At 61.7% G+C, this 113,701-nt stretch carries 104 protein-coding genes, 1 tRNA gene and 1 pseudogene (2 of these 106 running past the window's edge); 58 read left to right on the forward strand and 48 right to left on the reverse strand.

What is annotated here, in order from left to right; genetic code table 11:
- The 7 genes from rimO to N008_RS09480 form a co-directional block, all read left to right on the forward strand.
- Window positions 1–815, forward strand: the 3' portion of a protein-coding gene (gene rimO, locus N008_RS09450; protein WP_044015544.1) for a 30S ribosomal protein S12 methylthiotransferase RimO. 499 nt of this gene lie to the left of the window's left edge; the window shows 815 of its 1,314 coding nt (coding positions 500–1,314); its start codon lies off the left edge, out of view; its stop codon occupies window positions 813–815.
- Between the two features lie 246 nt (window positions 816–1,061).
- Entirely contained in the window at window positions 1,062–2,654 is a 1,593-nt protein-coding gene (gene bshC, locus N008_RS09455; protein WP_044015546.1) for a bacillithiol biosynthesis cysteine-adding enzyme BshC, read from the forward strand.
- Window positions 2,655–2,786: 132 nt separating this feature from the next.
- Window positions 2,787–3,605 carry a carboxypeptidase-like regulatory domain-containing protein gene (locus tag N008_RS09460; protein ID WP_044015548.1) on the forward strand — a complete coding sequence of 273 codons (819 nt, stop codon included), beginning with the start codon at window positions 2,787–2,789 and terminating at the stop codon, window positions 3,603–3,605.
- Between the two features lie 92 nt (window positions 3,606–3,697).
- A complete protein-coding gene (locus N008_RS09465) occupies window positions 3,698–4,642 on the forward strand; it encodes a hypothetical protein (protein WP_156109168.1) in 945 nt (314 codons plus the stop codon).
- A complete protein-coding gene (locus tag N008_RS09470; protein WP_044015551.1) occupies window positions 4,639–5,211 on the forward strand; it encodes a 5-formyltetrahydrofolate cyclo-ligase in 573 nt (190 codons plus the stop codon). Before N008_RS09465 ends, N008_RS09470 begins: the two co-directional genes overlap by 4 nt.
- Window positions 5,212–5,287: 76 nt before the next feature.
- Complete coding sequence (locus tag N008_RS09475) at window positions 5,288–5,827, forward strand: ExbD/TolR family protein (protein WP_044018541.1); 540 nt, start codon at window positions 5,288–5,290, stop codon at window positions 5,825–5,827.
- A gap of 131 nt (window positions 5,828–5,958) precedes the next feature.
- On the forward strand, window positions 5,959–6,480 hold the full coding sequence (locus N008_RS09480) for an ExbD/TolR family protein (protein ID WP_044015553.1): 522 nt from the start codon (window positions 5,959–5,961) through the stop codon (window positions 6,478–6,480).
- Window positions 6,481–6,483: 3 nt separating this feature from the next.
- Here the strand turns inward: N008_RS09480 and N008_RS09485 are convergent, their stop codons facing one another.
- From N008_RS09485 to mnmD, 7 genes are all read right to left on the reverse strand, one after another.
- On the reverse strand, window positions 6,484–6,936 hold the full coding sequence (locus N008_RS09485; protein WP_044015555.1) for a hypothetical protein: 453 nt from the start codon (window positions 6,934–6,936) through the stop codon (window positions 6,484–6,486).
- On the reverse strand, window positions 6,936–7,538 hold the full coding sequence (locus N008_RS09490) for a GDYXXLXY domain-containing protein (RefSeq protein WP_044015557.1): 603 nt from the start codon (window positions 7,536–7,538) through the stop codon (window positions 6,936–6,938). Before N008_RS09490 ends, N008_RS09485 begins: the two co-directional genes overlap by 1 nt.
- A complete protein-coding gene (locus N008_RS09495) occupies window positions 7,535–8,755 on the reverse strand; it encodes a DUF2157 domain-containing protein (protein ID WP_052381378.1) in 1,221 nt (406 codons plus the stop codon). The genes N008_RS09490 and N008_RS09495 overlap by 4 nt, the downstream gene beginning before the upstream one ends.
- Window positions 8,756–8,792: 37 nt before the next feature.
- Entirely contained in the window at window positions 8,793–9,713 is a 921-nt protein-coding gene (locus N008_RS09500; protein WP_044015559.1) for an archaemetzincin, read from the reverse strand.
- A gap of 5 nt (window positions 9,714–9,718) precedes the next feature.
- Entirely contained in the window at window positions 9,719–9,964 is a 246-nt protein-coding gene (locus tag N008_RS09505) for a hypothetical protein (protein ID WP_044015561.1), read from the reverse strand.
- A 138-nt stretch (window positions 9,965–10,102) separates the two neighbouring features.
- Entirely contained in the window at window positions 10,103–10,648 is a 546-nt protein-coding gene (locus N008_RS09510) for a hypothetical protein (protein ID WP_044015563.1), read from the reverse strand.
- A 21-nt stretch (window positions 10,649–10,669) separates the two neighbouring features.
- A complete protein-coding gene (gene mnmD / locus N008_RS09515) occupies window positions 10,670–11,356 on the reverse strand; it encodes a tRNA (5-methylaminomethyl-2-thiouridine)(34)-methyltransferase MnmD (RefSeq protein ID WP_044018543.1) in 687 nt (228 codons plus the stop codon).
- Between the two features lie 156 nt (window positions 11,357–11,512).
- Here mnmD and N008_RS09520 point away from each other — a divergent pair, with 156 nt between their 5' ends.
- The 4 genes from N008_RS09520 (at window position 11,513) to N008_RS09535 (ending at window position 14,704) form a co-directional block, all read left to right on the forward strand.
- Window positions 11,513–11,938 (forward strand): acyl-CoA thioesterase, encoded by a 426-nt coding sequence (locus N008_RS09520; protein ID WP_044015565.1) that lies wholly within the window; start codon window positions 11,513–11,515, stop codon window positions 11,936–11,938.
- A gap of 152 nt (window positions 11,939–12,090) precedes the next feature.
- Entirely contained in the window at window positions 12,091–13,158 is a 1,068-nt protein-coding gene (gene rlmN, locus N008_RS09525; protein ID WP_044018545.1) for a 23S rRNA (adenine(2503)-C(2))-methyltransferase RlmN, read from the forward strand.
- Window positions 13,159–13,402: 244 nt separating this feature from the next.
- Window positions 13,403–14,020: a DUF3575 domain-containing protein gene (locus N008_RS21540; RefSeq protein ID WP_081910710.1), complete on the forward strand. Its 618-nt coding sequence runs from the start codon at window positions 13,403–13,405 to the stop codon at window positions 14,018–14,020.
- A gap of 105 nt (window positions 14,021–14,125) precedes the next feature.
- The gene (locus tag N008_RS09535; protein WP_044015567.1) at window positions 14,126–14,704 is read left to right on the forward strand and encodes a DUF3575 domain-containing protein; all 579 of its coding nucleotides are present in this window, start codon (window positions 14,126–14,128) and stop codon (window positions 14,702–14,704) included.
- Between the two features lie 81 nt (window positions 14,705–14,785).
- On the opposite strand, the gene N008_RS09540 is transcribed toward N008_RS09535, so the two are convergent.
- Window positions 14,786–15,754: a YihY/virulence factor BrkB family protein gene (locus N008_RS09540; RefSeq protein ID WP_044015569.1), complete on the reverse strand. Its 969-nt coding sequence runs from the start codon at window positions 15,752–15,754 to the stop codon at window positions 14,786–14,788.
- Window positions 15,755–15,911: 157 nt separating this feature from the next.
- On the opposite strand from N008_RS09540, the gene N008_RS09545 reads away from it, so the two are divergent.
- Window positions 15,912–16,706 carry a DUF6503 family protein gene (locus tag N008_RS09545; RefSeq protein WP_071884510.1) on the forward strand — a complete coding sequence of 265 codons (795 nt, stop codon included), beginning with the start codon at window positions 15,912–15,914 and terminating at the stop codon, window positions 16,704–16,706.
- Between the two features lie 178 nt (window positions 16,707–16,884).
- Here N008_RS09545 and N008_RS09550 read toward each other — a convergent pair whose 3' ends face one another.
- The 5 genes from N008_RS09550 to N008_RS09565 form a co-directional block, all read right to left on the reverse strand.
- Window positions 16,885–17,676, reverse strand: a complete 792-nt coding sequence (locus tag N008_RS09550; RefSeq protein WP_044018548.1) for an SDR family NAD(P)-dependent oxidoreductase — start codon at window positions 17,674–17,676, stop codon at window positions 16,885–16,887.
- Window positions 17,677–17,777: 101 nt separating this feature from the next.
- Complete coding sequence (locus tag N008_RS09555; protein ID WP_044015571.1) at window positions 17,778–18,509, reverse strand: DUF3891 family protein; 732 nt, start codon at window positions 18,507–18,509, stop codon at window positions 17,778–17,780.
- A 221-nt stretch (window positions 18,510–18,730) separates the two neighbouring features.
- On the reverse strand, window positions 18,731–19,180 hold the full coding sequence (locus N008_RS23105; RefSeq protein WP_156109170.1) for a hypothetical protein: 450 nt from the start codon (window positions 19,178–19,180) through the stop codon (window positions 18,731–18,733).
- Between the two features lie 229 nt (window positions 19,181–19,409).
- Window positions 19,410–19,856 (reverse strand): hypothetical protein, encoded by a 447-nt coding sequence (locus N008_RS09560; protein ID WP_156109172.1) that lies wholly within the window; start codon window positions 19,854–19,856, stop codon window positions 19,410–19,412.
- 66 nt (window positions 19,857–19,922) lie between these two features.
- The gene (locus N008_RS09565) at window positions 19,923–20,915 is read right to left on the reverse strand and encodes an NAD-dependent epimerase/dehydratase family protein (RefSeq protein ID WP_052381382.1); all 993 of its coding nucleotides are present in this window, start codon (window positions 20,913–20,915) and stop codon (window positions 19,923–19,925) included.
- Between the two features lie 143 nt (window positions 20,916–21,058).
- Here N008_RS09565 and N008_RS09570 point away from each other — a divergent pair, with 143 nt between their 5' ends.
- The 3 genes and pseudogenes from N008_RS09570 to hsdR form a co-directional block, all read left to right on the forward strand.
- Window positions 21,059–22,108 (forward strand): patatin-like phospholipase family protein, encoded by a 1,050-nt coding sequence (locus tag N008_RS09570; RefSeq protein ID WP_044015575.1) that lies wholly within the window; start codon window positions 21,059–21,061, stop codon window positions 22,106–22,108.
- Window positions 22,109–22,304: 196 nt separating this feature from the next.
- Complete coding sequence (gene kbl / locus N008_RS09575; RefSeq protein ID WP_052381383.1) at window positions 22,305–23,552, forward strand: glycine C-acetyltransferase; 1,248 nt, start codon at window positions 22,305–22,307, stop codon at window positions 23,550–23,552.
- Window positions 23,553–23,655: 103 nt separating this feature from the next.
- Window positions 23,656–25,215: pseudogene (gene hsdR, locus N008_RS24270) on the forward strand (EcoAI/FtnUII family type I restriction enzme subunit R); the annotation flags it as partial.
- A gap of 1,317 nt (window positions 25,216–26,532) precedes the next feature.
- On the opposite strand, the gene N008_RS09605 reads toward hsdR, so the two are convergent.
- The 3 genes from N008_RS09605 to folP all read right to left on the reverse strand — a co-directional run bounded on the left by N008_RS09605 (window position 26,533) and on the right by folP (window position 29,754).
- Window positions 26,533–27,717, reverse strand: coding sequence for a hypothetical protein (locus N008_RS09605; RefSeq protein ID WP_044015586.1), 1,185 nt, complete (start codon window positions 27,715–27,717; stop codon window positions 26,533–26,535).
- A gap of 322 nt (window positions 27,718–28,039) precedes the next feature.
- A complete protein-coding gene (cdaA, locus tag N008_RS09610; protein WP_044015588.1) occupies window positions 28,040–28,876 on the reverse strand; it encodes a diadenylate cyclase CdaA in 837 nt (278 codons plus the stop codon).
- Window positions 28,873–29,754 (reverse strand): dihydropteroate synthase, encoded by an 882-nt coding sequence (gene folP / locus N008_RS09615; RefSeq protein WP_044015590.1) that lies wholly within the window; start codon window positions 29,752–29,754, stop codon window positions 28,873–28,875. Before folP ends, cdaA begins: the two co-directional genes overlap by 4 nt.
- A gap of 96 nt (window positions 29,755–29,850) precedes the next feature.
- Between folP and N008_RS09620 the strand changes: the two genes are divergently transcribed.
- The 6 genes from N008_RS09620 to N008_RS21545 all read left to right on the forward strand — a co-directional run bounded on the left by N008_RS09620 (window position 29,851) and on the right by N008_RS21545 (window position 36,988).
- Window positions 29,851–30,405: a DUF1599 domain-containing protein gene (locus N008_RS09620; RefSeq protein WP_044015592.1), complete on the forward strand. Its 555-nt coding sequence runs from the start codon at window positions 29,851–29,853 to the stop codon at window positions 30,403–30,405.
- 190 nt (window positions 30,406–30,595) lie between these two features.
- On the forward strand, window positions 30,596–31,702 hold the full coding sequence (locus N008_RS09625; protein WP_044015594.1) for a BT_3928 family protein: 1,107 nt from the start codon (window positions 30,596–30,598) through the stop codon (window positions 31,700–31,702).
- A 168-nt stretch (window positions 31,703–31,870) separates the two neighbouring features.
- Entirely contained in the window at window positions 31,871–32,929 is a 1,059-nt protein-coding gene (locus N008_RS09630) for an ABC transporter permease (protein ID WP_044015596.1), read from the forward strand.
- 110 nt (window positions 32,930–33,039) lie between these two features.
- On the forward strand, window positions 33,040–33,582 hold the full coding sequence (locus N008_RS09635) for a shikimate kinase (protein ID WP_052381384.1): 543 nt from the start codon (window positions 33,040–33,042) through the stop codon (window positions 33,580–33,582).
- A gap of 59 nt (window positions 33,583–33,641) precedes the next feature.
- Window positions 33,642–34,325 carry a sterol desaturase family protein gene (locus N008_RS09640; protein ID WP_081910712.1) on the forward strand — a complete coding sequence of 228 codons (684 nt, stop codon included), beginning with the start codon at window positions 33,642–33,644 and terminating at the stop codon, window positions 34,323–34,325.
- A gap of 227 nt (window positions 34,326–34,552) precedes the next feature.
- Window positions 34,553–36,988: a T9SS type A sorting domain-containing protein gene (locus tag N008_RS21545; protein ID WP_052381385.1), complete on the forward strand. Its 2,436-nt coding sequence runs from the start codon at window positions 34,553–34,555 to the stop codon at window positions 36,986–36,988.
- Window positions 36,989–37,063: 75 nt separating this feature from the next.
- On the opposite strand, the gene N008_RS23115 is transcribed toward N008_RS21545, so the two are convergent.
- The 4 genes from N008_RS23115 to pheS all read right to left on the reverse strand — a co-directional run bounded on the left by N008_RS23115 (window position 37,064) and on the right by pheS (window position 39,366).
- Window positions 37,064–37,237 (reverse strand): hypothetical protein, encoded by a 174-nt coding sequence (locus N008_RS23115; protein WP_156109174.1) that lies wholly within the window; start codon window positions 37,235–37,237, stop codon window positions 37,064–37,066.
- A 278-nt stretch (window positions 37,238–37,515) separates the two neighbouring features.
- Window positions 37,516–37,589 (reverse strand) — tRNA-Asn (locus N008_RS09650).
- A gap of 94 nt (window positions 37,590–37,683) precedes the next feature.
- Window positions 37,684–38,157 (reverse strand): hypothetical protein, encoded by a 474-nt coding sequence (locus N008_RS09655; protein ID WP_156109176.1) that lies wholly within the window; start codon window positions 38,155–38,157, stop codon window positions 37,684–37,686.
- 171 nt (window positions 38,158–38,328) lie between these two features.
- Window positions 38,329–39,366, reverse strand: a complete 1,038-nt coding sequence (pheS, locus tag N008_RS09660; protein WP_044015599.1) for a phenylalanine--tRNA ligase subunit alpha — start codon at window positions 39,364–39,366, stop codon at window positions 38,329–38,331.
- 290 nt (window positions 39,367–39,656) lie between these two features.
- Between pheS and N008_RS09665 the strand changes: the two genes are divergently transcribed.
- From N008_RS09665 to N008_RS09675, 4 genes are all read left to right on the forward strand, one after another.
- Window positions 39,657–40,148, forward strand: coding sequence for a hypothetical protein (locus tag N008_RS09665; RefSeq protein WP_044015601.1), 492 nt, complete (start codon window positions 39,657–39,659; stop codon window positions 40,146–40,148).
- A 64-nt stretch (window positions 40,149–40,212) separates the two neighbouring features.
- Window positions 40,213–40,569 (forward strand): hypothetical protein, encoded by a 357-nt coding sequence (locus N008_RS09670; RefSeq protein WP_156109178.1) that lies wholly within the window; start codon window positions 40,213–40,215, stop codon window positions 40,567–40,569.
- 133 nt (window positions 40,570–40,702) lie between these two features.
- The gene (locus N008_RS23120; protein WP_156109180.1) at window positions 40,703–40,978 is read left to right on the forward strand and encodes a hypothetical protein; all 276 of its coding nucleotides are present in this window, start codon (window positions 40,703–40,705) and stop codon (window positions 40,976–40,978) included.
- Between the two features lie 136 nt (window positions 40,979–41,114).
- Window positions 41,115–41,747 (forward strand): hypothetical protein, encoded by a 633-nt coding sequence (locus tag N008_RS09675; RefSeq protein WP_156109182.1) that lies wholly within the window; start codon window positions 41,115–41,117, stop codon window positions 41,745–41,747.
- 131 nt (window positions 41,748–41,878) lie between these two features.
- Here the strand turns inward: N008_RS09675 and N008_RS09680 are convergent, their stop codons facing one another.
- From N008_RS09680 to N008_RS09690, 3 genes are all read right to left on the reverse strand, one after another.
- Window positions 41,879–43,162, reverse strand: coding sequence for a M16 family metallopeptidase (locus N008_RS09680; RefSeq protein WP_044015606.1), 1,284 nt, complete (start codon window positions 43,160–43,162; stop codon window positions 41,879–41,881).
- A 215-nt stretch (window positions 43,163–43,377) separates the two neighbouring features.
- On the reverse strand, window positions 43,378–44,826 hold the full coding sequence (locus N008_RS09685; RefSeq protein WP_044015608.1) for a hypothetical protein: 1,449 nt from the start codon (window positions 44,824–44,826) through the stop codon (window positions 43,378–43,380).
- A gap of 66 nt (window positions 44,827–44,892) precedes the next feature.
- Entirely contained in the window at window positions 44,893–47,523 is a 2,631-nt protein-coding gene (locus N008_RS09690) for a SusC/RagA family TonB-linked outer membrane protein (RefSeq protein WP_081910713.1), read from the reverse strand.
- 323 nt (window positions 47,524–47,846) lie between these two features.
- On the opposite strand from N008_RS09690, the gene N008_RS09695 reads away from it, so the two are divergent.
- The 4 genes from N008_RS09695 (at window position 47,847) to ytxJ (ending at window position 51,072) form a co-directional block, all read left to right on the forward strand.
- The gene (locus N008_RS09695) at window positions 47,847–49,895 is read left to right on the forward strand and encodes a thiamine pyrophosphate-dependent enzyme (RefSeq protein WP_044015611.1); all 2,049 of its coding nucleotides are present in this window, start codon (window positions 47,847–47,849) and stop codon (window positions 49,893–49,895) included.
- Window positions 49,896–50,029: 134 nt separating this feature from the next.
- Window positions 50,030–50,317 carry a hypothetical protein gene (locus N008_RS09700; protein WP_156109184.1) on the forward strand — a complete coding sequence of 96 codons (288 nt, stop codon included), beginning with the start codon at window positions 50,030–50,032 and terminating at the stop codon, window positions 50,315–50,317.
- A 78-nt stretch (window positions 50,318–50,395) separates the two neighbouring features.
- Window positions 50,396–50,713, forward strand: a complete 318-nt coding sequence (locus N008_RS09705; RefSeq protein ID WP_044015615.1) for a hypothetical protein — start codon at window positions 50,396–50,398, stop codon at window positions 50,711–50,713.
- A 14-nt stretch (window positions 50,714–50,727) separates the two neighbouring features.
- Window positions 50,728–51,072 carry a bacillithiol system redox-active protein YtxJ gene (ytxJ, locus tag N008_RS09710; RefSeq protein ID WP_044015617.1) on the forward strand — a complete coding sequence of 115 codons (345 nt, stop codon included), beginning with the start codon at window positions 50,728–50,730 and terminating at the stop codon, window positions 51,070–51,072.
- Between the two features lie 92 nt (window positions 51,073–51,164).
- Here ytxJ and N008_RS09715 read toward each other — a convergent pair whose 3' ends face one another.
- Window positions 51,165–51,569, reverse strand: a complete 405-nt coding sequence (locus tag N008_RS09715; RefSeq protein WP_044015619.1) for an OsmC family protein — start codon at window positions 51,567–51,569, stop codon at window positions 51,165–51,167.
- A 127-nt stretch (window positions 51,570–51,696) separates the two neighbouring features.
- Between N008_RS09715 and N008_RS09720 the strand changes: the two genes are divergently transcribed.
- Together N008_RS09720 and lipA are read left to right on the forward strand one after the other, a co-directional pair.
- A complete protein-coding gene (locus N008_RS09720) occupies window positions 51,697–52,497 on the forward strand; it encodes a hypothetical protein (protein WP_052381387.1) in 801 nt (266 codons plus the stop codon).
- A 153-nt stretch (window positions 52,498–52,650) separates the two neighbouring features.
- The gene (lipA, locus tag N008_RS09725) at window positions 52,651–53,547 is read left to right on the forward strand and encodes a lipoyl synthase (RefSeq protein WP_044018556.1); all 897 of its coding nucleotides are present in this window, start codon (window positions 52,651–52,653) and stop codon (window positions 53,545–53,547) included.
- Window positions 53,548–53,644: 97 nt separating this feature from the next.
- Here lipA and N008_RS09730 read toward each other — a convergent pair whose 3' ends face one another.
- Window positions 53,645–54,265 carry a DUF4136 domain-containing protein gene (locus tag N008_RS09730; RefSeq protein WP_081910714.1) on the reverse strand — a complete coding sequence of 207 codons (621 nt, stop codon included), beginning with the start codon at window positions 54,263–54,265 and terminating at the stop codon, window positions 53,645–53,647.
- Between the two features lie 212 nt (window positions 54,266–54,477).
- Between N008_RS09730 and N008_RS09735 the strand changes: the two genes are divergently transcribed.
- Window positions 54,478–54,771: a hypothetical protein gene (locus N008_RS09735; protein ID WP_044015622.1), complete on the forward strand. Its 294-nt coding sequence runs from the start codon at window positions 54,478–54,480 to the stop codon at window positions 54,769–54,771.
- Window positions 54,772–54,926: 155 nt separating this feature from the next.
- Here the strand turns inward: N008_RS09735 and gcvP are convergent, their stop codons facing one another.
- Complete coding sequence (gcvP, locus tag N008_RS09740; protein WP_044015624.1) at window positions 54,927–57,851, reverse strand: aminomethyl-transferring glycine dehydrogenase; 2,925 nt, start codon at window positions 57,849–57,851, stop codon at window positions 54,927–54,929.
- 304 nt (window positions 57,852–58,155) lie between these two features.
- Here gcvP and N008_RS09745 point away from each other — a divergent pair, with 304 nt between their 5' ends.
- Entirely contained in the window at window positions 58,156–59,367 is a 1,212-nt protein-coding gene (locus tag N008_RS09745; protein WP_044015626.1) for an NAD(P)-dependent oxidoreductase, read from the forward strand.
- Window positions 59,368–59,566: 199 nt separating this feature from the next.
- Here the strand turns inward: N008_RS09745 and N008_RS09750 are convergent, their stop codons facing one another.
- The 4 genes from N008_RS09750 to N008_RS09765 all read right to left on the reverse strand — a co-directional run bounded on the left by N008_RS09750 (window position 59,567) and on the right by N008_RS09765 (window position 62,349).
- A complete protein-coding gene (locus N008_RS09750) occupies window positions 59,567–60,397 on the reverse strand; it encodes a DUF1206 domain-containing protein (RefSeq protein ID WP_052381388.1) in 831 nt (276 codons plus the stop codon).
- 72 nt (window positions 60,398–60,469) lie between these two features.
- A complete protein-coding gene (locus tag N008_RS09755; protein WP_052381389.1) occupies window positions 60,470–61,060 on the reverse strand; it encodes a hypothetical protein in 591 nt (196 codons plus the stop codon).
- 154 nt (window positions 61,061–61,214) lie between these two features.
- Window positions 61,215–61,433: a CsbD family protein gene (locus N008_RS09760; protein ID WP_044015628.1), complete on the reverse strand. Its 219-nt coding sequence runs from the start codon at window positions 61,431–61,433 to the stop codon at window positions 61,215–61,217.
- A 130-nt stretch (window positions 61,434–61,563) separates the two neighbouring features.
- The gene (locus N008_RS09765) at window positions 61,564–62,349 is read right to left on the reverse strand and encodes a hypothetical protein (protein WP_044015630.1); all 786 of its coding nucleotides are present in this window, start codon (window positions 62,347–62,349) and stop codon (window positions 61,564–61,566) included.
- 278 nt (window positions 62,350–62,627) lie between these two features.
- On the opposite strand from N008_RS09765, the gene N008_RS09770 reads away from it, so the two are divergent.
- Window positions 62,628–64,205, forward strand: coding sequence for a hypothetical protein (locus N008_RS09770; protein WP_052381390.1), 1,578 nt, complete (start codon window positions 62,628–62,630; stop codon window positions 64,203–64,205).
- Between the two features lie 82 nt (window positions 64,206–64,287).
- On the opposite strand, the gene N008_RS21550 is transcribed toward N008_RS09770, so the two are convergent.
- Window positions 64,288–64,632 (reverse strand): hypothetical protein, encoded by a 345-nt coding sequence (locus tag N008_RS21550; RefSeq protein WP_156109186.1) that lies wholly within the window; start codon window positions 64,630–64,632, stop codon window positions 64,288–64,290.
- Between the two features lie 205 nt (window positions 64,633–64,837).
- Between N008_RS21550 and N008_RS09785 the strand changes: the two genes are divergently transcribed.
- On the forward strand, window positions 64,838–65,233 hold the full coding sequence (locus N008_RS09785; protein WP_044015632.1) for a DUF6799 domain-containing protein: 396 nt from the start codon (window positions 64,838–64,840) through the stop codon (window positions 65,231–65,233).
- A gap of 11 nt (window positions 65,234–65,244) precedes the next feature.
- Here N008_RS09785 and N008_RS09790 read toward each other — a convergent pair whose 3' ends face one another.
- Window positions 65,245–67,194: a WG repeat-containing protein gene (locus N008_RS09790; RefSeq protein ID WP_044015634.1), complete on the reverse strand. Its 1,950-nt coding sequence runs from the start codon at window positions 67,192–67,194 to the stop codon at window positions 65,245–65,247.
- A gap of 141 nt (window positions 67,195–67,335) precedes the next feature.
- On the opposite strand from N008_RS09790, the gene N008_RS09795 reads away from it, so the two are divergent.
- On the forward strand, window positions 67,336–67,737 hold the full coding sequence (locus tag N008_RS09795; protein WP_044015636.1) for a hypothetical protein: 402 nt from the start codon (window positions 67,336–67,338) through the stop codon (window positions 67,735–67,737).
- Between the two features lie 184 nt (window positions 67,738–67,921).
- The gene (locus N008_RS09800) at window positions 67,922–68,968 is read left to right on the forward strand and encodes a hypothetical protein (RefSeq protein WP_081910715.1); all 1,047 of its coding nucleotides are present in this window, start codon (window positions 67,922–67,924) and stop codon (window positions 68,966–68,968) included.
- A gap of 18 nt (window positions 68,969–68,986) precedes the next feature.
- Here the strand turns inward: N008_RS09800 and N008_RS09805 are convergent, their stop codons facing one another.
- Window positions 68,987–69,517: a hypothetical protein gene (locus tag N008_RS09805; RefSeq protein WP_156109188.1), complete on the reverse strand. Its 531-nt coding sequence runs from the start codon at window positions 69,515–69,517 to the stop codon at window positions 68,987–68,989.
- 446 nt (window positions 69,518–69,963) lie between these two features.
- On the opposite strand from N008_RS09805, the gene N008_RS09810 reads away from it, so the two are divergent.
- The 3 genes from N008_RS09810 (at window position 69,964) to odhB (ending at window position 76,084) form a co-directional block, all read left to right on the forward strand.
- Window positions 69,964–71,160 (forward strand): SMP-30/gluconolactonase/LRE family protein, encoded by a 1,197-nt coding sequence (locus N008_RS09810; RefSeq protein ID WP_052381393.1) that lies wholly within the window; start codon window positions 69,964–69,966, stop codon window positions 71,158–71,160.
- Window positions 71,161–71,454: 294 nt separating this feature from the next.
- Window positions 71,455–74,304 carry a 2-oxoglutarate dehydrogenase E1 component gene (locus N008_RS09815; RefSeq protein ID WP_044015639.1) on the forward strand — a complete coding sequence of 950 codons (2,850 nt, stop codon included), beginning with the start codon at window positions 71,455–71,457 and terminating at the stop codon, window positions 74,302–74,304.
- A gap of 115 nt (window positions 74,305–74,419) precedes the next feature.
- Window positions 74,420–76,084: a 2-oxoglutarate dehydrogenase complex dihydrolipoyllysine-residue succinyltransferase gene (gene odhB, locus N008_RS09820; RefSeq protein ID WP_044015641.1), complete on the forward strand. Its 1,665-nt coding sequence runs from the start codon at window positions 74,420–74,422 to the stop codon at window positions 76,082–76,084.
- Window positions 76,085–76,701: 617 nt separating this feature from the next.
- On the opposite strand, the gene N008_RS09830 is transcribed toward odhB, so the two are convergent.
- The 3 genes from N008_RS09830 to N008_RS09840 all read right to left on the reverse strand — a co-directional run bounded on the left by N008_RS09830 (window position 76,702) and on the right by N008_RS09840 (window position 81,226).
- Window positions 76,702–77,091: a group III truncated hemoglobin gene (locus N008_RS09830; RefSeq protein WP_052381394.1), complete on the reverse strand. Its 390-nt coding sequence runs from the start codon at window positions 77,089–77,091 to the stop codon at window positions 76,702–76,704.
- A 142-nt stretch (window positions 77,092–77,233) separates the two neighbouring features.
- Entirely contained in the window at window positions 77,234–80,068 is a 2,835-nt protein-coding gene (locus tag N008_RS09835; protein WP_052381395.1) for an MGH1-like glycoside hydrolase domain-containing protein, read from the reverse strand.
- Window positions 80,069–80,293: 225 nt separating this feature from the next.
- A complete protein-coding gene (locus N008_RS09840) occupies window positions 80,294–81,226 on the reverse strand; it encodes an EamA family transporter (RefSeq protein ID WP_044015646.1) in 933 nt (310 codons plus the stop codon).
- Between the two features lie 439 nt (window positions 81,227–81,665).
- Between N008_RS09840 and N008_RS09845 the strand changes: the two genes are divergently transcribed.
- The 6 genes from N008_RS09845 (at window position 81,666) to lpdA (ending at window position 86,472) form a co-directional block, all read left to right on the forward strand.
- Window positions 81,666–82,379: a Crp/Fnr family transcriptional regulator gene (locus N008_RS09845; RefSeq protein WP_081910716.1), complete on the forward strand. Its 714-nt coding sequence runs from the start codon at window positions 81,666–81,668 to the stop codon at window positions 82,377–82,379.
- A gap of 297 nt (window positions 82,380–82,676) precedes the next feature.
- Window positions 82,677–83,057 carry a hypothetical protein gene (locus N008_RS09850; protein ID WP_044015648.1) on the forward strand — a complete coding sequence of 127 codons (381 nt, stop codon included), beginning with the start codon at window positions 82,677–82,679 and terminating at the stop codon, window positions 83,055–83,057.
- A gap of 82 nt (window positions 83,058–83,139) precedes the next feature.
- The gene (locus N008_RS09855) at window positions 83,140–83,580 is read left to right on the forward strand and encodes a hypothetical protein (protein ID WP_052381397.1); all 441 of its coding nucleotides are present in this window, start codon (window positions 83,140–83,142) and stop codon (window positions 83,578–83,580) included.
- A gap of 54 nt (window positions 83,581–83,634) precedes the next feature.
- Window positions 83,635–84,321, forward strand: coding sequence for a carboxypeptidase-like regulatory domain-containing protein (locus N008_RS09860; protein ID WP_044015650.1), 687 nt, complete (start codon window positions 83,635–83,637; stop codon window positions 84,319–84,321).
- 38 nt (window positions 84,322–84,359) lie between these two features.
- Window positions 84,360–84,800: a hypothetical protein gene (locus N008_RS09865; protein WP_231569809.1), complete on the forward strand. Its 441-nt coding sequence runs from the start codon at window positions 84,360–84,362 to the stop codon at window positions 84,798–84,800.
- Window positions 84,801–85,065: 265 nt separating this feature from the next.
- Window positions 85,066–86,472: a dihydrolipoyl dehydrogenase gene (lpdA, locus tag N008_RS09870; RefSeq protein WP_044015652.1), complete on the forward strand. Its 1,407-nt coding sequence runs from the start codon at window positions 85,066–85,068 to the stop codon at window positions 86,470–86,472.
- Window positions 86,473–86,555: 83 nt separating this feature from the next.
- Here the strand turns inward: lpdA and N008_RS09875 are convergent, their stop codons facing one another.
- The 3 genes from N008_RS09875 to N008_RS21555 all read right to left on the reverse strand — a co-directional run bounded on the left by N008_RS09875 (window position 86,556) and on the right by N008_RS21555 (window position 90,684).
- On the reverse strand, window positions 86,556–87,314 hold the full coding sequence (locus tag N008_RS09875) for a suppressor of fused domain protein (protein ID WP_044015653.1): 759 nt from the start codon (window positions 87,312–87,314) through the stop codon (window positions 86,556–86,558).
- 103 nt (window positions 87,315–87,417) lie between these two features.
- Window positions 87,418–89,097, reverse strand: a complete 1,680-nt coding sequence (locus tag N008_RS09880; protein ID WP_044015655.1) for a hypothetical protein — start codon at window positions 89,095–89,097, stop codon at window positions 87,418–87,420.
- A 108-nt stretch (window positions 89,098–89,205) separates the two neighbouring features.
- Window positions 89,206–90,684 (reverse strand): TPM domain-containing protein, encoded by a 1,479-nt coding sequence (locus tag N008_RS21555; protein ID WP_052381398.1) that lies wholly within the window; start codon window positions 90,682–90,684, stop codon window positions 89,206–89,208.
- A gap of 168 nt (window positions 90,685–90,852) precedes the next feature.
- Between N008_RS21555 and N008_RS09890 the strand changes: the two genes are divergently transcribed.
- Entirely contained in the window at window positions 90,853–91,536 is a 684-nt protein-coding gene (locus N008_RS09890; protein WP_044015657.1) for a porin family protein, read from the forward strand.
- A gap of 121 nt (window positions 91,537–91,657) precedes the next feature.
- Window positions 91,658–92,320, forward strand: a complete 663-nt coding sequence (locus tag N008_RS09895; protein ID WP_044015659.1) for a porin family protein — start codon at window positions 91,658–91,660, stop codon at window positions 92,318–92,320.
- A 93-nt stretch (window positions 92,321–92,413) separates the two neighbouring features.
- On the opposite strand, the gene N008_RS09900 is transcribed toward N008_RS09895, so the two are convergent.
- The 3 genes from N008_RS09900 to N008_RS09910 form a co-directional block, all read right to left on the reverse strand.
- On the reverse strand, window positions 92,414–92,881 hold the full coding sequence (locus N008_RS09900; protein WP_044015660.1) for a cold-shock protein: 468 nt from the start codon (window positions 92,879–92,881) through the stop codon (window positions 92,414–92,416).
- A 354-nt stretch (window positions 92,882–93,235) separates the two neighbouring features.
- Window positions 93,236–93,814 carry a pseudouridine synthase gene (locus N008_RS09905; protein WP_044015663.1) on the reverse strand — a complete coding sequence of 193 codons (579 nt, stop codon included), beginning with the start codon at window positions 93,812–93,814 and terminating at the stop codon, window positions 93,236–93,238.
- Window positions 93,815–93,868: 54 nt separating this feature from the next.
- A complete protein-coding gene (locus N008_RS09910) occupies window positions 93,869–94,537 on the reverse strand; it encodes a head GIN domain-containing protein (protein ID WP_197062982.1) in 669 nt (222 codons plus the stop codon).
- A 228-nt stretch (window positions 94,538–94,765) separates the two neighbouring features.
- Here N008_RS09910 and N008_RS09915 point away from each other — a divergent pair, with 228 nt between their 5' ends.
- The gene (locus tag N008_RS09915; RefSeq protein ID WP_044015665.1) at window positions 94,766–95,419 is read left to right on the forward strand and encodes a T-complex 10 C-terminal domain-containing protein; all 654 of its coding nucleotides are present in this window, start codon (window positions 94,766–94,768) and stop codon (window positions 95,417–95,419) included.
- A gap of 75 nt (window positions 95,420–95,494) precedes the next feature.
- Here the strand turns inward: N008_RS09915 and N008_RS09920 are convergent, their stop codons facing one another.
- Both N008_RS09920 and N008_RS21560 read right to left on the reverse strand, forming a co-directional pair.
- A complete protein-coding gene (locus N008_RS09920; RefSeq protein ID WP_044015667.1) occupies window positions 95,495–96,199 on the reverse strand; it encodes a LytR/AlgR family response regulator transcription factor in 705 nt (234 codons plus the stop codon).
- Window positions 96,200–96,374: 175 nt separating this feature from the next.
- On the reverse strand, window positions 96,375–97,487 hold the full coding sequence (locus N008_RS21560) for a sensor histidine kinase (protein WP_081910720.1): 1,113 nt from the start codon (window positions 97,485–97,487) through the stop codon (window positions 96,375–96,377).
- Between the two features lie 228 nt (window positions 97,488–97,715).
- Between N008_RS21560 and N008_RS09930 the strand changes: the two genes are divergently transcribed.
- Both N008_RS09930 and N008_RS09935 read left to right on the forward strand, forming a co-directional pair.
- Window positions 97,716–100,163 (forward strand): outer membrane beta-barrel protein, encoded by a 2,448-nt coding sequence (locus N008_RS09930; RefSeq protein ID WP_044015668.1) that lies wholly within the window; start codon window positions 97,716–97,718, stop codon window positions 100,161–100,163.
- Between the two features lie 294 nt (window positions 100,164–100,457).
- Window positions 100,458–101,783, forward strand: coding sequence for an erythromycin esterase family protein (locus N008_RS09935; protein ID WP_044015669.1), 1,326 nt, complete (start codon window positions 100,458–100,460; stop codon window positions 101,781–101,783).
- A gap of 97 nt (window positions 101,784–101,880) precedes the next feature.
- Here the strand turns inward: N008_RS09935 and N008_RS09940 are convergent, their stop codons facing one another.
- From N008_RS09940 to N008_RS09955, 4 genes are all read right to left on the reverse strand, one after another.
- Entirely contained in the window at window positions 101,881–102,993 is a 1,113-nt protein-coding gene (locus N008_RS09940) for a hypothetical protein (RefSeq protein ID WP_052381401.1), read from the reverse strand.
- A 215-nt stretch (window positions 102,994–103,208) separates the two neighbouring features.
- Entirely contained in the window at window positions 103,209–104,078 is an 870-nt protein-coding gene (locus N008_RS09945) for an AraC family transcriptional regulator (RefSeq protein ID WP_044015670.1), read from the reverse strand.
- A 447-nt stretch (window positions 104,079–104,525) separates the two neighbouring features.
- Window positions 104,526–105,263 carry a subclass B1 metallo-beta-lactamase gene (bla, locus tag N008_RS09950; protein WP_197062983.1) on the reverse strand — a complete coding sequence of 246 codons (738 nt, stop codon included), beginning with the start codon at window positions 105,261–105,263 and terminating at the stop codon, window positions 104,526–104,528.
- 153 nt (window positions 105,264–105,416) lie between these two features.
- Window positions 105,417–105,860, reverse strand: coding sequence for a DinB family protein (locus tag N008_RS09955; RefSeq protein WP_044018574.1), 444 nt, complete (start codon window positions 105,858–105,860; stop codon window positions 105,417–105,419).
- Window positions 105,861–106,525: 665 nt separating this feature from the next.
- Between N008_RS09955 and N008_RS09960 the strand changes: the two genes are divergently transcribed.
- The 7 genes from N008_RS09960 to N008_RS09990 all read left to right on the forward strand — a co-directional run.
- Window positions 106,526–107,959: an aldehyde dehydrogenase family protein gene (locus N008_RS09960; protein ID WP_044015671.1), complete on the forward strand. Its 1,434-nt coding sequence runs from the start codon at window positions 106,526–106,528 to the stop codon at window positions 107,957–107,959.
- 324 nt (window positions 107,960–108,283) lie between these two features.
- On the forward strand, window positions 108,284–110,326 hold the full coding sequence (locus N008_RS09965) for a GMC family oxidoreductase N-terminal domain-containing protein (protein ID WP_052381404.1): 2,043 nt from the start codon (window positions 108,284–108,286) through the stop codon (window positions 110,324–110,326).
- Window positions 110,327–110,554: 228 nt separating this feature from the next.
- Entirely contained in the window at window positions 110,555–110,977 is a 423-nt protein-coding gene (locus N008_RS09970) for a hypothetical protein (protein ID WP_044015674.1), read from the forward strand.
- Between the two features lie 142 nt (window positions 110,978–111,119).
- Window positions 111,120–111,617, forward strand: a complete 498-nt coding sequence (locus N008_RS09975) for a hypothetical protein (RefSeq protein ID WP_156109192.1) — start codon at window positions 111,120–111,122, stop codon at window positions 111,615–111,617.
- 67 nt (window positions 111,618–111,684) lie between these two features.
- Complete coding sequence (locus N008_RS09980) at window positions 111,685–112,791, forward strand: DUF3616 domain-containing protein (protein WP_044015678.1); 1,107 nt, start codon at window positions 111,685–111,687, stop codon at window positions 112,789–112,791.
- A 15-nt stretch (window positions 112,792–112,806) separates the two neighbouring features.
- Window positions 112,807–113,316, forward strand: a complete 510-nt coding sequence (locus tag N008_RS09985) for an acyl-CoA thioesterase (RefSeq protein ID WP_044015680.1) — start codon at window positions 112,807–112,809, stop codon at window positions 113,314–113,316.
- A gap of 111 nt (window positions 113,317–113,427) precedes the next feature.
- Window positions 113,428–113,701: the beginning of a type 1 glutamine amidotransferase domain-containing protein gene (locus N008_RS09990; protein ID WP_044015682.1), read on the forward strand. Its footprint extends 284 nt past the window's final position; 274 of the gene's 558 nt are visible here — the first part of the coding sequence; its start codon is at window positions 113,428–113,430; its stop codon lies off the right edge, out of view.

Consider the following 113,701-nt stretch of genomic DNA (forward strand, 5'->3'; position numbering starts at 1 on the left):
ACATGGACCGTCCCATTGAGGACCTTGTGAAGGAAGCCAACCGCCTCGCCGCTCAGGGTACCAAGGAGCTGATTCTGATTGCCCAGGACCTGACCTACTACGGCCTGCAGCACTACGGCGAGCGGAAGCTGGCCGATTTGCTCCGCAACCTCTCCGACGTGAACGGCATCGACTGGATCCGGCTGCAGTACGCCTACCCCTCGCAGTTCCCGATGGACGCGCTGGACGTGATGAACGAGCGGGACAACATCTGCAAATACCTGGATATGCCGTTGCAGCATATTTCGGATAACATGCTGAAAACCATGCGTCGCGGCATCAGCAAGCGCCGCACGGTGGAGCTGGTGGATACCATCCGCCAGCGGGTGCCGGGCATTGCCCTGCGCACCACCCTCATTGCCGGCCACCCCGGCGAAACCCAGCAGGATTTCGAGGACCTCTACCACTTCGTGGAGGAAACCCGCTTCGACCGCCTGGGCATCTTCACCTACTCGCACGAAGACAACACCCACTCCTTCACCCTCGAAGACGACGTGCCGGCCGAGGTAAAGCAGGACCGCGCCGACCAGATCATGGAGCTGCAGCAGGGCATTTCGATGGAGCTGAACGAGGAGAAGGTGGGCCAAACCTACAAGGTGCTGTTCGACCGCAAGGAAAGCGGCTACTTCGTGGGCCGCACCCAGTACGACTCGCCCGAAGTGGACAACGAAGTGCTGGTGCCCGCCACCAAAGACACCTACGTGCGCCTCGGCGACTTCGCCCAGGTGCAGATTACCGAGGCCTCCGACTTCGACCTGTACGGTAAGCTGGTGTAGGTTTTTTTGAGCTGTCAAAGGCAAAAGGAACGTCATTCCGAGCGAAGGCGGAGCCGGAGCCGAGGAATCTCGCGTGCACTAGTAATCCTGTCGTAAGGGTTTACTGGCGCAACATCAGCACGCGAGATTCCTCGGCTTCGGCTCCGCCTTCGCTCGGAATGACGTTCCTTTATTCGGCCCATCCCAAAAAATACCCAGTTACTTTGTGGCCGCTGGCCGGTTATAGCCCGATTATCCTCCTCTCGTATGTCCGTCACGACTCTTTCGTACGCCGCAACCGGCGCGTTTTCCGCTTTGCTCACCGATTATCTGGGCCAGGCGGAAGCGCTGCAGCCCTTCTACCACCGCTTCCCTACGCTGGCTGCCTTTGAGGACCAGATGAAAGAGAAGCAGGCCCAGTACGCGCCCGAGGCCCGGCAGCGGCTCACAGCAGAGCTACAGCGGCAGTACGCCGCGTTACCCGCGGTGAATCCGGCGGTGCAGGCCAATCTGGAGCTGCTGGCGAAGGACACGACGTTTACCATCACCACCGGCCACCAGCTCAACCTGCTCACCGGGCCGCTGTACTTCATCTACAAGATTGTGACGGCCGTGAAGCTGGCCCGCCAGCTCAAGCAGCAGTACCCGCAGTACGATTTCGTGCCGGTGTACTGGATGGCCACCGAAGACCACGACTTCGCCGAAATCAACCACCTCAACCTGTTCGGCAAGAAGTACGAGTGGAACGCCGCCGACCAGGGCGGGCCCGTGGGCCGGCTGCCGCTGACGGGCCTGAAAGAGGAGCTGCTCGACCAGCTGCCCGCCGACGTGCCGGCGCTGTTCCGGGAGGCGTATGAGCAGTCGGGCACTCTGGCCGAGGCCACCCGCCGCTTGACGCACGACCTGTTTGGCGAGTACGGGCTGGTGAGCCTGGACGCGGATGCGCCGGCGCTGAAGCAGGCATTGGTGCCCGTGTTGGAGCAGGAAATCCAGGCTCAGGCCTCCAATAACGCCGTGCAGGCGGCTAACGCCCGTCTCGAAGCCGCCGGCTACAAGCCCCAGGTTTACTCGCGCCCGCTCAACCTGTTCTTCCTCACCGACAGCGGCAAGCGGGAGCGGCTGGAGTACGACGCGGCCCAGGACTGCGTGCAGATTACGGTGCGCAACACCGGCCGCTGCCACACTCAGGCCGAGCTGCTGGCGCTGGCCCAACAGCACCCCGAGCAGTTCAGCCCCAATGTGGTGCTGCGGCCCCTGTACCAGGAGCTGCTGCTGCCCAACCTCTGCTACATTGGGGGTGGGGCCGAGGTGGCCTACTGGTTCCAGCTGAAGGGTGTGTTCGACCAGAACCAGGTGCCGTTCCCCATTCTGCTGCCCCGCAACTCGGCCCAGTACGTGGGCAAGGCCAACGCCGGCAAGCTGCGCAAGCTGGGCCTCACCTCATTGGACATCTTCCGGCCGCTGCCGGAGCTGAAAAAGCAGGTGGGCACCACACTGGGTCAGGAGGAAATTAGCCTGCAGGAGCAGCAGCAGCAGCTGGCTGCCGCCTTCCAGCAGATGTCGGACCTCGCCCAGCGCCTCGACCCCACACTGGTACGCACGGTGGCCGCCGAGCAGCAGAAGGTGGCCGGCATTGTGCAGGGCCTGGAAAAGCGCCTGAGCAAAGCCGCCGAAGCCAAGCACGAAACCGCCTACAACCAGCTCACGGCCCTCAAGGACAAGCTGATGCCCAACGGTCACCTGCAGGAGCGCGAAGACAACGTGCTGAGCATCCTCATCAACAACCCCGGCTTTATCGGGCAGTTGCTGGATGCCTTCGACCCACTGGCCCTGGAGTTTACGGTGCTGGAGGAGGAGTAGCGGTTCAAAAAAATACCCGTTCAGCCAACAGTTGGCCGCCGCCCGGTATCTTGCCCGCATATCCCTCACGCTATCCGGAGTTTTATGCGGCCATTACGCCTTTCGATTACCCTTTTCGTTCTGCTGCTGACAGTGGCCGCACCCGCCGCGGCCCAGTCCATTAGTGGCATCATCACGAAGGTCGGCAGCCAGGAGCCGGTGCCGTTCGTGAATATTGGTGTGCCGGGCAAAGCCGTGGGTACCGTGGCCGACGAACAGGGCCGCTACCGCCTGAGCGGTGCCGCTCCCACCGACACTGTGCGTATCTCCAGTATCGGGTTCCGGCCGCGCCGCCTGACGGTGCAGGCCCTGCTAACCCAGCCCAACGTGCAGCTCACTGAGGATGCCGTGGCTCTGCGCGAAGTGAAGGTGAAAGCCAAGGGCTACTTCCGGCGCACCCGCACGCTGGGCATCAGTACCAACTCCGAAAACTCCACCATTACGCTGTCGGCCACCGATCTGGGGGCGGAAATCGGGACGGTTATCAGCCTCAAGCACAAGCCCACGAAGGTGCTCAACGCCAACTTCAACGTGGCCTATAATCGGGCGGGCGCGCTGAAGTTCCGGGTGAACCTGTACCGGCTGCTGCCCAACGGCAAGCCTTCCACGGAGAAGCTGGTGCAGCGCGACATCATCGTGACCAGCAGCGTGGCTAAAGGCCCGATTACGGTGGACCTGACCGCCGACCAGCTGATTCTTGACGACGACTTCTTCTTGGCCCTGGAATGGATTGGCGGGGCTGATGCGGCCAAAGTCACCAATGCCCTGGCCTTCTCCGCCAGCATCGGCTACACCAACAACGACCTGTACATCCGCACCACCAGCCAGGGAACCTGGGAGCGGCAGTCGGCCGGCGCCTACCTGGCGGGTATGCAGCCGCGCGCCAGCTTCTACGTGACGGTGCAGGATTAACGCTGCAAGCACCGGCCCGCCGACCATTCAAATCAGCCTGAGGTATATATTGAGGGCTTTTACGCCGCCCGCCGGCCTTGTAGCTGCAACCTATGTTTTCCCGGATTCGTGCTTTGTTTGGCGCCCCTGCTGCCCGTGATTTGTCGTTTGGCCTGCTGGAAGCCCGGCAGCTGACACCTTTGGTAAAGCAGGAAAAGTGGGGCCAAATCGGGCAGATAGCGTTGAGCGTGACGTCGGATGAGCTTTCCCGCCTGCTGGACGGTATCTGCCTGACCGAACAATTCAACAAGCAGATTCTGCCGCTGGCAAAGGACCCAGAGCCGGAGTTTGCCCGGCTGGTGCTGGGAGCCTGGTACCTCTACCAGGCCTGGCAGGCGCGCTCCGGCCTGCTGGCCAAGGATGTATCGAAGTCGCAGATGGAAGGCTTTGAGCACTACCTGCTGCTGGCCCGCGGGCTACTGGGTGGCCCTTTCGCTACCCCAGCCTTCCTCTGCGAAGCCCGCGCCCGGCTGGTGCGGGTGGAAATGGGCCTGAATGAGCCCGACCACGCCATGACGGCCTTTCACCAAAGCATTGCGGTGGACGCGCGCAAGTTCTGGGCCTACCACCACGTGTTCAAGCTGGCCTCGCCCAAATGGCTGGGCAGCGAAGAAGAGCTAGTGGGCTACATCCAGTCGGTGGAGGACGATGCGCTGCATCACACGCTCTGGCTGATGTTTCTGGTAGAGATGTACAGCGACGCCGACCTGGAAAATGAGTCATCGGCCTTGCAGCGGTGGTATCCGGCTTACCGGGAGCTGCTGGAAGAAGTGCTGGCGCAGCCGCAGCTGCCGCTGAACAACACGTTGGTATCCATCTATGCCAATAACAACCTGGCCTATCTGTACCACTTAGTGGGGGAGCGGGAAAAGCGTAATGCCACGCTAACGGCATTGAATGGCTATTTCCCACCCTATCCGTGGGATTATTTCGGCATCGACGCCGGCAGCACCGTGGCCATGAAGGCCTTCCAACTGGCTCCTGCCCGTCGCCCGTGACCAAAGCCGACCTGCGCCGCGAAGCCCTGGCCCGCCGCCGCGCCCTGCCCGAAGCCGAAGTGGCGCACCACAGCGCCGCGTTGTGGGAGCAACTGCACGCCCGTTTTCCGGTAGCGCAGTGGCAGTGGCTGCACCTGTTTCTGCCGATTCCGCAGCAGCACGAGCCCGACACCTGGCTGCTGATCCGGCAGCTGTGGGCGCGGCAGCCGCACCCGCAGCTGGCCGTGCCCGTGGTGCAGCCCGACGGCCATACGCTGCGCCACTTCCACCTCACGCCCGCTACCACGCTGATAGAAAACCGCTGGGGCATCCCAGAGCCGGTGGGCGCCGCCGAAGTAGCGCTGCCGCAGCTGGACGCCGTGCTGATTCCGCTGCTGGCCTTCGACGAAGCTGGCCACCGCGTGGGCTACGGCAAGGGCTTCTACGACCGGTTTCTGGCGGATTGCCGCCCCGAGGCCCTGCGCATCGGCGTAAGCCTGGAGCCTCCGGTTGCGCGCATTGCCGATGCCTGGGCCGGCGACGTGCCCCTGCATGCCTGCCTCACGCCCGAACGGGTGTGGTGGTTTTAAGCGGAGAGTTGCTGTAAGCCAGCTTTTTGTGTGGAGTAGATGTGCGTGAATGGCGCCTATTCTCTACATTCAGGCTATGGCCCATATTCAACCCCCTCATTTCACCGGTCACGCCCGTCGCGCCGGCCGCCGCCTTGCCTCGTCGCCCGATATGACCTCGATGGTAGGGTTGGGGTTTCTGCTGGTGAGCTTCTTTTTGATGGCAGCTGATTTTGCCCGGCCTACGGTTATGGAACTGGCGATGCCCGTGAAGCCAAAGCCAGAAGATATGGGCGCTGTTTGTGGTGGCTATCTGAATGTTATGACAGTATTGATTGATGCAGACGATAAACTTTACTGTTATCCTGGATTGGCTTCGGTGCTGTCTAAAACCAATTTGAAGCAGACCAACTTCAGTGCTGAGGGCTTGCGTCAGGTGCTGTTAGAGAACAGGAAGAATCCGTATGCAGCGTTAGTCCTCATCAAACCCAGCAACCAATCGTCTTACCAGGCGCTGGTAAATGTGCTGGACGAAATGAGCATTACGGAAACCAGCAAATACGCCATAGCAGACCTCACGGCAGAAGACGAGCAACTGATTGAATACGCGCAACAGCTGAACCGTAAGCGCCTGTAGGTGGCGGTGGAGCCTGCCGAGGCGGTATCAGCACTGGTTGACCAGCCGCAAATCCTGCGGGCGCACAATACCGACCCGCACCATAGCGTTGGCTGAATACAACCGGTATTCACTTAATCCCCAGCATCGTTATGGCCGACTTCCAAACCGCCGCCCCTGCCGCCTGTGGCTCGAAACCCCGCGTGAAAAAGTCGGCCTTCCGCCTCGATATGACCCCGATGGTAGACCTGGCGTTTCTGCTGCTCACGTTCTTCATGCTCACCACCACGTTTGCCCGGCAGAACGCCATGGACCTGACCATGCCCGCCGGCAAAGGCCCCGCCACCCCACTCAAACAAAGCAAAGCCCTGACCCTGATTCTGGGCAAAGACAGCCAGGTGCACTACTTCTTCGGCCTGAACGATGCGGACACCAAGCCGACGCTGCGTACCACCACGTTCAGCGCCGCTGGCCTGCGCCAGGTTCTGCTGGACCGCCAGCAGCAGCAGCCCGCGCCCTTCGTGCTCATCAAGGCCGGCCCCGACGCCAAATACCGCGACCTGGTAGACGTGCTCGACGAAATGAACATCACCGACCAGCAGCAATACGCCCTGGTCGATTTCACCCCCGCCGACCAGCAGCTCCTCGACTACCGGCCCCAGGTGCGGCACTAGCCGCTACCGGCGCATGGCTCGTCGGCCCAGCTGGTAGCAGCCGTAGCCTACCCCGACTATGGCCGCCAGGTGTAGCGCCCGCGCCAGCAGCAGCCAGCAGGCCGGAGCGGCCGCACTGCCGGCCGGAAACCCCGGTGGCACCGCCAGCGCCGCCAGTTGCGTAAGGGCGTCGGTGGCGTAGTCGGCCCCAAGCAGCAGTAGCAGGCTGATCACCACCAGCACGGCATATGTCAGGTGCGGACTGCGCCGCCATAACGCCGTGCCGGCCAGCGCCAGCAGCAGCAGGGGCAACAGCAGCGCCAGCACCAGCCAGTAGGGCGGCAGCACGATGTAGGTGTTGTGCAGCTGGATATCCAGCTGCGGCTGCAGCAGCGCCCCAAACCCCACCAACAGGCCGGCCAGCACAACGGCCACCACTCCGCAGCCCAGCAGCAAAAGCAAAAAGCGGTGCGTCATCAGCGGGGCAAAGCGGGCAGCACCTGCACCTGCGAGATGCGCGCCTGCCCCCACGGCGCAATACTGACCGTGACCTGCAGCGGCTGTGGGCGGCGCAGCTGGCGGCGGGCTTCCTCGGGCAGGTAGTAGCGCTCCAGGCCGTAGCGCAGGCGCATGCTGCGGCGCCACGTTTCCTGCACCCAGCCGCGCAAAACAGTCTGGCCGGGGCCGATGGCCGGCGGCGCCGGGTACACGGCCACGGCCTCATAGACGCCCTGCCGCTGCTCCAGCACCACGTATACCGGGGCTTTGCGGCGGGGCACGGCGCTGCCCTTCCAGAGGCGGCCGGGCAGCTCACTGATGAGGTAGCGCAGCTCCAGATAGTCGTGGAAACGCAGGTCGCGCGGGTCGGCGGGGGCGGTGCGCAGGGTGATGGTTGTGCCTAGCCGCTCGGTGGCGTAGCCGGCCCCGGACACCGCCAGCACAAACAGCAACTGCGCCACCACCAGCCCCCGCAGCCAGCGCCGCCGCCGGGGCTCGGGCAGTGTGTGGCTGGGCCGAACGATGGGCGTGGCTACCGGCGCGCCGACCGCCGCAGGTACGGACGTAGCAGGCGCGCTCATGGCTTGGGGGCTTCAGAAGTTGAAAACGTGTGAGCCGCCCGGCGCCGCAGCCACCAGCTCAGCCCCAGCAGCAGCCCGCCGCCCAGCAGGAAAAACAACGACTTATCCATGAAGCCCCACGTCAGCTTGAAGTAGGCCACGGCGGTGGTCAGGATGAACAGCACGGTGCCCAGCGTCACCCGGTCGGGGTTTTGCTCCTGGTGGGCGCGCCAGAGCACGGCCCCGGAATAGGCGTACAGCACCACCAGCGTGGCCACGGCCAGCGGCAGCCCGCCCGTGAAATAGAAGCCCGGTAGCAGCAGCAGCCAGTCGGTGAGGCTGCCCAGGCGGCCACGCCGCTGCTTGCCCACCGCCGATAGCGCCAGCACCACTCCCAGCGCCGCCAGATACGGCAGCATGGGCGCCCGTAGCCGCCCGGCATAAATATCCGACTCGCCGAACAAAGCCAGCCCCAGCGTAAACACAAACGCGGCTACCAGCGGCGGCCCCTGCAGGGCGCGGCCGGCCGGCCGGTCGGGCTGCCAGTCGCCGAAGGCGTAGAGCAGCATGGCCGGCAGGAAAAACCAGGTGATTTTGATGTGCAAATGGCTGATGAGCAGCGCCGCCTGCCAGAGCAGTCCCGAGGCCAGCACTGCCCCCAGCACCGAATCGGGGCGGCGCCACCAGTAGTAGCCCAGCCCGCCGGCCGTGAGCCCGGCGGTTAGGTAGCTGAACGCCCCCAGCTGCCCGGTGTTGTAGCCCTGCACCAGCCCGCCAATCACCACGGTCAGGATGAACAGGAACCGGCTGCCGTACACCCACGTGAGGGCCACGCCCGCTACGGCCCACGCCACCAGCCCCGACAGGTCGTAGCCGATGAGCTGGTACATCTGGCTGGTGAGCAGGATGCTGATGCCAAACAGCAGCAGCCCCAGCCCCAGCAGCCCCATGCCCAACGACTCGTACTGGCGGCGCAAAAAGTACTCGGCGGCGGCGTAGGTGCCGGCCAACGAGCCCAGCAGCAGCGCCAGCCGCACCACTTCGGGCAGGCCCTGCCAGTTGGCCGCCACCACGCTCAGGGCGCTCAGCAGAATCAGGAGGCTGCCCAGCAGCGGCAGCAGCGCCAGGGGCAGCCGTTCGGCCGGGTACAGCGCCAGCAGCTGCACGCGCTGCTCTTCCGCAATGATGCCCCGCTGCACCCAGTCCCGCCCGTCGGTTTCCAGTACTCTTCGACTCATAATGCGGGCAACTTACGCAGGATGGAACAATGTGAATCTACGGTTGGACTTGGCCAGGCAGGCATTTCAGGTCGCGAATTGCCAGAGAGGCGTCTCGCTTCAGCTGATGGGTCCGGAAAAAGTCGCTTAGGTCCTGCAGCCGCTGCCGGTTATCGTAGCGACAGGCCCAATACAGCTTGCTCTGGCACTGCGAGCAGAGACGGTTGGGTTTGCTATCCGTTTCCGCGAGGCTATTGGTGCCATTCATCACGCAGAGTGCGTGTGTGCAGTGGCGCAGGGAAAACATATGCCCCAATTCGTGCGAGGAAATGCCAAGCAGGCGGGTCAGGCAGCGGGTATAATTTCGGGAAGTCAGCTGCATATCCTGAAGCCGGTAAACTGACGTTACGCCTACCCGGTCCGGGTACGAGGCCAAGCCAAATACGTAGTTCCATTCCGGTTTCGGATATAAGTCCTGGGCACTGAGAGCCATCAGGGCCAAGCCATTCGGTGGTATCTGCCCGTTCAGGCGCTGGCTCAGGATGTAAGGCGCCAGCAGTTGCTCCTGCCCATCGGTGCCCCGGCGCCGGGCTGTTTTCGGGACGAACGTATCCGATACCGTGGGCAGCAAGACCACCGGCAGCTGAAAGAAGCTTTGCAGATACTGCCGCGTAGCCTGCAACACCTGCTGCTGCAGCGGCGAAAAGCGGCCGACAGGCAACAGATACAACGTATGGCGCACCGAGTCGGGCCGAACAATACGCAGCTGCTGGTACTGTTTCAGCGTCTGCCCTGGCTCCTGGTTTTCGTAGAGCCACTCGCCGGGCTGCGGCTTCTTTAGTGGCAGGTCGTTGGCTTTGATGGCAGCAAAGTAAGCCCGGGCTTCGGGTGAAAAATCAGCATCAGCAAATAGCCCACAGGCCAGCATCAGGCCCGGAAAGCCCAGCAGCAGCACAATCCGGCAGAACCGCAGCAGCATACCGGTCAGTTGGGAAGTATCACGAACAGCGGCAGGCCCTTATCCTGCCGGTACCAGGCCGCGTGCTCTGACGGGCAGTGGCAGGTCAGGCACCAGGTATCCTGCCACTGCTTGTAGCACGCCGGGCACTCGCCCGCCGTTTCGAAAGTGTCCCATATGTGGTCGCAGCTGCATTGCCACTGCTCGCCGCCTTCCGGCTGCCAGTTGCATTTCGGGCAGGCAATAACGAGTGGCGTTTCGCGGTCGGGCATAGCAGTATCGTAATGATTAAAAGAAACTATATCTGTAGCAGCTGCCTCTGTTTCCAGGCCCACGTCAGCTCGCACGTAGCGCGCCCGGAATGGAGCGTTGGGCAACTTACGCCGAATGGCGGAATTGCGCTGGCGGCGCTACTCGTCGTGCGGCGCCCGGCCCTGAGCCCATACCTTCCGCTCCTGGCGGCGGCGGGCTGCCTGGTGGCTGTAGTGCCCCCAGCCAATGCGCCGCTCGGAATGAAAACGCAGCACACTTTCTGCCAACTGGGAGTTCTGCCGGATCATCAGGCCATTGTAGGGGCACGTGTCGTAAGGGCAGTTGTGGCGGGAGTAGGTGCCGAAGTTGCGGTGGCCGAGCTGCTTCCGGGTGAGGATGCGCTGTTGCGCGTGCTTGATTTCTTCCCAGGCCGCGCGCTCATCGGCCACGGTTAGCTCCTGCCCCAGCGTGCTGAGCTGTAAGTAGGTGGTAGGATCCTTGATCTGCAGAAACTCATAAAACTTCGGAAACACCGTAATGGCGGCATCCCGTAGCTGCTGCCGTTGCACCAGATTCAGCTTCTCGTTTTCAAGCAAGCTGCGGAACAGCCCTAGCGAGTTGAAATCGGTGTAGCGGCGGTAATTGGCCAATAGATGCCGGTACTCTGCTTCCGTAAGCTGGTTCAGGCGACAATTCAGTTTCATAGCATTATCAGGTTTCTGCCCCTACGCCCGCTTCCAAGCCCGCGTCATTTCGCGCTTGCCGGGCGGGCCCGGAATTCGATCCACTTCCCAGCCGGCGGCCTGCAGGCTGCGCTTGAAGCTGCCTTTGGCGCAGTAGCTCACCAGGCAGCCGCCCGGCGCGGTGGCGGCGTACAGCTGCTGGAATATCTCGTCGGTCCACATGTCGGGCTGCTTTTCGGGCGCGAAGGCGTCGAAGTAGATGACGTGGTAGGTGTCTTCGGCCAAGGGCGTGTGCTGCAGCTCGCCGGCCAGCTTCAGCAGCGCAAACTGCGGCGTGAGGGCCACCGGCGTGTTCCAACCAGCAGCATGAATCTGCTCGTGGTAATCCAGCAGCTCGGGGTTGAGCACGTAGCGCTCCACGCCCAGCTGCCCGATAACGGCCGGCGGCAGCGGGTACTTCTCAATGGTATCGTAGAAGATGGGGTGGGGGCTGGCCAGGCTGTACTGCAGCGTGAGCAGGGCGTTCAGGCCGGTGCCGAAGCCGACTTCCAGCACCCACACCATGCCCGTGGCGGCGGCCATCACGGGGGCCAGGCCCGCGCCCAGGTACACGTGCTGCGCCTCCTGAATGGCGCCGTGGGTGGAGTGGTAATGTTCGTCGAGGGCGGGCACGTACAGCGTGCTGGAGCCGTCGGCCGTGGTGCGGACTTCTACGGTAGGGGTAAGCATACGGGAGCGGTTGAGGAGCAGGTGTGCAGGCAGGCAGGAGCAGGCGAGGCGGGGCAGCACCGGCCGGCAAGAAAACGCCCCGTTTGCCTCGTTCTCGTCACCCGGCCTGCAAGCCGTGCGTAGGAAGGCTACCCGTTTTTCTTATCGTTCCGCTACATGGCCCGCATCAAAGTAAATCTACCGGAAACTTTCCGCTTTTCCAGCACCCTCGCCGTGCGCATCACCGACCTCAACTACGGCGCCCACCTCGGCAACGATTCGCTGCTGGGGCTGCTCCACGAGGCCCGCGTGCAGTTTCTGCTGCACCTGGGCCGCCCCGAAGTCGACCGCGCCACCGGCCGCGGCCACATCATGGCCGACGTGGCCATCGAGTACAAAGGCGAGGCCTTCCACGCCGATACGCTGCGCGTGGATATGGCCGTGGCCGACCCGCACAAGTATGGCTTCGACATCGTGTACCAGGTCTGGAACCAGGAGCAGCGCGAAATTGCGCGGGCCAAAACCGGCATGCTCGCTTTCGACTACACCACCCGCAAGCTGCTGCCCCTGACCGAGGCAGAGCTAGCTCATCTGGGGGGCTGACGGCCAGGCCGGCAGTAGCGCGAACTTTGCGGTTCGCGCCCCCGCGCCGCAAGCGCCATCTGCGCCGTGCGGAGGCGCGAACTGCAAAGTTCGCGCTACTGCCCGATTTCCGTGGAACCCAACTGCCTCGCTCGTTGTATCTTTGCGCTATGATGATTGACCTGCCCGTAGTTTCCAAGCGCGACATCCGCAAACTCACCCCCGACGAGCTCAAAACCTTTATGGTGGAGCACGGCGAAAAGCCCTTCCGCGCCAAGCAGGTGAGTGAGTGGCTCTGGAAGAACACGGCCGGCACGTTTGAGGAGATGAACAACATCAGCCTGGCCACGCGCGAGCTGCTGGCGAAGCACTTCGTCATCAACGGTGTGCAGGTGCAAAACCAGCAACTCTCCAACGACGGGACCATCAAATCGGCGTTCCGGCTCTACGACGGCAACATCGTGGAAGGCGTGCTCATCCCGCACGACACGCGCATGACGGCCTGCATCAGCTCGCAGGTGGGCTGCTCGCTCACGTGCAAGTTCTGCGCCACCGGCTACATGGACCGCAAGCGCAACCTCGACGCTGCCGAAATCTACGACCAGGTGGTGCGCATCCGCGAGCAGTGCGAGGCCCAGTACGGCACGCCGCTCACCAACATCGTGTACATGGGCATGGGCGAGCCGCTGCTCAACTACGCCAACGTGGTGAAAAGCATTGAGCGCATCACCGCCCCCGACGGCCTGAACATGGCCCCGCGCCGCATCACGGTCAGCACCGCCGGCATCGCCAAGATGATCAAGAAGCTGGCCGACGACGGTGTGAAGGCCAACCTGGCCCTGAGCCTGCACGCGCCCAACGATACCAAGCGCAACGAAATCATGCCCATCAACGAGGCCAACTCCCTGGCTTCGCTGGAGGACGCCCTCAAGCACTACCACCAGGTAACGGGCCGCAAGGTCACCTACGAGTACATCGTGTTCGAGAGCTTCAACGATACGCTACAGGACGCCGAGGAGCTGCTCCAAATCACGAAGTGGATTCCGTGCAAGGTGAACCTCATCGAGTACAACCCCATTGAAAACGCCGACTACAAAAACACCGGCGAGGTGAAGCTCATGGCCTTCCTCAAGTACCTGGCCGACCGCGGCGTGCAAACCAACTTGCGCCGCAGCCGCGGCAAAGACATCGACGCCGCCTGCGGGCAGCTGGCCGTGAAGGAAAAGTCGGAGGCGGCGTAGGCTACTGGCTCTTTATGTGCACACGGAGGCCCGGCATCGTCAGATGTCGGGCCTCCGTGTGTGAAAGGGCTGCAGACTTTTTATTTAGCCGGGCGCCGGAAGTGTACGGTATATATAAATTATTTTATTGATGTTTGTCTTTGATAAGCAACCACGGTAGTTTTTTTCGGGCCTACAGTTGTTATCGGCATTAATATTGTAGCATCGCTATTTCTACTCGTTCATCTTTACTTTCTTGCCTATTATGAACTGCTCTACTATTTGTGGATTGGTGGCCGCTGCCGCCGTAGTGGCCGCCACCCAAGCTCAGGCCCAAACCAACGTCGTGAAAATCGACATTATCCAGCCCATCGTAAATACAGCGGCGTTGTCGTTTGAGCACAAGCTCAGCGAAACTAGCAGCTTTCAGCTGGGTGTGTCCGTGACGGCCAATTACCGCGAAGACGGCGGCTTCAACTATTACAGCGAGGGCCGCAAAACTTCCGGCTTCGGTATCATGCCGGAATACCGGTTCTACCTGTCGGAGAAGCACCCAGCCATGGAGGGCTTCTACGTAGCTCCGTTTCTGCGTTTTCAGCACCTGAGCCAGAAAGGCGACTACGAGTTGTACGACCCCATTACGGGCGGCTATTCACGGCGTAAGGTAGATGCCACGCTTAATGCCTTCGGGGGAGGAGTGGTGGTGGGCCGGCACTGGATTTTCAAACAACGATTTTCACTCGATGCCCAGTTAGGCCCATCGTATATGGTGTCGGGCGTTTCATCGGATGGTGCCGGGGTCGATAAAGACAGCTTTTTAGGCTTTTATGATGATATAAACTACGGCATCCGGGGTGGTGTCACCTTTGGCATAGCTTTTTAACGACTGCTTCGGCGCAGGCCAAGCAGCTACTATGCGCTACTTGGCCTGCTCAAGTCAACGGCAGCAAATGGTACGGCTTCTTTCCCTTTCCTCACTTTCTATTTCATGAAAAAACTCTTACTCGCGTCCTCGCTGCTACTCGCGTCCGCAACCTCTGCCTTGGCACAGGATAATGCCATCAAGGTGAACATTATCAGTCCTTTGTTGAAAACCGGCTCGTTCTTTTACGAGCGAAAATTGAGCGACAACAGCTCGATGCAGCTGGGCCTGTTGTTTACGAATTTCAAAATCAGCGACCAGGACAGAATCACCGGCTTCGCCATCACGCCGGAGTATCGTTTTTATCTTTCGGAAAGAACTTCGGCTCTGGAAGGATTCTACGTGGGGCCTTTCTTGCGTTATCAGAACTTGACCATCAAGACTGAATATACCGATTACAACAGCAACGGCAACCCTACTACGAGTACCGACGAAGCCTCGCTTAATACGTTTGGTGGCGGGGTAGTAGTAGGCCGCCACTGGATTTTCAAGGAGCGGTTTTCGCTGGATACTTTCCTAGGGCCATCGTACAACGGAGGCAGCATCTCGGAGAAGAGTACGTCTTCGGGTTCCGTATCATATGATCCGGGTCCGTTCGATGGATTCGGTATACGCGCCGGTGTTACGTTCGGTATTGCGTTCTAACTACTGTATGTAACCAAGCACAACGCCCGACCTGCTCTGCAGGTCGGGCGTTGTGCGTTCGGAAGAAGCCGCCCGGCAAGGCTATGCCCGCCAGCGGCCCTCGGCGCGGGGGCGGCCCGTTGAGATTTCCTCGTGGCTTTCACCCTTGGGTACTTCGCGGGTTTCGATGCGTACGGCGTGGTGTTTGGGCTGTACTTTCTGCCCAAAGGCGTCGGCAAATTCCTGGGTGAACTCAGCCCCGAAGAAGATGATCAGCGACGAATAGTTCACCCACAGCAGCAGCAGTATGGCCGAGCCCGCCGCCCCGAAGGCCGAGCCCGGCTCGGCGTAGGAGATGTAGGCGGCAATCAGGTATTTGCCGATCATGAACAGCAGGGCCGTGATGAAGGCGCCCACGCCCACGTCGCGCCAGCGAATGATGGCGTCGGGCAGGAACCGGTAGATGAGAGCGAACAGCAGGGAGGTGATAAACAGCGACAGACCGAAATCGACGAGGTGGATGATGACCACCGTGACTTCGGGCAGCAGCCGCTGCAGGTAGCCAGTAAACACCGACAGCATAGCGCTGATAACGAACGAGATGAGCAGCAGCAGCGCCACGCTCAGGATCAGACCGAACGACAGCAGCCGGTCGCGCACGAACTGCCAGAGGCCGTTGCGAGGCTTCACCTTCAGGTTCCAGATGTCGTTGATGCTTTCCTGCAGCGTCACGAAGAACGTGGTGGCGGCAAAAACCAGCGTGCCAATGCCGATGACGGCGGCTAGCCCGCTCTTTTGCTGCTTGGTGAACTCGGCAATGGAGTCCTGCAGAAACTTGGCCGAGTCGGGCCCGACGAAGCCGCGCAATTGCCCGTACACCTGGCCCGTGACGGCCTCACTGCCATACACGGAGCTGGCCACCGTAATGACGATCAGCAGCAGCGGCGGCAGCGAGAAAATGGTGTAGTACGACAGCGCCGCCGCGTGCCGGAACGAGTTGTTGACCATGAACTCTCCGGCCGTCGTCTTGAGAATGTTGATAACGTCGGAAAGCTTGTAGTGGGTAGCCATAGGCGCGTGGTTCGAAACGAAAGATTGCTGCTAGTACGGCTCGGATGCAGGTGTCGTTCGGTGGAGTTGGCTTATTCCGCTTGCTTTGCGTAGAGAAGCCCCGTCGGCACGCTACTTTGCTGCCCGGTTTTGTTTCCTGCATTCTGCCCCCACTCGTATGCGTTATCTTCTTGTGGCCGCGCTGGCGGCTTTGCCTCTGGCCGGTTTCGGTCAAACAGCCCCTTCCAAGCCAGCCAAAGTTCCAAAAGGCAGCTACCCGGCCGCCCAGGGCTTCGACGCAGCCGGCTCCGATGCCCGCGCCACCCAACTAGCCGACAAGGTGATGCTGGCCATGGGCGGCTACCAAGCCTGGCAGCAAACCCGCCTGCTGGGCTGGGACTTCCTCGACGGCTCCTACCAGCTCTGGGACAAGCAGACCGGCGACTTCCGCTGGCAGAAAGACAGCACCGTGGCCGTGTATAACCTGCAAAGCAAGCAGGGCAAAGCCTTCCGCAACGGCCGCGACATTTCGGCCACCCCCGACGGCGAAAAGCTGCTCAGCCGCATGTACCCGATTTGGGTGAACAACTCCTGGTGGCTGCTGATGCCCTTCAAGCTCAAGGACTCGGGCGTGACGCTGACCTACAAGGGCGCGGGCAAGTTCATGGACGGGCAGCCGGCCGAGGTGCTCAACATGACTTTCAAGAACGTAGGCGTGACGCCCGACAACAAGTACGAGGTGCTCATCAACCCCAAAACCAACCTGCTGGAGGAGTGGGCCTACTTCCCCAAAGCCACCGACGCCCAGCCCACTTTCCGCCGCCGCTGGACCGGCTACCAGAAATACAACGGCATCCTGCTGTCCGCTGACCGCACCGACGGCAAAGACGGTCGTGGCCTGGGCCATATTTCGGCCTTCAGCACCGTGCCCGCCGGCGTGATGCAAAACCCCAAACCCATAGAGAAGCTGTAGGCTTCGGTTTGTCTCAATACGCAAAGCGCCCTGACTACTAAGTGTAGTCGGGGCGCTTTGCGTATTGAGACGATTGTAGAGACGCGTATTCACGCCTCATCGTTGAGCGGCCTGGGGCCGCACTGCTCAACCTAACGTCAGCAACGACGAGACGCGAATACGCGTCTATACAGCTATTTTACACGGCGCTGCGTACCAGGCCGCCATCTACGCGGAGGCTGGCGCCGTTGATGGCGGCTGCCAGTGGGCTGGCCACGAAGGCGGCAAAATCGGCAATTTCGCGGGGCTGGATTAGGCGGCCGATGAGGGAGGTGGGCCGGTTTTCGGCCATGAAGCGCCGCTCGGCGGTGGGGTAGTCGGTTTCTTCGGGAAACACCTGGCGGATGAACTCCTCCACGCCGGGCGTGTGGGTGGAGCCGGGCAGCAGGGCGTTTACCGTCACGCTCGTGCCTTTGGTCATTTCGGCCAGGCTGCGGGCCACGGAGAGCTGCATCATCTTGGTGGCGCTGTAGTGAGCCATTTCCGGAGCCGGGTTCAGGGCCGATTCGCTGCTGATGAACAGGATGCGGCCGGTGCCGCGCCCGAGCATGCCGCGCAGGTAGTGGCGGCTCAGGCGCACTCCGCTCATAATGTTCACCTCAAACAGCCGCTGCCAAGCCTCATCGGTAGTGTCGAAGAAGTCGGTGGCCTCGTAGATGCCGAGGTTGTTGATGAGCACGTCTACCTCGGGATATTGGGCCAGCGTCTGCGCGGTGCCCTCCAGCGTGCCGTTGTCGGCGGCCAGCGGCAGCAGCTGAGCCGCCGGAAACTCCTGCTGCAGCTGGCCGATGGCCTGTTCCACGCTGGCGGTCGTGCGCCCATTCACGATGACGCGGGCGCCCTCGCGGGTAAATGAGCGGGCTATTTCAAGGCCAATGCCGCCGGTGGAGGCGGTGATGAGGACGGTTTTGTCGGTGAGCTGTAGGTCCATGATGAAAGCAAGCAAGGAATGAAGCCGGAAAGTCCGGAGGACGTACCCGACGGAAGCAGTTATAACATCTCAGGTACGTTTTTGTCCCGGCTCTGGGGGGCTTACCCTCTCGTCAGCTCCCAGCGCAGAGTTTCGATGGGTGCTTCGCGCAGAGCCGTGGCCAACTCGGCGTCGTGCTTGAACTGCAGCTGGTGCAGTACAGAGGCTTCTACGCTCACCGAGAACTGCAACTCGCGGAAGGGCCAAGGCTGCACCTGCACGGGACCATCTTCTTCGGGGCGGCGTACCTCGTGGCGGTGGCCGTCGGGGCCGCGGTGGATTTCCAGGGTGCGTCCCATTTCGGGCAATTCCTGCCGGCACAGAATCAGGCTAAGCCGGTCGCACCAGTGCAGTAAAGCGTAGGCTTGGTCGGCCTCGGCCTTCTTGATTTTCAGCTCCCGCCGCCAAGTTTTCTGCTGGTTGAGCTGCTCATCCAGAAAAGCATCAATTTCCGGCTTTTCGCCCCGCAGATTCTCGTAGAGCGTGCTCAGGTGCATGCTGGTGAGCAGGCTGCGCCAGCGGCCCTGGAACCGGGCGGCATTCATCAGGCGGGTGGCCTGCTCCAGCGAGAAGTCCTTCATGGTGAAGTTGGCTGGGGCCCCGGCCGGTGTGAGGCCGTAGTGCCCGTTCCAGTCGGTCTGCTCGTCGTCGTGCTGGGCGGCGGCGGCCAGCAAACCCACCCACTGGTCGGTGGGCAGGAATGCGGGCCACTGGTGCAGCAGCTGGGCCGCCAGCAAGGCGTGGGCTTGCTGGTAGATAATCTGCCAGCCGGCAGGCGTATGGTTCACAATCATGAGCGGGGCGCGGAAATCTGGAAAATGAAGTTAGAACCAAACCAGAATACGGCAATGTACTGATGTGATTACCTAGCAGGAACGTACTAAGAAACGGGAAGTTATCGGATGAAGCAGAAATGAAAGCGCCCCACCGGATTGGGTGGGGCGCTTAAGCATTGCCTAGCTGTAGCAATGCAGAAGATAGCACAGTGCATCACGACGAAAGCTCACAGAAAACGCTACTTACGCTGTTTGCCTTTGCCACGAACTTTATCGTTATCTGTTAGGGTGAGTGTAATGTAGCCGTTGGGTTCAGTCACGGCTACTGTATTATACACCCGGCCGATAGACTCTGAATGCGTGTTTTCAGTAAACGTGGAGTTATATACTACACGCTGTGCCGGGCGGGCAGTTTCAGGCACGGTACCACGCCATACGATAGTGGCTTTGCCCGAAGGGGTAGCGACTAATTTCTCTCGTGTCATCGTGACACAATCAGTAGTAGCCAGTGCCGGCACACCCAAAAGAGAGTTGGGCAGGCACTGTGTGGATTCCTCTTTCAGCACGAAAGCTCCATTCCCTCTCTGCGGCACGCCACCATAAGTATTCTGGGCCCAGGCGCTCGTGCTACCTAATGACAGTGCGCTGAACAAGGCAACAGCAGATATTTTTTTCAGAAAAGATTTCATGTTGATTGGGTGTGAGTAGTAAGAGAACTTGCAGATGCTTAGCCAACTACTGTGCCATATTCTTGAATAGAGACAAGGCAAAGTAGTAACAAACGCAGCCAATACGGCAAGTTGCTGCTAGGGTTGTCTAGGCACAAAAAGAGTTTGCCTTGAGAGGATAGAAGGGGGTAAAAAAACTACTCCCGCCAGCATAGCGGGAGTAGTTTGCATAGGCGACATTCATTGGCCCTTATTCGAAATCTTTGCTCGGTGCAAGTGAAAAAACGTCAGTTGCCAGCTGCTGCAGCAACCGGCCGGCCCAATATGCATCCAGCCCAATCTTGACGGGGCCGGCCCGGAACAGGCCAGGGGTGTATTTTGTGTCGCTCAGGCTGGTGGTCTGGAAGGGCGCTGGCTGCCGGAGCACCTCCAGGTGGCTGTAGGGAATCCGGACCAGAGAGGAAAAACCGGCGCTGTTGCGGATGACTACGTCCTGCGCGTCGAAGCCGATTTGCAGCACGTCGTTGTACCACACGCCGCCGATGCGGGCGGAAAACGGGGTCATGCGCGGCACATTCTGCATGCTCTCATACTGCTCATGTAACTGCCGCCAGCCCGGCTGCAGCGGGTTCAGCGCCCGCAAGCCACCCGACCGCCGGAGCATCGTGCGCCCGAACCAATAGGCTACGTACAGCATCCCGGCTGCAATTGCCAGCCGGGCGAAGCCATACAGAATGCTTGTGACGCTCAGCAACATGCCGTGCTACTTCAGCACCACCATTTCCTTCAGGTGCAGCAGCATGTCGTCGGTCATCTTGTCCAGCGTGAACTGGGGCTGCCAGTTCCAGTCCTGGCGGGCCTGGCTGTCGTCAATGCTGGCGGGCCAGGAGTCGGCAATCTGCTGACGAGCGTCGGGCTTGTAGGTCACCTGGAAATCGGGATAGTGGCGCTGGATGCTGGCCGTAATTTCCTTCGGGCTGAAGCTCATGGCCCCTAGGTTGTAGGAGCTGCGCACTTTGATGTTGTCGGCGGGGGCGTGCATCAGGTCCAGAGTGGCCTTGAGCGCGTCGGGCATGTACATCATAGGCAGGTAGGTGTCTTCCTGCAGGAAGCACTCGTAGTTCTCACCGGCCACGGCCTTGTGGTAGATGTCCACGGCGTAGTCGGTGGTGCCGCCGCCGGGCAGGCTCTTGTAGCCGATGAGGCCGGGGTAGCGCAGGCTGCGCACGTCCAGGCCGTGCTTACGGAAGTACCACTCGCACCACTGCTCCCCAGCCAGCTTGCTGATGCCGTACACCGTGTTGGGGTTCATGACGGTGAGCTGGGGCGTGTTGTCGCGCGGGGTATCGGGCCCGAATACGGCAATGCTGCTGGGCCAGTACACCTGCTGCACGCCCAGGTCCACGGCCGCATCCAGCACGTGAAACAGGCCGTCCATGTTCAGCTGCCAGCCGAATTTGGGATTCTTCTCGGCCGTGGCCGACAGCAACGCCGCCAGGTGGTACACCTGCTTGGGCTTGTATTGGCGCATCACGTCTTCCAACCGGTTTTTGTCCAGCACATCCAGCAGCTCGAAGGGGCCGGCCTGGGCGGTTTCGGCGTCTTTCGGAGCGCGCACGTCGGCGGCCACTACGTTGGAGGCGCCATAGATCTGGCGCAGCTCGTGGGTGAGCTCCAGGCCCAACTGGCCGCCGGCGCCGATAACGAGGATGGTGTCGCCGGGGGTGGTGGCGGAGGTGCTGGAGGAAGTAGCCATGGGCAAAAAGCAGGAACGTGGGTGGTGGGGAACGGCAAAGATACGGGGGCGTGGCGCTTTCAGTGGCAAGAAAATGCGGGCCGCCCGCAACGCTTCCGGCGAGTCTGGTATCTTTCCAGTCGTCCACGATTAATCTTCTGCTTATGCGCCGCTGGCTTCTGGTGTCTGCTTTGTGCGTGCCGGTATTCGCGGCCCCGGCCCAGGTGCCGGCGCGGCCTCTATACCGCAACCTGGTGATGGAAGGCGGCGGCATTCGGGGCATTGCCTACGGTGGCGCGCTGGCAGAACTGGAAAAGCAGGGTGTGCTGGCGGGCCTGCAGCGGGTGGGGGGCACCTCGGCCGGCGCTATTCAGGCGGCGTTGCTGGCCGTGGGCTACTCACCCCAGGAGATTATCGAGGTAGTGAACCGGACGCCGATTCAGCGCCTCAACGATGGCCGCCTGATCTTCTTCGGGGGCAGCACGCGGCTGGTGAAGCAGTACGGCTGGTACCGCGGCGACGAATTCGCGAAGTACCTGAGCGAGCTGGTGAGCCGCAAAACCGGCAACCCCGACCTCACGCTGGGCGAGCTGCACACGCTGGTGCAGCAGCAGCCTACCCGCTACCGCGACCTGTATACCACCGGCACCAACCTCACGCGCCAGTGCACGCAGGTGTTCAGCTACGAAACCCACCCTTTTATGCGCGTGGCTGATGCCGTGCGCATCAGCATGAGCATTCCGCTCTACTTCCGGGCTGTGCTTCTGGACACCACCGGCCACGTGGTGCGGCAGCCGCTGCCCGGCCAGCCAGTAGAAGTGCTGGTAGACGGCGGCCTGCTGGCCAACTACCCCATCGATTTGTTCGATAATCCCCGCTACCTGACTGCAGCCACCCCCGCGTCAGGGCCCTCCACCAACCCCGAAACGCTAGGCCTGCGCCTCGACCGCGCCGAGCAGATTGCCCTCGATGCGCGGGCCGGCCGCCAGCGGCAGCTGGCGCCCTACGCCATTCAGGATTTCGGCTCCTATGTGGGCGCGCTCTATACCGTCGCCATCGAAAACCTCAACCCCGCCCGCCCCGAAGACCGGACCCGCACCATCAGTATCAGCACCTTAGGGTTCAACCCGAAAATCAAGCGCGTTTCGGATGCCCAAAAGCAGCAGCTCATGGATAGCGGCCGGGCCGGCGTGCAGGCGTTCTTCGGGCGCTAGGAAATGGCTGAGCATACCTAACTCAAGCTGTCATGCTGAGAGACTGTCTAAGCATCTCTACCGCCACTCATTCGTTACAATAAAACAGCAGAGAGACTTCACCGGGCCCTATATGCCGTTCTGTATTGTTCAGGAGGATGGGTAGTACCTTTGCCCCACTTCCCACTCACCAAACCATACTCCATCACCCCACCATATGTACACCACTCTCCAGCCCGATCTTCAGCAGCAGCTTCAGGAAATCAAAGACGCCGGCCTCTACAAGAAGGAGCGGGTGATTACCTCGCCCCAAGGCGCCGAAATTGAAACCGCCGAGGCGGGCGAGGTGCTGAACTTCTGCGCCAACAACTACCTGGGTTTGTCCTCGCACCCCGAGGTAATCAAGGCCGCCAAAGACGCCATCGACTCGCACGGCTACGGCATGTCGTCGGTGCGCTTCATCTGCGGCACCCAAGATATCCATAAGCAGCTCGAAGCCAAACTGGCCGAGTTTCTGGGCACCGAGGACACCATCCTCTACGCGGCGGCCTTCGATGCCAACGGCGGCGTGTTCGAGCCCCTGTTCAACGAGCAGGATGCCATCATCTCCGACGCCCTCAACCACGCCTCCATCATCGACGGCGTGCGTTTGTGCAAAGCCCAGCGCTACCGCTACGAGCACAACAACATGCAGGACCTGGAAAAGCAGCTCCAGGACGCCCAGGCCAAAGGCACCCGCCACCGCATCATCGTCACGGACGGCTCGTTCTCCATGGACGGCACCATTGCTCAGCTCGACAAGATCTGCGACTTGGCCGACAAGTACCAGGCGCTGGTGATGATTGACGAGTGCCACTCGATGGGCTTCCTAGGCAAAACCGGCCGCGGTACTCACGAGTACCGCAACGTGCTGGGCCGCGTGGATATCATCACCGGCACGCTGGGCAAGGCGCTGGGCGGGGCCATGGGCGGCTTCACGTCGGGCCGCAAGGAAATCATTGACATGCTTCGCCAGCGCAGCCGGCCATACCTGTTCAGCAACACCCTCGCGCCGGCCATTGTGGGCGCCAGCCTGCGGGTGCTGGAGCTGCTCACCGAAAGCACCCAGCTCCGCGACCAGCTCGAAGAAAACACCACCTACTTCCGCGAGAAGATGACCGCCGCCGGCTTCGACATCAAGCCCGGCGAGCACCCCATCGTGCCCGTCATGCTCTACGATGCCAAGCTGAGCCAGGAATTCGCGGCCCGCATGCTGGAAAAGGGCATCTACGTGGTAGGCTTCTACTTCCCCGTAGTGCCCAAAGGCCAGGCCCGCATCCGGGTGCAGCTCTCCGCCGCCCACACCAAAGCGCATCTCGACAAAGCCATTGCGGCCTTTATTGAGGTAGGCAAAGAGCTGGGTACGCTCAAAGACCGCTCGGCCGCACAGCCGGAAGGTGGCCAGGTAGTGACGAACACGCCGTAATTCTTATCACCTGCCGGCTACGGCTTCTGGTTATCTTTGAACCCCGCTTCTGGTGCGTTGCTGCACTGGAAGCGGGGTTTGATATGTTTTTTGCCAGGTGTTTATGGATAAGAAATCATTGACCGAGCAGGATATCCGGACCAAGTTCATCACGCCGGCCATCGTGCGGGCCGGTTGGGACGTACACCGCCAGCTGCGCGAAGAGGTGAGCCTGACCGACGGCCGCATTCAGGTGCGCGGCAACAACATGTATCAACGTGGAGCCCAGCTCCGGGCCGACTATGTGCTCTATCAGCAGCCCGGCGTACCGCTGGCCGTAGTAGAAGCCAAGGACAACAAGTACGCCCTTGGCGCGGGTATGCAGCAGGCGCTTACCTACGCTCGTCTGCTTGACGTGCCTTTTGCCTACAGTTCCAACGGCGACGGCTTCATCGAGCACGACCTGACACAAAGCAACGTCGTACTGGAGCGCGCCCTGACGCTGGAAGAATTTCCCTCGCCGCAGGGGTTATGGCAGCGCTATTGCCGCTACAAAAATCTGGAGCAGCCCGAGCAGCAAAAGCTTCTCACCCAGCCGTTCTACCAGGACAGCATGACCTACGAGCCGCGCTATTATCAGGCGCTGGCCGTGAACAAGGCGGTGGAGGCCGTAGCCAGCGGGCAGAACCGCCTGCTGCTGGTAATGGCCACCGGTACCGGCAAAACCTACACCGCCTTCCAGATTATTCACCGGCTGTGGAAAGCCGGGGCCAAGAAGCGCATCCTGTATTTGGCTGACCGCAACATTCTAATCGACCAGCCTTACCGGGGTGACTTCCGGCCGTTCGGGGACAGTATGACGATGGTGAAAAACCACCACGTTGACCATGCTTATGAAATATACCTAGCCCTCTACCAGGGGCTCAGCAGCAACGACCCCGAGGCCGAAGCCTATAAGCAGTTCAGCCCCGGCTTTTTCGATTTGATTGTGGTAGACGAGTGCCACCGGGGCAGCGCTTCCGCCGATTCGCGGTGGCGGGCCATCTTGGACTACTTCCCCAACGCCACCCACCTGGGCCTCACTGCCACGCCCAGCAACGACGAGGAGCGTTCTAACTACGATTACTTCGGCAAGCCTATCTACACCTACTCGCTTAAGCAGGGCATTGCCGATGGCTTTCTGGCGCCCTACAAGGTGGTACGCGTGCACCTAGACCGGGACCTGGGCTGGCGGCCCGAGGCAGGACAGACCGACCGCAACGGCGACGAAGTAATGGATCGGGAATACAACCTCTCCGATTACGACCGCACGCTGGTGCTGGAAAAGCGCACCGAGAAAGTAGCCGAGCGGGTAACCCAGTTCCTGCACGCCCTCGGCGACCGGATGGCCAAAACCATTGTGTTCTGCATCGACCAAGAACACGCCAGCCGGATGCGTACGGCGCTAATCAACAAGAACGGTGGGATGGTGCAGACCTACCCCGACTATGTGATGCAGCTCACCAGTGACCAGCATAACTACCAGGGCCTCGTGGAGCGGTTCACCGACCCCAAGGAAATGCTGCCCGTTATCGTCACTACCTCGAAGCTGCTGACTACGGGCGTGGATACCAAAACGGTGAAGGTAATTGTGCTGGATGCGCCCATCAGCTCCCTCACTGAGTTCAAGCAAATCATCGGGCGCTGGCCGTGGAGTTGTTCGCCAACTATGGTGCCCTGCTTGGGGCTTTCGCCGCCACCCCCGAGCAAGCCGCCACTTACTTCGACTTCTCCGGCCTGTCTTCTACCAGCAAAAAAGACAAGCAGAAGTCCGCCACAACCTAAATGGCCCGTTCCGAAAAACAGAATGCCCCACTGGCGCCGCTGGTGGGGCATTCTGTTTTTCGGAACGGCTGTTGGCAGGCGTCAAGCAGCGGTCCGGAACCAGGAATGCTGCTCCAGCGACGCGTTTGCATCCTTCCTGTTTTCTGAATGCCATTACCCGGCCGCCGGCCTGGCATGCTGGTTCCTAGAATGCCGCAACCAAGCCGACAGTCCTGCCACCCAACAGGGAGCCAAGGGCGGGTTACCTATTCGTATCCTGCTGCTGCTGGTTCTGCGGGGCTATTGGTGTTTTAGCTTCGTTTTTGCGCAGCCGGAGCAGCACGCTTACCCGCACGTCGTAGTACTTGGTGCGCGGGTCGTTGGCCGGTCGGCCATACCAGTTGCTGGCCAGCTCTATTCCAGTCTTTCCCTTGCACCAGGTAGTCAGGCCCAAGTGGGCGTGCAGGCTGCTAAGGCGGGTGCTGGGCCCTACGTATTGCTGGTAGTAGCGCTCGGTGCGGTTGCTCAGGTCGTGCCAGTGGCGGCGGTAGTCGAGGCTGCCGCGCAGCTGGGTATAGTTGCTTTGGCTGGTTTTTTCGCTGCCTTGCGACCAGATGCGGTAGCCCAGCCCGGCACCCAGCAAAGCAATGCGCTGGTTGAACGTGTCGTACACTTTCCAGCGCTCGGGCCCCGCGTCGAGCAACGGATACAGGCGCAGCCCGGTGCTGCCGTGCACAAACAGCGAGAGGTCGGGCTTGGGGCTGCCTTCCAGAAACAAGCCCGCTTCCAGGGCCAGCCGCCCCGGCTGCTGCACCGTGTAGGGCAGGTACACCGGGTCGGGCATGCGGTGGTCGGTCAGGTCGGTGGCCGCCCGCAGCCGGATGCCCAGCGTGGGGTGCTCGCGCGTAGACACCGTAATAGGGTGAATATAATCCACGGCTAGCGGCACCATCAGGTTGCTGTTGGAGTAGCGCAGCGGCCCGTAGGTGTTCACGCCCACCCCCACCGCCAGCGTAGCACCTGGCCAGAATAGCGTGAGCGGCCGGGCTGGGGCCAGCTCTGGCTGTTCGCTCCCGAAGACCTGCCGGTTCAAGCCCAGCCGCCGGGGTGAGGTGTCGCCAGCATCGGCGGCGAGGGTAAGCCGGGCCGTGGCCAGCAGCAGCAGTAAGCAGCAGCGTGTCAGCATGGCGGGATAGGGTTATTTGCGTTTAGAAAATTGAGCAGCCGGGGCGGGAGCAGCTTTGGCGGCAGGCGCCAGCGGAAGAGTTCCGCCGTTGCTGCCCGTGTTGCTGCCGCCTGCGCCTGTTGCAGGGGCAGCAGGGGCGGGGGTGGCAGGCGGAGAGGGATTCGGCCTGCTGGGCAAGAGTGCATTCTGCTCAGTATTGCGGCCGCGCAGTATTCCTAGCACCCGCAAGTCCAGGCTGGCCCCGATGTAAAAGGCCGGGTCCCAGCGCATGCGCGTGTCGGCCGCCGTCGAGAAGGTGGCCTTCTCGTACACGTCGCGCCCGAAGTCGAAATCGGGCTGGCCTGCCACCACCCGGTGCTGCCCGTAGTGCACGCCCGCCCCCAGGTTCAGCCCCTTCGACACCTCGTAGTTGAGCCCCAGCAGGAAGTCGTCGAGCAGGTTGGGCCCGATGCGCGTGCCAAACGACATATTCCAGCGCTGCCAGAAATCCAGGTCACGGTACTGATACCCAAACCGCCGGGGCGAAGGGTAAAACACGGCCATCAATGACACGGCCAGATGCGTGGTGGGGTTGTCGGCTACCAGCGTTGCCGGCCCCCCGGCCACTGGCTCATACCGCTCAATATTCTCAGGCCGGCTCAGGAAGCTGGCGTTCGTGCCCACGAAGATACCCACTTGGTAGTTGGCGTCGCAGTCGGGAAATTTTAGGACTTTGCGCGTCACAAGCTCCAGCGTCTTAGTGGCTGTTTCCTTGTTTAGCGTGACAGTTATTTCCAGCTGTCCGGTTAGTGGGCCCACCTGTTGCTGGGCCAGCACTGTAGTAGGAGGAGAAGCACCTCCGTCTATTGCGAAGATGCCTTGATTTATAGCAAGATCTGGTGGCGGAATAATGGCGGATTCCAGGCTCACACTATACTTGGTGGTATCGGATGCAGGCCGGTCGACCACTACCACCTTGTAAGAACTGTTGGCAGCGTTGCAAGAAGGCAGGGTGGTTGTGGCAATGGGCTCGAGCTTGCTATCCAGAAACAGGTAGGAAACTCCTTGGTCACGGAACAGCTGCCCCGGCACGAATCCCGGAAACTCCTTTTGAATAACCTGCAATTGCTCCTTGAGCAGTGCGGCGGCCGGGTCGTCAGCTGGTAGCCAGGCAGCGGGGGCCGCCAAAGCGCCTGGGGCAGCCAGCAGCAAAAGCATTCCCAGAAGCATACAGTGCCCAAAGGCACGGGGTGTAACGTGGTGCATACGCGGTAGGATAAGTCGTCGGCAATGGTTCCTCACGTACCGCCGCTGCGCCAAGTAGCGGCTACGCGCTACAGCACAAGTGGCTGCATAGAGGTAATAAGCGTATGAAATATAGACGATTATTAATAGTAATAATATTATATATTTAAAAAATAAAATTTTATGGCAGCTACTGCAAGTCGGCAGCTATCTATTATAGGGAAGCGAACGGCAAGGCTGGCGTCCCCCATGCAACGACAATGGTTTCGGAAGCGGTGGAAACTGCTCTAAGCTGCTACGCCGCCACTTCGGCGCCCGTAGCAGCTGCGGCCGGCCGCGGCGCCGCGTCGAACAGGAACTCGTTGAGGCGGGCGCGCAGGTCAGCGGGAGCCAGGTTGCGGAAGACCTCGCCGCCGCGCACCAACGAAATCTGGCCGGTTTCCTCGCTCACCACCAGCACCACGGCATCTGTCACTTCCGTCAGGCCGATGGCGGCGCGGTGCCGCAAGCCCAGGGCCGCCGGCACGTCGGGATTTTCACTCACGGGCAGGATGCAGCGCGCCGCCTTGATGCGGCCCCGGCTGATGATAACCGCGCCGTCGTGCAAAGGACTGGTTTTGTTGAAGATGCTCAGTAGCAGACGCTTGCTAACGGCTGCGTCGATCAGGTCGCCGGTGTCGCCGAAGGGCTTGAGGTCGGAGGCGAGGCTGAAGGCAATGAGGGCGCCGGTCTGCTTGCCGGCCAAGCTCTTGGCAGCCTCCACGAAAGGCGTCACGTTGAGGCGCTCGGCATTCTCGGTGTCGCGGCGCCACGGAAACATGCGCATCCGCTCAAAGGCTGTGGCCTTGCCTATGTTGAGCAGAAACCGCCGGATTTCCTGCTGAAACAAAATGATGCCGGCCAGCACGCCCACGCTCATAAACTGCCCCAGAATGCTGGTCAGCAGCTCCATGCCGGCCGCCTTTACTACCAGATAAAACAGGTAGATGGACATGAAGCCCAGGAAAATCTTCAGCGCGACGCTGCCCGTCAGCAGCTTATACAGCTGATAAAATAGCACCGTGACCAGCAGTACGTCCACGACGTCTATCCAGCCGATGCGCAGGAAGCCGATGGAGAACGAGCCAATCACGACGGAAACGGGGGAAAAGTATTGGAAACGAGCTGCACGGTCTGTACGGCCTCGGCCACGTCGTGTACGCGCAGCAGACGGGCCCCGTTGAGCAGGGCCAGCGTGTTCACGGCCACCGTGCCCGTGAGGGCAGCGTCGGGGGTGAGGCCCAGCGGCTTATACACCATGCTTTTGCGGGAGAGGCCCGCCAGAATCGGCAGGCCCAGCACCCGCAGCTCGGGTAGGCGGCGCAGCAGCTCGTGGCTTTGGGCCGGAGTTTTGGCGAAGCCGAAGCCAGGGTCGAGCACCACGTCCGTGACGCCGTGCTGGCGCAGCACGGCCAGCTTGTCGCGGAAGTAGCGCACCAGCTCCAGCACCAGGTCGCCCTCGTAATGGGTGTGCTGGGTCATGTTTTGGGGCGTGCCGCGCATATGCATCAGGATGTAGGGCACGCCCAGCCGGCCAGCGGTGGGCAGCATGTCGGCATCGAGGGTGCCGCCGCTGATGTCGTTGAGGATGGCGGCGCCGGCCGCTACGGCCTCGGCCGCCACGCCGGCCCGGAACGTGTCCACCGACAACAGGGCCTCAGGGAAGGCGCGGTGCACGGCTTCCACGGCGGGCAGCAGGCGGTGCTTTTCCTCGTCTTCCGAAATGTGCTCGGCGCCGGGGCGCGAGGAGTAGCCGCCCAGATCGAGCACGGCGGCCCCGGCCAGCAGCATGGTTTCGGCGCGGCGCAGCAGGTCGGTTTCGGTTTCGATGCGGCTGCCTTCGAAGAACGAATCAGGGGTGAGGTTGAGGATGCCCATCACCTGCGGCCGACGCAGATCGAGCAGGCGCCCACCGGGGCAGCGCAGGGTTTGCGCAGCGGGGAAACACGTATCTTGCGGGGCCTGGAGCATGGTTTCGGGCGGAAATGAACGTCATGCTGAGCGAAGTCGCAGCCGCAGTCGAAGCATGACGAAAAAGGCGAATTGCAACAAAATAGCCTCAAAAACTTGGAGAATCAAACCCAGCACGAATACGACCAGGTGATTGCGCAGTGCCGCGCCCTGTTTGTGGCCAAAACGCACGACTACGGCACGGCCTGGCGCATCATGCGCCTGCCCAGCATCACCGACCAGATTTACATCAAGGCCCAGCGCATCCGCAGCATTCAGGAGAAAGGCCGCCAACTGGTTGAGGACGGCGTGGACGGGGAGTTCGTGGCCATCGTCAACTACTGCGTGATGGCGCTGATGCAGCTGCGTTTGCCCGCCGACGCTCCGCTGGAGCTGGAGCCCGAAGCCGTGGCCACTGCCTACGACGAGCAGACTGCCGAAAACCGCCGCCTGCTGTTCGCCAAAAACCACGACTACGGCGAAGCCTGGCGCCAGATGCGCATCGAAAGCATCACCGACATCATCCTGATGAAGCTGCACCGCACCAAGCAGATCGAGGACCTGGCCGGCGCCACGCGCGTGTCGGAAGGGGTGGAGGCCAACTACCGCGACATGCTCAACTACGCTGTGTTTGTGCTGATTAAAAAAGGATTCGGCGTTTCGGCGGCGTAGCGTGTTGGGGCGGGGCTGTATCTTACAGCTCATTCTGGCCCAGCCTGCATCCGGCGGTTGAGTTTAGCGTATGTACTGCGCGGCGCGGGGGCGGCGGGCTCCGGCCAAGTCTCAGCGGTGCCAAGTCGCCGCTGCCCACTCCTGCCGAACCAACCACGCTCTTCTGACTTCAAAGGTCCAAAACACTGTTATGAAATTAGTTACCAAAGTCTGCTGGCTGCTGCTGGGGGCGCTGTTCATCTTCTCCGGGCTCATCAAGCTCAACGACCCGGTGGGCACAGCCCTGAAGCTGGAAGAGTACTTCGAGGTGTTTGCCGAGGATTTCGGCAGCTTTTTTCTGTTTTTCAAAGACTACGCCCGCACCATCAGCATCGTGCTCAGCTCGCTGGAAGTAGTGCTGGGTGTGGCACTGCTGCTGCGCTGGATGCTGCGCAAAACGCTGTGGGTGCTGCTGGCGCTGCTGGTGTTCTTCGGCTTCCTCACGTTCTACTCGGCGGCTTTCAACAAGGTCACGGACTGCGGCTGCTTCGGCGACTTCATCAAGCTCACGCCGTGGCAGTCATTCAGCAAGGACGTGGTGCTGCTGGGGCTGTGGGCCGTGGTGTTCTTTAACCAGCGCTTTCTGCGCTACAGCTTCGCCAAGGGCCAACTGGGCGTGATGTACATCACGCTGGCCTCGGCCACGGCCATCGGCATCGGAGTGCGCGCCCTAGGCCACCTGCCGTACTTTGACTTCCTGCCCTACAAGGTTGGCAACAACATCGGGCAGCTGATGAAGCCGCAGGAGCAGGCGCGCTACCAGTACGTGATGGAGCGCAACGGCGAAACCAAAACCTTCGACCAGTACCCCACCGACTCGACGTGGAAGTACAAGAGTATGGAGGCCCTGAACCCGGAGGCTTCCAAGGCCCTGATTACGGATTTTGAGGTGTCGGATGTGGAGGGTAACTCCTACACGCAGGAGCTGCTGAAAGGCAACAAGCTGGTGCTCATCGTGCAGAACACCAATAAGACCGACCGGGAGCGTTTCAAAGTCATCAACAATTTGATGGAAGCCGCCGGCAAGTCGCGCCGCAACATTAAGGCTCTCACCATCACCAGTACCAGCCCGCCCAAGTTCGACTCGTTCCGCCACGACGTGAACCTGCCCGGCCCGTTCTACTTCGCCGACGCCACCGTGCTCAAGTCCATGATCCGCTCCAACCCCGGCCTGATGGTGCTGCAGGATGGCGTGGTGAAAGCCAAATACCACTACCACGACATCCCCGACCTGTACAAGGTCGAGAAGCTGTTTTAAGACAGGACGACGCTAAAAGCACGTCATGCAGAGCGGAGCGAAGCATCTCGCCAGTGTAGTATCTGATTATACCACACTGGCGAGATGCTTCGCTCCGCTCTGCATGACGTGCTTTTAGCGTCGCAATAACCGCTGCGCAATGACCGCCCGCCGCACTACCTTTACTGCATGCTCACCTTCCTTCTGCGCCGGCTGGGGCATGGCCTGCTGATTCTGGCGGGCGTGGCCCTCACGGTGTTCTTCCTGTTTCAGGTGCTGCCCGGCGACCCGGTGGCCCTGCTGGCCGGCCAGCGCTCCGACGCCGCCACCCGCGCCGCCATTGCCGCCGACCTGGGCCTCGACCAGCCGTTGCCCGCGCAGCTGCTCGGCTACCTCAACGATGTGTCGCCGGTGGGCGTGCACCCGCGCGACTCGGCGGGCACGGCCAAGTACGGCGGCCTCACGCTGCTGCCGCTGGGCGAGCGGGCCGTGGTGCTGAAAACGCCGTATCTGCGGCGCTCTTTCCAGAGCAACAAAGAGGTGCTCACCATCCTGCTCGACCACTTCACGGGCACGCTGTGGCTGGCGCTGGCCGCCATGCTGCTGGCAGCAGTGCTGGGCATTACGTTTGGAGTGGTAGCCGCGCTCAAGCCGCACACCTGGCTCGATAGGCTGCTGATTACCACGTCGGTGCTCGGTATTTCGGTGCCTTCCTTTGTGGCCGCCATCCTGATTGCCATTACGTTCGGTTTCTACTGGAGCCGCTGGACCGGCCTCAACCTCACGGGCCAGCTCTTCGAAACCGACGCCTTCACGGGCCGCCACTTGGTGCTGCGCAACCTGCTGCTGCCGGCCTTTGCGCTGGGCATCCGGCCGCTGGCCGTCATCACGCAGCTCACCCGCTCCAGCATGCTCGACGTGCTGGGGCAGGACTACATCCGCACGGCGCGGGCCAAGGGCCTTTCGGGCTACCGCACGGTGGTGGGCCACGCCCTCAAAAACGCCCTGAATCCGGTGGTGACGGCTGTGTCGGGCTGGCTGGCTTCATTGATGGCGGGCGCCTTCTTCATCGAGTACATTTTCAACTGGAAGGGCCTGGGCACCGTTACGCTGCGGGCCGTGGAGAACCTGGATTTTCCGGTGGTGATGGGCGCTACCATCTTCATTGCGGCCCTGTTTGTGGTCGTGAACATTGCCGTGGACGTGCTCTACGCCGTCCTCGACCCACGCGTCAAGCTGACTTCCTAAGGAATGAGATATTAGTATTGAGTATTTAGGTGACTGACAAATGCATAGGTGTCAATTCACTGCAGAATATCTCAATACTCAGTACTCATGTCTCACTACTTTAACTGCGTATGGCCTCCGAACCTGAGCTGCAGCGCCTTTACCTGATTGGCATGCCCGGTGCCGGCAAAACCACGCTGGGCCGCGGCCTGGCGGTGGCCTACGAACTGCCGTTCCTGGACCTCGACGAGGAAATAGTTCGCCGGGAAGGCCGCAGCGTGGCCGATATTTTCGCGGCCGAGGGCGAAGACTATTTCCGGGCGCGGGAAGCCGCCACGCTGCGCGAGGTGCAGCAACAGCCCGGCCGCTTCGTGCTGGCCACCGGCGGCGGCACGCCCTGTTTCCACCACAACCTGGAGGCCCTGCTCGCCGATGGCCCGGTGCTGTACCTGGAGGTGCCCGTAGTAAAGCTGGCGGCGCGCATTCTGGCGGCGGCGGCACAGCGCCCCCTGCTGGCCGGCCTGCCCGACCGCGCCGCCCTGATTAGCCGCCTAGATGAAACCTTGCGCCACCGAACGAGGTTTTACGACCGCGCACCGTTACGCTGCACCGCTGACGCCTGCTCCGTGGAGAACGTCCGGCGGCTGCTGGCTCAGTACCTGTCTCTGGCCTAGCCGATGCTGGTTTACGCTGCGCTGCGTACTTTTGCCCCTTGAATCAGATACTTGTCTCCATGAATCAGACTGCGCCTGCTGCTCCGACTCCTGATGTTAAATCCAGCCCAGCTGCTGCGGCGCAAGCCGTGAAACCCAAGCACAAAGGCTCGGCACAGCTGTTCGAAAATCCGGTGCTGGAACGCCTCACGCACACCCACATTGCCGGGCCGCTCAGCATTTTCTTTGGCGTGGCGGGCGTGAGCCTTTACTATAGTCTGAGCCGAGGCCTGCTGTCGGGCTTGTCAGCATTCGGGCTGTTTTTGGGCGGGTGGTTCCTGTTCACGTTGGCCGAATACCTGATGCACCGCTATGTGTACCACCTCAAGGCCAACACGCCTCGCAAGGCCAAGTTTCAGTATACCATGCACGGCGTGCACCACGAGTACCCTAAGGATAAGACGCGCCTGGCCATGCCACCCATCCTGACGGTGTTTGTGGCGTCGCTGCTGTTCTTCATCTTCCGCTTCACGTTCGGCAATGCCGGTTTCGGCATCCTGGCGGGTTTCGTGTTCGGCTACGCGCTGTACCTGTTCGTGCACTACGCCATCCACGTGTACTCGCCCCCAAAGAACTTCCTGAAAGTATGGTGGCATCACCACGCCCAGCACCACTACCGGCAAGACGAAATTGCTTTTGGTGTAAGCACCACGCTCTGGGACCATATCATCGGCACTATGCCGCCGGAGAAGAAAGCCGGTTAAGACTACTGGTGACATTAAATGCTGTTACAACTACTGCGCTGCCTTAAGAGGCAGCGCAGTTTTTTTATGCCTGTATAGGAGTGGAGAAGATACATAGTGAATATTAGCCTGTTTTAATACAAAAAAATATGATAATAAGTAGAAGCGTGAGCTAGTAAATTGTAATATTTGCTACAGCAACAACTGTTTTGCTACCCCAAATTGTCCCACTTATACATCTTTTGCTGATGAAAAAAAGCTACTTAATCTTAATGTTTATGTTGCTGGGCAGCGCAACCCAGGCACTAGCCCAGTATGAATTCAAGGACAATGTAGGTGCCAATACCAACGGACTGGGGCCTTATAGCCAGAACTTTGATGGGCTGGCAGGCACCAATGCCACATTCACCAGCAACACTACCATCAAAGGGGTATACACCCGCTACACATTGGATGGGGTAGGAGCGGAGTTCGAGTCGAAGGAACGGCCGTTGTTTACCAACAACCAGTTCACGGGCATTTCTAGTACCTCTACTATACCCAGTGATGATGGGGCGAAAGGGGCAGAAGTAAATCCACAGGGGCAGCCGACGGGTGCCGGCTGGTACCACTTCGGTACCTCTGGCAGCTCCGACCGGGCCTTGGGAGGCATTGCCGCTACTAATACCAGTTCTGGCAAAGGCTACATTGGTATCCGTCTGAAGAATACTTCTACCAAAGTCATCAAGAAACTGGAGGTAGAGTATGCCATGGAGCAATGGTATAACTCCAGCAACACACAGGCTGCCTTTGTGGAGGTGGCATGGAAGAAGAACCTGGGTGATATTCCTGCCGCATCCCCTAACGCGCTCTATCTCTCCACCACCACCGGCTGGACTACAGAAGCGGCGTTGCGGGTAGATGCCCCATCTACCTCCACGGCCATTGCGCCTCGCAATGGTAACGCCCCTACCAATCGGCGGGTACTACGCACAACGCTGACCAATCTTGAGCTGGGCATTGGTGAGGAAATAATGATACGCTGGGGCTACGTGTTCAACACGTCAACTAATGGTAACGGCTTAAGTATCGACGATGTAGTGATTACGCCGCAAACCAATATCTTCTACTCTGCTGACGCCGACAATAAAAACCTCGACAACAAGAATTCGTGGGGGGTAAACGCGGATGGTACCGGGACAGCACCCACCGACTTCAACCAGCCTAACTGCACCTACTACGTACGGGGCACGTCTGCCACGGCCGACAGAATTGCAAATAACTGGACTGTCGGCGGGCTGAACTCGAAGATTATTGTAGGTGGCGATGCTGGCACTGCCGCCACGTTCCGGGTGGCGGCCAATGATGCCCTGGCAGCTACCGTGGATGTCGGCCCTGGCTCTACGCTCATCCTGGAAAGCACTTCCAATCCTACACTTGTACTTGGGGCGCTGAATAAAAGCAGCACAGTGGTGTATAGTAACGATGGCACCACCGAACAGACTGTGAAGGGTGGAGTGTATGGCAATGTGCAGTTAAAGGGTGTGGGACCGAAAGCGTTGGCGGGAAATATGCTGGTTAGCACCGGATTTGCTTTTGCGGCAACGGGTACCACTACTCTTACGCTCAATGCTTATGATGTGACCCTACAGAAAGGCGCAGCCATCACCGGAACCGCTGGCGTATTTGTGACCAACAACACGGGGAGCCTGAAACAGACTGTGACCAACACAGGTGTTGGCGTGCTATTCCCGGTAGGTACCTCCGCCACTGCCTACAATCCTGTGACGCTCAGCCAGACAGCAACTCAGTCAGAGGATACTTACAGCGTGCGAGTAGGAAATGGCGTATTCGCGCAATACTCCGATGCGGGAGTCGGCTCATCACCCGTACTACTCAAAACGGTGCAGAAGACGTGGTTTGTTGCGGAAGAAGTGCTTGGCAACTCCAACATCACGATGAAGTTGCAGTGGAACAACGTTACCGATGTCACGTCAGATTTTGTGGCGGCTGCCGCTCATATAAACCATTATCTAAATGGTGGCTGGGACCAGTCATATGCTGAGCAGGCACCTGCCTTGGTTTCGGCGAATGTGTATGCGCAATCACGCACCGGCATTACCAGCTTTTCGCCGTTCGGGGTGTCGTCTCGGCCGGGTGGGGTGCTGCCCGTAACGCTTACGGCCTTCGCTGCTACCCGCACGCCAAAAGCCGTGCGGTGCGATTGGAAAACTGCTTCGGAGCTCAACAACGACTATTTTGTAGTTGAGCGTAGTGCCAATGGACGCGAATTTGAAGGTATTGGCACCGTAGCCGGCCGTGGCACCACTTCGCAGGCCTCTAGCTATTCCTACCTGGATCAGCAGCCGCTGGATGGCCTTGCCTACTACCGCTTGCGCCAGACCGATCTGGATGGAACCTACCACTACTCGCCAATTGTAGCTGTGACGGGCTGCACCACTTGTGCCGATGTACTACAGACGCTGGCTTTGGCACCCAACCCGAGTACTGGCATATTCCGGGTGCTGGACGCGGGCGGGCAGCCAGTGGCCGTGACGGGTACGGTGCACAACACGCTGGGCAAAGTCATGCAGCAACTCAACGGCCATAGCACCGTGGATCTGCAGGCCCAGCCGGCTGGTATCTACCTGCTGAAGCTTGATGCAGCGCATGGCGCCAAGGTGCTGCGCGTGGTGAAAGAATAGCCGCGTTATCAATCGTAAAACTAACAAGGGCGGCCCCGCGGGGCCGCCCTTGTTAGTTTTACGATTGACAATAAACTAGCGCCGGATGCGGGTAATGACAAACCAGAGCAGCACCACTATCAGAAATACGCCGATGATGCCCGTCCAGGCGCCGGCTTTGAAGATGGTGCCGATGGCGTCGCAGCTGCTGAGCGAGAAGGTGAGCAGCACCATCAGGGCTGCCAGGAAGGGGAAACGAATAGCGCGCATAGCGGGAGAGGTAGAGGAGGTGTCGGGCCACGAGTATTCGGGCTTTTTTAAAAGTGTACTAGCCCGGCTGACAAAAGGTTGATCTACAACCCTAGTGTGCTGTACTAAGGCAGCCTGTGGTCGAAGCATCATTATCCGGCTACCAGCACTGAATGGCGTATCGGCTCTGGATGACAAGTGCCAACTGTAAATACTGCCTGACTTTACGCTGCTGACAGAATGTGCGTATTTAGAAAACAAAAAGCCCATCGGGATACGATGGGCTTTTTCACTCTGAGCGCTCCCTCCTGGGCTCGAACCAGGGACCCTCTGATTAACAGTCAGATGCTCTAACCGGCTGAGCTAAGGAAGCGGTTATGGCGGCGTTTTTTGCCGTTGCTGGTGCAATATTAGAGCAAATTAAAAGTTTGTGCAAGCATAGGGCTAAAAAAAATGCGCTTTTTCGACTAGTTCGTGATTGTCAGGATACTACCAGACAAAGAAGTTGTGTACTGGCGCAGCGGACGGGTGGCCGGACCGGCTTGCGGGCGGCCCAGCAGGTCGAACTGGGAGGCGCAGCAAGCGTCTCGCAGAAACAGCCGCGACGCATCAATGCGGACCCGGGCGCAGGTGTCGTTGGCACGGTAAGGGCAGTTGCGCTCGAAGGCCACGTAGGTGCTGGCGTTCTGGCGCACCACAATCAGGCCGCGCACGCCGCCCGTTACGTAGGCCGCGCCGTTGTCGGCGCGTAGGGCCACATACTCCTGGTTGGTGAGGTTGATGGGCGTATTAAAGGCCACTAGCGGAATCTGAGGTTCCACTGCGTTGGAGCCCGAATCACAGGAAGCCAGCCCAAGCGTCCCCGCAAAGGCCAGCAGCCCGGCAAGGGCGCGCCAACGCGGCAAAGAGTCGACGGAAGAAAAGAGGTGGGCTGGGTTCATGGAAACAAGTGTAGATAAAACGGGCCGCACGGCCAGGCAAGTGCCATCAAACGGCAACTGCCGCTGTGGCGGCAGAACCGTAGCACAGGCCGTTATACGGCCCTTGGTACTTGTTCCGTCATCACAACGGCAGAATGCGGGTTGTAGTCTGAAGTCGGGTTTCGGGCGGGCTTATTGCACGCTTTCGAACTGCCGCAGGAAACGCATATCGTTTTCCGTGAACAGGCGCAGATCCTTGATCTGGTATTTGAGCATCGTAATCCGCTCGATGCCCATGCCCCAGGCGTAGCCGGAGTAGCGCTCCGGGTCGATGCCGGACTGCTCCAGCACGGCCGGATCGACCATGCCGCAGCCCCCGATTTCCACCCAGCCGGTGCCTTTGCAGATGTTGCAGCCCTTGCCTTTGCAAATCAGGCAGGTGATGTCGATTTCGGCGCTGGGCTCGGTGAAGGGGAAGAAGGAGGGGCGGAAGCGCACCTGCACATCGTTGCCGAACAGCTCCTGCACGAAGTGGTACACGGTCTGTTTGAGGTCGGCGAAGCTCACGTTTTCATCCACGAACAGTGCCTCCACCTGATGAAACATCATGTGGGCGCGGGCCGAAATGGCTTCGTTGCGGTACACGCGGCCGGGCATGATGCTCCGGATCGGGGGCTTCTGCGCCTGCATCACGCGTACCTGCACGGGGCTGGTGTGCGTGCGCAGCACCCACTCCTGCTCGCCGGGCGTGCGGCGCACGAAGAAGGTGTCCTGCATGTCGCGGGCGGGGTGGTTTTCGGGGAAGTTGAGGGCCGTGAAGTTGTGCCAGTCGTCCTCAATTTCGGGTCCTTCGGCCACGTTGAAGCCGATACGGGCCAGAATCTGCACAATTTCCTCGCGCACCACGCTCAAGGGGTGGCGCGTGCCCAGCGCCTGCGGCACGGCGGGCAGCGTGTAGTCGAAGGTGGGGTCGGCGGGGGCGGTGGCCGTGGCGGCTTCCAGCTCCTGCTGGCGGCCTTCGAAGCGGGCAAGGGCCAGCTGCTTGAGCTGGTTGAGCTCCTGCCCGACGGCCCGGCGCTGCTCCTGCGGTACGGTTTTCAGCTGATCAAACAGGTCGGCCAGCTGGCCTTTGCGGCCCGTGTAGGCGATGCGGAACTGGTCGAGCTGCTCGGGGGTGCTAAGGTCGTACGCGTCTATTTCGGCGCGCAGCCGGGTGATGTTCTCCTGCATAGTACAACAAAGGTAGGCAGTTGCGGGGTGAGTAAGAAAATCAAGGGTTGCGCTAGGGGAAAAGTGCGCGCTGAGAAAAAAAATGCTGATTAAAAACTGCTTCTAAGCTTTACAAAAGCTGTTTTGCTGGAAAATCAAGCTTGGCCGGCCGCCCAAAAGAGGAAATTGGTATGGTTGCTGTCTTAGGCCAGACACCAGCGGCTAGTTGCCGGAACGTGGGGCGCCGCCCGTTCTGCTGCCGAGGCCCGGTTTGCTTTTCTGTCTTTCCGCCATCTTATTTTCTTCTGGCTATGAAATCCTTGTTTCTCTCCGCTTTTCTGGTAGCTGCTTCGTTCAGCACGTCTTTCGCCCAGGGCGAACTGCCTGCCAGCGCCAACTCCTGGCTGGATGAACTGGCCGAGCCCGCCGCCGTAGCTCCTACCGAAGCCGAGGCAGCTCCTGCCTATACCATGAGCTGGAACACGGCCCCCGGCCAGAGCTTGAGCTTGCACGGCCGCCCTACCACCGACTACTGGGGCCGCCCGCTCAAGAAAAAGCAGAAAACCAACCGCACCACGGCTGCCGCTAAAGAGCTGGCTTACCAGGAGCAGGCCAGCACCGACCCTATGATGCAGTCGTCGGGGGTAATGGCCGCCCCCGGCATGAACACGGCTCCCTACCGTGGCGTGAGCACCGACTACTGGGGCCGTCCGCTTAAGCAGAAAGCCAAAGCCTCTACTACGCTGGGTAAAAGCACCACCGAAAACAGCACTGTGGCATCCAGCGAGCCTGCCAGCTGGTAATCCATCCGGATGCGTGGTGGCTGCGTATGGTAGCTCATTGCCAACCTTCTAGCCGACTTCTGCCATGCGTATCGTCTCTGCTTTCACTGTTGGTCTCACTCTGCTAGGCATATTGCTGGTATCGGAGGCGAAGGCCCAAAAAACTACCCGCCCCAGCGGTACCAAAAAGGCAGCCAACGGCTACCACCGCACCAGCAACACCCGCGCCAAGGCCCGCTCCGGTGCCTATGCCCGCTACGACCGGTCGGGCCGGCGCGACGAAGAGAATTTGAAACTGGCCCCGGGCCTGCGCCTGAACATGCCCAGCCCGCCTACCACCGACTACATGGGCCGGCCACTGAAGAAGAAAGCCCCAAAGCCTGCTACTACCGGGGCTTCGTCCATCTCCTCCGAAAAGTCGGCGGTCCGCCGCAAGCCATAAGGCTCCGGTTCGCTCATCAAAAGCCTAGTCTGCTGACTGGGCTTTTGGCGTATCAAGCATTGGGTAAGTGCTTGAGGAAAAGGGGGAAATAAATTGTAACTTATAGAATGTCCCACCATTCATCTGATAGGTTATGGTACGTTTCCCACTATTGCCCACCCTGGCTTGCTGCCTGCTGGCCCTGACAGCTCAAGCCCAATCGGCTGCTAAAGCCAAACCAGCGCCGGCCAAACCGGCAACCGTGCAGCCCTTCGCGCCAGCGGCCACCGCCGATGTTGAGGAGCCGGTGGCGGCTCCTGATGCAGCTTCCGAAACACGTGCAGCTGCTCCGACACCTGCTGCACCAGCCGCTACCCCCAGTACGCCGGCTGCGCCCGCCAAACCCAGCCAGAAGCCGACCAAGCAATAGGCTGGCGGTGTGGCCCATTAATTCCCGCGCCAACAGGAACTTCTGGCAAAGCAATGCGTTTCGCAAGAATGTACACGGAAGGTTTCTTGCCAGAAGGCAGAGCCGTATCTTGCAGCACTTTTTAATCTTAGATCTAATGAATCGTTTTGCCTTACCGTTGCTGCTGGCCGGCACATTCCTCGTAACCGTTCCTGCGCTGGCGCAGACCAAAAAGAAGGCCAACGACGGCTGGGGCTCGTCGGACGGCTGGGGCACGCCTGCTCCGGCTCCCAAGAAAGCCGCAGCCGCACCTAAGAAAGCTGCTGCTGCTCCGGCCGCCGCTGATGTTCCTATGGAGGCGCCAGCTGCTGAGCCAGTCGCGGCTCCTGCCGCCGATGCCGTTTCCAGCCAGGCTGGTTTCGGTGGGGGCGGTATGTCGGCAGCGGGCACCAGCAACCAGCCGGGCGGTTCGGTGGTAGCGCCCGGCTTTACGGCCGCGCCTTCGCACCGGGTTACTACTGACTACCGGGGCCGTCCGCTGGCGCCCTACATCAAGCGCAATGTGCGCCGCCCCGATCCGGTGGTAGCCGCGCCCATGCCGGAGCCCGAGCCGGAGCCGGTAGCCGCCGCTCCGGAGCCCGCTGCTGCACCAGTAGCTGCTTCGGCCAGCGCCACCAAGGCGTCGGGCGGCACTACGGCCACCAAAAAGGCTGCTGCACCGGCCGCCAAGAAAGCCGCACCTGCTAAAAAGAAGGATGACGGTTGGGGCTCGGGCGGTAGCGGCTGGTAAGCCCATCTAACCTGTTTGCGTTTCATAGAAAAGGCCCGGTCGACGTATTGTCGGCCGGGCCTTTTCTATGGACTTTGGTTGTCAAGCTATGGAGCGTGAGTCGGTACGCTGCTAGTGGTTCTCCGGCTGGTCTACTCGGCGTCGGCGGTGGCCAGGGTGGCCGGGACGGTTTCGGCGGCCGGCTGGGCGCGGTAGTAGAGCGTGCTGCAGTTGTCGGGGCGCAGCACTTCCTGGGCCGCGGCGTGCACGGCGGCCGGCGTCACGGCCTGCAGGCGGGCGCTTTCCTGGTTCACGAGGTTGGCGTCGCCCATCAGCTTGCTGTAGGCCAGGTTCATGGCGCGGTTGAGCAGCTCGATTTCCCCGAACACGATACTGGCTTCGGCCTGGTTTTTCACCTTTTCCAACTCGTCGTCGGCTACCGGCGCCTCGCGCAGGGTGGCCAGCACGGCTTCTACGGCGGCATCGGCAGCTTCCAGCGTCACACCGGTGTTGAGCTTGCCGCTCACCACCAGCAGGCCCGGCTCCAGGGAGCCCGTCACGGAGGCGGAAATGGAATTGAACAATGGGTTTTCCTTCACCAGCTGCTGGTACAGGCGGCTGGACTTACCGCGGCCCAGCAGGTCGCTCAGCAGATCCACGGCGTAGTAGTCGTCGGCGCTGCGGGCGGGCATATGGTACACTTTGTAGAGGGCACTCAGGGGCACGTCGGCGGCTATTTCCAGGAAGCGGGGCTCGGTCTGGCGGGGCTCGGTGGGTAGCTGGCGCTCATAGGCCGGGCCGCCCGCAATGGGCTCAAACCACTTTTCGGCCAGGCGGCGCGCTTCGGCCACCGTCACGGCGCCGGCCACTACCAGCACGGCGTTCTGCGGGGCGTAGTGCTTCTTGAAAAAGGCCCGCACATCGTCCATTACGGCGTTTTCGATGTGGCTGATTTCCTTACCGATGGTGGCCCACTGGTAGGGATGGTGCTGGTAGGCCAGGGGGCGCAGCTTCAGCCACACGTCGCCGTAGGGCTGGTTGAGGTAGTTCTGCTTGAACTCTTCCACCACCACTTTGCGCTGCACCTCCAGCCCGTTTTCCGAGAAAGCCAAGCTTAGCATCCGGTCGGATTCCAGCCAGAAGCCGGTTTCGAGGTTGGCGGCGGGCACGGTGAGGTAGTAGTTGGTGATGTCGGGGGAGGTGAAGGCATTGTTTTCGCCGCCCACCCGCTGCAACGGCTCGTCGTAGCTCGGGATGTTCACAGAACCCGAAAACATCAGGTGCTCAAACAGGTGCGCGAAGCCGGTGTGGTCGGCGTCTTCGTCGCGGGCGCCCACGTTGTAGAGCACATTGAGCACGGCCATCGGGGTGGTATGGTCTTCGTGCACAATGCAGCGCAGGCCGTTGGCCAGCGTAAATTCTTCGAAATGAATCATGGAGAAGGAGCGGGGAGAAACTAGATAAAAGGCTAACCATTGGCTGGCCCGCCGGGTTCGGAAATGGGGAGTAGGGATTAGGGATTAGGGATTGGGGATTAAGGACTGGGGACCTAGAAACCATGTTGTGCCGCTGAACTTAGCTCGAACAGCCTATTTGCTAACCCCAATCCCTACTCCATAATCCTTGCTCCCTAATCTCTAATCCCCAAACACTACCACCCCTGCAGGTAGTAGCGTTTTTCGTCTTTGGTGATACCCCAGTACTGAATCAACTGGGCGCTGGTTTCGGAATACTGGGGGGCGTTGATTTTCCACCAGGCGGCCACGGTGCAGCCTTCGCCCAGGCGCACGACCGGCTCGGGCGAAGCGGCGAGGCGGGCCAGGCTGGCCCGCTCGCAGTCGTTGTTGTTGGTGAGCGTGGGCTGGTCGGAGAGCATGAAGAACGCCGACACCACCAGCACCCACGCCAGGTAGCGGCGTTGCGGCTGGCGCGGCAGCTGCCGCAGCAGCAGCAGGGTGCTGATGCCGTACAGGAACATCAAACCCAGCAGCAGCGGCATGATGGAGTCGCGGCGGATGATGAGTGGGCGGTACTCGCGGTAGCCGCCCAGCGGCAGCAGCAGCACATACACTAGGCTAAACAGCCCCAGGCCCAGCAGTACCTGTTGCACCAGCCGGCTTTCGTCGGAAACCGGCAGCCTGCGCCGGATCAGCCACACGTTCAGCAGAGTGGCCGCCAGCAGCACGGGCAGGCCGGGGCGGCGCATCAGCCACCAGATGCCCGACGGGATGCGGGCGTAGCGCTCCAGGAGTGGCAGCGTGTGCTCGGTGCCTTCCAGCTCATTGCGGCCGATATAGAGCGAGTACAGGCACAGTAGGGTGAAAATGCCCAGCAGCGCTACCGGTAGTACCGGCAGCTGGCGCACCCGGCTCAGCCACTGGCCCAGCCCAAACCGCGCCCCGGCTTGCCACTGCTGCCGCAGCCAATGCATCCCAATCCCGAAAAACAGCACCGCCACCACCCCCGTGATGATGGCGCCGTTGAAGGCCAGCACCACCATCAGGGCCACCAGCGCCAGGCGGCGCGGCCAGCTCAGCCGCAGTGGCTCGCCGCGCCGGGCCGCCAGGTAAAACGGCAGCAGCAGCAGCAGCAGCAGCGCCATCGGGAAGGCGTAGAAAAACGTGTAGGTGATGGCCCGGTCCAGGATGCCCATCTGGTCGTTGTAGCCGCCGAGCTGAAACAGCGGCACCAGCAGCGCCGCCGCCGCCCACGGCTGCCAGCGCCGCAGCGAGTAGCTGCCGGTGTTGTACACGGCCAGCACGTAGAGCAGCAGCGCCTGCACCGCCACCCCAAACAGGGCGCAGGCGGCGTACACGCTGCCAATGGGCGGCAGCAGGCGCTGCAGCGCAAACGGCACCGTCTTGAAGTAGCCGCTCATGGCGGCGTGCGCGAAAAAGCGGTTGGGCGCCACGTACACTTCGTTGCGCGTCAGCACGGCCCAGCCGAAGGGGTCTTGGAGCACCTGCCGGCACAGGGGGCCGGGCAGCACAATGTCTATCATGTCGCCTTCCAGCGGCAGCTGGTTGGCCTGAAAAAAGGTGAAGGCCAGATCCAGCAGCACAAACAGGATCAGGCCCCAAAAGAGTACGCGTGTTTTCATTGAAAAGCAGTAGCCCGGCCAATTGACTCTGGCCGGGCTACGCAAGTTACAGGGGTTTTGCCAGCCTTAAAATTCTCCCCGCACGCCCACCAGCACGGTGCGGGCGGTGGGGTAGGCGCCGGCGTCGAGGCCGGCCTGGTTGGCGTCGGCGCCGGCGCTGCTCATGCCGGGGTCGAAGCCGCGGTAGTTGGTTAGCACCAGCAGATTCTGGCCACCCACCCACACGCTCAGGCTGCGCGCGGCCTGCTTCCACAGCTCGTAGCTCACCAGCAGGCTGGAGAGGCGCACGTGGTTGCCCGACTGCAGGAAATACGAGCTGCCAGCGCGTACGCCCGCGCCGGCCGCCGGCACGTCGGTGTTGGGGTTGGCCGGCGTCCAGCGGCTGAGCAGGCGGTGGCTGCCGTTGTCATAAAAGCCGCCGGGGTCGTCGAGGTAGCGGTTGTTGAGGTTGTACACCTGATGGCCGAAGGCACCATCGGCTTGCAGCTGCAGACTCAGTCGCTGGTAGCGCAGGTGCTGCGTGAAGCCCAGCAGCCGGGCGGGCAGGCCCGAGCCCAGGTTTTCGTAGGTGCCCTCGGGCGAGGCGGGCGTGCTGCCGGCGTAGCGCGCCTGGCCGGTGGCATCGGGGCCGAGGTAGCGCAGGCCGCGGAAATTGGCCAGTGGGTCGCCGTCGACCGTTAGCTGCACGTTGTTGCTGCCCCAGCCTTGCTGGTCGCCGTCGTAGCGGCTTTGCTGGGTGGCCAGGGCCAGGGTGGTGCCGGCCTGCCAGCGGGAGCCACTCAGCCAGGTGCCGGTCAGGCTCAGCTCTAGGCCGCGGGCGCGCAGCGTGCCGGCGTCGTCGGTGCGGCCAAACAGCGAAACAGTGGTCAGGGCCGTCCGGCGCTGGTAGGCGCTGGCCTCCACCAGCAGCTTGTCGTGCCAGAGCCCGGCCCGCAGCCCTGCATCCTGCTGGTTGGTGACTTCCCGGATGGGCGTCGCCCGCACGCCTCCCCCGCCCGAGCCGCCGAGCACCAGCACAAACAAGTTCTGGCCGTAGAAATTTCCGGTGTTGGCCGTGCGCCCCATGCCGGCTCGTATATCCAGCTGCGACACGATGGAATTGTCTTGCAGAAATGCCTCTTTGCCCGCGTGCCAGGTTAGCTGGGCGCCGGGGCTCCACTGCTGGCGCTCCTCAGTGCCAAAGGCGCTGCTGCCGTCGTGGCGGAGGCTGGCCTGCAGCGCGTAGCGGCCGGCGTAGGTGTAGCCGGCCTGCAGGCTGGCCGTCAGCAGCTGGTACTCATTCTGGCTGCGGCTGTTTTCGATGACCTGCGTGCTGCCGCTGGTGGTGCGCGTCTGGGAGCTGTCGTGCTGCTGCACGTCCTGGCGATACGCCTGCAGGTGGGCCGTGAAGGCGTGGCGGCCGGCCAGGGTGCGGCCATAGCTGAGGGCGGCGCGGTAGCTGAGCTGCCGCCGCTGCCGATCCTCCAACTGGCGTCTTTCAGAGGTGGGGGAACTGCCGCCAATGCGGCTGAGGCTGGTGCGGCGCAGGTGGTTCCACTCCGCATGGCCCAGCAGGCTGGCCGTCAGGTGCTGGCCGATCTGCTGGCGCAGCTCCAGGCGGGCCAGCAGCTGCCGCTGCCGGGGCTCGCGCGTCTGGCGCAGGGCCTGGCTGAGCGGATTGAATCCAAACTGCAGGTCGTCATTCAGCTCGCCGTTGGGCAAGCGGGCCGGAAACACCGGCGCGGCCGTCAGCATGTTCAGCGCGAGGCCTTCGGGGGGCAGGCGGGCCTCCGTCTGGCTGGCGCCGGCGCGGGCGTCCAGCGTGAGGCGGGTCGTGAGCTGCTGCTGCACGTTGGCCCGCAGCGCGTAGCGGCGCAGCTGCGAGTTTTCCACGATGCCGTTCTGGCGCAGGTGGTCGGCGCCCACGTAGTAGCGGGTGGCGGGGCGGCCGCCCGCCACGCTCAGGTGGTGCTCCTGCAGGGCCGCCACGCGCAGCACTTCCCGCTGCCAGTCGGTGCCCTCGCCCAGGGCCGCCACTTCAGCCGCCGAAAACGGCTCCTGATACCCAATGTTGCGGGCGGCTTCGTTCTGGAATTCGGCGTACTGGCGGGCGTTCAGCAAGTCGTAGCGGCGGCGCACCTGCTGCACGCCGCCGTAGCCGCTGTAGCGCACCTGCGGCGTTTGGTTGAGGCGGCCCAACTTGGTGGTGATGCTGATAACGCCGTTCTGGCCCTGCGCGCCATACGCCGCGGTTTCGAAGGCCCCGCGCAGCACCGTCACCGATTCCACGTCCTCATTGGGCAGGTTCAGCAGCTGGTTGAGGCCGTACACCTGCGCTTGCTGCACGCCGTAGGTGGTCTGGAGTGCACTCTCGCCCATGTTCTGGTACACCGGCACGCCATCCACCACGTAGAGCGGCTGCGCGTTGCGGGCCAGCGAGGCCGCGCCCCGCAGCCGCACCGCCACCTGCGCGCCCGGCGCCCCGGAGTACGGCGAGGCCTGCACGCCCGCTACCTGTCGGAGCTGCTCCTGCAGGGGGACGAAGGGGCTCAGCGGCTTCTCATACGTGTACAAGGTTTGCGCTATTGGGCAGCTGTGCGTCACCCACCGCACGGAATCCAGCACCACGACTTCTCGCAGCCGGGTGGTATCCGGCTGCTGGGCCAGGGCCGGAAGGCAAAGCAGCAACAAAGAACTTAGCGGTAATAATCGGGTCATAGAAGCAGGATAGGAAAGGGAAATCAGGGCACGAAGATAGATGCCGGCCGGACGCTGATTTCACAATCCGGCCGCCAATAATTTCGCAGTCACCCCCAATGATTCCTCCCGCTCAGCTGCCTGCTGATGCTGCCCCGGTCCGACGCCGGAGGCGTCCGACCGGCTGCCGTACGCGCCGCCCGAGCATACTTGCCTGAACGGTGGGGCAGGAACGTCAGCTTGCAGCAACCGGTCGGACGCCTCCGGCGTCTGACCGGGGCAGTTCGGTGCATCCAACCCAAACCCGTACTTTTGGCGCCACCCACCAATTCTGCCTGCTCCCGATGAACTTCGACCGGAAAGACTACTCAAACGAAACCCTCCTGCACCTCTACCAGGCCCTGCTCAAGCCGCGCCTGATTGAAGAGAAAATGCTGATTCTGCTGCGGCAGGGCAAAGTCAGCAAGTGGTTTTCGGGCATCGGGCAGGAAGCCATTTCGGTGGGCAGCACCCTGGCCCTCGACGACGACGAGTACATCCTGCCGCTGCATCGCAACCTGGGCGTGTTCACGGGCCGCAATATTCCGCTCGACCGCCTGTTTGCGCAGTGGCAGGGCAAAACCACCGGCTACACCAAGGGCCGCGACCGAAGCTTCCACTTCGGCACCAACGAGCACCACATTGTGGGCATGATTTCGCACCTGGGGCCGCAGCTGGCCGTGGCCGATGGCATTGCCCTGGCCGATAAGCTGGCCGACCGCCCCAAGGTAACCGTGACCTACAGCGGCGACGGCGGCGCCTCCGAAGGCGACTTCCACGAGGCCCTGAACGTGGCCGCCGTGTGGCAGCTGCCGGTGATTTTCATCATCGAAAACAACGGCTACGGCCTCAGCACGCCCTCCAACGAGCAGTTCCGCTTCCGCTCCTTCGTGGACAAAGGCCCCGCCTACGGCATGGAGGCTGTGCAGGTAGACGGCAACAACGTGCTGGAAGTGTACGACACCGTGCGCCGCCTTGCTGAGGATTTGCGCCAGAACCCGCGCCCCGTGCTGCTGGAGGCCCTCACGTTCCGGATGCGCGGCCACGAGGAAGCCAGCGGCACCAAGTACGTGCCGCAGGAGCTGTTTGAGGAGTGGGCCCAGAAAGACCCGGTGGAGAACTACGAAAAGTGGCTGCTGGCCGAGGGCATCCTCGACGAGGAAGCCCGCATGCGCTACCGCGAAACCATCAAGCGCGAAATCGAGGAAGGCCTGCGCGTGGCCGACGCCGTGCCCATGCCCACTGCCAGCCTCACCGAGGAAATCGGCGACATGTACCGCAGCTTCGCGCCTAGTGCGGAGAGCTTAGTGCTTAGTGAAAAAGTGACGGACGGCAATACTGTTTCCTCTCCCCTAAGCACTAGGCACCAAGCACTAAGCACTGCCGAAGGCACCACCGACAAGCGCTACGTCGATGCCATTTCCGACGGGCTGCGGCAGAGCATGGAGCGCTACCCAGAGCTAGTGCTTATGGGCCAAGACATTGCCGACTACGGCGGGGTGTTCAAAATCACCGACGGCTTTGTGGCGCAGTTTGGCAAGGCGCGGGTGCGCAACACGCCGCTCTGCGAGTCGGCCATTGTGGGTGCGGCGCTGGGCCTAAGCATCAAGGGCCAGAAGGCCATGGTGGAAATGCAGTTTGCTGACTTCGTGACCTGCGGCTTCAACCAGATTGTGAACAACCTGGCCAAAAGCCACTACCGCTGGGGCCAGAACGCCGATGTGGTGGTGCGCATGCCCACCGGCGCCGGCACCGCCGCCGGCCCGTTCCACTCGCAAAGCAACGAGGCCTGGTTTACGCACACGCCCGGCCTGAAAGTGGTGTACCCCTCGAACCCCGTAGATGCCAAAGGCCTGCTCTGCGCCGCCTTCGAAGACCCCAACCCGGTGCTGTACTTCGAGCACAAGCAGCTCTACCGCAGCATCTCGGCCCCGGTGCCCGACGCCTACTACACCACGCCTATCGGCAAGGCCGCGCTGGTGCGCGAGGGCGACACGCTCAGCATCATCACCTACGGCGCGGGCGTACACTGGGCCCTGGCTTTGGCCGAAGAGCTGAACCTGGACTGTGACATCCTGGACCTGCGCACCCTGCTGCCCTGGGACGAGGACGCCGTGCGCCAGACGGTGGAGAAAAATGGCCGCGTGCTGCTGCTCCACGAAGACACCCTCACCGGCGGCCTGGGCGGCGAAATCGGGGCCTGGATTGCTGAGCACTGCTTCCGCAGCCTCGACGCGCCCCTCATGCGCGTCGGCTCCCTCGACACCGCCATTCCGTTTTCACCCAACCTCGAAAAGCAGTTCCTGCCCCAGCAGCGCCTCCGCGAAGCCGTGGAGAAGCTGCTGAGCTACTAGGGAAGGGAGTGAGAACGTCATTCCGAGCAGCGCGAGGAATCTCGCGTGCTGACGTTGGATTGCTAATATTTACCACACTAGCGAGATTCCTCGCGCTGCTCGGAATGACGTTCTTTTATCGAATTTCTACTCTTATGAAACCACTCGTTACGCTGTGTTTGCTGGGGGCGCTGCTGGTTGGCGGCAGCTGCCACCGCTACGCGCTGCCCAGCCCCAAAGGCCCGCCCCAGCCCAAGCTGAAGCGCGGGGCCCGCGCCACCGATGCCAACGCCGACGGCACCGCCGCCGCGCCGGCCGAGCTGAAACCGCAGAAAAACAGCTACGACAAAAACGGCCTGCTTAAAAAGCCCAAGTACGAGCGCCGCCGCGTGCAGCGCAAAGTTGGGCAGCGTAAGTTTCTGGGCATCACGCTGCCGTTTTAGTTGGCAGCCTTCGGCGCGGTTTTCGCGTATCCGGTTAGGCCCCTGAGGGCCATTTTCACTTCTTCCTTGTTGTATCCTATGCGTTATCTGCTGCTCCTGCTCGGGCTGGTGTGCCTGTCGGTTTCCACGGCCTCGGCCCAGACCCAGCCCGTCAACCGCCGGGCCGAAAACCGCCGCTCCCTGCGCGACGCCCGCAAGTATCCCGCGCCGTACAAAGACTCGCACCTGGCCGTGAACAAGGAAACGCTGAAGCCCGGCGAAGGCAGCCGCCCTCCCGGCAGCGAAGCCCAGACTCGCAACTATAAATTCGACAAAACCGGGGCGGCGCGCGTAAGTGAACCAAGCACCCTGGGTTTGCGTCTTCGCAAAAAGAAAAAAGACGCGCCCGCCAACTAATACCAACTCCCTTTATGACTCCCTGGCAACCCCTCACCCAATCCGAGCAGCTCCTTGACATCGTGCGCGAATCGCAGGAGCAGCCGGTTCTCATCTTCAAGCACAGCACCACCTGCTCCATCAGCGCCGCCGCCAAGGGCAAGATTGAGCGCCAGTGGGCCGATGCCGGCCTCGACAACGTGAAAATCTACTACCTCGACCTGCTGCGCTTCCGGCCCATCTCGCAGGAAATAGCCCAGAAGTTCAGCGTGCAGCACGAGTCGCCGCAGCTGCTGCTCATCCAGGACGGCGAGTGCCGCTACGACGCCTCCCACATGGGCATCCGCCTCGCCGACGTGAAGCAGGCCGTATCCGGCTAAGTCCCGCTGTCTGCTCCCAACCAGAACGCCATGCCGCACAATGTGAAGCATGGCGTTCTTGTTGAAAATGAGTCTGGCGGCAGACCACTCAATCAGGCATACTGAAACTGAACATCCTGTTCGATTTCAGGGTTGAGACTTAGCGCTACCGGACAGGTGCGGGCGGCATTTTCGAGGATGGTACGCTCCTTTTCGCTGAGCGTAGCCGGCAGCCGGAAAAGCACGTCGATCTGCCGGATGCGGCGGGGCTCGGCGGCCATGTGCTTGGTCACGTCGTAGGTCACGCCGGTCAGGTCCAGGCCTTGCCGCTCCGCCACGATGCCCATGATGGTCATCATGCACGAGCCCAGCGCGGCACTTACCAGGTCGGTGGGCGAAAACGCCTCGCCGCGGCCGTGGTTGTCGACGGGCGCGTCGGTGAGAATGGTGCTGCCGGAGGCCGTGTGGGTGGCTTCGGTGCGCAGATTGCCGGCGTAGCGGGCGGTGGCGGTGCTCATACGGAATGATTTGGAAGGTTAGCCGGTTACCAGCATGATACCTGCAAATTTACGTACTTTCGACAGGGTAGCCGCCGGGCGGCCCTTACGGTTCAGTTCTTTTCACTCTCTAGCCTTTCTGCGCCCCGTGCGACACGTACTTACTCTGGCCGCTACCCTGCTGGCTGCCGCCGCTCCGGCGGCGGTGTGGGCGCAGAAGGCGCCTGCCGCTGCCCCCAACGACGACCCTTCGTACCGCAAGGAGTTTGTCTACGGCATCAACTTCAATACCAAAGGCGGCCTGATTGGCGGCGTTTCGGTGCGCTCCAGCCATGTGCTCAACGAGAAATGGTCGCGCTACTGGAGCATTGAGGGTGTGGAAGTGAAACACCCCAAGGAGCGCCGCTTGGCCAGCTACAACGGCGGGTCCTTCGTACGCGACAAAGCCAACTTCTTGTACGTGTTGCGGCCTACCATCGGTATGCAGCGCGTGATTTTCCGCAAGGCGCCGGAAGCGGGGGTGCAGGTGAATGCGCTGTTTGGCGCCGGTCCGTCCATCGGACTGCAGATGCCTTACTACATCTACTACGACTACACCCCGCGCGACACCAACGGCAACCCCACCGGTCCCGACGACATTCGGGCCGAAGCCTACGACCCGCGCCAGCACGGCAACCTCAACCTGGTGCTCGACCGGGCCCCGCTCTTTTCGGGCATCAACGAGCTGAAGCCGCTGCTGGGAGCCCACGTTCGGGCCGCGCTCAGCTTCGAGTACGGCCGCTACCGCGACGCCGTGGCGGGCATCGAAACCGGTTTTCTGCTGGAAGCTTACGGCAAGCGCCCTATCATTCTGAGCACGCTGCCTTCGGCCGACATCGACGACTCCAGTATCAATAACCGCTTCTATCCGTCGGTGTACCTCACCATCTATCTGGGCTCGCGCAGCTGACGGGGGCCGCCTGCAGCAGGCAGTTACTGGAGGTGAGACTTGGGTTTGCGTGGCGTGCCACCCGAACAAAAGTCTCACCTCCGGCTTTTACCAGAAGCGGATTCTGTATTTCCCCAAGATCAAACCTAGTACCTTTACAGCATGGAAGATTTGCTGCTGACCTTACCGATCATTCAGCCCGAAGCCGCTGCTCCGGCCAAGCCACGCAAGCCCGACTGGTTGCGGGTGAAGCTCCCGGTGGGCCCCGAATATGCTGCCGTGCGCCGTCTCGTGGACGAGCACAAGCTGCACACCATCTGCGAAAGCGGCAACTGCCCCAACATGGGTGAGTGCTGGGGTGCCGGCACGGCCACCTTCATGATCCTGGGCAACATCTGCACCCGCTCGTGCTCGTTCTGCGCCGTGGCCACCGGCCGCCCCAGCGAGTACGACACCGACGAGCCGCGCCGCGTGGCCGAAGCCATTCAGCTGATGGGCGTGAAGCACGCTGTGCTGACCTCCGTCAACCGCGACGAGCTCAAGGACCGCGGGGCCAGCATCTGGTACGAAACCGTGGTGCAAACCAAGCGCCTCTCGCCCGAAACCACCATCGAAACCCTGATTCCGGACGTGAAGGCTAACTGGGACGCGCTGGATACCATGATTGCCGGCGGCCAGGAAGTGGTGTCGCACAACATGGAAACCGTGGGCAGCCTCTACCGGCTGGTGCGCCCGCAGGCTAAGTACGAACGCAGCCTGGAGCAGATCCGGCGCACCTACGAAGCCGGCAAGCGCACCAAGTCGGGCATCATGCTGGGCCTGGGCGAAACCCGCGACGAGATGTACAAAGCCATGGACGACCTCGCCGCCAACGGCCTGCACATCCTCACGCTGGGTCAGTACCTGCAGCCCACCAAGCGCCACCTCGAAGTAGCCGAGTTCATCCACCCCGACGTGTTTGCGCACTACCGCGAAGAAGGCCTGGCCCGCGGCCTGAAGTACGTGGAAAGCGGCCCGCTGGTGCGTAGCTCCTACCACGCCGAGCGCCACGTAAACGTGCCCATCAACTAATCAAGTAGAGTCTGCGCGTTACGGATCGACGATATAAAAAAAAAGCCCTTCCTGATCAGGAAGGGCTTTTTTTCTATTTAATAAGGATGAGCAGCGCTTAGCGACTGGCGTTGGGGCCTTCGGGGCCCTGCGGCGGGTAGGTGCCCAGTATGCTGTTGACAATGCGGTACACTTCGGGCTCCGAAATAGTCTGCTTGTCTACCTGGGCCTGGCCCTGACCGCGCCACGCCAGCTCCTTGCGGCGCACATCCACAAAGTCGATGATGACGGTGCCGGCTTTGTAGTTGGTGATGTAGCCGTTGCCCCGGCCGTAAAGGCCGCCGCCGTAGTAGCCATAGCCATACGGGTAGCCATAGGGGCCCAAGCCGCTGTAATTGGCCTGCTGCTTGTCCTCTACCTTAGCCGAATACGCAATGTACAGGTCGGGCGAGGTTTCGGCGTAGGTCAGGCCTTTGGCGGTCATTTCGCGCTCCACGGCCGTACGAATGCGCTTATCCAGAAACGACTGGTAGCCCTGAGCCGGGCCGCCTTCGGTGTCTTTGGTCTGCGTGGGGTACCACGACCAAGTTTTGTAAGCCCGGAAGTTGACGGAGTGGTCGTAGTCGGACGTGACGCCCACCCGCGACGAGGTAGCGCAGCCCGAAACGCCCAGCACCAGCGCCGAGCCCAGGGCCAGCATAGCCACCGGACGGCGGAAAAAACGAGTGATATGAGACATGGAGAAAAACAAAAAGGATGGGGAGAGAAGCGGGGCCAAAACCGGGCAATTTATAGCCTGCACAGAGTTTTGCCGTTCTGAGTTTTTAACGTCCTACGCCCATTCATCGTTCCCGGTTTTGCCTGCGTTACCTGTCTGGAGTAAAATTATTCAAGGAAAATTCTCTTTTACTTCTGAATGTATATATCTTACCCCAATCCTATTATTCCGCCATGAACAAAACCGCCTTATTTCTGCTCTCTCTACTAGGCCTGGCTGCCTGCACCGCCGCCAAGGAAGACACCGGCAGCTCCCGTACCGCCAGCGCCTCCCAAGCTAATACCATCGTGGAATGCATCCTCTACGACGGCATGACCAAGCAGTCGGCCCAGCTCACCAGTCTCGGCGCCGATACGCAGGTGCAAATCACGGACACGGTAGACGTCTACTTTGTAAAGGCCCGCGTCATGAAAGACGGCCAGGTGCTTAACGGCTACATGTACCGCAGCTGCTTCGGCAAACAGTAGGTTTTTAGGGCCTAGGGCTTAGGGACTGGAGCCGGGGAACGAAGAAAACCGAAAGAAAAGAGGCCCCGCCGTAACCCGGCGGGGCCTCTTTCATACATCCTAAGCCCTAAGCCCTAAGCCCTAAGCCCTAAGCCCTAAGCCCTAAGCCCTAAGCCCTAATACGACGGGCCTTTGTCGGTTTCGACCAGCTTCTCTTCGGCGTCGGTGTATTGCTCGATGGGAGTGCAGGAGCAGATCAGGTTCCGGTCGCCGTAGGCCGAGTCAATGCGGGACACGGTGGGCCAGAACTTGTAGCTGCGGGCGTACTCAGTGGGGTACACGGCCTGCTCGCGGGAGTAAGGACGCTCCCAGTCGTGCACCAATACAGTGGCGGCGGTGTGCGGGGCGTGCTTGAGCACGTTATCCTTGGCATCGGCGTTGCCGGCTTCCACCTCCGCAATTTCCTTCCGGATGCTGATCATGGCCTCAATGAAGCGGTCCAGCTCCTCCTTGCTTTCCGATTCGGTAGGCTCAATCATCAGCGTACCGGCTACCGGGAAGCTCACCGTGGGCGCGTGGAAACCGTAGTCCATCAGGCGCTTGGCAATGTCTTCCACCTCGATGCCAGCCTTTTTGAAGTGGCGGCATTCCAGAATCATCTCGTGGGCGCAGCGTCCGTTCGAGCCGGTGTAAAGCACGGGGTAGTGCTCTTCCAGACGGGCCTTGATGTAGTTGGCATTCAGGATGGCAATGCGCGTGGCCTGCGTCAGTCCTTCGCCGCCCATCATGTTGATGTAGGCGTAGGAAATCGGCAGGATGCTGGCCGAGCCCCAGGGCGCGGAGGTAACCGCGCCGGCCTTGCGGCCGTCGGCGTCTACCAATACGTGGCCCGACAGGTAAGGAGCCAAATCGGCCACTACGCCGATGGGGCCTACGCCGGGTCCGCCGCCGCCGTGCGGGATGCAGAAGGTTTTGTGCAGGTTCAGGTGGCACACATCGGCCCCGATGGTGGCGGGCGAGGTGAGGCCCACTTGGGCGTTCATGTTGGCCCCGTCCATATACACGCGGCCACCGTGCTGGTGAATGGTGGCGCAGATGTCGATGATGGTTTCCTCGTACACGCCGTGGGTGCTCGGGTAGGTCACCATCAGGCAGCTCAGGCGGTCGGCGTACTGCTCGGCCTTGGCCTTCAGGTCGGCCACGTCGATGTTGCCTTCCTCGGTGCTTTTCACCACGACCACCGTCATGCCGGCCATCACGGCCGAGGCGGGGTTGGTACCGTGCGCCGAAGCCGGAATCAGGGCCACGTTGCGGTGGTGGTCGCCGCGGGCATCGTGGTAGCCTTTGATGGCCAGCAGGCCGGCGTACTCGCCCTGCGCGCCCGAGTTGGGCTGCAAGGAAACGGCGTCGAAGCCGGTTACCTCACACAGCCACTTCTCCAGGTCGTGGAAGATTTCGGTGTAGCCGGCGGCCTGTTCGCGCGGGGCGAAGGGGTGCAAGCCCCCGATTTCGGGCCAGGTCACCGGAATCATCTCGGCGGTGGCGTTGAGCTTCATGGTGCACGAGCCGAGCGAAATCATGGAGTGAGCAAGGCTCAAATCCTTGTTTTCGAGCTGCTTCATGTAGCGCAGCATCTCGTGCTCGGAGTGGTGCGAGTTGAAGATGGGGTGCGTGAGGTACTCGCTCTTGCGGATCAGGTTGTCGGTCCAGGTTACCTCCACCTCATCGGCCTGGGCTACCTGGCGCACGTCGCGGCCCAGCACTTTGCTGAACACGGCCACGATGTCCTGCACATCCTCCAATTCAGTGTTCTGGTTGAGCGAGATGCCCACGCGGGCCGTGCCGTCCTGCTCGAAATAGCGGAAGTTGATGCCCGCCGACTCCGCTTCCTGCCGGATGGCGTTCTGCAGCTCCTTGCTTTCCAGCTGGATATCGAGGGTATCGAAGTAGAACTCGTTGGCCTGCTCCAGGCCCAGCGCGTGCAGCTCGGTATCGAGAGTGCGGGTGAGGGCGTGGACGTTGCTGGCAAACTGGCGGATGCGCTGCGGGCCGTGGTACACGGCGTACATGCCGGCCAGCACGCTCAGCAGCACCTGGGCGGTGCAGATGTTACTGGTGGCTTTTTCGCGGCGGATGTGCTGCTCGCGGGTCTGCAGGGCCATGCGGTAGGCCTTGTTGCCAGCCGCGTCGATGCTCTGGCCGATGATGCGGCCGGGAATCACGCGCTTAAAGGCGTCTTTGGTGGCCAGGAAGCCGGCGTGGGGGCCGCCGTAGCCCATCGGCACCCCGAAGCGCTGGGAGTTGCCCACCACGGCGTCGGCGCCCATCTCGCCGGGAGGCGTGAGCAGCGTCAGGGACAGCAAATCGGCGGCCACGGTCACGAACAGGTTGTTGTCGTGGGCTTTCGAGATGAAGTCGGTGTAGTCGTACACGGCGCCGTCGGCGGCGGGATACTGCAGGATGGCCCCGAACAGGGTTTCGTCGGTGAGGTCGGCGGTGCGGTGGTCGCCTACTACCAGCTCAATACCAATAGGCGTGGCGCGGGTGCGCAGCACGTCAATGGTCTGGGGCAGCACCTGCTCCGACACGAAGTAGCGGGTGGCGTTTTTCTTCTTGCTCAAGGAGTGGAACATGTGCAGCGTTTCGGCGGCGGCGGTTCCTTCGTCGAGCAGGGAGGCGTTGGCAATTTCCAGGCCCGTGAGGTCAATTATCATCGTCTGATAATTGATCAGGGCTTCGAGGCGGCCCTGGGCAATTTCGGCCTGGTAGGGCGTGTAGGCGGTGTACCAGCCCGGATTTTCCAGAATGTTGCGCTGAATAACGGCCGGCAGCTGGGTATCGTGGTAGCCCAGGCCGATATAGTTTTTGAACAGCTTATTCTTGCCGGCAATGCCCTTGAACTTCGCCAAAAAAGCCCGCTCCGTGAGGGCAGCGGGCAGGTTCAGCGGCTTCTTGAGGCGGATGGCGGCCGGCACGGTTTCGTCGATGAGCTGGTCAATCGACTCCACGCCGATAACGCGCAGCATCTCGGCTACGGCAGCTTCGTCGGGGCCGTTGTGACGGTCCACGAACACATCGGCGGGCTTGGTCTTCAGCAACATAAAGGAGAATATGAGGGTGGCAACGGAAAGAGGGCGGTAGGCCCCCTGACAAAGGTAGCGCGAAAAGGCTTCACCCTTAAACCGATAAACGGGCAAATGTTTGGGCATTTCAACCGGTAACCTATCTGTCATCCTGAGCGGAGCGAAGGACCTTCTCACACCGGAACGTCTTAGATCCAAGAGAATCCCGAGCGTGAGCAGGTCCTTCGCTCCGCTCAGGATGACAGACGCGTGATGTGCCCGGGAGCGACAGGTCAACAATTTTCCGCAGATTTAGCCCCCGAACTTCCCATTCCCACCCCGTATGCGTCCTATCACCATTGGCCTGATCCGCGAAGGCAAAACCCCGCCCGACAAACGCGTGCCGCTCACGCCCAAAAAATGCACCGAGGCCGAAGCCCGCTTTCCCGGCCTGCAGATTGTAGCCCAGGAAAGCCCCATCCGCTGCTTCACCGACGACGAGTACCGCGCCGCCGGCATCGAAGTGCGCCCCGACGTTTCGGACTGCGACATTCTGATGGGCGTGAAGGAGGTACCCGTAGGGCAGCTCATCCCCAACAAGACCTACCTGTTCTTCTCGCACACCGTGAAAAAGCAGCCCGCCAACCGCGAGCTGCTGCGGCAGGTGCTGGCCAAGAACATCACCCTGATTGACTACGAGCTGCTCACCAACGAAAATGGGGAGCGAATTGTGGCTTTCGGGCGCTGGGCCGGCATTGTGGGGGCCTACAACGGCCTGCTCACCTACGGCCGCAAGCACGGCCTCTACGAGCTGAAGCCGGCCTACGAGTGCCTCGACATGGAAGACATGCAGGAGGAGTTCTTCAAGGTGAAGAAGCTGCCGCCCATCAAGATGGCCATAACGGGCTCGGGCCGGGTGGCGCAGGGCGCGGTGGAGGTGCTGAACCTGATGGGCATCCGGCGCGTGAGTGTGTACGACTACCTCTACCTCGATTTCAACGAGCCGGTGTACACCCAGCTGCGCAGCTCCGATTACAACCGCCGCCGCGACGGCCGTGTCTGGGATACGCCCGATTTTCACCGCAACCCGCAGGAGTACGAAAGCACGTTCCGCAACTTTTTGCCCGTGACCAATCTGCTCATCGCCTGCGCCTACTGGCACCCGTCCGCCCCGCGCCTGTTCGAGGAAGCCGACACCTGCCGCGCCCACTTCCGCATTGATACCATTGCCGACGTGACCTGCGACGTGGACGGCTCCATTCCCGTTACCAAGCGCAGCAGCACCATCCAGGAGCCCGCCTTCGACTACAACTGCCAGACCGGGGAGTTGGAGCCGGCCTACTCGCGGCCCGGCAACCTCACCATCATGGCCGTGGACAACCTGCCCTGCGAGCTGCCCCGCAACGCCTCCCGCGATTTTGGCCGCCAGCTCCTCGACAACGTGCTGCCCCACCTCGTCCACGAAGGTACCGACGCCGTTATCGAGCGCGCCACCATTGCCCGCCACGGCCAGCTCACCGAGCGGTACCAGTACCTGCAGGACTACGTAGAGTAGGGATTTAGTTGTTAGTTGGGCGTCTTTGAAGCCAATAGATTCCTTATATGCGGGGGCCTGCTAATAGAACTGCTAGTGCTGACCATGCGAAAAGCCCCGCCGGGGCGACCCTACCATTCTAGAGGGTCGCCCCGGCGGGGCTTTTCATCTTGTCGGTTGTAGGCTGCCTTGCAACTGACAACTAGCAACCAACAACTAACTAAATCCGCCGCAGCACGGGGTATTTGGCTTGTACCAGCATGTAGAGGCCGTAGGCCATCAAACCCAGCGCCACAATACCGAGCACCACCGGGCCCATGGTGGCCAAGAAGTCGAAGGCTTCGTCGGTGCTGCCCACGGCGGCGGCGCGCGACTGGCGGCCGGCCTGCACGAAGAAGTAGCCGATAATGGCCATCACCACGCCCCGGGCCGTGTAGCCCAGCTGGCCCAGGCGGTACACCGTGTTCTGCTGGCCGCCGGGGATGTCGGAGCTGTTCACGTCCTTGTGGAACTTGCCCGAGTAGGCTTTATAGATCTGGTAGATGCCGCCGCCGATGATGGCGACGCCGACCAGGATGATGATCCAGTCGCCGCCGGGCCAGCCCAGCACGCGGGCGGTGAGGGTTTGCTGGGTGTTGCCGCCGGCGCTGGCCGAGCTGTTCATGGCCAGCTTGGCCGCGTACCAGGCCAAGCTGGCGTACAGCAGTCCGCTGGCCGCAAACCCGATGCGCCGGCCAATTCCCTTGGCGTCGCCGCCCTTGCTTTCGGTATCAACGATGGCCTGGGTGAAGCGCCACACAATGTAGCCTAGCAACCCGAAGGCAGTTAGGCCTAGTAGCACCGGGCCGCCGGGCAGGTTCTGCAGCGTCAGCACCGCTTGCTTCTTGTCGGCTGTCTGGCCGCCCTGCTGGCCGGTGGCGGCCAATAGCGCCAGTATGCCCATAAGCAGGTACACAGTGCCTTTAGCCGCGAAGCCAAAGCGGGCCAGTGCCCGGATGCCGGAGGAAGGAGAAGTGGGCACTGCGGCAGTGAGGTTGTCGGAAAGGTTCATGCATTGCGATGGTTAGGGGGCACTCGCCCTGTACGCGAAAATGCAGGTGTCGTTCGGTCGGGCTCCGGCTAGCTAACGCAGAGTGGGCCGGTAGGGGGGAGGCAGATGATGGCCCAGTGCCCCCAAAGGCCGCCAGGGCTGCGCCCCCTGTTGTAGCAGCCGCTTGTTAATCGGAATGTTCAGGGTGTAAACGGTTTTGCCCTGCATGGCTGGCTGCGTAAGGAGTCGGTCGATTTTGCCGCCGGGCTGCAGGTACGGGATAAAGAAGTCGTCGGCGAGGTCGGCAATAAGCAGGTTGCGGATTTCGGCAGTCTCCTCGGTTATCTGGCGCACGTTGGTTTCAAACGGCGAAACGAACAAGAGGCGGTTTGCTTGAATCTCAGGGCCGTATTCCATGCGCACATTCTGCTGGATGCCCCGGCCCAACGCATAAATGATAGGCTGCTGCGGCCCCTGCAACAGATACCGGAATACCGACTGTTCCAGCCGGGAATGGAAGCCTGAGAGCACGCAGTTCTGTTCGTAGCGCTGCTCCAGCGCCCAGACATAGGTGAGGTACTCTATGGACGCAGGATAGTCCCGCGAACAGAAAAAAGCTGTTTTGTCCTGTTTCAGCAAGGCTGTGTTGCCCAGAGTGCGCAGTTCTTCAGCAGCTATACGCATAGCATAAGGGTGGGGCTTGCATGACTAAATATAGAAATATTATTACTAAATAAATAATATTTATGAGAATTCACTGTTGTGCTTAATGGTCTGCTAACAAAACGCCCCAGGTCTTGCGGCCCGGGGCGTGTCGTTTTTGGGTATGTGGCTGGTACTAAAACGTACGCTGGAACCAGTGCTTGATGTCGTCGATGGTCTCACCGGTTTTATGCTGCAGACGGCCGAACCATTCGTCCTGCTTGCCTTCTTCGTAGTCCAGATCGTCGTCGGTGAGGCTGCCCCATTTCTGCTTGGCCTGGCCTTTGATTTCGTTCCAGTTGCCGCGTGCGCGCAGTTCGGTGCTGTCGTCGATGCCGTTGTTATTAGCGTCCATGTTCGTAGAGGTTAGAGTGGGAAAGATAGACAGCTATACGCGGGCAGGCAGGCAGGGTTGATAATGCCACAATTTTACTCGCCGGCGGTCAGCCCGGTAGCTGGTAGCTGCCGGCAAAGTGCTCGGGTGCCTATCGGTGTCGGGCGTTGAAGCCCATCAGCAGGCTAATGCGGGCCCCACCATTGCCGGGCACGACGGCCAGGTTCACCGGGAAATTGACGCCGTCGTACCGGAACGAGGTGCCCACCGCCAGCGCCACGCTGGCACTTACCGGCGTCAGGTTGGGGCCGAGGCCGAACTCCAGGCCCTTCGGCCCCCGAATGCCGAACAGCGCGTTCAGGCTCGGAATGAACTTGCCCTGCTCCAGCCCGCCCAGCAGCGGCACAAACTCAAACAGGCCGGCGGTGCCATTCGCCAGCCGGAAAATGCGGGTTTCAAACTGCCACCCGAACTGCGTGAGAAATGGGTTGAGGCCCGGCACCGACTCGCGCGCCTTGTTCACCACGCCACCCGTCAGCACGGTAGCCCCAATGCGGGGGCCACCCAGATACACCACGCCGCCGGCCGGCTCCTCGTCGCCGGGTACCACAGGACCGGGCGGCGTAGGCGGCTTGGCCGGAACCGTACCGGCGGGCACAAAACCCGATATGGGCAGGGGCGCGCTGGTAGTGGGTGCCGCCGGCCCAAACTCGTCCTGGGTGCCGTTGGCGTAGCGGATCAGGCGTACCTCGGCTTTGCGCACGATATAGAGCGGGCCGTCGGGGTTGTCGGTGCGCCGGAACCGGACGTCGGTGGGCGTGACCTCCACCACTTTCACCTGGATTTCTTCGGTGTTGTGCTTAACGAGCAAGTCCTGGGCGTGCGCGACGGTGGCGGCCAGCAGCAGGCCAGTGGAAACGAGTAGCAGACGAAGCATAGCAGCAGCAGTAAAAGAGTGTGGGGTGAAGATGCCGCTCCCATCGGCCCCGACGGCTACCAGCTTTTGGTTTTATCAGACGTTGATCTTCTGTTGGTTATCTATTTAAGCATCTGTATTTCAATTGCTTGACACTCTGCTGGCAGGATTTTTCAATCTCGCTTTCAGAGTTGGTTTTCGGGCAGAAAGGCGCTTTCTTTAGGTGGTTGATTTTAGGGTTGATCCGGGCCGGAAGGGCCGGACAGCCGCCCGCTATTCTGCTTCGCCTGTATTCCGTCATGGACGACCTTCGTACCACCCTGGCTACCTTTTCGCCCACCGACCGCAAGGAGTTTCTGCAGTTCATCCAGCGGCAGAAGCGCAAGCCCAAGGGCCGCATGGATTTGCGTCTGTGCGAGCTGCTGCTGCACGCCAAGCCCTACACCACCCCGCAGCTGCTGGCCAAGCTCTACCCCGATGAGCCCAACGCCGTAGCCTACTACGCCCTGCGCAAGCGCCTGCTCCGCCACCTCACCGACTACCTGCTGCTGCGCCAGCGCCAGCAGGACCCCACGGCGGCGTCTTCGGTGCGCGGGCTGCTCACGCTGGCCCAGTACCTGTTCGAGGCCGGGGTGCCGCGCCTGGGCTGGTCGGTGCTGCGCAAAGCCGAAAAGCTGGCCCACGACAACGAGCAGTACGAACTGCTCAATACCGTGTACTCGCTGCAGATTGCCCAGGCCGGCAGCGAATACGCCGACGACCTGGCCGACATCATCCGGCGGCACCGCATCAACAAGAAAGCCGCCGACGAAGAGGAGCGCGCCAACATTGCCGACAGCCTGATCCGGCAGCGCCTGCGCCAGGCCCGCGTGAAGGGCCGCGCCGGCGAGGCCTTCGACGGTATTCTGCAGGATGTGCTGCGCGAATACGACCTGCAGGAAGCCTTTGCGCGGCGCCCGGCCGTGCTCTACCGGCTCATGTCCATTGCCCGTAGCGCCATGCTTGTGCGCCGCGACTTTGTGTCGTTTGCGCCGTTTGTGCGCCGCTGCTACCACCTCATGGAGAAGCGCCACGGCTTCTTGCCCGCCCACCGCTACTACCAGCTGGGGCTGCTCTACATGGTGGCTCATGCCCTGTACCGCACCCGCAAGTTTCAGGAGTCGGTGGCGTATCTGGAGCAGCTGCGCAGTGTGTTGAGCGAGGGCGGCGCGCAGGCCTACCAGGCCGCCTGGCTGCCGCGCTACACGTTTCTGCTGGCCGCCAACAACGCCTTCCTGCACCGCAACGCCGAAAGCATCCGGCTGCTGGAGCAGGTGCTGCGCCAGCCCGCCGCCGTGCTGTCCCCGCGCGACGAAATGACGGCCCGTCTCGGGCTGGCCTTCCATTATTTCGCCGAAAGCCAGTTCGCCAAAGCCAACCAGACGCTCATCAGCATCGGCCGCTCCGACCATTGGTGCGAGCAGGAAATGGGCCTGGAGTGGATGCTCAACAAGAGCATGGGCGAAATGCTGGTGCAGTTCGAGCTCGGTAACCCCGACCTGGCTCTCAACCGCCTGCGCGCCATCGAGCGGGTGCTGCGGGAGCGGTTCAGCGCCGATGGCGAGGGCTACGTGGCGGTGCTACGCTACCTGAGTCTGGTGCGCGACATCATCGAAGACCCGGCGGAGGCCCGTCGGCCGGGCTTTGCTGAGCGGGTAAGTCAGTTGCCGCCCTTCGCGCCCCTGGAACAGGAAGATTTGCAGGCCTTGAGCTTCTATAGCTGGCTGTACGCCCGCACCCAGGGCCGGCCCTACTACACAGTGCTGCTGGAACTGGCCGGCAGCAGTTCGCCGGCACCCGAGGCCCAGTTAGCCACGGCCAGCGGTTCGCCCGCCTAAAAGCAAATGGCCCCTTTCAATCCGTGAAACGGAAAGAAAGGGGCCATTTGCTTTTAGGCGAGAACTGAGTACCGACCAGTAATTAGTTGCTGCGGGTTTCGCGCTCTACTTCGGCAGCTGCTTCCTTGGTTTCGGCAGCGGCTTTGTTAGCGGCGTTTTCAGTAGCGGCAGCCGTTTTATCGGCAGCATTTTCGATGGCGTTGCCAGCGTTGTTGGCAGCAGCTTCCGTGGAGTTGGCGGCGTTGTTGGCGGCGGCCTCCGTGGCGTTGGCCGCGTTAGTGGCTTCAGCGGCGGCGGCGTCGCCTACGTTTTCGGCAGCGGCTTCGGTGTTTTCGGCAGCAGCATCGGCATTCTCTTTGCCTTCCTGGGTGCAGGAGGTAGCAGCGAAGGCAACGGCAGTGGCAACGAACAGGGCTTTGAACGACATTTTCATGGCAAGAAGAAGTTGAGTATGGAAATTAACTGAACATCCCTTAATAGCGCTCTGCTTCAGAGGTAACCCACGCTAAATGGGCGGGTACTGGCAATTGTTGTCGTTCCAACGCTTACCGTTTGTTGTCCGTAAGCGGAGCCTCGTTTGTCTGGTTTAATTACGTGAATTGATGAAATGTTTTTTGCCCGTTTCACTCGGGATGCTGCTTGCGCTGCCCGTGGTAAGCTGGGCCCAAACCAATGATGGATTTCTTCGCCGCGACGGAACCATGTATGTGCTGCGCAACGGCCAGCCCAGGCCCATGGCCCACGAGGTGCACCTGCCCAACGGCCGCACCGTCACGCCCGACGGGTTTTTGGTAGCCGCCGATGGCCGCCGTACCGAACTGCGCAATGGCAGTGGCTGCGACCTAAGTGGCCAGCCCACCACTACCGCCAACCAGGCCAACCGGGTAGTGCTGCAGCCCGTGGCCAACTCTGCCGCGGCAGGCCGCGGACCGGTGTACGTGCAGGGCCAGCCAGGCTGGGCCAAGTGGGCAGGAGGGCGCGGGAAAGGCCACCACAAGAAGCGCAAAGGCAAAAAGCACGACGACTAGCCCACGGCTCCCTACTTCACTTCGTCGGCATCGGTGTCGATGTAAAACGTGCGGCCCTGCTGGGTTACCCGGGCACGGCCTTCTACAAAGTCGGCGGCGCTGTCGTAGCTGCCGAACGGCTCGGTCCCTTCGGTGGGGTCGTCGAGGTAGTCTTGGGTGATGAAGGTGTAGCGGCCTTGGCGTTTCACCCGGGCCAAGCCTTCCCGAAACGGGTAGGCTTCCTGAAAGATGACCGGATCCTTGAGCTGCTCTTCGGGCCCGGTGATATAGAACCAGCCCCGGCGGTCGAGTACGGCAGCTTTGCCCTCGCTGAAGGGCAGGGCGGCGTAGTAGTAAGCGTTGAACTCCTGGCCCTGCAAATCCAGAAACGTGTACAGCTTGCCAATCCGGGCGCGAGCGTAGCCCTCGGAATACGACTGCAGCGCATCGTAGGCGGGTGGCACTACTTCCTCGCCACCTTCATCCAGAAACCCAAACACCCCATCCTGCTCCACCACCGCCCGGTGCTCGGCCTCAAACGGGCCCGCCGAGGTATAGCGGGCCGGCACCAGCGTATCGGCGTGGGCGGTGAGGTAGCCCCAGCGGCTGCCTTCCTGAAAGGGCACTGGCGGCCCGGCCGTCGCGGCGCGCACGCTCCACCACACCAAGCCCGCGCCCAGCAGCCCGGCGCCGGCCAGTGTTGCCTGCTTTTTGTAGCGTTGCCACTGCCGCAGCCGTTGTTTGGCCTGGGGCCAGCTCAGCCGCACTCCGGCCTGCCGGTTTGAAATGCGGGCTGCCTGCGGCTGGCTTCCCCCAGAAGCGGGAGGTGCCTGCTGAAGCTGCTGCATCAGGCCTTCCAGCTGCCGGATGCGGCTATCCAGGGCGTGGTTGCGCTCTTCCAGATCGGTGCGGGAGGCGCGCATGGCGGCCTCCAGCTGCTCCTTTTCCTGGTTTTCAATGGCCAAGCGTACTTGTAACGACTGGGCTTCGGCGGTTACGGGAGGCGCCGTAGTGAGCTGTTGGCGCAGCTGGGCAATGCTGTGCTCCCGTTCTTTCTCGCGGGCTTCCAGGGCCTGCAGCTGAGCACCCAGTTCGGCCTGCATACTGGCCCGCAGCCGCTCCAACTCTTCTTTCTGGGCCTGCGGGGCGGCGGTGCTGTAGGTGTCTTTGGGCAGCTGGTCGGCGTCATGGTCCGTTACATCCTCGGCGCCCAACCAGCGCCACAGCCAGCCCGCCGCCCGCCGGAGCTGCGTTGCCTCGGATGAAGCCGGACCGGCCGCGCCCGGCCGCAGGTGCCGGGAGGCAGAGGCATCCGAATCAGCATCAGCCTGCGCTATGTGTTCGGCTGGCTCCGTGTTAGTAGTGTGACTGGGGGTTTTAAGTAGTTGATTGTCAGAATTATGCTGACCGAGGTCGTGGGCTAGCTGCGTGATTTCAGCCGGGGTAAGGTCGATTTCGGGGGTGGCCAGCTGGCGCAGTCGTCGGGTGCAGTTGGCCGGGTTAGGCAGCAGATGGAAGCTGCTGCTGGCGGGCACGCTGCTCATGCGTTCCTCTACCTCGGGGCCAAGCACTAGGGGCTGCTCAAACAGCGTTAGCCCGGCAATGAAGTTGAGGTTGGCGGCTTCCGGTGGAAGCTGGGGCCGAAGCCAGGCCGCCAGCGCTTCCTTCTGCCGGCTGAAGTGTTGAAAAGGGTTGTCGGCGCCGGCCGAGCCGGTGAGCGGGCGCCCCGCCAGCCGCCAGGCACTATGGCCGAAGTCGGGGATGTGCAGCGCGCCGCCGCCCGGCAGTAGCAGCAGTAGCACAATGCTGTGCGGCCGGATAAGCACGGCATCCAGTACTTCCTCGCCGGCACCCACGGCCAGATTTCCGAGCAGCAGCGTAGCAGGGGCGCCGGTTTCAGCCAGCAGAGCAGCCCGCAAATCATCGAACTGTTGCTGCCGGGTGGCGTCGGCGAAAGGAATCGGAAGGTAGGTGTGGAGCATAGAGAAAGAAACGGCGGTCCGGCCGCCGGGCAACCCGGCCGGCAGCCTTCTACGCAGCCAATGGTAGTGGGGTAGCTCAACTTTTCCGGCGGTGGGCAAGTATAGACAACCACTTTCTTTCGTCAGTCATACTCTGCCCTCATGGATTCCACGGCCTCCACTCCCCAAAATACCCCTATTCCTACAGTGCCGCTCGAGGTTACTGATCAGCAAAACACTGCCCTGCTGGAGGATACGCTCACGCTGCTCAACGCCGGCCTGCCCGCCAAGCCCGACCAGCACGGCCTAGCTGAAATAGAGCGGTGGGAGCAGGTGTTGAAAGCCTCAGAGCGTCCTGGCCTGGCAAAAATAATTCAGGAGCTGGCCACTTTGCGCGAACAGCTTGCCGCCTCCGATACCAAGTCGCACGATCTGGCCGAAACGCTGGCCACGCTCGGCGCCGAAACCACCAAGGTAGCCGAGGAGTCGAATGGCGGCTACTCCGGCCCCCTCATGCATCTGGGCAAAGTGCTCATCAAAATGGGGTCTTCGCTTTCGCGCTAAGCTTCGCTGGCGCGCAGGCACATACTCTGCTAAGCACAGTAGCCCCGCCGGCCGCCACGCCTCTGCTTGTAACAGGCAAGGGCGTGGCAGCCGGCGGGGCTACTTGTGTGGTGGGGGTGAGGGGCGGTAGCGGCAGGCCGGCATCTGCGGCGTACTTTTGCGCTTCTTCGCCGCTTACGTCTATATGGAATCTGGTTCTGCTTACCCGTCTCTTCCGCCCCTGGCCCTCTACGACCCGTTCACGGGGATGCAGTTCAGCCAGAAGCATTGTTTTCTGTGTGGTACGCCCACCGTGCCCGGGCAGGATGTAGTGCCTGTGTTTGCCGAGTGGCTGATGACCCGCTACAACCTGCACGAGCGCCAGATCAAGCTGCTCGATATGAGCATCGTGCGCTACCAGGAGTTGCAGATTGCTTGCTGCCCCCAATGCCGCACCCAGCACGTAGAGCCGCTGGAAGCCCGCGTGCAGCAGGCTGCCGCCCAAGGGCTGCAGGGCCTGCGCGAGCTCGACGAGCAGACCTTGTTCCTGTGGCTGGGCAAGATGTTCTACGGCGTGCTCGTGACCGAGCTGCTCAACGAGCTGATGCCGCTGGCGCGGCCCCAATACCCGCTGGCCGAAAACGCCCAGCTGTTCCGCCGCTTCCAAGCCTTTTTCCAGCCATTTCAGGCCCTGCGGGTGCCCATGGAGTACGACGACTTCGTGCCGGGCTCGGTGTTTCTGCTGGAAGCCGACCTGCGCGAAGACACGCTGCCTTTCTTCTATGACGATGACCTGAGCACACTCACGTTCAGCATCAAGCTCGATGAAGCCGTGCTGGTGGCGTGTCTGGTCGATAATGGCATTATCCGGCAGGCCATGCGCCGTGTGTACGAGGATGCCCAACGGCCGCTGCACCCCGCGCAGGTGGCCGAATTTAAGGCACGCGTGTACTACGGGGCCTACCTGCTCAATGTAGTGCCCGACTACTACCCGCGCGCCGTGCACCCCGGCGACACCACGCTGGTAATGGATACCCTGATTGATGACGTAACGGGCGCCGTGTTCAACCCCTGGGAAAACAGCGGCTACGCGCAGTCGTTGCTGGAAATGTGGAAGCCCTGGCAGATTCCGCTCACGCAGATTCTGGCCGATCCGGCGCAGCCGCTCAGCCTGCTTTACGATGCAGACGGGCAGCCCCGGCAACTGGAACACTTCCAGGGCCCGCAGACCGAAAACGGAAAGGGAATTTAAAGCGGAATAAGCAGGCAGCTAGCTAGCCTGCCATGAAGGCTCAAACACAAATTTGCTGAGTTTGATGTTGGGCCAGCGGCCTTCAAGCCCTGTTTTGCATTCACGCTCATTCACAAGCACGTCCACGCAATGGCGGTGGCGGCGGTTCATGGTGTCATGAATGATGTAAACGCCATCTAGGGCAGAGGAAATACCGCTGACGCGGACTTTGTCGCCGTAGTTGAAAGGACCGCCCCAGTTTTTGAGCAGGTCGCGGGATACGGCGAGCCAGCGGGTTTTGCTAGAATGACGAGCCGGAATGATGGAGCCATCGGCGGTTTCCATCGGGGCATCATCGGTCTGGCCCACTTCGGGCCAGTAAGTGGTTGCCGTAACGCTGTACGACAATGTGCGAGGAGGAGCAGTGGGCCGCCGCATGGGCGTCACCGGTACTACGAGCTGTACCGGACGGGGGCTGATGCTGGCAACAGTGGATGGCAGCGCAAGAGCCGAGTCAGTGAGGGTGCGGGGTGGAAAGAGTAGGGTTAATAGGAATAAGGCAAGGGACATGACGTTTGGGTTCGTGGACTCTCGCTTATTGTCCGGAGAGAATGGACAGCCGGCCCGACTCGGCTAGTGGGTAAGTGCGCCATCTGCGTTAGCAGCCTGAAAACACTCTTTAGCGTATGTGTAGCGGCTTCAGAAAGCCGTAAACAGGCAAGTGAAAGACGTTTTATGGTTTAAATATAGATAAAAATTATAATCAATTGCACTTGTAAAATATTGTCCTTTTGAAGGGCTCAAAGGTACTACTTTTTTTTAGACTGGGTTTTTTACCGGTTGCTAACTTGTTTAGTATAACCGGCGCGGCTATTACTTGTTCAGGACCGGCCAATACGATGGCGAACGGCGTAGGGTTGTAGGCAAAGCAGGAACTCTTCAGGCAAGGCCGCGTATGGAATCGGAACGGCTTTTTTGCTGCTGATTTGTTTTGTTCGTCCCAACCACTACTCCCTATGTCCATTCTTTTCCGCCAGTTCGGCCTGAGTTCTAAGCTGGCAGCCGGTCTGCTGGCTGGTGCCTCACTCGCCGCGTGCTCCTCGCCCTCCACGCCCGCTACCGATGCCAGTGGCACGGCTACTACTACAGATTCCACCCAGACGGCCGCGCCCGTAGCACCAGCCAATTCGCCTTTGCAGGTGGTGGCCCAGTTCCGGGAGCCGCAGATGGTGGGCGTGGCCGTGCTGCCTGATGGCCGCGTGTTTGCCGACTTCCCCCGCTGGGACAACAACCCCGTGAACCCCATTGCGGAGGTAATGCCCGACGGCTCGGTGAAAGGCTACCCCGACGCTGACTGGTGCGCCTGGAATGAAACCGTGAAAAACGAGCCCCAGAAGCACTGGATCTGTCCCCAGAGCGTGCACGCCGATAAAACGGGGATGCTGTGGGTGCTCGATCCGGCCTCGCCCGGCATCAAAGGCACCGTACCCGGCGGCCCCAAGCTGGTGAAGATTGACCCCAAAACCGACAAGGTGGTGCAGAATATCAGCATCCCGGAAAGTGTGGCCTCGCGCAAATCCTACCTCAACGATGTGCGCATTGATACTCAGAATCAATACGCCTACATCACCGAGTCGGGGGTGGGGAGTCTGGTGGTGGTGGATCTGAAATCGGGCAAGGCGCGCAAGCTGCTGGCGGGCCACTCCACCATGATGGGCGACACCACGCTCAACATCAAGGCCGACGGCAAAGAACTGCTCGACCCCACCGGCAAGCGTGCCCAGTTCAACGCCGACGGCATTGCCCTGAGCCAGGATATGCAGTACCTGTACTGGAAGCCGCTGACCAGCTACACCCTGTTCCGCATCAAAACGGAAGCCCTGCGCAACCCTGCCCTCACCGATGCCCAACTGGCTGCCCAAATTGAGGACTTAGGCAAAGTGCCCGCCTCCGACGGCATGGAAATCGATGCCCAGAACAACCTTTACCTGAGTGCCTTTGAGGACCATTCCATCAAGCGCCGCACGCCGGCCGGCAAAATCGAAACGGTGGTGCAGGACCCGCGCCTGGAATGGCCCGACACGTTTGCCTTCTCCGGCGACGGCAAAACCCTCTACGTAACCACCTCGGCCATCCACAAGACTCCCACCTGGAACAAGGGTATCGGTAAGCAGGATCAGCCCTATTACATCTTTAAGATGGCCCTGAAATAGCACCACAGGCAGTAGCGCGAACCTTGTAGTTCGCGCCCCCGTGCCGTCGGACCGATTTCAACGGCGCGGGGGCGCGAACTGCAAAGTTCGCGCTACTACTTCACCGAAAGCCGTTCCTATTCAACGGGGGCGGCTTTTGTATTTATTTGATAGATTGGACATCGGTACCTGTGAAAGAAACGCAGGTGGAATTATCTAGTTGATTAACAGGTTTATTTGCACATGCGCATATCAGTTTTTACTTCCTGATCAGGCTATTTACCTTTACCCCCTGACACCACCAGCTCCCACCGCATGGACGCCAACTCTTATATCGCCAACGCCCACGGCGACTACCTCGACAACCTGTACCAGTCTTACAAGGCCGACCCGCAGTCGGTGGATGCGAGCTGGCAGAAATTCTTTGAAGGCTTCGACTTCGCCCAGCAGTACCCCGAGGACGGGATGCCGCAGGCCGATGGCGAAGGCGTGCTGACCACCTCGGCCAGCACCAACCAGGCCGGCGCCGTTCGGGCCGTGGACACGGTGGCCGCCGACAAGGAAACGCAGGTACGCAACCTGATTCACGCCTACCGCAGCCGCGGCCACTTGGTGGCCAAAACCAACCCGGTGCGCGAGCGGAAGGACCGTAAGGCCCGCCTCAGCATTGCCGACTTCGGCCTGAGCGACGCCGACCTCGATACCAAATTCAAGAACGGTGAAGTGCTGGGCCTGGGCTCGGAAGCCACGCTGCGCGAGATTGTGGCTGCCTTGCAGAAGGTGTACACCCGCACCATCGGCTTCGAGTACATGTACATCCGCGACCCGCAGGTGCTCGACTGGTTCCGTGAGAAAGTGGAGAAGGACTCGCTGAGCTTCAACCCCGGCGTGGAGTACAAGAAGCGCATCCTCAAAAAGCTGAATGAGGCTGTAGTGTTCGAGAACTTCCTGCATACGAAGTTCCTGGGCCAGAAGCGCTTCTCGCTGGAAGGTGGCGAATCGACCATTCCGGCCCTCGACGCTATTATTAATAAGGCTTCGGAGCTGGGCGTACAGGAAGTGATGATTGGCATGGCCCACCGCGGCCGTCTGAACGTGCTGGCCAACATAATGGGCAAAACCTACGAGCAGATTTTCTCGGAATTCGAGGGAACTGCCGTACCTGACCTGACCATGGGCGACGGCGACGTGAAGTACCACATGGGCTACTCGTCGGAGGTGGAAGCTGAGGGCGGCCAGAAGGTGAACCTGAAGCTGGCCCCCAACCCCTCGCACCTGGAGGCGGTGAACCCCGTGGTGGAAGGCTTCGTGCGCGCCAAGATTGAGCACCAGTATGGCGGCGACTACCACCAGATTCTGCCCATCCTCATCCACGGCGACGCGGCTTTGGCCGGCCAGGGCATCGGTTACGAGCTGACCCAGATGTCGTTGCTGGAAGGCTACCGCACCGGTGGCACGCTGCACTTCGTGATTAACAACCAGGTGGGCTTCACCACCGATTTCGAGGACGCCCGCTCTTCAATTTACAGCACCGACCTCGCCAAAATTATCGATGCGCCGGTGCTGCACGTGAACGGCGACGACCCCGAAGCCGTGGTGTTTGCCGTGCGCCTCGCCACCGAGTACCGCCAGCAGTTCCACGCCGATATCTTCATTGATATGGTGTGCTACCGCCGCCACGGCCATAACGAGTCGGACGAGCCCAAGTTCACCCAGCCCACCCTCTATAACCTCATCAGCAAGCACCAGAACCCCCGCGAGGTGTACAACGCCATGCTGGTGCAGCGCGGCGACGTGGACGCGCAGCTGGCCCAGCAGATGGACAAGGAGTTCCGCGACACCCTGCAGGCCCGCCTGGACATGGTGAAGCAGAAGCCGCTGCCCTACAACTACCAGCCCCTCGAAAACGAGTGGCGCACCCTGCGCCGCAGCAAGCCCGAGGACTTCGAGAAGTCGCCGGAAACGGGCATCAGCGAGGAAGTGGTGGCCAAAGTTGGCAAGGCCCTGACTACGCTGCCCGAAGGCTTCCGCCCCCTGAAGCAGATTGAAAAGCTGATGGAGGAGCGCAAGAAGATGTTCTTCGAGACGCGCATGCTGAACTGGGCCGCCGGCGAGCTGCTGGCCTACGGCTCCTTGCTCGACGAGAAGCACATTGTGCGCGTGAGCGGCCAGGACGTGCAGCGCGGCACGTTCTCGCACCGCCACGCCGTACTGCACGACGCCGAAACCTCGGCCCCGTACAACTCGCTCAACTACATTGGCGAAGGCCAGGAGAAGCTGAGCATCTACAACTCGCTGCTGAGCGAGTACGCGGTGCTGGGCTTCGAATTCGGCTACGCCATGGCCAACCCCACGGCCCTGGTAATCTGGGAAGCCCAGTTCGGCGACTTCGCCAACGGTGCCCAGACCATGATTGACCAGTTCATCGTGTCGTCGGAAAGCAAGTGGCAGCGCATGAACGGCGTGGTGCTGCAGCTGCCCCACGGCTACGAAGGCCAGGGCCCCGAGCACTCCAACGCCCGCCCCGAGCGGTTCCTGCAGCTGGCCGCAGAGAACAACATCATCGTGGCCAACATGACCACGCCGGCCAACTTCTTCCACGCGCTGCGCCGGCAGCTGACCTGGGAGTTCCGCAAGCCGCTGGTGGTGATGTCGCCGAAGTCGATGCTGCGCCACCCGCTGTGCGTGTCGCCGGTGGAGGAGTTCACCTCCGGCCACTTCCGCGAGGTGCTCGGCGACGTGTACGCTGACGCCAAGAAGGTGAAGCGCGTGCTGCTGTGCTCGGGCAAAGTGTACTTCGATTTGCTGGACGAGCAGCAGCAGTCGGGCCGCACCGACGTGGCTATTGTGCGCCTCGAGCAGTTGCACCCCTTCCCCAAGAAGCAGCTCGACGCCGAGCTGGCCAAGTACCCCAAAGCCAAGCTGTACTGGGTGCAGGAAGAGCCCGAGAACATGGGCTACTGGAACTACCTGCTGCGCTTTATGCGCCGCGAGCTGGAAGATGTGATTTCGCGCAAGCCCTCGGCCTCGCCGGCTACCGGCTACAACAAGGTGCACGTGAAGGAGCAGAAGGACCTCGTGGCCCGCGCCTTCGACAAGCCCAAGGAAGCCGTGGCCGACGACAACATCAAAGCCACCGCCGAAGTAGCCAAGAAGCAGGACTAGCAGTAGCGCGAACTTTGTAGTTCGCGTGTCGCTACGTTCTTTCACTGATAGTTCAGGAGCCGCGAACTACAAAGTTCGCGCTACACCCACCCGAAACCCTTCAAAACTCCCACTTATGGGTCTGGAAATTAAAATCCCCGCCGTCGGCGAGTCCATCACCGAAGTAACCATTGCCAAGTGGCTGAAAGCCGACGGTGACACCGTGAAGCGCGACGAGATTCTGGCCGAGCTGGAATCCGACAAAGCCACGTTCGAGCTGCCCGCCGAGGCCGACGGCGTGCTGAAAATCCGCGTTGCCGAGGGCGAAACCATCGGTATCGGCACCACCATTGCCGAAATCGACGGTGCTGGTTCGGCAGCCACGCCGGCCGCTGCTGCTCCGGCTGCCAGCGCCCCCGCCGCTCCCGCTGCCGACCCGGTAAGCCAGGGCGAGCAGAACCCCACCGCCAGCGACCAGGCCGGCTACGGTGGCCAGCCCGCCGGCGGTGCCGCCGCTCCGGCAGCTGCTCCCGCCGGCAACGGCGGTGGTGCTACTGTGGAAATGACGATTCCGGCCGTGGGCGAAAGCATCACGGAAGTGACGGTGGCCAAGTGGCTGAAGGAAGACGGCGCCCAGGTGCAGCGCGACGAAATCATTGCCGAGTTGGAATCGGATAAGGCCACATTTGAGCTTCCCGCTGAAGGCACCGGCATCCTGCGCCACGCCGCCAAGGAAGGCGAAACCATCGGCATCGGTGCGACCATTGCCCGCATCGAAGGCGGCAGCGGTGCTGCTCCGGCTTCGGCTCCCGCCGCTGCACCAGCCGCTGCCCAGTCTGCTCCGGCCGCTGCGGCTCCGGCGGCTTCGGCAACCACCAGCTACGCTACCGGCACGCCTTCGCCGGCAGCCGGCAAAATCCTCGGCGAAAAAGGCATCAACCCCGCCGACGTGCAGGGCTCGGGCCGGGATGGTCGCATCACCAAAGAAGATGCCCAGAACGCCCAGGCTAAGCCTGCCGCACCGGCTCCGGCCACTGCTCCCGCCAAGCCCGCTGCTGCCGCTGCTCCTGCCACCGGCAACTCGCAACCCGCAACTGGCAACAGAACGCAGCGCCGTGAGCGGATGAGCAACCTGCGCAAGACGGTTGCCCGCCGCCTGGTGTCGGTGAAGAATGAGACGGCCATGCTCACCACCTTCAACGAGGTGAACATGCAGCCCATCATGGACCTGCGCAACAAGTTCAAGGACAAGTTCAAGGAGAAGCACTCGGTAGGCCTCGGCTTCATGTCGTTCTTCACCAAGGCCGTGTGCGTGGCCCTGAAAGAGTGGCCCGCCGTGAATGCCCAGATTGATGGCACCGACATCGTGTACAACGACTTCTGCGACATCAGCATTGCTGTATCGGCCCCTAAAGGGCTGGTGGTACCGGTAATCCGGAACGCTGAGGAGCTGTCGTTTGATGGCATCGAGAAGGAAATCGTGCGCCTCGCCACGCTGGCCCGCGACAACAAGCTCACCATCGAGCAGATGACCGGCGGTACGTTCACCATCACCAACGGCGGCGTGTTTGGCTCTATGATGAGCACCCCCATCATCAACGCCCCGCAGTCGGCCATTCTGGGTATGCACAACATCGTGCAGCGCCCCATTGCCGAAAACGGCCAGGTGGTGATTCGCCCCATGATGTACCTCGCCCTGAGCTACGACCACCGCATCATCGACGGCCGCGAGTCGGTGTCGTTCCTGGTGCGCGTGAAAGAGCTGCTCGAAGACCCAACCCGTCTGCTGCTGGGCGTGTAATCGTCAGGAATCATACTTTTGAAAGCCGTGCCTCTAATGTGGAGGCACGGCTTTTATTTTGCCAACTATGAAGCAACAGTCTATTCAGCTTGAGTCCGACAATACGATTACTAAGCTGGGTTGCTACCTATGTATGGCGGCAAGTCTGATCATCTGTTTCGTTATTTTGGTTAATGCAGAGGTTGGGCAGAAAAACAGCCAAACCTGGGGCTGGATACTTATCGTGCTTCTTGTTGGTGTTGTGCCACCACGATACTATTTGTCTACGCTCAAATGCCATAGAGTTACGGTCACTAGCCAGGAGTTTTTGTTGGAACAGCTACCAGCAAAAGTCCTGAGCCGACAGTCGATGAATGCTCTGGTCGGGTGGTGGGTAGTTACTATTCCAGGGGGAGGAAGTATGGGCCGAGGCCTACATTTTGACTTTAAGCACGGTGACCGTGTATACCTTCAAAGTCTGGAGTATAGGGGTTTCGATAAGCTGGTAGAATACATGCAAGCTCACTTCTTGCATAAGAGACTCAAGTAGCAAGCTGCTACTTGCGGTAACAAGAAAAAGGCCCCTCGAATCAGAATCCGAGGGGCCTTTTTAAAGAGGGGAAACGGTAATGAAAAATTTAGTCGACCGGCAACTCGCGGGTGCGGGAGGCGCTGAGGCGGGTGGCCATCTGGCGGGCCAGCTGCTTGGCTTCTTCGGCCTTGGAACCGGTGAAATACTCTTCTACGGTGGAAGAAAATAGGTTCAGCCAGTGCTCTACGTGGGCCCCGCTGCGTGGCAGCGCTACTTGCTCTGGCAGCGGCTCGCCTTCGGCAGCGCCCTGCCCCAGCAGCGTGCTACTCCAGTAGCGGTACTGCGACGTGAGGTAGTGGGGCCAGTGAATGCGGGCAGCGGCTCCAAAGCTGGCACCAAGCAGCGTGTCCTGCGTAGCCTTGTGGCACAGCGTGTCAACGAGCGTCTTGATGTCGCCTTCGGTCTGAATGTCGTGGAGCGGGGCAGAGGTTTGCATAGACAAAGGAGGATGACAGGGTGGGCTTCCAACTACGTAGCGAATTTACGCAGGTTACGTGGCATTCGCTATGTAACGGAGAAAATTTTATCTTTTCCTTCTTATGTTCTATTTATAGGATATTTTCTCCCCATCTGGGACATTATTGCACGCGAATCAGGCGCAACTGGTCCAAAATTGCTTCGTTCACGGCGCCATTCATATTCTCGTTGGCCGGGTCCAGGGCCAGGGTTAGTACCGACTTGCCACGGGGCAGCCGCACCACAAGGGGGTTGGAGTAGCCCCAGTCCGACCACTCATCCACGCCACGCTGCGGTAGTACCACCGTGCCCAGCAATTGCGTCCCGAGGCGCAACGTGCGAATCGCGCACTTGTTGCTGGTGTTGATGGGGCCGTTGCCGTTGGCGTAGCGGAAATTAAGCGCGTAGACGCCCGCCGTTGGCACTGATACCGGCACTACAAGGCGGCGATTCAGGTCTTTACTGACAATAACGAAACCATTGCCAGTGTAGCCTTCCCCAACATGGTCCTTGTGGACTCTCTCCACCCGAAGCGCGGCCGCCTCAATTTCCACCACCTGCGTGTAGCGGACCGCCTCCGGTACCACTGGCTCACTGGCGAAGCTCTCGAAGCCCTGGGCGTCGATGGCTACCACTTGGTACTCGCTGAACGGCTGGCCCGCGGGCACGGGGTAGGTGGTTTCGGTGGTGCGAGCCGCAAACTGGCCGTTGCGCAGCACCTGGTAGGCGCGGGCACCTTCCACGGCGGGCCACGCCAGGGTGCCGGCCGCGTAGCGCACGGCGGGCGTGGGCGGCGCTACGTGATGCGCCACTTTGTTCTGCGACGAGGCCGGCGGCGGCGTGTTGGCCAGCTCAATCCGGACGGTGTGCGCGCCGGTGAGGGTGGCCGGGAGAGTAGCTTCGGGCAGCGGCTGGCCGTCCAGCGTAATCCGCTGGATGCCTTGGCCGAAACCGGTCATTTCGATATCCAGCACGGCGCCCCGGTAGCGGAAGTTGCTGAGCCGGCGCGTGCCCGCCAGCGCCTGCGGCACAAACGGCCGGAACGTAAGCTGACTGGGCTGGAAATCCATGCCAAACAGCCCCTTGTACACCAGCCCCAGCGCGCCCGAGAGGCTCCAGAGCATGTTGCTGCTGTTGATTTGAGTGCCGGCGAAGTCGCCGTTGCTGGCCACGAAGTTTTCCTTGTTGGTGAGAAACAGCGCCGCGGGCCGGGCCACGGCCATCAGGCTTTCCAGGAAAGCCGTTTCGTTGCCGACTTTGGCCGCCGCCAGCCCCCAGTAGCTCTGCACGAAGGGCCACACGGCGTTGTTGTGGTAGGGCGGGATGCCCGAAATCTGCGGGTAGATGCACGGCACGCCGTAGTCCATGACGGGCGTGCGGGCTACCACGGTGCTGGCGCGGCTGCCTTCAGCCACCCCAAACAGCACCGCCAGCGCCTCGCCTAGGGCCTCCGCTTTAGGCGACACCTGCTGATGCACGCGGCCATAGCGGAATTGGCCGTAATAGCCTTTATCAGGCAGCCACAGGTGTTGGTTAATACCTTGCTTGATGCGCGCGGCGCGAGCCTGTGCGTCGCGCGCTACGGCGGTTTCGCCTAGCTTTTCAGCCATCATGCCCAGCACGATGTTGCCCTGGTAGTGCGCGGCGTTGGTGCCCAGATTTTCGCTCTGGTAGATGTCGGCGGGCTGCATCCACTTGGGGTAGGTCTGCTCGCGCCAGTCCAGAAACGACGATTCGCCGCGCACCAGATGCGTCAGGCGGTTGGCCGCATTAAACGGGCTTGCCTCGCCGGGCTTCAGCAATGACGACTGCACGTAGGCTTGGCGGCTGTTAGGGTCGTAGGCCACCTGCTCGTCGTCTTCGATGGTGCGCCGGATGATGGGGTATACCTGCCGGAGCCACGCTTCGTCGCCGGTGGCCAGGTAGATTTCCCAGGCGGCCGTGGCCCAGATAATCCGGTCGGTGGAAACCGGGTAGGCGCCGCCGGTGCCGGTGTCCTGAATGATGCGGCCTTCGGGCGTCACCTTGCGCAGCAGACTGGTTTTGGCGGCTTCCGGCTGCAGCAGGGCCTGGCTCAGGATGATGCTGTAGCTGATGTCGCGGGTCCAGACGCCGGCCCACTCCTGGCCGGTGCGGAACGTGCCGTCGGGCTCCACGGCGCGCTTGGCTTCTTCCAGCGCCATATTATACAGCGCATCGAGCAGCGGAAAATCAGAAGTGAGCTGTGGCAGCGCCGATACGTCGAGCGTGGCCTGCCAGCGGGCGGCGGTGCTTTTCTGGTCGGAGTGGGCGTTGAGCACCACCGTGGTTTCGTAGATACCGTTGCCGTCGGGGTCTTTCAGCTCCAGTGGCGGCTTGTTGATCAGGTTGTCGAAGTCCCAGCTCAGCGGCGCGGTGTTGCCGGCCACGAAGACGTGCTTGAAATCGGCCTGGTAGAGCTTCTGGCCATTGTAGAGTGTGTAGTAGCCCTGCTGCCGGAAGGCAGCCAGCACGGGCCGCAAATCCAGCCGGATGGTGAGTGGCGTGTTGGGCGCCAGATACTGGTTGGCCGGCACCGGCCGCTTGTCCACCGACTGCTGCCCGAACACGATAACCGGCGTTTCGAGGGCTGCGCCCCCAGCGGCCGGCAGCGCCAGAAACAGGTGGTCCTGGCCGGGCGGCATTTCGTTGTCCTTGCCGTTGATACTGAACTTGAAGCTCACCTGCGGGCTCTGGAAGGCGTTGGCCGGGCTCTGGTAGTTGCTCGTCAGCTCCCGGCGCGACAGGGCCCGAGCCGTGAAGCGGCCCTGCACCAGCGAGTCGCGGTAGATGGTGTAGGCCGCCGATTGCCACACGGGCGCGGCCGGCGCCGCAGCCGGCGCGCCGGCGGTAGGGGAGGAGGTGGATTTGGTCATCTGGCAGGCAGCAAGAAAGCCGAGGCCGAGCAGGAAGCCGGTAAAGCAGGAAAGTCGGGACATAGCCGAAAGTAACGGGAAACGCCGTGGCGGATGCAGCACGCAGCGAAGTACGCAGCCAGCTACACACTGTATGGACGCGCCGTTCCGTGTCGCGTTATCGAGCAGCCGGCCCGAAGCAAGATGCCACACGCACAACAACTTCCGCAACGACAAAACGTAACGTGCCGCGTCTACGCGTTGGCCAAACAGCCTTTGTTGGGGAAGGCCGCTTCGTAGCCTAGGGTTTCAACTCTGGGAATCCTGTACCGGCTGCTTCGGCTGCCGGCCGCCCAGCACCACCAGGGCCACGGCCACCACAATCAGGGCCGCGCCGCCGACCATGCCAGCGCTCAGGGTTTCGCCCGCAAACAGCCAGCCCAGCAGCACCGCCACCACGGGGTTCACGAAGGCGTAGGTGCCCGCCAGGGCCGGCTCTACCACCCGCAATAGCCAGATATAGGCCGAAAACGCCACAAACGAGCCACCCACTACCAGGTAGGCAAACGCGCCCCAGGCCTGCGTCGAAACGGCGCTCAGGTCGTAGGCCGCGGCCTCGCCGTGCAGCAGCCCCGCCACCAGCAGAAACCCGCCGCCGCACAGCATCTGCATGCCCACGCCCAGAAATGGTGAGCCGGCAATTGGCTTCTTCTTGGAATACAACGAGCCCACCGACCACATGAAGGCCGCCAGCAGCACCGCCGCCACCCCAATGCCAGGGTGGCCCGGCAGCAGCACCGGCGCCGCGCTGCGCTGGCTCATCAGCAGCCCCAGCCCACCCAGCCCAAGGGCCAGTCCCAGAAGCACTTTGCTCGTTGGCCGCGCCGTAATGCCGGCGGCCCAGCCCAGCAGCACCAGAAACATGGGTACCGTGGCCACCAGCAGCGCCGCCGTCCCCGACGGAATGTACTGCTGCGCAAACACCGTGGCTCCGTTGCCGAACAGCGGCAGGCAGAAGCCCACTACGGCCGCCCGGCCCCACTCCTGGCGGCTGGGGGCGGCGGCCCCGCTCAGACGTACGGCCCCGTACTGCAGCGCGCCCGCCAGCAGAAACCGCGAGGCCGATAGCAGAAACGGCGGCCATGCTCCCAGCGCCACCTTCGTGGCCAGGTAGGTGGAGCCCCAGATCAGGTACAGCGCCAGTAGCGCAACAAAAACCAGAGGACGGGGACGAGTAGGCATAGGGCAGCTGAAGAAGGCCACAAACCTACGCCTGTTTGCCGGTTCCTGCACGCTGGCTCTGGCAGGGCTGTTCTCATAATAGGAAGGCCCCAAATCGTCCTGCAAGCCTATAATCCTATATTCAGAGTTGATAAGATATTAATTGTCTTATTTGTGGAAAACAGAGGTTCATGTAAATCGTGAACAGGAAGTGGGGTAGTTGCGTAAATGACTTTTCAGTACTGTTTAAGGTTATACAAAAATGATAATTGATGACTGATTTCGATGGTCAATAGTTGTATTTTTGTAGGTGTGCTGCTGGGCGTGGAGCAAAGAGCTACCAGGATGTATATAGCGTACGCCGGGGCTGCAAACGGCCACGCGCCGACAACGTGCTGCATACAGTGGCACCCCAGCAGGTACTGGACAACTGCTATTCAATGCATCAACCTATACTCTTATGGTTCTGCTATCCTCTTCTGCCCCCAATAATTGCCAGGACTGCCGTTGTGTAAACCGGTCGTTGCTGGGAACATGCCAGCTGAGCGAACTGGCTTTGATTTCGGGAAGCAAAGTGTCGCAGCGGTATCAGCGCGGCCAAATCATTTTTCAGGAGGGCAACCGGCCGGCCGGGCTGTATTGCATCCATCAGGGTCGGGTGAAAATGTCTAAGCTCAGCCACGACGGCAAAGAGCAGATCCTGAGTTTGCGCAAGGAAGGCGACGTACTCGGGTTTCAGCCGCTCTGTACCGGCGGCAACTACGAGGCCACTGCCGTAGCCCTCACCGACTGCGTGGTTTGCCTGGTACCGCGCCCCGACTTTTATAGCCTGCTGGAGCAAAACTCTCAGTTTTCGCATGCGCTGCTGCGGCGGCTGTCTGAGGTGCTCAGCGAAACCCAGCAGCAGATGCTGCATACTGCCTACAAGCCCGTGCGCGAGCGGCTAGCCGATGCCCTGCTGCTACTCTATCGATTCTTCCAGCCAGAAACTCCCGGCCCGTTCAGCATCCCAATTTCACGCGACGACCTGGCAGCTATTACCAGCACGGCCAAGGAAACGGCCAGCCGCCTGCTATCTGAGCTGCGCGAAGAAGGCCTGATTGCCACTCAGGGCAGCCGGATCATCGTTCTGGACTTGCCGCGCCTGCAGAAAATGTGCACGCCGCATAGCTAAGGCCGGCCATTTCAATGGGTTTAGACAGTCGTTCGGCGAGCTGGCTAGGTGGGAGGTACTGCAAAAATGAGAAGAAGTATTGCAGTTTATTGATAATTAGTTAAATTGTATTTTAAAATTCCCATAATGATTCCCAGGCTTGTAGGCGTGGGAAAAGTTTAACAAAAATCATTTTCAGGTATAAGGAGGATCATTTTTATAAGCGAGATAATAGGGGATGTTTGTGATAGTAGCTGACCCGGCCGGCGGGCAGCTGGCTTTTCTTTTTTTCTTATTCCCCCTCCCCTCATTAGTACCATGGCGTATTCAGTCAACAACCCTGCAGGCAAAGTAGTCCAGGATGTCATCACCGATTTGCCGGGCTTGGTGGCCATTGCCGTAGTGGACGTCAATTCGGGCATGAGCCTGGCTTCGCACTCCAACTCGCCGTCGCTCAACCCCGATACCGCTGCTGCCTACAACACGGAAGTAGTGAAGCAGAAGCAGAAGGCTATGTCGGCCCTGAAGCTGCAGGGAGAGTCTATTCAGGATATTCTTATCTCGCTTACCAACCAGCTGCACCTGATCCGGCTGAACGACAACGGCTCGAAGTTTATCTATCTGGTGGTGAACTCCCGCGATACTAACCTGGCCATTGCCCGCGACGTGCTGCGCAGCCACGCCAACCAGCTCAACTAACGTACCCAGCCCACCGTGCCGCCGCCCGGCTGGGCGGCGGCCCCGGCGCTTCACCGGAGGCCGGCCCGTTCTATCGGCTCCCATGCAGATTCCGTTTCTTCAACGCCTCCAGGCCCTGGCCGGCCCGGCCCTGGGCAAGGTAGTGCCCGCCGATGCTGGCCCGCCCGCCACGGCCGCCGCCGCGCAGCTACAGCAGGTGCTGGCTGGCTTGCCCGAGTTGCTGGCCGCCGCCGTGGTTGCCATTGAGTCGGGCCAGGCGCTGGCCACCTACGCCACTTCCCGCGAGTTTCAGCTGCCGAAGGTGCTAGCCTTCAATGCCGAAGTAGTGCGCCAGCAGCTGCGCGCCCTGCAGGCGCTGGGCCTGCCCGCCGACGAACAGCTGGAAGAAATTCTGATAACGCTCCGCCAGCAGTTGCACCTGATGCGGCTGCTGCCCAACGGCCGCTTCCTGTACGTGGCCGTCGATTGCCGTGATACCAATCTGGGCATTGCCCGCGCCGTCATCCGCTCCTGCGAAGGTTAGCTCAGGGGAAAGACAGCGCCGTTCGTTTTTTCTCACCTTATCCTTCTTACGCGTATGAAATTGACTGCTTCTCCTTTTGATCCGCAAACCGGCGAGCTGCTGCCCGTGTACCGCGACGCCTACCTCAACGGCGACCTTACCCGGTCGTCGGCTAAGGCTGTGGAAAGCTACTTGGGCCGCGACGACGACCAGGCCCACGAAACCCTAACCCGCTGGCAGGAACTGCACGCGGCAGAAACCGTGGCGGCGCCTACCTGGGTGCAAAAGCAAATCCAGTACATCCGGGCCGAGCCCGTACGCTTCCGGCGGCGGGCCACCACGCTGGTAGCCTCGGCGGCCCTGCTGGGCACCATGGTATTTGCCGGCACTCACCTGCCCACCGAGCGCACGCCCGTAGCCGACAACCTGCCCACCGAAATGGCCGCCGCCGAAGCTGCTGCTCCGGCTGCCGTTGCTTCGTCGATGGTGGCCGCCCGCACCATGACGGTGCGCGGACGGATTCTGGACGAGAACGGTGCGCCACTGGTGGGTGCCACCGTGCTGCACCCCGGCAGCCTGAGTGGCGTGTCCACCAACGCCGCCGGCGAGTACATGATGCAAGTGCCGGCCGGCACCACTACGCTCAAGTATGGCTACGGCGGCTACCAAGACGAGGAGCTGACGGTACAGAAAAGCACTACCTCCAACGTAACGCTGCTGCCCCAGCAGAAGGAAAAGAAGCGCCATTGGTGGCAGTTTTAGGCCCTCTTGGTGCCATTTGTTTGTAGTACCCTGCCTGCGTGAAACCCAAAAACTACCGTAGAAAAGCGCCCCGTCGGGTTGAGCGCGCTGAGCTGCCGCCCACCTCCGACCCGCTGGCCGAACAGGTAGTGGCTCAAGTGCGGGCAGCGCTGCCCGAACTGCTGGCCGTAGCCGTGGTGGAGGTGGCCTCGGGCACCAGTTTGGCCGCCCACGCCACCACCACCGCCATCGACCCGGCCACGGGGGCCGCGTTCAACGCCCAGGTGGTGAAGCTCAAGCGGCAGGCCATGGCCGCACTGCAGCTCCCGCCCGACGAGCAGCTGGGCGACATCCTGATTACGCTGTCCAGCCAGCTGCACCTGCTGCAGCTCACGCCCGACGGCCGCCGGTTTATTTATCTGGTGGTGGCCTCCGACACCACCAACCTGGGCATTGCCCGGGAGGTGCTGCGGGCCCAGGTGGGGCAGCTGGCCGCGTAGTTCTTGGCGCCCAGTAGCGCGAACTTTGTATTTCGCGCCTCCGAACGACAATCGTTCAACGGCGCGGGGACGCGAACTACAAAGTTCGCGCTACGGGTCGTCCGAACGGCGGCGACGCAAAAGAGCTCCTTTCTCACGCGTGGGGAAGGGGCTCTTTTGCGTTGGGGTGATGGGGGCGGAGCGGGGGTGCTGCACAATTTCCCTGCATCCCAAACTCCCCTTCCGTACCTTCGCCCCAGTTGATTCTCACCGAATTTACCCTAGCATGAACCAATACGACGTTACCGTCATCGGCTCCGGGCCCGGCGGCTATGTGGCGGCCATCCGCTGCTCCCAGTTGGGCCTCAAAACCGCCCTCATCGAGAAGTACGACACCCTGGGCGGCACCTGCCTCAACGTGGGCTGCATCCCCAGCAAGGCCCTGCTCGACAGCACCGAGCACTACCACAACGCCGCGCACACCTTCAAGGAGCACGGCATTGAGCTGAGCGACCTGCAGATCAATATGAACCAGCTCATCGACCGCAAAAACGGGGTGGTGAAGGCCAATACAGACGGGATTCAATTCCTGATGAAGAAAAACAAAATCGACGTCATCCACGGCGTTGGTTCGTTTGTCGATAAGAACCACATCAGCATTGCACCCACGGCCGGCGGCGAAGCCCAGCAGATTGAGACGAAGAACGTCATCATTGCTACCGGCTCCAAGCCCACCGTGCTGCCCTTCATCCAGCAGGACAAGCAGCGCATCATCACCAGCACCGAGGCCCTGAACATCCGCGAAGTGCCCAAGCACATGATTGTGATTGGCGGCGGCGTAATCGGGCTGGAAATGGCGTCGGTGTACGCCCGCCTCGGCGCGAAAGTGTCGGTGGTGGAGTTCATGGACTCGCTCATCCCGACCATGGACCGCGGCCTGGGCAAAGAGCTCAAGCGCATCCTGGGCAAAATCGGCATCGAGTTCTTCCTGAGCCACAAGGTAACTGGCGCCACCCGCGAGGGCGACACCGTGACCGTAACCGCCACCAACCCCAAGGGCGAGGAAGTGAAGTTTGAAGGCGACTACTGCCTGGTGGCCGTAGGCCGCGCGCCCTACACCGCGGGCCTGAACCTGGAAGCCGCCGGCGTACAGATGGAGGAGCGCGGCCGCATCAAGGTAGATGAGCACCTGCAAACCTCGGTACCCGGCATCTACGCCATCGGCGACGTGGTGCGCGGCGCGATGCTGGCCCACAAGGCCGAGGAAGAAGGCGTGTTCGTGGCCGAAACTATTGCCGGCCAGAAGCCCCACATCAACTACCTGCTCATTCCCGGCGTGGTGTACACCTGGCCCGAAGTGGCCGGAGTGGGCTACACCGAGGAGCAGCTGAAGGAGCAGGGCAAGGCCTACAAAACCGGCTCGTTCCCGTTCCGCGCCTCGGGCCGCGCCCGCGCCTCCATGGACCTCGACGGCTTCGTGAAAGTGCTGGCCGACAAGGAAACCGACGAAATCCTGGGTGTGCACATGATTGGCCCCCGCATTGCCGACCTCATTGCCGAAGCCGTAACGGCCATGGAGTTCCGCGCCTCCGCCGAGGACGTAGCCCGCATGAGCCACGCTCACCCCACCTACGCCGAAGCCATGAAGGAAGCGTGCCTCGCCGCCACCGAGAACCGAGCGATTCACATGTAATTCCGGCGCTTACGCTAGAAACCGAAGCGGCTGCAGCTCCCAGGAGTTGCAGCCGCTTTTTTGGTATTGAGGGGTGTGGCCAGCTACCACAAACCAAGGAAACCTTTCTTCTTGGCCACGTTGGGACGGGCTATGTCTATCACGTCGGAAATGCCGGCTTCATCGAACTTGTCGAGCAGCGCATCGACGCCCTTGTTCATTTTTAGCTCCATCTCTTCCTTGTAAATGGGGTACAGACAGTAGAAGTGGATGGTCTTTTCGTCCGTCACGCGCAGTTCCCGGAACTCCTCCGGTAAGCTGATAGAAGGCAGTAGCAGCATGCAGCCCAGCTTCGTATCAGCGGCGTAAGGCTCGGCATGCTCCCCATTCGGGATGGTGTGGCCGGACCCCAGCCACGTGTGGTATTCGTGCGGAAAACGGGCAATAAACTTCATCCAGCCAATGGGCCAGTACGCTTCGTCCGTTGGGGTAGAGTCTGCCTGCCCAACGTCTGACAGAGGCCAGGTACTGGGAAGGAGAATGCACAGCTCCGCGTACGCGGAGCTTTCTGCATCAGCAGGCACAGTCATAGGCAGGTCGCTCATGCCGGACGTAACCAGCGTGTAAAAGGGAAAATCCTTGGTGGGAGCCACGATATGCACGTCCAGGTGCACTTTGTCCGAGATAAGCTCGTGAAAAACCCCGGTAACAGGGCCAACGTGCTGTTCGATGTGCCTCGAAATAGCCTCAATGGATTCCTCGTCGCCGGATGCCAGGCTGAACGGTTCGGGTTCTACATTTTCATAGCGGTAAATGGGTGCCCCGGAAGACGAATTCTCTGGTTCGATTTCCTGCTCTGACATAGTAGGTAGCGTAAAGTGAAAAGAGAAGAAAGGAAAGCACGTTGCCCGGTTGCTGGTAGCAAAATGCCCGGGAAGGGTAAGTGTAAAGAAGTAGGGCGGTTAATCAGGTCTTCTGCACCAGCTTAAAACCATCCTTCGTCACTTGGTACTGCTGGCCTTGGATGGTGATGGTTTCGCCTTCCAGTAGCTTGCTCAGGTTCTCGATGTCGCCCTCAATGGTGTGGAGGCTGAATCCGTGCTTGCGGGCCAGGGCGAGGTACTTGGGGTTGATGTAGTCGCGGACGCCGCAGAGGATGATGCGCACATGGGCGGTGGTGTTTTTGAGCAGCTTGGCGTCGCGGGGGAAGGTGTAGTTGTCGGCCAGCAGGATCAGCTCGGCCGAGTCGGGGGCGGCGGCTAGCTTTTGGGCGTAGAGCAGGGCTTCGGCGTCGTTTTCGGGTGCGTCGCCGCCACCGCCGGCCTTCATGGTTTCGATGAGCTTGTTCTTGATGGCATCGTAGCTATCCGTTTTCACGTGGTAGAGGCCGCCGGTTTTGCCCAGGCGCTTGTCTTTGTCGGGCTGGTCGTTGCCGTCGTTGAAGAACACGAAGGTTTTCTCGTCTTCGAGGGCGCTGAGCTGCAGCCAGGCCAGCAGGTCGTAGGTGTAGGGGAACATGCTGCCAGTCACGTCGGTCACCACCACTTCCTTGCTCCACTCGGGGTGGCGCTGCATCACGCGGCTGACCACGTTGGCATCGGCGGGCAGGGGCAGTTCCTCAGTGGCGGCCGTATCGGCGGCGGCCAGCAGCTCGCCTTTCTTGGTGATGCGCGCCTCGCAGTAGTCGTTCTTGTGCTGCTTGTTCTTCTTTTTCAGCGCCACCCGGTAGAGCCGGGCCGCCGAATCGGGGAGGGCGAAGCTGGTGAAGCCCATATCGGCCTCGCCCAGCAGCTGCAGCGGCCCCAGCGGCAGCCGGATAACGCCCTTGGCCGTGAAGCCGAACATCTTCCGGTCAATGGGGAAGCCGGAGGTGAAGGCCACGCTTTTGCGGATGGCTTCTTCCAGCTCCGCCACACATACGGGCCGGGCGGTGGGCAGCACCTGCACCGTCCGGATGGTGCCGCGGGCGTCCACGGTCAGCTGAAACTTCACCACCTGCGCCTCCCGTTGCGGGCACTTGTAGAGGCGGCGCAGACTGCGGGCCATCTGGCGATTGGTGAAGCGGCCGGCCGGCAGGTTGCAGGCCACCTTTTTGCCCTGGGTTTTCTTGCTGGCTTTAGGGCGCTTCTTCTCCAGCAGGCGCAGCTTGCGCGTGAGGCTGTCGAGGTCGGCGCGGCTGGTGGCGGCGGTGGCGTGCGGGGCCACGTACACCACAAAGCCGTGGAAAAACGGCTGGCACTCGCTGGGACTGTTGCAGCCGGTCTGCTCCACCAGCGTCCACGTCACCGACTCATCCTGCAGCAGCCCCGGCACGGCGGCGGCCAGGTTGCGGATGCGGCTGAGGTTGAGCTGGCGCTGGTTGAAGGCGGGGTTGAGCCGGAAGGCCGTGTACACCAGATCAATGCGCACAATGTGGCGGTCCTGCAGGCGCAAGGCCTTCAGCTCGGCCCCCGAAAACGTAGACGGCAGCTGCAGGGCCTGCAGATCAGGTAAGGGCTGGTAGCGGCTGGTGCGGTAGGCGTTCAGCTGGTCGTAGAAAGCGGTAAGGTCGGGCTCCGACGGCGAGGCTGTCTGGGCGCGGGCCGCGGAGAGAAGCAGGAAAAACAACAGGCCACTGAGCAGGCCGTGCCGGAATAAAGGAAGCATAGCGCACGATAATGAAAGCCGGGCCGCAGGCGCCCCCGTAAAGCAACGCAACATACGACTTTGCCGCCCCACCTGAAAGGCCCCAAAAGCCACCGCAAAGCCGCCCCGCTACCAGCTGCTGCCGGCCCCGCCGCCGCCCGAGCTGCCGCCGCTGCTGCTCGACCAGGAGCTGCCCCCCGACGACGACCCCGACGAGCTACCCGACGACGACAGGCGCGCGGTGGTGTATTTGGTGCGCTGGGTGTGCTGGCAGAAGGCGCAGTGCCACACATGCCACCCCCAGCCGCCGTGCGACGTGGTGGCTTCTTCCATTACCTCGTCGGGCTGGGGCTGGGCGGTGTGGTAGCGGCACATTATGCAGGCCTTGGCGTCGGTGGCGAGGTTGGCGTAGGGCAGGAGTAGCTGCTGCTGGCAGGCCGGGCACTGCCACGCGTCGTAGTCCACGGAGGCCACGCGCTCCTCGGCTACCTGGCCGGGCTGCAGGGTGGCGTCGTCCTGGGTTTCGTCGAGGCGATGCATGGGGTGGGCGCAGGCGGGGCAGGCGTAGGGCTCGTTGCGGAGGGCAGCCAGGCGGCGCTGCTGCCGGGGCCACAGCCACACCAGCCCCAGCGGAAACACGTAGCGCAGCATCCCCAGGCCATGCAGGGCTTCGCTGAGAAACACATAGCGGGCGTGGCGGCTCTGGCCGGCCAGGGCGGCCAGGCGCTGCTGCACCTGCCACAGGTAGGCGTGCGCGCCCAGCAGCGGCACTGCGTAGCACAGCGCCAGTAGGGCGGTGGCCGGCACCGCCAGGTCCAGCAGCAAGGTGCCAAACCACAGCCCCACCAACGCCGCCACGGCCAGCCCCAGCCCCCAGCGGAAGCCGGCCGTGGGCTTGAGGTTGAACAACAGCAGCCCGCCCGTCACCAGCAAAAACACCAGCCCCAGCCCCACGCCAATGGCCTCGGCCGTGCTCCAGGCATTGGGGTTGGCAGGGTCGGAGCTGGCGTAAATGGCAGTTTCGGGGGCGGCCGGGTCGTCGGTCAGGGCCAGGGCAGCGTCTGTTGAGGCAGTGGCCAGCGAGTCGGCGGGCTCCAGGCGGCCGGTGGTGAGCTGCCGGATCAGGGCGGCCACGCCTTGGCGCACAGCGGCATCGTACTGGCCCTGGCGCAGGTAGGGCACCATATACCGCTGCTGCACGCGGAAGCACAGGATGTCGGGCAAGTCGGCTTCGAGGCCGTAGCCGGTTTCGATTTCCACCCGGCGCTGGTCTTCCACTATCAGCAGCAGCAAGCCGTTGCGCAGCTCCCGGTCCCCAATCTGCCAGCGGTTGAACAGGGCCGTGGCGGCCGTCTTAGGTACTTCCTCCCCAATGCTGCGGGTCAGCACCACGTCGATGTGGGCGCGGCGGCTTTGGTCGAGGGCCTGCAGCAGCTCGTTCAGGTCGCGCACGGTGGCGGGCTGCAGCAGGTGGTCGGGGTCACTGACGTAGGTCTGGCCCAGCGTTTTGGGGTCGGGGATGCGGGTGAGGTAGGACGCCTGCGCCGCCACCTGCCGGCCTGCGTCCAGCGCCAGCATCAGCCACAAAAGCACGTAACGCAGAAACATAAGCCGCCGGAAGGGAAGGTTTGCAGGCCAAAGAAAGCAATCTGCGGCAGACCGTTTCCCCCACCAGATTGCGCACCGGTTATTTCAAGGCGGTGCCATGCAACCCAGGCACTACCTCCGGGGCTCTGGTAGTAAGACACTATCCCTTCATCTTATTTTCTTGCTACCATGCATCAGAAACTAACAGCCCTAAGCGGCCTGCTGCTGCTGGCCGTCAGCGCCCACGCCCAACTAGGTGTGCGCGTCGGTGCCAACTCTACTACTATTGCCACTAAAACTCCACAACAGGGCCAGCAAGCCAGCGCCGACGCCAAAACCGGCTTTCAGGTGGGCGTATTCTACGAGCACAAGCTAGGCCCGCGCTTCTCGGTGGTGCCGGAGTTGCAGTTCAGCCGCCAGCGCACCCAACTGCACTCAGTAGAATCGTGGAGCGGAGTAGCAGGAGTGACGACATACACTACCGATTCACGGCTCAGCCAAAGCTACCTGCACTTGCCCGTTCTGTTGCGCGCCCGTTTTGGCAACTTCTACGTGGAAGGCGGCCCTCAGGCCAGTCTGCAGCTGGCTTCCCACGAAGCCGGCACCACAGTAATAACCAGTTCCTACGACCCCAACTCTTCCCAGCAGAATTTCGACCGCACCGCCACTAACAGCTACCGCCGTTTCGATGTGGGCTTATGCGCCGGCCTGGGCATGCAGCTGCCAGCGGGTTTCAGCATTGGGCTACGAGGCACGTCCAGTCTGCTGCCACTCAACTCCAAAGAGTCATCGGCTCCCGGTTTCACCATCAACCGACGCAGCCAAACGGTACAGGCGTCCATCAGCTACCAGTTGCGGAGTGCTGGAAAATAGGCTGCCCTCGTAGCCCCTGTGCTGGTGTGTAGAGATGTGTCGTCAGCGCCCTATGCAATATGCAAGCAGATTCAGTGTTCTGGTAAAGAGAAGTATGTTCCGCTGTATTCCTTCATTTGACATGTATCCGAAACTGCTACTAAGCGGCCTGCTACTGCTGGCCGGCAGCGCCCATGCCCAGCTGGGTGTGCGCGCCGGCGCCAACACTACCACGATGGCCATTGAAACCCCACAGCAGGGCCAGCGGGCCAGCGCCGACGCGAAAGCCGGTTTTCAGGTGGGCGTATACTACGAGCACCAACTGGGTGCGCGTTTCTCGGTGGTGCCGGAGCTGCAGTTCAGCCGCCAGCGCACCCAGTTGCGCCTAGAGGAGAGTATTTTTGCCGATCCTACCTACGCCTCAGACTATCGGCTCAGCCAGAGCTATCTGCAGCTGCCCGTGCTGCTGCGCGCCCGGTTCGGCCGTTTCTACGTGGAAGGCGGGCCCCAGGCCAGCCTGCAGCTGGCTTCGCGGGAAGTGGGCACCGAGTTCTACGGCACCCTGGCCGGAAGCTTTTATGCCGACATCGACCGCGCTGCCACTGACCGTTATCGCCGCCTAGATGTGGGCGTGTGCGCCGGGCTAGGCGTGCAGCTGCCGTCGGGCTTTGGTATCGGGCTGCGAGGCACAGCCGGCTTGCTACCACTGCAGCGCCAGGACTCACGCACACCAGCCTACAGCGGCAACCTACGCAGCCAGTCGGTGCAGGCTTCCATCAGCTACCAGCTACGCCCGCGCTCCTGAAGCCGGCCTGCCGCGTACCCAATGCCCAAAATGCCAAGCGGCCGCAACTCCCGAGGAGCTGCGGCCGCTTGCGCATAGTCGAAAACCGAAGGCTTACTCGCCGCCCAGCTTCACGTTGAAGGCGCTCGGGCCTTTGGGGCCCATTTCCACCTCGAAGCTTACTTTGTCGTTTTCCTTGATGGTGGTGCCGCTCGACAGGCCGTTGGCGTGCACGAAGATGCTCTGCTGCGTTACAGAGTCCTTGATGAAACCGTAGCCCTTGGAGTCGTTGAAGAACGTAACCTGGCCCTTGCGGATCGGGTCTTCCTCCTCCATATCCTCCTGGCGTATGGCGCCAATGCGGATGTCCTCCACCTTGATTTCCTTTTTCTTCTTGGTCGGGTCCGGCGGCGTCGACGTGATGTTGCCGTTCTCGTCTACGTAGGCGAGCATTTCGTCAAGCGGTTGGCCCTTCTTGGCGTTGGCTTGGCGCTCTTCTTTCTTCTCTGCTTTTTCGTTGCGCTTCTTCAGCCGCTTTTTCTCATTTTCCTTCTTGCCGAAGGTTGCCTGCGATTTGCCCATGCGTGGTATGTGGTGCTATTATTGCCGAATGGCGTGTGGAGATGTTGAAAGTGGGGGTACGGTAGCTACATAATAGGTAAAAACCGATATTTAGCCCGTATGGTTCACAAAACCGGCTCCTCAACGGCAGGGGATGGTAAGGCCGCCCGCAGAGCTACAGTTAAGGTATAAAAATAATTGCGTAACAGCACGCGGCCGGGGCCGCGAATTGCCAAAGATACGGAGGCCGCGGCAGCTTCGGGCATGGCCGGCGGAGGGAATATGCGCCAAGCGGCTACGCCATGCGCCGGCAGCGGGCCCGGGCCTAGCCGGCCCTGCCTGCACAAACCAGCCTAGCGGGTTGGCGCGCCCGGTTTACCATTGCAGTTCGTCCACTTCCCGCACCTCGCCGGGCGGCAGGCTGCCCAGCACAATGCTGCCGATGCGCACCCGCACCAGTCGCAGCGTAGGAAAACCGGCAGCGGCCGTCATTTTGCGCACTTGGCGGTTCTTGCCCTCGGTCACGGTGATGCTGACCCAGCTGGTGGGGCCATGCCGCTCGTCGCGGATTTTGCGGGTGCGCGGCGGCAGATCCGGGGCCTGCTCCAGCCGAAAAGCGGCGCAGGGCAGCGTCAGGTACTTGCCTTCTGGCACCCCGATTTCTACGCCCTGCTGCAGTAGCCGCACGGCTTCGTCGGTGATGAGTCCATCTACCTGGGCGTAGTATTCTTTCTCCACGTCTTTGCGGCGCACCCGCTCGCTCACGCGGCCGTCGGTGGTGAGCAGCAGCAGGCCTTCGCTGTGCTCGTCGAGGCGGCCAATGGACATGGTGCCTTCGGGGAAGTCGTGCAGGGCTCCCAGGAATTTCTTTTTCCGGGCCTCGCGGGCATCTTCGCTGCGAAATTGACTAAGGTAGCCGAACGGCTTGTGCAACAGGAAATGGCGGTGATTCATGCAGCCGCAAGGTACAACGCGTATCGTTTCTTGCTCTGCGCGCAATGATACGCGTTAGCGGGTCACACGGGCTTTGCCTTTGTTGCGCACGTCGCTGGCGCCGGAGGCGCGCGAGGTCAGGCTTTCTTCCACGAAGACGTAGGCATCGGAGGCGCCGGAGGCCTGCACGTCGGCGGTGCGGCTTTGCAGCTCGTTGGCGCGGTAGTCGCTGCTGCCACTGATCTGCACCTGCTGGCGCTCGGCGCGGCCGGCCAGCTTGATGTCGCAGGCGCCGGAGGCTTGCACCGTCAGGGCTTTGGTATCGAGGCGCAGCGTCACGTCGGAGGCGCCGCTGGCCCGGATGCTGAAGTTGTCGGCCGTGAACGTGGAGGTGCTCTTGATGTCGGAGGCGCCACTGGTTTCGATGCCGGTCAGGCGCGGGCAGGTCACGTACACCGTCACTTTCTTGTTGTTGAACAGCTGGCTGGGCGCTTTTTTGTCGCGGTAGATCTGCAGCGTGCCGTTCTGCACTTCGGTCACGATGTACTTTTCCACGTCGGCTTCGGCCTGCACTTTCACCTCGGAGCCTGCGCCCTGCACCAGCACCACGTCGCAGGCTCCGCTGGCCCGCAGCTTATCAAACGAGCCCACTTTGCGCAGCTGCTGGGCCTGAGCAGCCGACACGGCCACCACGCTGAAAATGGCGGCCACGGCCGCAGAACGGAGAAGAGAAGCAGTACGCATGAGCAGGAGAAGATAGAAGTGGAGAAAAAAATATTGAAGGCAGTATGCAGGGCCAGATGCCATTGCGGGCCCGGGCGTTGCCTGCCAACTCGGTTTTTTATGCATCTGATTCTGCCCCGTCGCTACTAGCCCGGGGCCGCCCGCCCTGCAACCTGGCCGCAACCTCAGCCGTAACAGGCCCCATTATAGCCAGTAGGCTATATGCTGTTTTCACCGACCTCCCTTTTTATGCATAAGACCCTGCTTTTTGTCTCGGCTGCTGCCACATTGCTGGCCGCCTCCTGCTCCCAGGACAAACCCGCTGCCGTCGACGCGGCCACCACGCCCTCGGCCGATACGGCCGTAGTCGTTGACAATGCTGTCGACACCACCACCTACCGCACCGATGCCGACCGCCTCGCCGACCGGATTGCCGAAGACCTGAAGCTGACGGATACGGTTGTCGTGACGCGCATCGAGAAAACGTACTATACGCGGGGCCGCCGCCTCGGCGAGATTGAAACCAGCTACGCCACCGACACCACCGGCCGCTACGCCGCCATCCGCCAAGTAAACGACGACACCGACCGTGAGGTGAAAACCATCGTCACGGACCCCAACCAGTACAACACTTACTCGTCGAACCGTGGCACTTACTACGCCGGCACGCCCTACACCGTAACGGAAACCCGCGTGGTGGAAGAAGACCGTAGCGCCCCCGCCCGCCGCACCGGCCCCAGCATCGTGAAGTACGATAAAAAGGCCAACGGCGAAACCAAAATCGTGTACTCCAACGGTACCACGGTGAAAATCGACAAGGATGGCGACCGGAAAACCGAGTACTCAAATGGCACCAAAGTGAAGCGCGACGCCGACGACGGCAAGGTGAAAGTGAAAGACTAGCTTTCTGCGGCTGCTGCCACATAAAAAGCCCCCGTACCAGTTTGGTGCGGGGGCTTTTTGTGTGGCAGCAGCGGACTATTTCTTGAAAAATGCCAGCAATTCGGCCCGGTGTGAGTTGCCGATGGGCAGTAGCGTGTTGTCGAGCAGCAGCACATTATCGGGCTGGAGCATGCGGATGTGGGCGGCGGCCACGATGAAGGAGCGGTGCACCCGCACAAAGGCCGGACCCAGCACGGCCACCATTTCCTTCATGGTGTGGTGTAGCAGATAGCTTTTGGTGGCCGTCGTGATTTTCACGTAATCCTTACAGCCCTCCACGTACACAATGTCGCGGTGCGGGACTTTCAGCAAACCCTGGCGCTCCTTCACCAGCAGGTACTTTTCCTCGGTGGTGTCGGCGGGCGGCACGGGCTGGGTGGCGGGCAGGCGGGCCACGGCCTTCATGAACCGCTCGTAGCTGAAAGGCTTGAGCAGGTAGTCGAGCACATCCAGCTCGTAGCCCTCGTAGGCGTACTCGCGGTAGGCGGTGGTCAGCACGGTTTTGGGCGGGTGGGTGAGGCTTTTGAGGAAACTCAGGCCTGTCACGAGCGGCATTTCAATGTCCAGAAACAGCAGGTCCACGGGGTGCTGGGCCAGGTGCTCGTAGGCCTCCATGGCGTTGCGGCACTTGCCCGTGAGCGTGAGCCCCGGCGTCTGGCCGATGAACTGGGTAAGCACCTGATGGGCCAGCGGCTCATCATCCACAATCAGGCAACGGACAGGGGCGGGGGTAGTGGTCATTGGATAGGTGATGAGGTAATGGGGTGATGGGGTGACATAGGACGTCATGCTGAGCGAAGGCGCAGCCGCAGTCGAAGCATCTCTACCGCTTCGTTGCAGTGGTAATCAGATGAAGCGGTAGAGATGCTTCGGCAAGCTCAGCATGACGTTCTCTTTCGTACAGCATGATACCCTGCTACACCCGCAGCGTCAGCTCGGCGCGGTAGCGGCCGTTGTGCTCGGTGAGGTGCAGCTCGTGGGCATTGGGGTAGTAGAGGTTCAGGCGCTGGCGGATATTCTGGAGGCCGATGCCGCCGCTGCGCTTGGGCGAGGCGGCTGGGGCTTCAGGCAGCATGTCGTTTTCGATGAGGAAGTGCAGGCGGCCGGGCGTGGTGGTAAGCGTGGCCTGCACGGTGGCCGCGTCGGAGAAGTGGTGGCGGCCGTGCTTGAAGCTGTTTTCTACCAGCGGCAGCAGCAGCAGCGGCGGCACCTGCACGCCGGCCGCCTCGCCCACGGCCCGGAACTCCACCCGCGCCCCGGCGTACTTGCGCTGCTCCAGCTCGAAGTAGTTGGCCATAAACTCCACTTCCTCCGTCAGCGGCACCTGCGCCTTGCCGCTGTCATACAGCACGTAGCGCATCAGCTCCGAGAGCAACAGAATGAAGCGCGGCGTTTCGGGCGAGCCGGCCAGACTCAGGCCGTAGATGCTGTTGAGGGTGTTGAATAGAAAGTGGGGCTGCAACTGGGCTTTCAGCTGCTCCATCTGTAGGGCCAGGTGGTCTTTTTCGAGGTGGCGGCGGCGCTGCTCGTGTTCGAAGGCCAGCCGCACAAACGCCACGCAGCTGAAGGCCAGCAGGTCGGTAAACAGCAGGCTGATGTGGTATTGGGCCCTGCCTGCCAGGGTGGCGGCAGATTCCAGATACTCCTGTTGATAATAGCTCACCAACTGGGGCGGGCTGGGTATGTACTGAAACAGGCCGTGGGCTAGCACCATATTCAGCTTGATGCCCCACCACGTATAGAGCAAGGCGCCGATACCCAGCAGCGCATAGCGTCGGCGGCGCAGCAGCAGTGGCAGCAGCCCGCGGTAGTAGGGCACAATGTAGAGCGTGGACAGCAGCGCAAAAAGCATCAGCTGGGGGTAGGGGAAGTTGGCGCGCTCCGTGAGCGGCACAAGGCGCCCGGCCTCCTGCATGAAGAAGTTGTACTTGTAGAGGCCCACGTACAGCAGCCACACCAGCCCCTCAAACACAAGTGGAAAACGACTGGGCCGGTCGGGGCCGGTGGGGGTGAGGCGGGGCATTTGCATGGGGCCAAGTTGGCGGATTTTCCGGCCGCCTGCAGCATGCGCAAGGCCGGATTTCGACCAAAGGGGGTGTTTTTTTCGACCAAAAAACCGGGCCGGCTACTTGGTCGGATCAGTGACTGGAGTGGTCGAAAAACGCGCTGGAAACGCAGTGGAAGGCTGTTGCTTTGTCCCATTCCCAGCCGGTTGGCGGTTGGGTTTTCCCTCGACACACTGCCCACTGCCAAGTCCATGAAAAACGCTTCCGCCTCCCTGCTCCTCGTTGCTGCGCTGGCCGCCGTACCCGCCGTAGCTACCGCCCAAACCGCCCCGGCATCGGCCGGCCAGCGTGCCGCTGCCGCCCTACGCGGCACCGTCGCCGACAGCCTCTCGCGGCAAGCGCTGCCCTTTGCTACGGTGGTACTGCAGCCCGCCGTGACGGCCCCGGTGCTCAGCACCATCAGCGACGAGCACGGTGCGTTTCATTTTGAGGCCGTGCCGGCCGGCCGCTACCAGCTGCTGGTGCGTTACATCGGCTACAAGACGGCGGCGCCGCTGGTTGTGGAAGTAAGCGGGGGCCAACCTGTAGTGCTGGCGCCGGTGCTGCTGGCCGCCACCGGGCAGAGCCTGAAAGGTGTGACCGTAACGGCCTACAAGCCGTTCATAGAGCAGCGCGCCGACAAGCTGGTGCTGAACGTGGCCGAAAGCCCTATTGCCCAGGGCGGTACTGCCGCCGAAGTGTTGTCGCGCGCGCCAGGGGTAATTGAGCAGGGTGGCCGCTACCAGGTGCGGGGCAAAACGGCCCTGGTGCTCCTCGACGGCAAGGTGACCAACCTCAGCGGCAACGACCTGGCCGACCTGCTCGCCTCGCTGCCCAGCAACACTCTCGACAAGGTGGAAGTGGTGGCCAATCCCTCGGCTAAGTACGACGCCAACGGCGGGGCCGTCATCAACATCCTCACCAAGAAAAACAGCGCCTTCGGAACCAACGGCAGCGTGATTGTCGGCGCCGGTGCCGGCCGCTTTGCCCGCTACAACAGCGGCTTCACCCTGAACTACCGCCGCGACAAGCTGAGCGTGTTCGGGGGCCTCGACTACCAGCGCAACAAACAGTATCGGCGCTTCGACAGCAACCGCGTGCTAAACCAGGAAACGCGCATCAACGAACAGAGCTACAGTGTAACCGAGCGTAGCGCCCAAACGGCGCGCATCAATGTGGACTACGACCTGACCAAGCGCAGCTCGGTGGGTTTGCAGATTCGCAGCTTAACCAGCGCCCGCGCAACGGACGGCAACACCAACTCCGTGGTGGCGGGCCTGACCGGGCCGCCCACCGCCACCAACGACCTGCAAACCACCGGCACTGCCCGGGGCTTCAACCACACCATCAGCCTCTATTACCGCACCGTGCTGGACTCGGCCGGTAGCGAGCTGAAGCTCAACGCCGACTATCTCCGCTTCAACAAGCGCTTCGACGAGCAGTACCGCAACGCCGGCTACGACCTGCAAAGCGAGGAGGCCACGGCCAGTGCGCTGCGTACCTACTCGCCGGCCAGCAACTCGGTGGCTTCCTTTACTGCCGACTACACGCGCACCCTGGGCAAAGCCACGGCGCTGGAAGCAGGCCTGAAATCCCTGCGCACCATCACCGACAACGACATCCACTGGGAAAACCTGGCCGAGGGCGGAACCTGGCGCAACGACGAGCGGCGCACCAACCACTTCGTGTACCGCGAGTACATCAACGCCGCCTACGCCTCGGTGCGCCGGCCGCTGGGCCAGAAAGTGGGCATGCAGCTAGGCGTGCGGGCCGAGCACACGCGCAGCGAGGGCGAATCGTTGACGCTCGGCCAGGTGAATAAGCGCGACTACTTCAACCTGTTCCCGAACGTGTCGCTGGACTACGCGGCATCGGACAAGCAACAGTGGAATTTCAGCTACCAGCGCAAGATTGACCGGTTCCGCTTCGACATCGTCAACCCCTTCCTGACCTACCTCAGCCCCTACCTCTACTACCAGGGCAACCCCGCCATCCGGCCCTCGTTTTCGCACAACTTCTCCGTTTCGCACAGCTACGACAACGCGGTAGCTACCTCCGTGAGCTATGGCCACCACACCAACGTGCTGGCCAGCGTATTCCGCCGCGAACCGGCCACCAACATCCTCGTGCAGTCCGACGCGAACCTGAACCGGGGCACCAGCCTGGATGCCAACGTGAGCCTGACCAAGCAGATGTACGGCGGGGTGCTGACCATGGCAAACTTTGTGGGCGCCACCTACGTGCGGTTCTACTCGCCCACCATGCCCTGGCTGAACCAGTCGAGTGTGGGCGTAATGGCCAGCAGCAACACCACCGTGAATCTATCCCATGGCATGCGGGTCGAGCTGAATCTGTTCTACCGCACGCCTCTCACCTACGGCGCCTACTCGTTCAAAGCCCAGTATAACGGCAGCATTGCGGTATCAAAGCCGGTGTTGAAGGAAAAGGGTACGCTCACGCTCACCGTCCTCGACCCGCTGAACCTGCAGAACAGCCGCTACACCACGCGGGCCGAAGGTGTGCAGGCGTACAGCCTCGATAAGGCCGAAACCCGCTCCGTGCGGCTGAACTTCAGCTACCGCTTCGGCAACCAGAAAGTGAAAATTATCAAAACGCGCCGCACCGGTATCGAGGGCGAAAAGAATCGTCTGGAAAATTAGACTGTCAAAACGGATTCGTGAGGTCACTGCCATGCCCCGGCCCTTCTCCTACCCGGGGGAGGTGCCGGGGTAGAATGGTTGGAGAGCAGTGGTAAGCGCGAAACTTACAGCCACAAATTTCGACCAATAGGGTGCGTTTCTTCGACCAAAAAACCGCGACGCTTGCTTCGTCGCCTCGTGGCCCGCCGTGGTCTAAAAAAGCTTCATTTCGCCTGCTGGGGGCTATTCCTTTGTGTTGTTGCCAGTCGCTGAACGGCTGGCCTTTCTCTCTCGACACCTCTTTCCCCGGTACCCATGAAAACCATCTTCCGCTCCCTGCTCGCAGCCGCTTTGCTCGCTACTACCGCCACTGGTGCCTCGGCCCAAACCGCTCCGGCCACTGCCGCTGCCGACACGGCCCGCATCACGCTTGATGCCTCCATGGTGAAGGCCGTGAACACCCAGAGCTACGCGCTGTTTCGCCAGACTGTGCAGCCGCTCATCAAGCAGATGCGGGGCAAAAAGGTGGTGGCGCTGGGCGAAGGCACCCACGGCACTGCCGAGTTTTACAAGCTGCGCTTCTGGCTCACCCGCATCCTGATGGAGGATGAAGGCTTCAACCAAGTGGCCCTCGAAAACACCTACGCCGACTGCTACCGCCTCAACGAGGCCATGCACTCCGCCACCATCGACGACCTGAAGCCGCTGATGAAAAAGCACCTGCTCAGCATCTGGCAAAACCGCGAAACCGAGGAAATGCTGAACTGGATGCATACTTACAACACGTCCCACCTGCGCAAAGTGGAGCTGACGGGCATCGACGCCATGTTCGGAACCACCGCCGCCGAGGTGCTGCGCGAACAGCTGGTGCGCCTCTCGCCCGAAATCAGCGCCCTCACCGAGCAGCTGGTGCAGCGCGCCCAGTACCAGGACAAAGTTTGGGTGGACCTCAACGACCGGAGCATCCCGTTCAAGCGTCCCGAAATGCTGGCCAATGGCTGGGCCGGCTACGAAGCCACCGAAAAGCTGGAAAAAGCCCTGGCCAACGTAAAGCTGACGCGCCGCCAACGCCCGGTAGTGGCCGGTGCCCTCCAGAACCTGCACCACTACTTCGACACCTTCTACCAGCCCAAAGTCAACAAGCGCGAGTCGTCGCGCGACAGCCTGATGGCTGAAATGACTCGGTTACTGGTGCGCGACAAAGGCAGCAAAGTCATTGTGTGGGCGCACGATGCGCACGTATCGCGCCGCCTGGCCGTGCCCGGCGACAACAACGGCGGCGGCACCGGCAAGTTTCTGGAGCGCATGTTTCCCGGCCAGTACTTCGTGCTGGGCACCACCACGGCCACCGGCACGGTAGCGGCCACCACGCACCGCTTCATCTCGCCGCTCAGTCCCATGGCCGCTTACCCCCTCGAAGCGCCCGTAGCGGGTTCGTGGGAAGCCAGCATGCAGGCGCTTACTCCCGCCGTGTTCTACCTGAACGCCTCTCAGCTGCAGGCGCAGGATGTGCGCCGGGGCCATCGCCTAGTGGGCTACAGCCCCGACAGCGGCAAGGACTCCTACTTCCCCTTCAAGCTTTCCGAAGCCTACGACGCCCTACTGTTCGTGCGCACCACCACGGCCGCCACACCTCTATAGTCGATTGTCGTGTCCGTATTTCGCTAGTTTACATCTATATAAAAAGCCGCTGGCGCACTATGCGTCAGCGGCTTTTTGCCTTGCTGGCCGGCTTGCTTTACTGAATAACCCCGTAGCCGCGCAGCTCGGCATCAATCCGGCGGTTCCAGCGGTCCTGCGTGGCCGCGTCCAGGCCGTGGCGGGTTTCCAGGTCGTACTGGTCTTGCAGGCGGTTCATTTCGGTGAAGGATTTCAGGTACTGCAGCTGCAGGATGCTGTTGTAGTCTTCCACGGTGAGGCTGTCGGCGGTGGCTTTGCGCCGAAACCGCTCGGCCACCAGCCGCACAATGTCGAAGTGGCGCTGCTCGTGGTTGAGGTTGTAAGGTGTTTGCTGGCCGGGCCCCACCCAGGAGCTGCTGCGCACCACAAACACCTGCAGCGTGAGGCCCAGCTGCACCACGCCGCGCACCACCCGCGGCTGCCCGCGGTAGGCAAACCCCGGAAACACCGTGGCCGCGTACTCACCCGGCCGCGGCCGGCCCGTGAAATCCGTCCAGCGCAACGGGCGGGCGGGGTCATGGAACAGCGTGTCGGGCTCGGTCTGGCGCTGGTCGTAGCGGAAGGTGGGCTGCACGGCCGTGGCCAGGCGTACGTCGTGGTCGGCGGCCTGGGTTAGCCAGCCGTTGAGGTAGCGCAGGGCATCGGCCAGGGCCTGCCGCAGCGTGGGCTCCACCACGGCCGGGCTGGCCAGCGGGCGGCCGTAGCGGGCACCGCCACGATACTCAGTGAGCAGCAGCGGCGGGCCATCGGGCCGCTGCCACTCAAACGCCAGCCGCACACTCACCCGGCCTTCTGCCTGGCTGCCCGGCGCGGCCGTTTCCTGCACCCGCAGCTCCTTTATTCGGATGACGATGGGCCGCTGCCCGGCCGTGCGCGGCAGACTCTGGCGGGCAAACTGCCGCAGGGCCCCGGCCGCTCCGCCTTGCAGGTCGGTGGCGAGGGGCGGGCCGGCTGGCGCACCCGGCCGCGCCGGGGCCGGCAGCAGCCACGCCACGGCGGTGCGGTCGGCCCGGTCGTCGCGCACATCCACCACCGAGAAAGTGGCGGCCTGAATGCCGAGCGGCGCAGGCAGCAATAGCAGCGGCTTAGGGCCTCCGGCCGGCATGGCGCCCAGCAGCAGCCACACCAGCGGCAGCGCCCGGCGCAGCCAGCAGAATCCGGCAAGCGGCACGTTGGAAAAAGGAAAAGCAGGCATCATCTGCCATACATCTGGCCGGCGGCCTGCGTTCCGCCCGTAGTGCCCAGCCGATAGAACGAAGCCACCAGAACGTCATGCTGAGGCGTAGCCGAAGCATCTCGCGTGCTGACGCGTGATTACTACTTCAACGTCAGCACGCGGGATTCCTCGCAAGCTCGGAATGACGTGCCTTTTGCCGGTGCTTCTGCTTACGCCGCCGCGCGCTGCTTGCGGTATTCGGTGGGACTGTAGCCGGTGTAGCGCCGGAAGGTTTTGTTGAAGTGCGACAGGTTATTGAAGCCACTGGCGTAGCACACCTCCGTCACCGACAGCTCCTCGTCAATAAGGCTGCGGCAGGCCTGGCCCACGCGGTATTCCTGCAGAAACTCAGTGAGCGTGAGGCGCGTCATCTTCTTGAAGTAGCGGCAGAAAGCCGGCACCGACAAATGCGCCACTTCCGCTACTTGCTGCACCGAGAGGCTGGCCCGGAAATAGTGCTGCTCCACAAACTGGTACACCCGGCTCAGGCGCTGCTGCTCCTTGCCGCTCAGGGCCTGGCTGCCGGCGCCAGCGTGCAGCGGCGTGTAGTCGGTGGGGGCGGCCTGGGCCAGGCGCTGCAGCACCTGCAGCAGCAGAAGCAGGCGCGCGAAAGGCGGCGCGTGCAGCAGCTCGCGCAGCAGGTCGCCGGCCGCCGCGCGGGTCATGCCCCCAAATGACAGGCCCTCGTGCGAGCGGGCCAGCAGCTGCCGGATATCGGCCAGCTCGGGGTGCTGCCAGAACTCCGGCCCCAGGAAGTCGGAGCGCAGCTGCACCACTATTTCCTCGAATGGCGTGCCGGCCGGCAGCCCGTAGCTGAAGGTGAGGTGCGGCAGGTCGGGGCCGATGAGTACCAGCTCGCCTTCCTCGAAGCGCGAAATGTGCTGCCCGATGTGCCGCCGCCCGCTGCCCTGCGGAATGTACACCAGCTCGTACTCGGGGTGGTAGTGCCAGAGCAGGCCGGCGCTTTGCACCTGGGTGTAGTGCAGCAGCGTGAAAGAGCTGTCGGCGGTCGGGTGGATAGGCTCAAACTGCAGTTTCATGGCGGAGTAATGCTTTACTGGCTGATACTTCTTGCGAAATTAATACATTAAGTCAATACAGCACCTGCATCGGCTAACTACGACGTAGTAACCCCCTGATTAACTGCCGAAATTGTGTCACGATTCAGGCCTGCTGCCGGCCGTCGGTTTCGGCTGGCTTTTTTCGGCAGCAACGGCCTGGTTTCAAGAGGACTAAGAAGCGGACGGGGGAGGAGTTGAAACGCAGCTTGCCCGTCTTTTCTGATAGAATATAGCTGGCGCAAGCCAGCAGGCAGAGAGTGCGCCGGCGCTGTCTGCCACCAATATCCAGCGGCATTGGGTGGGAATTTTGCCGCTGGCCCGTTCGCCGATTTCGTCGACGGACGTTAAAAAAGCTGAGGCCGTTAGGTCTCAGCTTTTTTCGTTTTCAGCCTATTGGTATTGCTGACGAGGCCGCCCCACGCCTTGCTACCGGCCATTAAGCGCCGTCTGGGGTTTGCGTGGGGCGTTGCGCAGCAGGTGCAGGGTGTGGGCCAGCAGATCGGGGCTGCCCCATTGGCCGCGGCCGGGCACCAGCACTTCGGCTTGCGGATAGCGGGCCTGTAGCTTGCGGAGCGTGGCGGGCCACTGTTTCAGGTTGGTTTCGGCCGTGCTGCTCAGCAGCTGCGCCGTGGCGTCCTGCACCAAGTCGCCGCCGAAAAGCACCCGCTGCTTGGGCAGCCACGCCACCAGGTTGTCGGGGCTGTGGCCGGGGCCGGGGAAAAACAGCTCCAGCTTCGTGCGGCCCGCCCGGATCAGTGTGTAGGGCTTGATGGCCGGCGTAGGCGCGCCAAAGGGCAGCCGCCCGGCCCGCTTGGCCGTGAGCGGTGTGCTGTACACCTTAATATGGTTAGCCTGCAGCACGGCTAGCCCGCCCAGCCGCGCCTCCTGCGCCCCCGATACCACCACCAGCCGCACCCGCTGGTGCAGGCTGTCGGCCACCCAGCGCAGCAGCTCCAGCGTCTGCTCCGGGTCCCAGGCCGTATCGATGAGCAGCGCGCCTTTGCTGGTGCTCACAATCAGACCATTCGATGCCACGGGCTCGGTTTTGCCGGCGTAGCGGTGGTAGGAGGTATGCACGAATACGTTGGGGGCCACGCGCCGCACCTGCAGATGCAGGGCAGCCGGCCGGGGGCGGGGCGGCGGGCTGGCTAGAGCCCAATTCAAAGAAAACAAAGCCAAAACCGCCGGCAGCATCAGCCGGCGTACGCAGCGCAACGGGCGCGGAAACAGAACAAACATTCAGAAAAATCAATGAACAAGCTTCCCTAACGGCGCACCGCCCCGGATAGTGCCCGCGCCGCCAAAACCCGTGCCTGCTCAGCCGATAATCTGCCGGATATGGTGTTCCATGTGTACCACGTAATCTTCCACCACCCAGCCCAGCGTTACATTATAGCCGTTTTCAAACTCGCAGCGGTGCTGCAGGGCCGCGGGCGTGAGCTGGTCCAGCAGCCGGGCGAGCTGCCGGTTATACAGAGTCCAGAGCTGCAGCAACTCGGTGGCGGGGGGCGCTTGGTAGGCGCCGCAGGCTACCCACCCATCCTGCTGATACGATGTCATATGGAAAGGCTCAGGCTCCAGTTGGCACAGCACGAAGCGGCGGTAATTGTTGGTAGCTGAGTCGAGAAGATGCCCCAGAATCTGCCGCCGCGACCAGCCGCCGGGCTGCAGAGGACGGCTCAGCTCCAGCTCGTCGTAGTCGGGAAAATGGCGGTTGAGCAGGTCCAGCAAGTGCTGCAGCCGGGCTAGCGGCTCTGCCAAGGGCTTGTCCGGGAGCGGCAGCACTGGAGGTGGGCTGCCACCGGCCGCTACACTTGTGACCGGCTCCGACCGGCGTCGGCGGCCGCGGCGCCGCGGCTGCAACGTGCCCACTAACCCCGGGGCTGTTGCCGCATTGCGCTGATGGTGGGTAGCCACTGCAGCAAGCGGGTGAAGATCAAGCATATTTCCAGGAAAGTAGCAGATTGGGTGGGCAAAATTACAGCAAACCAGTCGGCATTTTGTTAGGCTTTTCTATATATAATAGCTTGATAAATAGATTTTTGTTGCTTGTTTACGCGCCTGCTGCTGCCACGCCGGCCTGTTGCCAGGTAATTACCCGTTCTGCATTCGGCTACCAGGGTAACCGTTGACGTAGTCGGTTGTTGCTTATCAGCTGCTGGCTGACCGACCCAGTACCGGCAACCGGCCGTTCAACGACGAAGCGCTGGATTGTGCATCTCTGCACCCTGCTAAGTGGTAAGATTGCAAGTGCTGCGTATAGGGCCATAATCAATAGTAGGCAAGGCTGATAGTTGGGAATATCCAACCTCTCAGTGGTTGCGTCTTTGTTCTACCAGCTTCTTAGTGAGGCAGTGGCCGGTCATGCCAGACGCTGGCCCGTATTACTCCCACTGCTCATCTGTTCCGCTCTTTTCTCTCTACATATGGAGTCTGCCCCCGAATCCGTCGCTTCCGCATCTCTAGGCCGCCTGTTTGCGCAGCAGCAAACCCGCAGCGCCGACTTGCGCCGCGAAGATACCGCCGCCCGCGCCGCCCGCCTCCGCAAGCTCAGCCACTGGATTACGGAAAACCGGGCCGCCATTCAGCAAGCCCTCTTCTCCGACTTCCGCAAGCCCACCACCGAAACCGACGTGTCGGAAATCTGGCCTTCCCAGACCGAAATCAAGCACACGCTACGCCACCTCAAGGAGTGGATGGCGCCCCGCCCTGCCGAAACGCCGCTGGCCCTGCTGGGCGCGCGCGGCTGGGTGCAGGTCGAGCCCAAAGGCGTCTGCCTGATCATCGCGCCCTGGAACTACCCGTTTTACCTGGCCATTGATCCGCTGATTTCGGCGCTGGCGGCCGGCAACTGCGTCATCATTAAGCCCTCGGAAATGACGCCCACCGTGGCCGGGCTGCTGAGCCGCATGGCCCGCGAGCTGTTCGACCCGGCCGAGGTGACGGTGGTGGAAGGCGACAAGGACGTGGCCACCGAGCTGCTGCGCCTGCCCTTCGACCACATCTTCTTCACGGGCAGCCCGCAGGTGGGCAAGGTGGTGATGCGCGCCGCCGCCGAGCACCTGACCAGCGTCACGCTGGAGCTGGGCGGCAAAAGCCCGGCCATCGTGGATGAAACCGCCGACCTGCGCGACGCCGCCGAGAAAATCGTGTGGGGCAAGGGCATCAACGCCGGCCAGACCTGCGTGGCGCCCGACTACCTGCTGGTGCACGAAAGCGTGCAGCAGCCGCTGCTGCACGAAATCGGGGCCGTGGTGCGCCGCTTCTACGATGCCGCCAATGAGGGCGTCGTCGCCTCCGACTCGTTTGCCCGCATCGTCAACCAGCACCATTTCGAGCGGGTGGCGGGTTTGCTAGAAGATGCCCAGTTGCACGGCGCCACGCTGGCTCTCGGCGGCCACGTAGACGCTAGCCAGCGCTTCATCGAGCCCACCGTGCTGCAAAACGTGGACTCCGGCAGCCGCATCATGCAGGAAGAAATCTTCGGGCCGCTGCTGCCGGTGCGCACCTTCCGCACCCTGCAGGAGGCCACCGACGAGGTGAACTCCCGGCCCCGGCCGCTGGCGCTGTACGTCTTCACCCAAAGCAAGGAAAACCAGCGCTACCTGCTTGGCAACATCCCGGCCGGCGGCGCCGCCGTCAACGAAACGGTGCTGCACCTGGCCCACCCCGAGCTGCCGTTTGGCGGCGCCGGCAACAGTGGCCTGGGCCGCGCCCACGGCCACGCCGGTTTCCTGGCTTTCAGCAACGAAAAGTCGGTACTGAAACAGCGCACCGGCATGACCGGCATCAAGCAGTTCTACCCGCCCTACACCCCCAAAGTAAAACACATGGTAGGCCTGCTGCTGCGCTGGTTGTAATTGTTGGGTGATGAGGTGATGGGGTGAATTGTGATGAGGTGACAGGTAAAGAAAGAACGTCATGCAGAGGCGCAGCCGAAGCATCTCGCGTGCTGATGTTGCAGTGATAATCTAACGTCAGCAAGCGAGATTCCTCGCTCCACTCGGAATGACGTTCTTTCTTTACCTGTCACCTGTCACCTGTCACCTGTCACCTCATCACCTCATCACGATTCACCAAATTCCGTATGCAAGCCGAGTATTTCTGCGGAAAAAGCGCGAACTTTTGGGAGCCGGCGGGCCGACTACCGCCTGCCGGCTTCCCACCCTGACGTTCGCAGTGCCATGCAGTTCACCGAAGCCCAGCGCGCCACCCTGCGCGCCCTCGCCGATACCTTCATTCCTGCCGTGGATGGGCCCGCGGAGCACGCGGCCTTCTGGCAGCGGCGCGGCTCCGAGGGCGTTGACGTCAACCAGATTGGGGAGATACTGGACGAGCAGCCCGCCGCCGCGCGGCAGGAGTTTCTAAAGCTGCTGGGCTTGCTCGACTCGCCGACGCTGGGCCTGACGTGGTTTGGGCCGCTGCGGTCGTTTGTGCGCCTGCAGCCCGCCCAGCGCGAGAAAATGCTGCAGAGCTGGGCCCAGAGCAACGTGCCGCAGCTGCGTAAAGGCTTCCACGCGCTGCGCAAGCTGCTGCTCATTCTGTTTTATGGCGGCGCCAAAGCCGGCGGCCGCAACCCGGTGTGGGACAGTATCGGCTACGCCGGCCCGCTGCCCGCCGACCTGCCCGTGGACACCGCCAAACCCATCCGGACCCTGCAGCCGACCCAGGACGTAACCTACGACTGCGACGTGCTGGTGATTGGCAGCGGCGCGGGTGGCGGCGTGGTGGCCGGCGAGCTGGCCGCCGCCGGCCACGACGTGCTGGTGCTGGAAAAAGGCCCCTACTGCCACGGCTGCGACTTCACCCAGCGCGAAGTCGACATGCTGGGCAAGCTCTACGACGCTAAAGGCGCGCTCAGCACTCAGGATGGCAGCATCGGCATTCTGGCCGGCGCCTGCCTGGGCGGTGGCACCACTGTCAACTGGGCCGGCGCCTTCCGCACCCCCGACTACGTGCTGCAGGAGTGGGCGCGCGAACACCAATTGCCGCACGTGGCCACATTGGAGTTCAAGAAAAGCCTCGACGCCGTGAGCCGCGCCCTGAGCGTGAACATCGACTACACCCGCCACAACGGCCAGAACCAGGCCCTCTGGGACGGCTCTACCCGGCTGGGGCAGGAGGTGAAGCTGATTCCGCGCAACGAAAAAGGCCTCACCGACTCTGATGCGCACTTTCAGGCTCTCGGCTACACCACCCTCGGCGACGCGCACGGCATCAAGCAGGGCACGCTCAACACCTACCTGCTGCAGGCCTTCGAGCACGGCGCGCGCCTGCTGGCCGATACCCGGGTGGAGCGCGTCACGATAACTGACGGCCTCGCCACCGGAGCCGAGGCCGTGCACACCACCGCCGACGGCCGCCCGGTGCGTGTGACGGTGCGGGCCCGGCGGGTGGTGGTGGCCGGCGGTGCCATCCAGACGCCGGCGCTGCTGCTGCGCAGTGGCCTGCAGCATCCGCACATCGGGCGGCACCTCAATCTGCACCCCACAGTGGTGGTGTCGGGGCTGTACGACAGGCCGATGCAGCCGTGGTTCGGGCCCAGCATGTCGGTGGTGAACGACTGCTTCACTATGCTCAACGGCACCAACTACGGCGCCAAGCTGGAAACGCCGCCCGCCCACGTGGGCCTCATGAGCATGGTGATGCCCTGGCTCAGCGGCCGCCAGCACAAGCACCTCATGCAGCAGGCCGACCACCTGGGCTCGTTCATTGTGCTCACCCGCGACCGGGACGGCGGCCGCGTCAGCATCGACAAGCACGGGCAGGCCATCATCGACTACACCCTCTCCGAGCACGACCGCGCCAACATGCTGACCGGCGTGCGGGCCGCCGCCGAAATCCATGCCGCGGCCGGGGCCCACACGGTGCTGCTGCCCCACGGCACGCTGCCCTTGCTGCGTGTGAAAGACGGTCAGCCGCAAAACCCCGAAGTGCTGGACCAACTCGCGCACCTGAGCTGGAAACCCAACCAGTTTGGGCTCTACAGCGCCCACCAGATGAGCACCTGCCGCATGGGCGGCGACCCGGCCACGCACCCCACCAGCCCCACCGGCGAGCTGTACGAGGTTAAAAACCTGTTCGTGGCCGATGCCAGCGCCTTCCCGGCCTGCAGCGGCGTCAACCCGATGCTGACCGTGATGGCGCTGGCTCACTACACGGCCCAGCAGATGGAGGCGGCCGTGCCGGTGGCGCCTGCGCGGGTGGCGGCTGTTACGGTGGAGTAACAGCGCCAGAATGAAGTGCCGGCAGCCTTACGGCCAGTGCGGTTGCACGTCCTGCCCCCAAATAGGGAGAAGGAATTGCGATACAACTGGTGAGAGCTGAAAACGAGGAGATTCGCTGCGGAGCCGCGGGCGTTGGCCGGGTTTTGCGCAGAATATAGCCGTCCAACAATGATCGAAAACCTGCTTTTTCGCGTATGCGAGGCACACGCCTGTTTTCGTTACTGCCGTATGCGTCTCTCTCAACTCTCTTTTTCGCTTCTACTGCTGGCCACACTGTCGGTAGGATGCGCCCGCCGCAACAAGGCCATTCCCGAAGCTAAATCGGTATCTACAGCGCCGCCGGCGGCGCCCGCGCCCGTGGTAGCGCCCACCGCCGCCCGCGACATGACCGACATCATGACCGAGGAGCTAAACCTGACCGCTGAGCAGCGCCAGAAGGTGCGGGCCATCTTGTCGGGGGTTGCGGAGCAGGCCAATGCGGCTCAGAAGCAGTTCGCCAACAACCGCCCGGCGCTGCTAGCCGAACAGAAGCGCATCATCACCACCTCCGACAAGGAGCTGCAGCAGGTGCTCACGCCCACCCAGTACCAGCAGCTGAAAGCCAAGCAGCGCCAGATGCAGGCCCAGCGCCAGACCCGCAAGGCCAATTAGTAGCTTGGGGCCGCCGCTGGCAGGGAGATTTTCTGGATAAACCTGTCTGTCAGGCAACTGATTGTCAGGAGGCTGCATCTGCAGATGCGGCTGGTTGTTCCGGCCGCCAATTCGTGGGTTCACGTCTGTAGAACGCACTGCCATGAAACTGCTTTTTCTCCTGCTTATGAGTTTGCTGGTGCCGGCTGGCACGGCGGCGGCCCAAACCATGTCGGCTACCGACCGGCAGGCTCTGGTTCGGCAACTCAATCACCTGCTGCACGACCCGCGCAAACCGTCGCAGGAAGTGAAGCTGGAGCTGAGCGGCTGCCACGTGCAGCAAACCATCCGTGATACAAAGGCCGACGTGCAGATGAACCAGCCGGTGGCGGTGAGCGTCAGCAAAGGCAGCTCCGATTGGGCCGTGAATCTGGATAACGGCCGTTTTGAACTGAAAATGGGGTTTGACTGGCAGGACGTAACGGCCCTCAGCTACGTCCCCGATACCGACGATGATGGCCGCCGTAGCTACGAGCTACGGGTGAAGCGCCACTCTAAAAACACGGATATCACGACCACCATGAGCCTCTACACCACCGACGAAGCCGTGGTGAAAGACCTGGTGCGCCGGCTGGAGCAGTTGCGCCGCAGCTGCCGCTAGGCTGGGCCCGCCACAACCTTCCGGCGGGCGGCACGTTGGCACGGGGCAACCACTGTTCAGTTCCGTTATGCGCCGCCAGCCCTACCAGCTTCATTTCAACCCCAAGCTCAGCCTCAACGAGGCCGGCAAGCACGTGCGCGACGGCCTCTCTACCGTGCTGCGCACCGGCGACAACCTCTGGCTGAGCTGCGACGAGCGCACCAGCATTGAGCGCCTGCGCCTAGTGGGGCCGCACGAGTTTGGCGAACATTGCCGCTATGAGCTGGCCGACCTGCTGGACCTCACCAACGAGGAAGCCAACGTGGAAATCGACATTGAGGGCCTGGGCGAGTGCGACAACTACCTCTGGATTATCGGCTCGCACAGCCTCAAGCGCAAAAAGCCCGACCCCGCCGACACGGATACCGCCAAGCAGATTGCCAAGCTGGCCAAGGTGGAAGAGGAGGCCAGCCGCTACCTGCTGGCGCGGGTGCCGCTGCTGCTCAACCCCGAAACCGGCGACTACGAGCTGCACAAAAAAGCTCCGCACCCCACCGACCCCACCCGCACCCTGCACGCCGCCCAGCTGCGTGGCACCGACGAGTCCAATGATCTACTGGACCTTTTGGCCCAGGACGTTCACCTGAAGGGTTTTATGAACATCCCCGGCAAAGACAACGGCTTCGATATTGAGGGGCTGGCCGTGGCGCCCGATGGGCGGCTGTTTATTGGCCTGCGCGGGCCTGTACTGCGGGGCTGGGCCGTGGTGCTGGAGGTGCTGCCGCGCGAAGACAAGCACGGCCGCCTACGCCTCGACGAAGTGCCCGGCGCTACCGAGAAATACTACAAAAAGCACTTCCTCGACCTGCGCGGCATGGGGTTGCGCGAACTGCGCCAGCGCGGCTCCGACCTGCTGCTGCTGGCCGGCCCTACCATGGACCTCGACGGTACCATTGCGGTATATTGCTGGCCCGATGCCCTGCGCTGCGAGCAGGACAGCCTCATCGGGGCCGACAAGCTGCAGCGCCTCTACGACATTCCGCACGGTTCCGGCCCCACCTCTGGCCAGGACAAGGCCGAGGGCATGGCCCTGCTCGATGATCAGCACATCCTCATCGTGTTCGACAGCCCCACCGACGCCCGCAAGCCCAAGCCGCACTACGTAGTGGCCGACAGCTTTCTATTGCCTTCCTAATCAGCTTCTGTTTCCATGCCCCTCGTTCAAACGCCCGAAACCACGCACCGCATTCATTTCCAGGACTGCGACATGCTGGGCCACCTCAACAACGCCCGCTACCTCGACTACTTCCTGAACGCCCGCGAAGAGCACACCATTCAGCATTACGCCCTGAACCTGGGCGAGCTTTCCCGCGAGCAGAATGCGGCCTGGGTGATTACCAAGCATCATCTGAGCTACCTGCGCCCGGCCAACCACGGCGAGGTAGTGCGCATCCGTACCCAGCTCATCCACTTCGACAACTCCAACTTGGTGGTGGAAATGCAGATGCTCAGCGAAGACGGCCAGCGCCTTAAAGCGCTGCTGTGGTCGGAAATGGCGTTTGTATCGGCGCGGGCCGGCACCCGCTCCGAGCACTCGGCGGCCCTGATGGACATGCTCAGCGAGCTGGACGTGGAGCACGTTGACTACGACCCAGACGGGTTCGACGAGCGGGTGAAGGCCGTGCGCAAGCAGTTCAAGCAGTTGCGCCGCGAAGAATAAGGCCGGATCTTACACCAACCTGGTCGGCTGTCTGTCGTTAAGGAAAAGGCCGGTTGCGTAGCGCAGCCGGCCTTTTCTGATCTTTCCTCCCAACCATTTACACCCTTTCCCATGTCTATATTTGGCAGCGACAGCCTCAAAGGAAAAACCATCGCCATTGTGGCCACTGACGGCTTCGAGCAGTCGGAGCTAGAAAAACCCAAAAAGTTTCTGGAAGGCGAAGGCGCCGAAACCCACGTCATTTCGCTGAAGAGCGGTTCCATCAAAGGTTGGGACGAGAAAGACTGGGGCGACAAAGTGAGCGTGGACAAGGTAATCGGCGACGCCAAGGTAGCCGACTACGATGCGCTGGTGCTGCCCGGCGGCCAGATGAACCCCGATATCC

It is taken from the genome of Hymenobacter sp. APR13, from assembly GCF_000737515.1.
In the GTDB taxonomy this organism is placed as follows: domain Bacteria; phylum Bacteroidota; class Bacteroidia; order Cytophagales; family Hymenobacteraceae; genus Hymenobacter.

Coding starts and splice junctions, on each gene's coding strand:
- bshC (WP_044015546.1), top strand. CDS start 1,062: ATGTCCGTCACGACTCTTTCGTACGCCGCAACCGGCGCGTTTTCCGCT.
- N008_RS09465 (WP_156109168.1), top strand. CDS start 3,698: ATGTTTTCCCGGATTCGTGCTTTGTTTGGCGCCCCTGCTGCCCGTGAT.
- N008_RS09475 (WP_044018541.1), top strand. CDS start 5,288: ATGGCCCATATTCAACCCCCTCATTTCACCGGTCACGCCCGTCGCGCC.
- N008_RS09480 (WP_044015553.1), top strand. CDS start 5,959: ATGGCCGACTTCCAAACCGCCGCCCCTGCCGCCTGTGGCTCGAAACCC.
- N008_RS09485 (WP_044015555.1), bottom strand. CDS start 6,936: ATGACGCACCGCTTTTTGCTTTTGCTGCTGGGCTGCGGAGTGGTGGCC.
- N008_RS09490 (WP_044015557.1), bottom strand. CDS start 7,538: ATGAGCGCGCCTGCTACGTCCGTACCTGCGGCGGTCGGCGCGCCGGTA.
- N008_RS09495 (WP_052381378.1), bottom strand. CDS start 8,755: ATGAGTCGAAGAGTACTGGAAACCGACGGGCGGGACTGGGTGCAGCGG.
- N008_RS09500 (WP_044015559.1), bottom strand. CDS start 9,713: ATGCTGCTGCGGTTCTGCCGGATTGTGCTGCTGCTGGGCTTTCCGGGC.
- N008_RS09505 (WP_044015561.1), bottom strand. CDS start 9,964: ATGCCCGACCGCGAAACGCCACTCGTTATTGCCTGCCCGAAATGCAAC.
- N008_RS09510 (WP_044015563.1), bottom strand. CDS start 10,648: ATGAAACTGAATTGTCGCCTGAACCAGCTTACGGAAGCAGAGTACCGG.
- mnmD (WP_044018543.1), bottom strand. CDS start 11,356: ATGCTTACCCCTACCGTAGAAGTCCGCACCACGGCCGACGGCTCCAGC.
- N008_RS09520 (WP_044015565.1), top strand. CDS start 11,513: ATGGCCCGCATCAAAGTAAATCTACCGGAAACTTTCCGCTTTTCCAGC.
- rlmN (WP_044018545.1), top strand. CDS start 12,091: ATGATTGACCTGCCCGTAGTTTCCAAGCGCGACATCCGCAAACTCACC.
- N008_RS21540 (WP_081910710.1), top strand. CDS start 13,403: ATGAACTGCTCTACTATTTGTGGATTGGTGGCCGCTGCCGCCGTAGTG.
- N008_RS09535 (WP_044015567.1), top strand. CDS start 14,126: ATGAAAAAACTCTTACTCGCGTCCTCGCTGCTACTCGCGTCCGCAACC.
- N008_RS09540 (WP_044015569.1), bottom strand. CDS start 15,754: ATGGCTACCCACTACAAGCTTTCCGACGTTATCAACATTCTCAAGACG.
- N008_RS09545 (WP_071884510.1), top strand. CDS start 15,912: ATGCGTTATCTTCTTGTGGCCGCGCTGGCGGCTTTGCCTCTGGCCGGT.
- N008_RS09550 (WP_044018548.1), bottom strand. CDS start 17,676: ATGGACCTACAGCTCACCGACAAAACCGTCCTCATCACCGCCTCCACC.
- N008_RS09555 (WP_044015571.1), bottom strand. CDS start 18,509: ATGATTGTGAACCATACGCCTGCCGGCTGGCAGATTATCTACCAGCAA.
- N008_RS23105 (WP_156109170.1), bottom strand. CDS start 19,180: ATGAAATCTTTTCTGAAAAAAATATCTGCTGTTGCCTTGTTCAGCGCA.
- N008_RS09560 (WP_156109172.1), bottom strand. CDS start 19,856: ATGCTGTACGTAGCCTATTGGTTCGGGCGCACGATGCTCCGGCGGTCG.
- N008_RS09565 (WP_052381382.1), bottom strand. CDS start 20,915: ATGGCTACTTCCTCCAGCACCTCCGCCACCACCCCCGGCGACACCATC.
- N008_RS09570 (WP_044015575.1), top strand. CDS start 21,059: ATGCGCCGCTGGCTTCTGGTGTCTGCTTTGTGCGTGCCGGTATTCGCG.
- kbl (WP_052381383.1), top strand. CDS start 22,305: ATGTACACCACTCTCCAGCCCGATCTTCAGCAGCAGCTTCAGGAAATC.
- N008_RS09605 (WP_044015586.1), bottom strand. CDS start 27,717: ATGCTTTTGCTGCTGGCTGCCCCAGGCGCTTTGGCGGCCCCCGCTGCC.
- folP (WP_044015590.1), bottom strand. CDS start 29,754: ATGCTCCAGGCCCCGCAAGATACGTGTTTCCCCGCTGCGCAAACCCTG.
- N008_RS09625 (WP_044015594.1), top strand. CDS start 30,596: ATGAAATTAGTTACCAAAGTCTGCTGGCTGCTGCTGGGGGCGCTGTTC.
- N008_RS09630 (WP_044015596.1), top strand. CDS start 31,871: ATGCTCACCTTCCTTCTGCGCCGGCTGGGGCATGGCCTGCTGATTCTG.
- N008_RS09635 (WP_052381384.1), top strand. CDS start 33,040: ATGGCCTCCGAACCTGAGCTGCAGCGCCTTTACCTGATTGGCATGCCC.
- N008_RS09640 (WP_081910712.1), top strand. CDS start 33,642: ATGAATCAGACTGCGCCTGCTGCTCCGACTCCTGATGTTAAATCCAGC.
- N008_RS21545 (WP_052381385.1), top strand. CDS start 34,553: ATGAAAAAAAGCTACTTAATCTTAATGTTTATGTTGCTGGGCAGCGCA.
- N008_RS23115 (WP_156109174.1), bottom strand. CDS start 37,237: ATGCGCGCTATTCGTTTCCCCTTCCTGGCAGCCCTGATGGTGCTGCTC.
- N008_RS09655 (WP_156109176.1), bottom strand. CDS start 38,157: ATGAACCCAGCCCACCTCTTTTCTTCCGTCGACTCTTTGCCGCGTTGG.
- pheS (WP_044015599.1), bottom strand. CDS start 39,366: ATGCAGGAGAACATCACCCGGCTGCGCGCCGAAATAGACGCGTACGAC.
- N008_RS09665 (WP_044015601.1), top strand. CDS start 39,657: ATGAAATCCTTGTTTCTCTCCGCTTTTCTGGTAGCTGCTTCGTTCAGC.
- N008_RS09670 (WP_156109178.1), top strand. CDS start 40,213: ATGCGTATCGTCTCTGCTTTCACTGTTGGTCTCACTCTGCTAGGCATA.
- N008_RS23120 (WP_156109180.1), top strand. CDS start 40,703: ATGGTACGTTTCCCACTATTGCCCACCCTGGCTTGCTGCCTGCTGGCC.
- N008_RS09675 (WP_156109182.1), top strand. CDS start 41,115: ATGAATCGTTTTGCCTTACCGTTGCTGCTGGCCGGCACATTCCTCGTA.
- N008_RS09680 (WP_044015606.1), bottom strand. CDS start 43,162: ATGATTCATTTCGAAGAATTTACGCTGGCCAACGGCCTGCGCTGCATT.
- N008_RS09685 (WP_044015608.1), bottom strand. CDS start 44,826: ATGAAAACACGCGTACTCTTTTGGGGCCTGATCCTGTTTGTGCTGCTG.
- N008_RS09690 (WP_081910713.1), bottom strand. CDS start 47,523: ATGACCCGATTATTACCGCTAAGTTCTTTGTTGCTGCTTTGCCTTCCG.
- N008_RS09695 (WP_044015611.1), top strand. CDS start 47,847: ATGAACTTCGACCGGAAAGACTACTCAAACGAAACCCTCCTGCACCTC.
- N008_RS09700 (WP_156109184.1), top strand. CDS start 50,030: ATGAAACCACTCGTTACGCTGTGTTTGCTGGGGGCGCTGCTGGTTGGC.
- N008_RS09705 (WP_044015615.1), top strand. CDS start 50,396: ATGCGTTATCTGCTGCTCCTGCTCGGGCTGGTGTGCCTGTCGGTTTCC.
- ytxJ (WP_044015617.1), top strand. CDS start 50,728: ATGACTCCCTGGCAACCCCTCACCCAATCCGAGCAGCTCCTTGACATC.
- N008_RS09715 (WP_044015619.1), bottom strand. CDS start 51,569: ATGAGCACCGCCACCGCCCGCTACGCCGGCAATCTGCGCACCGAAGCC.
- N008_RS09730 (WP_081910714.1), bottom strand. CDS start 54,265: ATGTCTCATATCACTCGTTTTTTCCGCCGTCCGGTGGCTATGCTGGCC.
- N008_RS09735 (WP_044015622.1), top strand. CDS start 54,478: ATGAACAAAACCGCCTTATTTCTGCTCTCTCTACTAGGCCTGGCTGCC.
- gcvP (WP_044015624.1), bottom strand. CDS start 57,851: ATGTTGCTGAAGACCAAGCCCGCCGATGTGTTCGTGGACCGTCACAAC.
- N008_RS09745 (WP_044015626.1), top strand. CDS start 58,156: ATGCGTCCTATCACCATTGGCCTGATCCGCGAAGGCAAAACCCCGCCC.
- N008_RS09750 (WP_052381388.1), bottom strand. CDS start 60,397: ATGAACCTTTCCGACAACCTCACTGCCGCAGTGCCCACTTCTCCTTCC.
- N008_RS09755 (WP_052381389.1), bottom strand. CDS start 61,060: ATGCGTATAGCTGCTGAAGAACTGCGCACTCTGGGCAACACAGCCTTG.
- N008_RS09760 (WP_044015628.1), bottom strand. CDS start 61,433: ATGGACGCTAATAACAACGGCATCGACGACAGCACCGAACTGCGCGCA.
- N008_RS09765 (WP_044015630.1), bottom strand. CDS start 62,349: ATGCTTCGTCTGCTACTCGTTTCCACTGGCCTGCTGCTGGCCGCCACC.
- N008_RS09770 (WP_052381390.1), top strand. CDS start 62,628: ATGGACGACCTTCGTACCACCCTGGCTACCTTTTCGCCCACCGACCGC.
- N008_RS21550 (WP_156109186.1), bottom strand. CDS start 64,632: ATGTCGTTCAAAGCCCTGTTCGTTGCCACTGCCGTTGCCTTCGCTGCT.
- N008_RS09785 (WP_044015632.1), top strand. CDS start 64,838: ATGCTGCTTGCGCTGCCCGTGGTAAGCTGGGCCCAAACCAATGATGGA.
- N008_RS09790 (WP_044015634.1), bottom strand. CDS start 67,194: ATGCTCCACACCTACCTTCCGATTCCTTTCGCCGACGCCACCCGGCAG.
- N008_RS09795 (WP_044015636.1), top strand. CDS start 67,336: ATGGATTCCACGGCCTCCACTCCCCAAAATACCCCTATTCCTACAGTG.
- N008_RS09800 (WP_081910715.1), top strand. CDS start 67,922: ATGGAATCTGGTTCTGCTTACCCGTCTCTTCCGCCCCTGGCCCTCTAC.
- N008_RS09805 (WP_156109188.1), bottom strand. CDS start 69,517: ATGTCCCTTGCCTTATTCCTATTAACCCTACTCTTTCCACCCCGCACC.
- N008_RS09810 (WP_052381393.1), top strand. CDS start 69,964: ATGTCCATTCTTTTCCGCCAGTTCGGCCTGAGTTCTAAGCTGGCAGCC.
- N008_RS09815 (WP_044015639.1), top strand. CDS start 71,455: ATGGACGCCAACTCTTATATCGCCAACGCCCACGGCGACTACCTCGAC.
- odhB (WP_044015641.1), top strand. CDS start 74,420: ATGGGTCTGGAAATTAAAATCCCCGCCGTCGGCGAGTCCATCACCGAA.
- N008_RS09830 (WP_052381394.1), bottom strand. CDS start 77,091: ATGCAAACCTCTGCCCCGCTCCACGACATTCAGACCGAAGGCGACATC.
- N008_RS09835 (WP_052381395.1), bottom strand. CDS start 80,068: ATGTCCCGACTTTCCTGCTTTACCGGCTTCCTGCTCGGCCTCGGCTTT.
- N008_RS09840 (WP_044015646.1), bottom strand. CDS start 81,226: ATGCCTACTCGTCCCCGTCCTCTGGTTTTTGTTGCGCTACTGGCGCTG.
- N008_RS09845 (WP_081910716.1), top strand. CDS start 81,666: ATGGTTCTGCTATCCTCTTCTGCCCCCAATAATTGCCAGGACTGCCGT.
- N008_RS09850 (WP_044015648.1), top strand. CDS start 82,677: ATGGCGTATTCAGTCAACAACCCTGCAGGCAAAGTAGTCCAGGATGTC.
- N008_RS09855 (WP_052381397.1), top strand. CDS start 83,140: ATGCAGATTCCGTTTCTTCAACGCCTCCAGGCCCTGGCCGGCCCGGCC.
- N008_RS09860 (WP_044015650.1), top strand. CDS start 83,635: ATGAAATTGACTGCTTCTCCTTTTGATCCGCAAACCGGCGAGCTGCTG.
- lpdA (WP_044015652.1), top strand. CDS start 85,066: ATGAACCAATACGACGTTACCGTCATCGGCTCCGGGCCCGGCGGCTAT.
- N008_RS09875 (WP_044015653.1), bottom strand. CDS start 87,314: ATGTCAGAGCAGGAAATCGAACCAGAGAATTCGTCTTCCGGGGCACCC.
- N008_RS09880 (WP_044015655.1), bottom strand. CDS start 89,097: ATGCTTCCTTTATTCCGGCACGGCCTGCTCAGTGGCCTGTTGTTTTTC.
- N008_RS21555 (WP_052381398.1), bottom strand. CDS start 90,684: ATGTTTCTGCGTTACGTGCTTTTGTGGCTGATGCTGGCGCTGGACGCA.
- N008_RS09890 (WP_044015657.1), top strand. CDS start 90,853: ATGCATCAGAAACTAACAGCCCTAAGCGGCCTGCTGCTGCTGGCCGTC.
- N008_RS09895 (WP_044015659.1), top strand. CDS start 91,658: ATGTATCCGAAACTGCTACTAAGCGGCCTGCTACTGCTGGCCGGCAGC.
- N008_RS09900 (WP_044015660.1), bottom strand. CDS start 92,881: ATGGGCAAATCGCAGGCAACCTTCGGCAAGAAGGAAAATGAGAAAAAG.
- N008_RS09905 (WP_044015663.1), bottom strand. CDS start 93,814: ATGAATCACCGCCATTTCCTGTTGCACAAGCCGTTCGGCTACCTTAGT.
- N008_RS09910 (WP_197062982.1), bottom strand. CDS start 94,537: ATGCGTACTGCTTCTCTTCTCCGTTCTGCGGCCGTGGCCGCCATTTTC.
- N008_RS09915 (WP_044015665.1), top strand. CDS start 94,766: ATGCATAAGACCCTGCTTTTTGTCTCGGCTGCTGCCACATTGCTGGCC.
- N008_RS09920 (WP_044015667.1), bottom strand. CDS start 96,199: ATGACCACTACCCCCGCCCCTGTCCGTTGCCTGATTGTGGATGATGAG.
- N008_RS21560 (WP_081910720.1), bottom strand. CDS start 97,487: ATGCAAATGCCCCGCCTCACCCCCACCGGCCCCGACCGGCCCAGTCGT.
- N008_RS09930 (WP_044015668.1), top strand. CDS start 97,716: ATGAAAAACGCTTCCGCCTCCCTGCTCCTCGTTGCTGCGCTGGCCGCC.
- N008_RS09935 (WP_044015669.1), top strand. CDS start 100,458: ATGAAAACCATCTTCCGCTCCCTGCTCGCAGCCGCTTTGCTCGCTACT.
- N008_RS09945 (WP_044015670.1), bottom strand. CDS start 104,078: ATGAAACTGCAGTTTGAGCCTATCCACCCGACCGCCGACAGCTCTTTC.
- N008_RS09960 (WP_044015671.1), top strand. CDS start 106,526: ATGGAGTCTGCCCCCGAATCCGTCGCTTCCGCATCTCTAGGCCGCCTG.
- N008_RS09965 (WP_052381404.1), top strand. CDS start 108,284: ATGCAGTTCACCGAAGCCCAGCGCGCCACCCTGCGCGCCCTCGCCGAT.
- N008_RS09970 (WP_044015674.1), top strand. CDS start 110,555: ATGCGTCTCTCTCAACTCTCTTTTTCGCTTCTACTGCTGGCCACACTG.
- N008_RS09975 (WP_156109192.1), top strand. CDS start 111,120: ATGAAACTGCTTTTTCTCCTGCTTATGAGTTTGCTGGTGCCGGCTGGC.
- N008_RS09980 (WP_044015678.1), top strand. CDS start 111,685: ATGCGCCGCCAGCCCTACCAGCTTCATTTCAACCCCAAGCTCAGCCTC.
- N008_RS09985 (WP_044015680.1), top strand. CDS start 112,807: ATGCCCCTCGTTCAAACGCCCGAAACCACGCACCGCATTCATTTCCAG.